This is a genomic window from Achromobacter ruhlandii (assembly GCF_902859695.1).
Taxonomy (GTDB): domain Bacteria; phylum Pseudomonadota; class Gammaproteobacteria; order Burkholderiales; family Burkholderiaceae_B; genus Achromobacter; species Achromobacter ruhlandii.
In genome coordinates, this window is sequence record NZ_CADIJL010000004.1 from 56665 (window position 1) to 167417 (window position 110753).

A 110753-nucleotide genomic window follows, 5' to 3' on the forward strand; every position below is an offset into this window, starting at 1 on the left:
GGTTCCGTCCTCGAACAAGACATAGACGAACGAGTCGCCAAAGAACGAGAAGCCGCGCACGGTCTTGGCCCCTGGCACCGACAGCATGGTGGTGGCCAACGGGTAGGTGACCTGGTTCTCGACGATCTGCGGCGCCTGTCCTGGGTAGTTGGTGCGAATGATGACCTGCACGTCTGACAAGTCCGGCAGCGCATCCACGGGCGTGCTGCGAACGCCCCACACGCCCCATGCCGTGAGCATGGCGGTGGCCAGCAGCACCAGGAAGCGATTGGCCACCGACCATCGAATCAGCTTGGCGATCATGGCTGCACCTTTTCGATGGCGGTGATCACGTAGCCCTCACCTTGCTTGGAGAAGGTGAATCGCACCTGCTGCCGAACCGAAAGACCCGCGGCGAGCTGCGGGCTGCTCAGCTTGAAGCCCATGGTCATGGCCGGCCATTGGAGGGCTGGCACGGCCTCGTGCGCCAGCGTCAGCTCGGTGGGCGACATCTCCTCGATCACGCCGCGCACCACGAAAGCGTTGGTGGCCGCGGCCGGTGGCGACGAGGTGCCGTGCCCGTTGTGCGGCGATGCAGGCGCGGACGCCGCGGCACCTGCAGGCAGCACGCCCCGCAGGCTGGCTTCCGAATCGATCAGGAACTGCGCCGAGGCCACCACCTGCTGTCCCGCCGCGAGCCCGCCGTTGACCACCAGTTGATCGCCTACCTCCGCGCCCACCTGGACCTCCACGGGATGGAACTTGCCGGGTCCATCGACCACATAGGCCAGTGCGCGCTTGCCGGTGCGGATGACCGCTTCGCTGGGAACAAGCAGCGCGGGCTGTTCGTTGCCTTTGAGCGCGATCTGGCCGGACATGCCGGCCTTCAGGCGCTGGCCGGGATTGGCCATTTCAAGCCGCACTCGCACCGTACGGGTGTCGCGGTTGGCTTCGGGCAGGATGCTCACGATGCGCGCCTGGAGCACTTCACCGGGAAACGCCGCCAGCCGGACCTGCGCCGTTTGGCCGACCTGCAATGGTCCGCTTTGTGCTTCGGGGACGGCCGCTTCGATCCACACCGAGGCCAAGCCATTCACCCTGGCCAGGCTTTCCCCGGCGGAAACCGTCATGCCCTGGCGCACCATCAGTTCGGCCACCAAGCCGCCTTGAGGTGTTGTGACCGTGTACAGCCCCTTGGGCTCGCCTGTGCGCTCCACCTGGGCGATCAGGGCTTGCGGCATGCCGAGCAGCAGCAGCCGTTGGCGGGCAGCTGCGGTCAACGGTGCGTCGCCCATCGCGCGAACCGAGAGAAACTCGCGCTGTGCGGCGATCCACTCCGGCAGCAATAGGTCAGCCAGCGGTGCCCCTGCTGCGATCACGTCGCCCGCAGCCCGTGCGTAGACACGCTCGACGAAGCCAGCGGTCCGCGCCTGCACGATGCTGACGTCGCGGTCGTTGAGCAGCACGGTGCCCACGACGTTCACATCTGCGCCGATCTTGCCTTGCAGGACTTCGGCTGTACGCAGCCCTAGGGCTTGCACCGCTTGCGCCGACACGCTGAGGCCCGTGCTGTCTTGCGTGTCTTCATCCGCGTACTTCGGCATCAACGGCATGTCCATGTAGGGCGACTTGCCGGGCTTGTCGAACTTCTGGGTCGGCACCATCGGGTCGTACCAATACAGCACCTTGCGCTCGGTCGGAGCGCTTGCAACGGTGACGTTGGCAGCGGGGGAGCCGCTGAGGTGGCCGGCGCGCCATTGGGCGACGCCCCATCCAACGGCAATACCGGCAGCAACCAGCGTCAAGCCGGCAAGGATGTTTCTCGAAGAGGTATTCATGGCGAGGGTCTCCACTCAGTCCGCGATCAGGCTGTTCAGTCGGGCGACGAGGCTGTCGCGCTGCGCTCCAAGGTCGATCAGACGCATGCGCGTCTCCAGCACCTGGGCGCGTGCACTGAGCACAGCGCTCAGGTCCCCCTTGGCGGATCGGTAGTTGCTCAATGCAAGTGCCGCTCGGTTCCGTACCAGTTGCAAGCCGGCGGTCTGCAGGCGGTCGATCTGGCTGTTCAACGCTTGGAGTTCGGCGGCGCTGTCGTCCAGCTCCTGCAAATGCCGCCGCGCCACGTCTTCGCGTTCGGCGTCCAGACGTTCCAACTCGTGCCGTTTTGCCTCGATCATGGGCACTTGGCGTCGATCCTTCTGCCAAGGCAGATCGAATGTCACCTGAAATGACACCATGTCGCCCCATCGGCGATCACGCCGGCTATAGGCTATCTCCCAGGCCCAATCGCCGCGGGTCTCTGATTGGGCTTCGCGGGACTCGGCCCGGGCCATGCTTTGCATCGCCGGATAGAGTTCAAGCTCCGCGTGATTCGCCAGTTCTGTGCGCAGTTGCGCGACGGGGCGAGTGAGCGGGCCTGGATCGCCTTGCAGTGCTTCGTCGGCCCTGGAGCCCACCCAGCGCCGCAACGCGGCCCTGGCCTTGGCCCGGTCCCGCTGTAGATCGTCACGGCGGTCCGTGAGTGTCAGCGCCTCCTGTTGCGCGACCAACAGATCGCCAGCCTGGGCGGTGCCGCCGGCGACGCGAGCGGGGAGACTGTCTTGCAGGCGCTGGTTCTCCGCGAGCAGTTCCGTCAGCAGTATCTCCCGTTGCTCCACCGCCTGCGCGGCGATCCACGCCAGGCTGAGCTCCTGGCGGATCTGCAATCGCTGCAAAACCAGCGCCGCGCGTTCTCGATCCACACGCGCCTGCGCGCTGGCGACCTGGGCGTCGCGCTTGGCCCTGTTGGGCACTTCCTGCATGAGCGCCAAGCGCTGCATCGTCATGGATTCGCGCGTCATGCTCCAGCGATCCATGCCGCTGATGGGGTAGTTTTCGATGCCGAGCGAGAGCTTGGGGTCGGGCAGCGAGCCTGCTGCCTTCTGCACGGATTCGGCGACGTTAACCTGCAACTGCTGCGCGCTTATGCGTGGGCTCTGCTGCTCCGCGATAAGGCGTGCCTCAGCAAAATCGAGGGCGTAGGCTACAGGCGAGACAAGCGCACTGCCCGCCAACGCGATGCTGATAGCTTTCAGACGATGCACTCGCATCGAGGCCGGCGTTGTGCCTCGGCCGTACGCCGACGGGCGCCCCTCGGGGGCGCCAAAAAAGGGAGTAAACATGGTTGTCCTCGGAATTGGTATTCACGAAATCACGTGGTCTGCCGCATCGGTGCGCGGCGAGCACGGACACATAAATCAATTCCGCAGGACTTGGAACGTGAGGTAGATCGGCGGAAAGCCCGCGCGGGGATTGGGAGGAATGTAGGTAACGTGCCGCCTGAGGGCTACCCGGTCGAGAACCAACCCGGGCAGCGAGTTGGCGAGCCACATCACGTGCGCCGCGAGAAACTGAATGTCCAGCCCCTGCCATGAAAGCGCCGACTCCCGATCGCCACTGCAATGAGCGTGGCACAACTGTGGCGCTTCGCTGTCCATGGAATCAGGCATGCCGGTGCAATCCGACATTGGCAACTTGTCAGCCTGCTGCATCGAGATCGTGGCACGCATTTGCGTGGTTTCCACAGATGCCCTCGGGTCTGGCTTGGGACAGACGTACATCGCCATCGCAACCTGCGAGAAAAGCAAGGTTACGACTAGGCCGCTGGTAATCCAGCGGCTCCATCTTGCGAGAAGGCGCCTTAAGCCGATCATGCGGACATACTATTGGAAGTTGTAGGGAGTTGAATTGATCAAGGTCAGTTTCCAGGATGAATTGATGCGTCTGGACGGCGCCTTGGCCCGAACCGGCACCCGCTGCAAATCCACCGGCAAGGGCGGGCACCGCACGTGGTTGTCATGCTTTACGCGCCTCGGCAACTCGCAAGGCTCTAAGCTCAAATCGATCAGCTACAAGATTCGTCTGTCCCGAGAGTCGCTGCAGGTGCGTAATGACCTCGTAGGGGCCATCGGCTATTGGGCGCGTGCAGATTCCGCACTGGCTAGCGGTTTCGATGCGTGATCGCGAGGAAATCCCTACGCCATATCCAGCTGCGACCCAGAGCAATAACATCTCAAAAGAACTGACATGCTGGACATTCGGCCTTTCCGTTGATGACATGGAGGACAGGTACTGGTCCAGCGAAGGAGAATATTCGGCCTTCCATCGAAACACGGAGTGCTCCTTAAGTTCGTCTATTCTGATTGACTGCTGCCGGAGCAGTGGGTATCGCAGCGGCGTGGCAAGAGCTGTCGCCTCGAACCAAATAGAAAGACTCTTCAGCGAAGAATCGCTCACCTGCTTCAGAGAAAGGCCGACGTCGAAGCGCCGTTTGTAGAGGCCCGTAATGAGATCGCTCGCCGTAACCTCATTAAATTCCATAGAAACTTCGGGCTCCTCCGCGCGCTGCAGGGCAAGCAATGCAGCTAGGTACGAAGAGGCCACACCAGGCGCTATGGCGAGCCTGAGCTGTGGGCGTGGGCTGGTGGCGTCGTGCATGAGAGGCCCCAAGAAGCGATAAGACAAGGATGGAAAGTCTTCATGATAGCTAGTTTGAGTTAAACTTAACGTGGTTAAATTGTTTGGACTGTTCGACGCTTCCAAGGATGGAGAAGCGAACTGTCCGACGAGGCCGTCCCCCAGGAACTACCACTTTCGACGCCGAGCCAGCGTTGGCATTCGGAGCGGCCGTTCGTGTCGCCCGCCTGACGCAAGGTGTTGCTCAGGAAGAACTGGCTGCGAAAGCAGGGATCGAGCGATCGCACATGGGCAAAATAGAGCGTGGGGAGCACATGCCCACTCTCGCTCTGATCTTAAGAATCGCCGCCGGACTCAAGCTCAGTGCTGCGGAACTCGTCAGCGCAGCCGAACGCAATCTTCGTGCCGCGGCGCACGATTCAGATAGGCATTGACGCTTTAGTCATCCGGAGGTCCTCGCAGACGTTCGATGAAGCGATCCAGCGAAACCGATGAGTTGCTGCTTTCTGGCCGAAGCAGATAGGTTGTGATTACCGCCGTGTCCTGCGCCAGAGGGCGAATCACCACGTCCGGCCTCTGGCTGATGGGAATCTTGGTCGCCGTCATGAAACCAATCCCATAGCCTGCGCCGACGAGCGTTAGCATCATGTCCAGCGACGACACTTCTTCGACAACGTTGAGTCTGTGTTCCAGAACCTGTAGCAGCCGATTTAGTTCTCGGCAGTAGCCTTCGCAGGCCAGTTTGTCGCACAGAACCAGTGGGTGACCCTGAAGTTCGTTCAGCGGAACTTGCTTGTGCGCAAGAAGCGAGTGCCGCGCTGGCACGGCGATCACAATCGGATCTCGCCAGATCGGTTCAGCCACGATGCCTTCGCCAACATCCGCCGCGTGTGCAAATCCGATCGTGAAGTCGCCAGACCGTAGGCCCCGTATCTGCTCGGTCAGCGGTACCTCGGAGAGACGTATCTCGACCTCGGGCTCTTCCGCGCGGCAACGAGCTAGGAACGCCGATAGTCGTGGGTCCATCGCACCATCGGAAATTGCAATGCGCAGGCTGCCCCTCAGGCCCGCGGCAATGGCTCTGGCATTCTCACGCGCTTGCTCCAGGACAGTGAAGAGTCGGCGGGTGTCCTGCAAGAATGCCGCCCCCGCCACGGTCAGCCGTGTGCCCCTGCGGTCGCGGTCAAACAGCGTGACCCCAAGCTCATCTTCCAATTCCTTGATCGCGCGAGACAAGGGGGGTTGCTCTATATGCAGCCTCTCGGCCGCCCGCGTGAAATGCAACTCCTCTGCCAAGACGACAAAGCATCGTAGATGACGCAACTCCATAAATCGGGCTCCTCGCAAGTTCTCATTCGCGCCAGATGTCCCGTGGACGAATCACGGTGGACGGGGAGGCTGGATCCATTTCAGGGAAGTTGATGCGCTTGACATCGCAAAAACTGGCACCTTGAGCGCTCGTGGTTGCTCGTGACGCGTCCCAAGCGCGCGCGCGCCCAATCGGGGCGCGCGTCTCTGTCACACTGTGCAGAAGCTTTGAAAAGCACCGCACACCCGCGGCGTCATCCGCCGTGCTCTTTTTGTAGCAGCGACCCGAGGCGAGCGACTTCATTGCTGGTGATCGCGATGTTGCGCCCATCCTTCGTCGACACCGAAGCTCCGACATTGAGATAGACGGCGCGCCCGAAGCGGCTTTCCTGTGCCATCTTTCCGTCCTTGAAGATGTACAGCGTTCCCCCGTCAGCCAAGGGAACCATTTCCTTGGCTGCTTGGGCTGCTGCATGACCGGCGAAGGCTGGCACGGAGAGAGCGCTCAACAGGGCGGCAATGACAATTTGCGATTTCATGATCGACTCCTTTGTAAAAACGACGACAACTTGCGCCGCGTCGTTAAATGTAGAAGCAGGCGGTCTACAGAGCGCTTACCCGTGCATTACATTCAATTCATGTGCTGTCATCTGCCGCCCATGAAGGACTAGGTTCCAGTGGGAGACAAGATGCCAAGCCATGCAACGCTCGCCAGAACCAAAACGGCCAAGGTCGCCTCCGTGAACAGACTCTGTCTAAGCTTGATGACTGCCTGTGCGCGATTGCCTGCCTTCAAAGCAGCCTCCAGGCTCGGGCTCAACCGATACCGATTGGCAGCAGCCAACGCCAGCATGCCTGCGAAAAGCAAGAGCTTTACCATCAGCAGCCGGCCATACAGCGTCGAGATGAGCGGATCAAACGATGGTCCGGCGATCGACAGGTAATTGAGAATTCCACTCACGACGAGTGCAGCCACGATCGCTGTACCTATGCGAGCAAAGCCATTCGACGTCCGACTGAGGACCGCTACCGGGTCTTGCGCGACATCCTGCTTGTGGGATGCCAGCATCAAGAACGCCACCAATGCGCCCACCCAAGCGCCCGCTGCCCAGAGGTGCGTGATATCCGACGCAAGATGGATGTAGCCGCGAACGCCGTCGTCCATCGCGCCGTGGCCTGCCCACGCAAGGGTCGCCAGCGCCACGCCGGTGGAGAGCGCCATCACTGCAAATCGCAAGGTAGCGTTCAATTTCAACATTGCGACGAGCACACACACCAACAGCGCGAGGATGCGAATGCACCAGGCGATGCCCATGTGCGTGCCCGTAATGAGCATGTCGAAGACGTGCGTTGACAGCTCCGCGTAGCTCTGGGCACCGGACATGGCCTTGGCCATGACCGTCATGCCCCACATCGACAGGGCAATGCCGATGGCAGCGGATGCGCCAATGAGGACGCGATAGCGGCGCGAGATCGTCGAGGATCGCTCGTCGTTGCCCAAAGCATAGAGACCGAACATGGCGACGCCAAACGCCGCCGCCAGGTCCAGATACAGCGCCAGGCGCAGGACGATGGTCAACCAATCCCCGGCCATGGGCTTACTTCACCATGAAGGTGACGTTACCCGTGATCGGATGCGTGTCCGAGGAGACGGCACGCCATTCGACGCGATAGTCACCGGGCTGGAGCGCCTGTGCCGGCGTGATGACCATGGTCTTGCCGTCGCCGGCAGCCGCGACGCTGGCGTTGATCTTCATCGGGCCATGGCTCGCCATTCCCGGCATGCCAGTCATGACAAGGCTCGCGGCGGAGAACTGCGGCACCAGCGTCTCGGAGAACTTCAGTTCGATGGTGGCTGGCGCAGAAACCTGCGACTTGTCGGCCGGCGTTGAAGACACCAGCGAAGGATGCGCGAATGCGGCGGTGGCGAACAGACCAGCAGCGATCGGCGCGACGAGCTTGGCGATGAAATGTGAACGGGTCATAGAAGTTTCTACCTGGATGTGTGAGGTGTGGTTTAAGAACGAAATGCCGAGATAAGGCTCGCACCTTTGCAACGGCGTGGAACGAAAGAAACGGTTTGCTGGGCGATAGCAGGCTCCTGTAGGTTCAGAAAGAAAATCCGGTCACAGTCGGCTCGCTCTCAGGCGCAAGGCGTTGCCAACGACCGACGCCGAACTCAGGCTCATCGCCAATGCTGCGATCAGCGGCGACAGCAGCCAGCCCGTGAGGGGATAGAGAACCCCGGCGGCGATGGGGATGCCCAGCGCGTTGTAGAGGAAGGCGAACATGAGGTTCTGCTTCATGTTGCGCACGGTACTCACCGAGAGCGTGCGAGCGACAGCGATGCCACGCAGGTCACCCTTGACCAGCGTGACCTGGGCGCTGTTCATCGCCACGTCGGTTCCCGTTCCCATGGCGATGCCCACGTCTGCCTTCGCCAAGGCCGGCGCGTCGTTGATGCCGTCTCCGGCCATGGCGACGATGCGTCCTTCTTTCTGCAGTCGCTCGATCAACATGAGCTTGTCCGCCGGCTTGACCTCACCATGCACCTCGTCGATGCCTAGGCGTGCACCGACGGCTTTGGCGGTGGTCTGCCCGTCCCCGGTGGCCATGATGACCCGCAGGCCCGCAGCCTTCAACGCGGCCAGGGCCTCGGGGGTGCTGCCCTTGACCGGATCGGACACGGCGAGCAAGCCCGCGAGCTGCCCGTCCACCGCCAGGTACATGACGCTGGCCCCTTCGCCGCGCAGAGCTTCGGCCTGGGGTACGAGCGGTTCCACCGATACGCCAGACTGTTCCATCAGCACTGTGTTGCCCAACGCCAGTTGCCGGTGCTCAACCTTTCCGCGCACGCCGATGCCGGTTCCCGATTCAAAGCTCTGAGGCTTCACGAGTTGGAGGCCCTGGGCACGCGCGGCCTGCACGATGGCGTCGGCCAGGGGGTGTTCACTGCCCTGGTCCAGGCTGGCCGCAAGACGCAGCACCTCATCGTTCGTAAAGCCGGGGGCTGCGACGACCTGATCGAAAGCAGGTCGGCCTTCGGTCAGGGTTCCTGTCTTGTCGATGACGAGGGTATCGACCTTGCGAAGATTCTCGATCGCCGCGGCATCGCGGAACAGCACGCCCTGCGTGGCGCCACGGCCCGTTGCGACCATGATCGACATCGGCGTGGCCAGACCCAGCGCGCACGGGCAGGCGATGATCAGGACGGCCACCGCATTGATCAGTCCATAGACCCAGGTGGGCTGTGGCCCGAAGAATCCCCATACAAGGAGCGTCGTTACCGCAATGGCGACGACGGCCATCACGAAGTAGCCGGCAACGACATCGGCCATGCGTTGCATCGGTGCCTTGGAACGCTGCGCCTGGGCGACCATCTGGACGATCTGCGATAGAACGGTGTCCGAGCCGATCCGCTCCGAACGCATGATCAGCGCGCCGCTGGTGTTGAGTGTGGCCCCGATGACCTTGTCGCCCACGCGCTTGCTGACGGGCAGCGGTTCGCCGGTCAGCATGGATTCGTCAATCGAGCTGCTGCCCTCGTGCACGATGCCATCCACCGGCACCTTCTCGCCGGGTCGGATGCGCAGCAGGTCGCCGACGTGCACATGGCTGAGTGGCACGTCTTCCTCGCTGCCGTCCGCATTGATGCGCCGCGCCGTCTTGGGTGCCAGCCCCAGCAGCGACTTGATGGCTGCCGAAGTCTGGGAGCGGGCCTTGAGTTCCAGCACCTGGCCGAGCAGTGTCAGCGAGATGATGACGGCGGCGGCCTCGAAATACACGCCGACCCGTCCCATGGACATGAAGGAAGCTGGAAACACTTCCGGCGCAACGGTTGCCACAACGCTGTAGATGAATGCCGCACCCGTTCCCAGGCCGATCAGTGTCCACATGTTCGGGCTGCGGTTGACCACGGACAGCCAGCCGCGGGAGAAGAAGGGCCAGCCGGCCCACAGCACGATCGGCAACGACAGCACCAACTCGACCCAGCTCTGTGTAGCCATGTCCATCAGGTGCAGCCGCTCGCCCAGCATCGCCAGCGCCAAGACCACGAGCGTCAGCGGCAAGGTCCACCAGAAGCGACGCGAGAAGTCACGCAACTCCGGGTTGTCGTCATCGAGGTCGGGCAGCAGAGGCTCCAGCGTCATCCCGCACTTGGGGCAGGTTCCCGGATGATCCTGGCGGATCTCCGGGTGCATCGGGCAGGTGTAGATGGTTCCGGGTGCGGTTGGCGATGCCGCCGGGGCCGGTGAAACTGCGGTGCTGGCATGGTGATGCGGTGCATGGCCGCTGCCTGTGCCTATGCCCGCGTCACCGCTGGCATATCGCGCCGGATCGGCGTCGAATTTGGCCTTGCATCCGGTGCTGCAAAACAAGTACGTGTTCCCCAAGTGCGTGGAACGGTGCTCCGACGCCGCCGTGACCGCCATGCCACACACCGGATCTCGCGTCGCGGCATCGGGCTGCGTGTGGCTTGAGGACCCGCCCGCGTCGTCACTTCCAGCATGGCTGGCGTGATGGTGGTGCGTATGCGGGCCGGACGTTGTGGCACCCGCCGCCATGCCTGCGTGCTCATGTCCTGAAGACTTGCTGGGTGAATTCATAGTGACAAGTGCCCTCCGCCGTTAACCTTTGGTGTCTGGTGATCGCAGCAGGCCGCAGGCGCGCAAGGAGACAAGCGCGGCGTCGCGTGCTCGCACGGTGCGAGTGCCTCGACTCATTGCTTCTGCTCCTTGGAGGCTGCGGCACCTTCCTTACCCTGACGCGCGGCATGATCGTGTCCGCCGTGGCCGTGACCACGGTGCATGAACAGGTGCATCAGCGGACAAGCCGCCAGCAGCAGGAAGGGGAGATAGCCGGCAACATGTGCCGTGTGCTCCTTGAGCAGGAAATACGCGGCGACAGCGGCGATGATGAGGAACGCCACGCCGTAGCGCGATCGCCAGAACCGGGGGCGATCGCTGGGGGTCTGTGTGTGCTGATGCTGCATGGCATATCTCCACGGAGAAGGGTTGATGGATGGTCAGCGATGCGACTGATAGACCGTGCTGCTACCGTTTTTCCCAATCAGCAGCACGTCGTAGGCGTCCTTGCGTCCACCATAGGCCGGACCATCCATGCCGGGCGAACCGACCGGCATGCCGGGCGCCGCGAGGCCGATGGCCTGCGGGGCTTCGCGCAGCAAGCGTTGAATGTCCGAGGCAGGCACATGACCCTCGATGGCATAGCCGCCGATCTGCGCCGTGTGGCAAGAACCGTACTTCTGCGGGATGCCCAGCCGCGTGCGCGCTGCGGTGTTCCCGGTGTCGAGAACCTGCACATCGAAGCCTGCGCCTTGCAGGTGTGAGACCCAGTCCTTGCAGCATCCGCAGCTCGGGTCCTTCCAGACCTTGGCAATCGGTCGGCTCTGCGCCAGGCTCGGTCCTGCGAGTGCCATCACCAACAAGCCAGCGATCAATGCCTGGCGTCTCGGCACTTTGCCCTGGCTTCTGTCGTGGTGCATGTTCATGGATCGCCTCTCATCAGATGATCAAACCCGCTAGGTTCTAGAACCAGAATCGCACGCCAGCCACCCAGCGCGTCTGCTGCGCACGGCCGCCTTCGGCACGCACATAGTCCGCGGTGCGTCCGAAGCTGCCCGCCCGTTCCACGCCGATATAGGGGGCGAACTGGCGACTGAATTCATAGCGCAGGCGCAAGCCAGCAGACGCTTCGGCCAGGCCCTTGCCGATACCGCGTTCCGGGTCGTCCTTGCCATAAAACTGCAACTCGGCGCGAGGCTCCAGAATCAGTCGCTGGGTCAGCAGCAGCTCGTAGCTGCCTTCGACACGCAGCGCCGTACGTCCACCACTTCCCACGTAGCCCGTCGCCTCCAGCTCGAACCAGTAGGGGGCGAGGCCCTGGATGCCGAAAGCCAACCATTGACGGCTCGGGCCTTCCCCGTTATCCACCCGAACGCCGAGCTGGGTGTCCCAGTACGGTGCGACGGCGTGCCCCCAGAGAAGCTCGGTACGCGATTCTTCGAGCTTTCCTTTGGCGATATCGCCTTCGGCCTTCACGACGGCCTTGTTGTAGGTCGTCCCATACCACGCCTGGAGGTCGTAGGCCGTGGAGTCGTCTCCTTTGCGCGTGAAGCGGCGTTCCAGAGTTTCGCCGCGCAACGAAAAGAACCTGTGTTCGTCGGCCAGCATCAGCCGCGGCACACCGGGTACGGCGTAGTCGCCCGATCCCAATGTCAGGCCATTGGAGTAGCCATGCGGATCGCGGGCGTCAGGAGGCGCCGACCCGCCCTGCATCTGCATGTTGCCGTGATCCATGGCCGGGGCCGCGGTCGAGCCGCTCGCCGACGTCGCGTGACCCGCGTGCGGGTCGGCGGCAGGAGCCACGGTCTGAGTGGATGGCGCGGCCGTTTGAGCGTCGGCCTGGCCGTGCGCTGCATGGTCGTTCTGTGCTTGTGCCTGGGCGGCGACGCTTACCAGGGCCAGAAGCGTCGTGGCCAGTGCGCGAGTGGGGAGTGCTTTGGACATTCTTGGTCTTCCTTGTGCGCTGGGTTCAAGACACCACGACTTCGCGGAACATGCCGGCATCCATGTGGAACATCAGGTGGCAGTGCCACGCCCAGCGGCCGAGCGCGTCGGCTGTCACCAGGAAGCTGATGCGTTGTGCCGGCTGCACCGGCAGGGTGTGGCGGCGCGCAAGGAAGCGACCGTCGGGGCTTTCCAGCTCGCTCCACATGCCGTGCAGGTGCATGGGATGGGTCATCATGGTGTCGTTGTGCAGAATGACCCGCAGCCGCTCGCCGTGTTTGAAGTGCACCGGCGTGGACTTTCCGAACTCCAGCCCGTCCAGGGACCATGCGTAGCGTTCCATGTTGCCCGTGAGGTGCAGTTCGACCTCCCGGCCGGGGCCTCTCTTGTCCAGCGGCCCCGACGGGGTATGCAGATCCGCGAGGGTCAACACGCGCCGACCGTTGTTGCGCAGTCCGATGCCGGGGTCATCGAGGTTGGTGCGCGCCATGTCAACGCGCATGTCCGTGCTGGCACCATACTCGGTGCGAGCGTGGCGAGCAGTAGTGCTGGGCACGGCCAGTCCCCCCGCCGCCGCGGCGTGTTGGCTGTGATCCATCGCCATGCCACCGTGGTTCATGGCGCCGTGATTCATGCCTGCCATCGCCCCATGATCCATCCCGGACATCGAACCCGAGCCCATCCCGGTCATCCCGGTCATGCCCGTCATGCCCGTCATCCCGGTCATCTCCATGGCCTGGCCGGACCCGCCATGGTCCATGCCCCCCATCATGCCGCCCATCATGTCGTTCATGGTCAGCCATTCGACCGGATCGAGGGCAGGCACGGGAGCTTGAAGACCTTCACGCACGGCCAGCGTGGCACGCGCGTAGCCTGTCCGGTCCATCGCCTGGGCGAAGATCGTGTAAGCGTCATCCCGTGGCTGGACGATCACGTCGACGGTTTCGCCAGGACCGAATCGGAACTCATCGACGGTCACCGGCTCCACGTCAACACCATCGACGTGCACCACCGTGAGTTTCAGTCCTGGAATGCGTACGTCGTAGAAGGTGTTGCCCGCACCGTTGACCATGCGCAGCCGCACGCGCTCACCCGGTCGGAACAGCGCCGTCCAATTGCCGGCGGGGGTGACGCCGTTGGCCAGATAGGTCAGCGTGGCGGCAGACAGATCTGCGAGATCCGTCGGATTCATCCGCATCTCGTTCCACATCTTGCGCTTGTCGATCGCAGCGGCCGTGCCTTCGCGCGAGGCGTCCCGGAAGAAGTCGAAGACGGTAGGTTGGTTGTAGTTGTAATAGTCGCTTTGGGACTTGAGCTTGGTGAACACCCGCATCGGGTCTTCGTCGGTCCAATCCGAGAACAGCAGCACGTGGTCACGGTCGGCGTGGATGGTCTCGGCGCCAGCGGGGTCGATGATGATCGCCCCGTACATGCCCGTGAGTTCCTGGAAGCCGGAGTGCGAGTGGTACCAGTAGGAGCCGCTCTGCTGAACCTTGAAGCGGTACGTGAAGGTCTCGCCGGGAGCGATGCCATTGAAGCTGATGCCCGGCACGCCATCCATCTGATACGGCAGGATGATCCCGTGCCAGTGAATGGATGTGGCTTCACGCAGCTTGTTGGTTACACGGATTGTGACGGTGTCACCCTCGCGCCAACGCAATGTCGGTGCCGGCAGCGAGCCGTTGATGGTCGTAGCCACGCCTGGCTTGCCCGTGAAGTTCACGGGCGATTCGGCGATCACCAAGTCGAACTCGGTGCCCTTCAGCACAGGGGCGGCACCGCGCGTCGCGGAGCCTTGCTGGGCAAATGCCTTGAACGCCGGCGTGGACAGCCCAGCGAGAACGCCGCCGGCGGCTAACCCTTGGACGAAACGCCGACGAGAAAGGCCCTGTGTGGGCACGATAAAAAAGGGTGAACGAGGCGGCATGGCCTGAAATCCTCCATAGATGACTCGGAAGTCGTTCTAAACGCCACCCCATCCTGAGCGGCACAGTTCGACGCAATGCAGGTCATGCTATGGGTTGGGCACTTTCCATCGAATGACCCCTGAATTACATTCATGTAATGTTCGTGTCATGTTCGTGGAAGCTGGCAACCAGTAAATTGCTGATTGAAAGTGGATGAATGCGTACATCGTGAGCGGCTATTTTTCCGCGCCGTAGCGATTTCATGGGACATGCGATGAAACTGCTGGTCGTTGAAGACGAGAACAAGACGGCGGATTACGTCCGCCAAGGTCTCATGGAGGCGGGATTCGTCGTGGATCTGGCGCGCAACGGATTGGACGGACACCACCTGGCCATGGGCGAGACATACGATCTGGTGGTCTTGGATGTCATGCTGCCGGATGTCGATGGTTGGCGCATCGTGCGTGCCCTTCGAGATGCCGGTAAACAGGTCCCTGTGCTCTTTCTGACGGCGCGTGGCGGTGTAGACGACCGTGTCAAGGGATTGGAACTGGGAGCGGACGACTACCTCGTCAAGCCATTCGCGTTCTCTGAGTTGCTGGCGCGGGTGCGGACGCTGCTGCGACGCGGAAGCGCTCCGAGCCAGCCTGATCGCATCCAGGTTGCCGATTTGGTGCTGGACTTGGCGCGCCGGCGCGCAACGCGCGCTGGCCAACGCATCAATCTCACCAGCAAGGAGTTCGCGTTGCTTGAGCTCCTGGCCCGTCGCCAGGGGGAGGTCCTTCCACGTTCTCTGATCGCGTCGCAGGTATGGGACATGAATTTCGACAGCGACAGCAACGTCATCGATGTAGCCATCCGCCGTCTACGCGCGAAGATAGACGATGCGTTCAATCCGAAGCTCATCCACACCGTGCGTGGAATGGGATACACGCTCGATGCGCCCGATGATGCCCCTGCGCCATAAGCCGCGGCAAAGCCGTCCAGCGTCGCTTGCATTGAGGGTCACGGCCCTCGTTGGTATCGCCACGACCTTGGTGTTTCTTGTGTTCAATTGGGTCATTCTCCGGTCGTTGGAGCACCACTTTGCTCAACAGGATGCCCACGAACTGGAGGCAGTGACAACCGCTTTGGCTCAGCCCTTGCACCAGCTTGCAAGTGACATCGCAAGCGACGAACTGAAGCAACACTTGGCCAACGCAGTCGCAGGACATCATGGGATGACGTACGGCGTCTACGATGGGGCTGGCAATAGCATCTATGCCACGCCCGGTCCTGACCTGTCTAAACTTGCCAGTAGCAAAAAGTTGGTCAACCGCATCACCGCTGACGATTTGATCGTGTGGCAGGAGGATCAGAGGTCATATCGAGGTGTGGTGCTGCAACTGCCTGCTGACGATTCAGCGGCGCCCGGCTACCGCATCGTCGCTGCCATGGACATCGGCTTTCATCTCGACTTCCTGGCGGAGTTCAAGCGCATGCTCTGGTGGGCAACCGGCTTGGTCATGTGTCTGGCGCTCGGTGTGGCTTGGCTGGCGGTGCAGTGGGGCCACCTGCCGATTCGCAAGGTCAATGAAGAGATTCGGGCGATTCGCTCTTCAAAGCTGGATGTGAGGCTGGATCCTCGGGATGTGCCGATCGAACTGGCGGAACTGGTATTCGCCTTCAACGATATGTTGGCGAGAATCGAGGAAGGCTTCACCCGGCTATCACACTTTTCCGCAGACATCGCGCACGAGTTGCGCACGCCCGTCACCAACCTGGTCACGCAGACTCACGTGGCGCTTGGCCAGCCGCGCAGCAACGAGGAATACAGAGAAATCCTCTATTCAAATTTGGAAGAGTTTGATCGGATGGGACGCATGATTGGTGACATGCTGTTTCTTGCCCAAACGGAAAATGATCCCCGCAACTTGCGTCTGTCTACCATTGATCTGTCCGAATTGGTGCGGAGTCTGTTCGACTATTTCGAGGCGCTGGCAGAAGATAGCGGCATTACGCTTGGTGTTAAAGGGGCGATCGGCAGCATAGCGGCGGATCGGGAAATGCTCACCCGGGCGCTGAACAATCTTCTCTCGAATGCAATTCGACACACGCCTCGCGGCAAGAGCATCACGGTCTTGCTTTCGCAGGATGAGCAGTGGACAACGATCAGTGTGGTCAATCCCGGTGAGAGAATTCCTGAGCGCGATCTACCAAAGCTCTTCAACCGCTTCTACCGAGTTGATCCGGCACGGCAACGAAATACGGCGGGCGCCGGTCTTGGCCTTGCCATCGTGAAATCGATTGCGGAGGCACATGGTGGCTCCGTTGCCGTGACCTCCAGTGAGCTTGTCACCAGGTTTGACTTGGTATTGCCCCATCTGCGGCAGTAGTCCGAGGGCGCTGCGGTCCGTCCAGCCAACTGGCGTATCTCTTTGCCTGATTCTGGGATCTACCCGGCCGGCCACGTTGCTACGCGAGCGGGACATTTTTTCTCCGTGACTGCCACGTGCCCAGTCCTAGCGGCAGGCGCCGACATCATGCGCTTGTGTATCCCATCGCTACGTCCACACCGCACGCGAGGGCCTTTGCTCGGCCGCGATCCGGTCACAGTTCCGGACACCGTTCGTAGATAGCCTCCGATCGGTGCCGAACGTCTGCCTGCTCGGCACATCTGTCGCGCGCTCACTTGGCGGTGTGCGCTGAGCCCCTGAGGTGAGCTGGTCTGCTGGTTCGCTGCGCGGGGTATGTACCCCGTAGCTGGGTACAGAGAGTCTTTTTGATCAAGATCAAGGTACTGCCTTCACCTCAGCTCTATGCTGAGCTTAACAAGCCACATTTGGCACGGGTCGATCATGCTCAGAAACTATCGAGGACTTTTTAGCGGGGCCATGGAAATCTCCGGTGTTCAGCCCCATTCTTCTGGCATACCTGTTTTATGGATGGGCCTGATCAGCGCCCTGCACGGCACTCGAATGCGGGAATCTCGCCAATCGACAAGGGTCAACTTCACGAAGGAGCATCGCCATGAATATTCCGCCCGATCGAAGTAAGAGCACAGGAAACGGCCCGAACTGGTCTCGCATCAACCAGTGGCTGCTGTGGCTCGGCCTCGCCGCCGCCGTTGCCTGGATGTTCTACCGCCACAACGCCCATCTTCTGCAACTGCTTCCCTTCCTCTTCATCCTCGCCTGTCCGTTGATGCACATCTTCGGCCATGGCAGTCACGGCGCACATGGCGGTCATGACCATCAAGATCAGCCGCCTCGGGGCGATGAAGGGGGTTCGCCTGCGCGCCAATCAGACGACCGGAGCCGCCCGAAATCCGTCGACCAGTCCGGGCACCACCACTGAAACCACCGGAGCATCATCATGGAAACCATCGAACTCAAGGTTGCCGGCATGACCTGCGCCTCCTGCGCGAACTCGGTCAGCAAGGCGCTCAAGCGCGTAGCTGGTGTGCAAGACGTGCATGTCGATCTCGCTCGCGGCGCAGCGAGTGTCACCGGCGACCAGACGGCCCAGAAGACGCCTGAGCTGATCGCGGCCTTAGCTGCCGCGGGCTACGAGGCATCCGCTGATTCCTCGCCGGGCATTGCGGCGGGTGCCGGTGCCTCCCATGCGCCGGCCGCTGCCCGTTCAAAGGGGCATGGCGGCTGCTGCTGCCGCTGATCGACGCCATGGACGCACGCACGAACTCCCAGGGTATCGCCGCCGCACCGCTTGGGCTCTTTGCTGCCTACTGGGGCGACATGCTGTGGCGGACCGTCGCGTCCGGCGAAGCGCTGAGACAGCGCGCCAACAACATGACCGAACACGAAGCGGCGGGTATGCCGCCGCTGCTCCACTTCGAGTCAGAGCAGGTGGCTGACGGCCACGACTTGCAACCGGCGAGCAACTACCGGCTCCTGCGTGTCACTCGCTGTGGCACCGACGCCTTGGAGAAGCATGTGCGCAAAGGCGCCGCGCCGGTGCTGGTGGTCGATCCACGCGCCGGCCACGGCCCTGGCATTGGCGGCTTCAAACGCGATTCTGAAGTTGGCATGGCACTGCTCGAAGGCCATCCCGTGTACTTCGTAGTGTTCGATCCGGAGCCCGTCGAGGGCCAGACCATGGGCGCAGTCGTCCAGACCCTGGCCACATTCATCGACATGGTGGCCAAGCGCCACCGAGGCAAGGCCCCGATCGTCTACGGCAACTGCCAAGGCGGTTGGGCGATCACGCTGGCGCTGTCGCACTGCGAGCACCGTGCCGCCTTGGCAGTGCTCAATGGCTCGCCGCTGTCGTACTGGGCAGGCGAGAGAGGCATCAACCCCATGCGGCTGCTCGGTGGGCTCACGGGCGGCATCTGGCCGGCGCACTGGGCGTCGGACCTCGGCGCCGGGCGATTCGACGGTGCCTGGCTGGTCCAGAACTTCGAGGCGTTGCGGCCCGAGGGCGTGTTCAAGAAATACGACACGCTCTTCGCGCAGCCGGAGACTGAGCGCGATCGCTTCCTGGAGTTCGAGCGTTGGTGGAATGGCTTCTACCAGCTTGCCCGCGAGGAAATGTTGTCGATCGCAGGCGATCTTTTCGTAGGTAATCACCTGGAGAGCGGCGAGGTCGTGGTCGATGGCCACTGCCGCGCGGATCTCAGCCGCATTGGCGCACCGCTGGTGGTCTTTTGCTCCAACGGCGACAACATCACACCGCCCCACCAGGCGCTCGGCTGGCTCAAAGCGGTATATCCGACGACCGCAGACCTGGTGGCGGCGGGCCAGCGCGTGGTGTACCTGCTGCACCAACATGTTGGCCACCTTGGCATCTTCGTCTCCGCGGGGGTGGCGCGACGCGAGCACCGCGCCATCTTGCATCATGCCGAATCGATCCAGGCACTCAAGCCTGGACTCTACGAGATGGTTCTGGAGGACAGCGCCTCTTCGGAGTCGGCCGCCGCTGCGCAGTTCCAGCCGCGGCGGCTGGAAGACCTGCCTTACGACGCCAACCCGGCGGGGTTCGACAAGGTCGAAGCACTCTCGGAGATCACCGAGCGCTTCTATTCGCAGTGGGTGTCGCCGTGGGTCCGCTTCGCCGTCACCCCCGACTCGGCTCGTGAACTTCGCGCGCTGCACCCCATGCGCGTCAGTCGCAAGGTCTGGTCCGAGCAGGTGACCCCGGCCCTGGCGCTGCTGCCATGGGTGCAACGATGGCTTGAGCAGTGGAGTGCGCAGGATCCCCATCGGGTCGAAAATCCTTGGTATCAGCTTGAGCGAACTGGTGCAGACGCGATTGGGCAGGCCATGGAATCATGGCGCAAGAGCCGGGACCTGTGGGCTGAGCTTGTGTTCGAGCAGGCCTATGCCAACTGAACGACCCTCCACTGTGGCTGCAAAAAGAGACGCTCACGGGTCGCAAGCAGCACGCTCCTTGTCGGAGGCGATGCGCCTGCCACGGCCGATTTCGCTTTTCAGCGTCGTCCAGGCACGGATCAAAGTTGGATTCTCCCGTATCACCACGCCAGCAACGGCGCTACAGCATCGGAAGCATGGGCCTGATCGGCGGCCTCGCGTGCTGCTAGCGCCGAGCGAGACTTGGCAATTCGATCTGATGAACGTTGCCAATGGCGGCGACGTCGGCACTGACCGGCGCTGACGGAGCTCCGACATGCGCGTCCTCGCCATCAATGCCGGCAGTGCGACCCTGAAGTTCGGAGTTTTCGAGTCGGCTCGTACCTTGCCATTGATCGACTCGGCGATTGATCATCCTGCGGTGGATGCTGCGACCTTCGAGGAGATCGAGCGGCACTTGCACAGGGCGGGTGTCACAACGCTCGATGGCATTGGTCACCGCGTCGCACACGGTGGCCCACTGTTGAGCAACGCGGTGCTCGTGGATGAAGAAGTCGAACGCGAGATCGGCAAGGCTTCGGCTCTGGCGCCGCATCACAATCCTGCCGCATTGGCCGGCATACGCCTGACCCGTGAGCGTTGGCCCGGCGTGCGCCACGTCGCGGTCTTCGACACCGCTTTCCATGACGACATGCCCGAATACGCCCATTCCTATGCTGTTCCGCCATCGTGGCGCGCGGCAGGGGTACGGAGATACGGCTTCCATGGCCTGTCCCACCAGGGTGTACTGGCCGCCGTCAGCACCGAGCTGAAACGGCCGCCGTCAGAACTTCGTATCGTGAGCTGCCACATTGGAAGCGGCGCCAGCGTCTGCGCGATCGATCGCGGAAGGTCGGTCGATACATCTATGGGAATGACCGCGCTTGAAGGTCTTGTGATGGGCACGCGCTGTGGAGACCTCGACCCTGGCGTACCCGGCTTCGTCGCACGCGCACTGGGTTTGACGTTGGCGCAGATCGAGGCGGCGCTTTACAGCGACAGTGGACTCAAAGGATTGTCGGGTGAGAGTTCGGACCTGCGGATTGTGGAGAAGCGCGCGGGAGAAGGAGTCGCAGCCGCCCAACTGGCAATGCAGGTTCACGCGTACCGCGTGCGCAAATACATCGGCGCCTACGCCGCCGCGATGGGCGGTTGCGATGCTGTGGCCTTCACTGGCGGAGCTGGAGAAAATTCGGCCGCGTTGCGTCGGCGCATCGTTGATGGCCTGGAGTTCATCGGCCTGGAACTAGACGAAGAGCGCAATCGCGCCTACTCGCCCAACACTGAAGTCGCCCAGTTGCAGTCATCCCGATCCGCCGTCGCCGTGCTGGTGGTTCAAGCACGCGAGCAGTTAGCGATCGCGCGTGAGACGTTCCGAGCGCTGAATGACCAGGCAAGTGGTTTGGTATAGGCAATGAACTGGGACAAGACCACGATAATTCTTCCTCCGGGCCGGGAGCCACGCCCGTTGATGCTCGCGCCGATGATGGTCCAGTTGCCCATCCAACCGCACGTTGAAGGAAGAAACGGAGCGGTTCAGACACCGGGCCCTTGACCCATGTGCAGCACCTGGGTTCAAACTCGCTCGAAAGTGAAGGGATTCAAGACAACCTTGCTGGAGGATGGTGATGCAACTCATTGAATGCGCCAAGGCGGCAGGCGTCACACCGGACACGTTGCGTCACTACCTTCGGGTGGGGCTTGTGGTGCCCGATGGCCGGGGCACGAACGGCTACCGCGCATTCTCGGATCGAAGCGTCGCCCGGGTTCGTTTCATACGCAATGCATTGGCCCTCGGCTTCACGCTCAAGGACGCTGCAGAGTTTGTCGAGATGAGCCAGCGCGGTGCATCGCCTTGTCCGCGCGCGCGGGCGCTGCTGAGCGAACGGCTTGACGAGCAGGCCCGGCGGCTGAAGGAGGCGACAGATTTGCATCGCCGCATGCAGCAGGCAGAGCGCGACTGGAAGCGGCTGCCGGACGGCGTCCCGGATGGCCATTCCGTCTGCGGTTTGATCGAAGGAGCGGATGCGGACGTTCAGCGCAATTCGGTGCGCGCGAAGTCCCGTCGTGTACGCGCATGAATCGCTCTGATCATCGTCGACATTCCCCGGCATCACGACGCTCTACGTACATGCGGTGCAGCGGTTGTGGTCGTGCCGATCACGCCAGCGCCAAGTATGAGTCGTCTATCCACTTCGCAGCATCCGCTGCACACGAGCGAGCGAGGCGCCCCCAATGAGCCACCTCACGACACGGGATCGAACCGTATCGCCCGACGGATATGCCGCCGCGCTACGGATCTTGCGCCGGCTGCTGGCCGGCATCGAGCGCCCGCCGGCGTTGCGTCTGGGCGATATGCTCTTGCACGAGCTCGAATCGCACCCGGAATACACCCTGATCATCCGTGACCCGGGTCTGCTGCGTCGCTTGGTCCTGCGCCCGGATCCGCTGCTGCTGGCGGAAGCCTATTTCCGCGGCACCATCGACATTGAGGGAGACCTGTACACCGCGCTCGGGCTCAAGGCGCATTTCGAGAGGTTTTCGCTCTCTTGGCGCGACAAACTGGCCCTGTTGCGCGACGCACTGCTGCTGCGCGTGTCCGACCAGGACGGGTTGAAGCCCTCGCGGAGTCTGGCCTCGCGCGTCGCACGTCGCTTCTCCCATCGCCATTCGCGTCAAACCGATCAGGCCGCGATCTCCTTTCACTACGATGTGTCCAACGCGTTCTATGGACTCTGGCTCGATGCCGAGAGGGTCTACTCATGTGGCTATTTCAAGGCGACGGATGACACGCTGGACCAGGCTCAGTGCAACAAGCTGGAGCACATCTGCCGCAAGCTGCGTCTGCAGCGAGGCGAACGCCTGCTCGACATCGGCTGCGGCTGGGGCGCGCTCGTATGCTGGGCGGCAAGAGAACATGGCGTCCGTGCGCACGGCATCACGCTCAGCCAACAGCAACTTGAATACGCGCGCGAGCGCATCCGCTCGGAGGGCCTGCAGGATCTCGTCACTGTTGAACTGCGCGACTACCGTGACCTCGAAGGCACGGCCGTTTTCGACAAGGTGTCAAGCATTGGCATGTTCGAGCACGTGGGACTCGCGAACCTAGCGGCCTACTACGCCGTGGTCCAGCGGGTTTTGCGGCCAGGAGGACTCTTCCTCAACCATGGGATCACCCATGACGAGGAGGGCTGGAACCGAACCGTCGCGACCGAGTTCATCAACCGCTACGTCTTCCCCGACGGCGAATTGGACTGCGTCAGCAATATCCAGCTAGGGATGGAGCGCTCCGGCTTCGAGATCCATGACGTCGAAGGTCTTCGACCCCACTACGCGCTGACCTTGCGTCATTGGGTCCAGCGGCTCGAAGCGCGCCGGGAGGAGGCCTTGCGGGAGGTCGATGAGGTGACCTTCCGCATCTGGCGCTTGTACATGGCGGCGTGTGCACTGGAATTCGAGGCCGGGGGAACTGGGATCTACCAGATCGTCGCGTCCAAACGCGACGGCGGAAGCTGGCCCGTGCCCTTGACCCGCTCTGATCTTTATGGAGAACACCAGCCATGAACGCTAGATGGCCGTGCCGCTGGCGCGCGAAAGACGATCGCAGACGCCAGCCTTCCCAATCTCGCCGTCGCGCTTACCTGCGTACCGGCTCTCAAGGACTTTCCACATGAACCACGAGCTTCCCTGGGTCGCCGAGCGCGTCCGCGTGTTCCGCGAGTCTGATCCCGAGTTCGCCCGCTGGGCGCGCGGCCACGGCCCCATCACCCACAACGATCTCACGCAACTGCGAGTCCACGATCTCGCACAGGTGCTGGTTGCCGAAGGCAAGGCGAGCGACACAACCGCGGTGTATCGCACGCTTTGGGCGGCGGACCGCCTGGCCGTGGCAGGCATGTGGTTGACGGTTCACATGACCTATGCCGACCGGGTCTATCCCGATGGCCGGGGGATGAGAGCCGAGGATTTCAAGGAGACGCCGGAGGGGCATACCGGTGGGTCGCTGAACATCGTGCCGGCCTATGTCGGCTACCTGGCCGCGAACGCGCTCAGTGGGTTGACGCGTGGCTGGTTGATGGGCCAGGGCCATTGCGTCGCGGGCATCGATGCCTGCAACCTTCTGGTGGGCAACATGACGCCGCGCCACGCCGAGAGATACGACCGCAGCGAAAGCGGCCTCACGCGCTTTGCCCGGGATTTCTATAGCTACGCGATCGACGCACAGGGGCGTCCCGCCTCGCCGCTGGGCAGCCACGTCGGCCCGAATACGGCAGGCGGTCTGTCCGAGGGCGGCTATCTCGGCTTTGCCGAACTGCAGTACGTGCACATGCCCTTGCCCGGCGAGCGGCTGGTGGTGTTCCTCAGCGACGGCGCTTTCGAGGAGCAGCGTGGCAGTGACTGGGCGCCGCGCTGGTGGCGGGCAGAAGACAGCGGCTTCGTGGCTCCGTTCATGATCCTCAACGGTCGCCGCATCGAACAGCGCAGCACCATGCAGCAGCAGGGGGGCCGAGAATGGTTCCACCAGCATCTGCGGCTGAACGGCTTCGACCCGATGGAGATCGACGGCACCGACCCCGCCGCGTTCGCCTGGGCCGTTCACGCGATGGAGGAGCGGTTGTCGGCCTGCGCGGCTGGAGTTTCGCAGGGCACCGTTCAGTACCCGGTACCCCTCCACTACACCATCGCCGAAGCGCCCAAAGGATTCGGCTTCCCCGGTGCTGGAACCAATGCCGCGCACAACCTGCCGCTGGAGGGGAACCCCCGGGTCGACCAGATAGCGCTTCAGCAATTCAACGAGGGTGCTCGCGCTCTCTTCGTGCCGTCGCACGAACTCGACGAAGCGGTGGCACTACTGTGCCGGCACGAAGTGCAGCATCGTCCCCTGGAGCGGGACCATGCCCTGGCGCACCGCCAGGTGGCGGCCCCCAGACTTCCGGTTCCGCAGTGGCATGTTGCGGGCCAGGGCGAGGTCTCGCCAATGGCGGCACTCGACGGAGCCTTCGCGGCCCTCGTCCAAGCCAACCCACAGCTGCGTCCGCGGGTGGGCAATCCGGACGAGCTGCGCAGCAACCGCATGGGCCAGACATTGGACCTGCTCAAACACCGCGTCTTCACGCCCGAACCGGGCCTGGCGGAGGCCGTCGATGGCGCCGTGATCACGGCGCTCAACGAAGAAGCGGTGGTCAGCGCGGCGCTGGGCAACAAGGGCGGCATCAACTTGGTCGTCTCTTACGAGGCATTTGCCGTCAAGATGCTGGGCGCGCTGCGCCAGGAAATCCTGTTCGCGCGACATCAGGCGCAGGCAGGCACACCACCCGGATGGCTGTCGGTGGTCACGGTTGCGACGTCCCACACCTGGGAGAACGGCAAGAACGAGCAGTCGCACCAGGATCCGACGCTGGCCGAAGCGCTGTTGGGCGAAATGTCCGACACCTCGCGCGTGTTGTTCCCGGTCGATGCCAACAGTGCCGTTGCGGCGCTGCGCGCGGCCTACGCCTCGCATGGCCAGTTCTGGACGCTGGTCGTTCCCAAGCGGGCCGTCGCCAGCCAGTTGAGTGCCGAGCAGGCCGAACGCTTGGTCGATCAGGGTGGTTGGGTGGTGAAGCCCTGCGACGCCCCCGACGTGTTGCTGGTTGCCATCGGCGCATACCAGCTACAGCAGGCCCTGCTTGCGGCGCGGCGCCTCGAAGCCGCTGGACATCGGACCGCAGTGACCTGCGTCATCGAGCCGGGCCGCTTCAGAGCACCCCGCGACGAACGCGAGCAGGACTTTGTGGCCGGCGACCAGGCCTTGCGCGCCCTGTTCCCGGAGACTGCCGCCGTGCGCGTCATCGTCTCGCACATGCGACCCGAGCCGACGCTGGGCCTGATGCGTCGGATCGATACAGGGGCGCGGCAGACCCGTGCCTTGGGCTACCAGGCGCGCGGCGGGACACTCGATGTGGCCGGCATGCTGTTCGCGAACCGTTGCACGTGGGCGCACGTCGCGGCGGAGGCCGCTCAAGGGCTCGGTGTCGATCCGCAGAGCTTGCTGAGCGCCGAGGAGTGGGCGGCCGTGCAGGGGCGTGGCGACCCGCGCGTCATCACGGTCTCGGCTTAACCCCCTTCCAGCACGACCCACGACCGGACGCTGATTGCGCCAACGCACTCTGCTTCTTCATGTGCGTTGCCAGGTCGCACTGGGTTCGGATGTCTGACGAATGGCTGTGGGACCGATGGCCACGTCGCGCCTGAATGTCGTCCTCCCGTGCCAAGTAGCACTTCCTTGTCCGGGCGTTCAGCGCGAGGCGTCAACCATTTTCCTGCGCTGGAGAGGGGATTCGCCAGGCGAAAGCATCCGCGCAATCGCCAACTGAATCGCCCGTCTGCGCGCCTCGTGCTCCTGCGAATCCCTCGCCGCCGGTGCCATGCACCACGTTTGCACGACCGTCGCTACCAGTCGCACGATCTCATCAGGCGTGAAATCCGCGGTGATGCGTCCTTCCGCCTGGGCAGCGGTGATGGCCGCATGTTTGGCTTCCAGTACGCTGTGACCGGCGGGAAGCAGGAGCACTTCTTGGCCTCGCTCCAGGTGGAACCAGGTCATGAGCCGCCATAGGTGCGGCCGCTCGGTGAGCAAATCGTAGGTGCGCCCTGCATAGCCGGGAAGATCGTCCGCATCGAAGCGCTCGTCCTGCGCCGCGGCGAGGATTTCCCGGCTGAGCACGGCGTCGAAGAGAGCCTCCTTGTCCCCGAAATGGACATAAAGCATCGGCTTGCTGATGCCTGCAGCCGCCGCGATCCGGTCAATTCGTGCCCCCGCCAGCCCGTTCTCGGCAAATTCCCCCAGCGCAGCGTCCAGCAGCATTTGCTGGGTCTCGGCGGGACGTCTCTTGGCCATGGGCCGTTACTCCTCAACAACATTTCATCCGAGCGCCCATCATCGCTTGACACGGGCGCCATTAACTTACAAACTAGTTGGTAAGTAAACCACAGGAGTGCATTTATGTCCAGACATTGGTTCCTCACCGGCGCATCCAGCGGCATCGGTCGCCATCTTGCCGAAATCATCCTGGCTTCGGGGGATGACCTCACGGCCACCGTCAGGCGTCCCGAGACGCTCGACGACCTGGCAGCACGCTACGGTGACCAGCTCGTTGTCGAACGGCTCGACGTGACCGTGAAGGGGGACATCGCACCCGTGGTCCAGCGCGCCGAGGCCCGCCGCCCGGTCGATGTCCTGGTCAACAACGCCGGCGGCGGCATCATCGGCGCCACCGAAGAGTTTTCCGACGCGGACATCGAAGGGCAGATCAGCCTCAACCTGCTGGCGCCGGTGCACGTCACGCGGGCTTTCATTCTCGCCATGCGCACACGGCGAGCCGGTCGGATCATCCAAATCTCCAGCGCCAGTGGCCAAGGCTCCCTGCCGACCAGCAGTCTTTACCACGCCGCGAAATGGGGTCTGGAAGGCTTCAGCGAATGCCTTCGCCAGGAACTGGAGGGGTTTGGGGTCTTCGTCACACTCATTGAACCGGGCGGCGCACGCACGAGCTTCAGCCGCAATTTGCAGTACGCGCTGGCGAACCCCGCCTATCAGGACACGCCTGCTGGACAGATTCGCGCGATGTTCGAGAACGCGGGTGACGAGTTGTACACGCTCGATCCGCAGAAGATCGCGCACCGGATCTTCGACACGGCCACGAGCGAGAAGCCACCGCTTCGGGTGGCGCTGGGCGGTGACGCCTTCGGCGTCATCCAGGCGGCGCTCAAGGGCAGGCTGTCTGCTCTTGAAGCGCAGGAGAGTCTGGCGCGATCGGTGGCCTTCGATAGCTGATCGCTGTTTCAGGTCAAGCCCAGGGCGACGGCAAAGCCAGCAGCAGCCATGGCCGCGTACGACGGCAGCACTCTCCATGCGAGCGCCCTACCGGCCAGCGACATCAACAGGACAAGTTTGGTGACCTGATTGACGGATGCGGCGATGAACAAGGCCAGGGTGGCCGAAGCGGCGGTGACGGCGCCCTCGGTCACCAGGCGGCCAATCGAGAGCGTGATCGCATCGACGTCCACCAGACCCGAGGCAGCGGCGGTCAGCATGACGCCGGCATCCCCGAAGCGATCGGCAAGAAAGCGGCCTGCCAGCATCACCGCGGCCAGGAAGGCTGCGAACTGGAGCGCGGAGCGCAGCTGCAATGGGTTGCCAAGCTGAAGTTCGGGCAAGTCGTCGGCGGGCGACCGCGCTGCCAGGAACGTCCCCAGAACACCGCCAGCCACGGCCATGGCCACGAAGATGACCACCGGGTCCCAGCCGATGCCGGGGGCTGCGATGGCGACGAGAGCCGCCATGCGCGCAAACATGGCTGCGCAGGCGAGCGCCGCCCCCGCCGCTGCCAGTGGACGCCAGCCTGGCGTCTGCCCGGCCCAGCGCGCCAACGTGGCCGTGGTGGCGGTGCTCGACACGATCCCGCCGAGCAGCGCTGTGAATACCAGCCCTCGTTTCCTGCCGAGCGAGCGCATCAGGACGAACCCAGCGAACGACAGCACTGCCAGCAGGACAACGGCCCACCAAAGGCGATAGGGATTCAACGCCTCATAGGGGCCAAAGCCACGATCAGGGAGTACGGGCAGTACGACCACGCTGATCAACAGCAACTGCGTGCCGCTGCTGATCTCCGCCTCGGACAGCTTGCCGACGCCGGCGTGCAAGAGCTGCTTGAAACGCAGCAGCGCCAGCACGACCACGGCGGCGACCGCCGAAACGCGCCAAGCGCCACTGGTCGCCAGCGCCCCGATGGCGAAAGTCGCAAGGGCGGCGACGGACGTGGTCAGTCCCATCACGGCATGCATATGCGCCGTCACCAGGTAGCCCACCACCAGATACACCCCGACGAGTACGAGCAGCGCGATGAGCATGCCGGCTCCCCAGCGCTGGGCCAGCAGCCCGCCAAGGCCGCCGAGCAGGCCGATCAGCGCAAAGGTGCGAACGCCCGCGACGCGATGTCCCTCGGGCCGCTCGCGTTGCTGCCATCCCCGTTCCAGGCCGATCAGAAGTCCCGAAGCGAGTGCCAGCCCGAGCCCGACCAGCGCGGGATCATCGAATTCACTCATCGTCGAACCTGGACGCGGTCGCGGATGAAATCACGCTGCAGTCCCAGCGAAGCATCGGTGCGCGCCATCGACACCTGGGGATCGGTCTCGATGCCGCTCAAGGCGCGAATGGCATCGATGGTTTCGGGAATCACGATCGCCTGGTTGAAGACCTGGTAGGTGTAGTACGCCTGATCGCCTTCGACCGAAAGCACGTCCTCCCACAACGCGACCTCCCACAGGTCGCCGCGCGGGCGGCCGAGATCGGCCATCAGTTCCACCGTGCTGTTGAGGGCCACGAGACCATCCGAGGATCGCACGAACGCGATCCGTGGCGCAGCGCGAAAGGCCGCCAGCACCTCGTCGCGCGTGGCCGGCCTCGTCAGTTCGACCCACCAGGTGTGCAGGTGGCTGCTGTTGTGCGGCGCCTTGACCGCGATCGTGACGACGTCCAGGTCCGGGATCACAGTGCGCGCGTCCGGTCCCTGATGGCTGGGGATCGTCTTCTCCGGCACGAGCGTGTTGATGATGCCCTCCGCATGCGCCTCCCACGGGTCGGAAGCCCGGCGGATCAGCGTCCCGCGGGCTCGCTTGAGCAGGCCCGCTGTCCGAAGCGCCCCGAGGGTGCGCACGATCGACGTCGTGTTGCAGGACACCACCCGGGTGGAGGTGCGGCCGATCGCGGTTGCGTAGTTCTCCTGCGCGACGAACGAATGACCGGTCAACGCGTGGGACTCGCCGCCATGGAAGATGGACTTCACACCGGCAGCGTCGTACGCCCTCTTGTTGACCGCGGCGACTTTCTTGGGTGTGCAATCGACCACGACGTCCGCGTTGGCGAGCAGGTCGGCCAGATCGCCCGCGACAGGAAGCCCCGCAGCACGCATCGATTGTGCGGCTTCAGCGGTCGCCGCGTAAATCGGGAAAGCGCGCTGCGCGGCCACCTGCAGGCGATAGTCGTGCACCACATCCGCGACGCCGGCTAGCGCCATGTCCTCCTGGAGTGCGACCGCATCCGCCACCCGCTTGCCGATCACACCGTATCCGTTCACCGCCACTCTGACCTTGTTCATGCCTGACTCCTTGCTTGATGAGGCGCCTCAGCCGCGGCTGCGCGCGATGGAAAACGTGAACCGGATCGCCAGCGCATAGCCCAGCAGCGCGAGTACCGGCATGTCGCCCCAGCGCGGGCCCACGCCGTGCTGCATCAACAAGCTCGATGCGATGTACAGGCCGAGCGTCACGAGCGCCAGCGCGACGCGACGGCCGAGGCGGTCGATCCCGCTCAGCATCCTGGCATCCGGCTTGATCGACAGTTGCAGCAGGTCACCCTGCCGCAAGACGCTGTGCAGACGCCGCGCCAGCAGGGAGGGCAGGGCGTGGGCCGCGTTCCCCAGTTCATAGGGCAGACGCTGCGATGCCGCAGACTTGGGCTCGTCGAAGACGCCCGTGGTCGTGTGGCGAGAGATGGCTTCGATGATGGAAAACTCGGGTGCCAGCAGGCGCACCGTCCCTTCGAGCAACAACAGGGTACGCGTGAGCACGAGGAGGTCCCTGGGCAGCCGGACTTCCTGGGTCCGGCCCGCCGCCACGAGCTGCGCGAGAGCACCTGAGAGCGACCAGTCCTTCAGCGGCCTCTGTGCGCAGTCTGCGACCAGGGCACGCACGACAGGCACGAACACGGCCCGATCGGTGCCGTCGCCGAGCAGGCCCAGGTCGAGCCAGGCATCGACCACCCATTCGGCATCCTGCTCGACGAAGGCCAGGGCGAACGCCACCAGCGCCCGCCGCATGTTGCCGTCGACCCGGCCCACGATGCCGAAGTCGTGCAGGCATATGCGGCCATCGTCCATCACGAAGACGTTGCCGGGATGGGGGTCGCCGTGGAAGAAGCCATCGCGGAAGATCTGGGCGACGTAGCTGTCCACGAGTTTGCCCGCGGCCGCCACCGCGGTGGACGAAGGCAGACCGTGCAGGTGAGCTCCGTGGCTGAACTGCTGGACCATGACGGTCGGCGTGCACAGGCCGTCCACCACGTCGGGGATCACGATGTCGGCAGAGCCGCGCCAGGCGTCGGCGAAACGTCGCACGGAAGCTGCCTCGCGCGACAAATCCATCTCGTAGCGGAAGTTGGCCGCAACCTCGTCCACGATGGCTGCCAGCCCCCAGCGACGCAGCGAGGGCACGAGCCCCTGCATGACCAGGACGATGCGGCGCAGGATGCGCATGTCGGTCTCGGCCTGCTCGGCCGCGCCAGGGCGGCGGATCTTCACCACCACTTCCGTCCCGTCCGGCAGGGCTGCACGATGAATCTGGGCGATCGAGGCCGCGGCGAGCGCGTGCATGTCGAAGCGTGCGAAGAGCTGCTGCCATGGGCGGCCGAGCGCCGCCTCGACCTCCTGGACCGCCTGCTCGGGAGGAAACGGCGCCACATTGGCCTGCAGGCTGGCCAGAGCCTCTTGCGCATCGGGCGCCAGAATGTCGGCCCGCAGGCTGAGATGCTGGCCCAGCTTCACGAAGGTCGTGCCCAATCGCTGCAGCACTTCGGCGAAGCGGTCGGCCGCCCGGTGGGTATCACAGCGCATCAGGCCCCGGTGCCAGGCCACCCAGAGCAGGAACCCGCTCAGGGCCATAGCGATCTGCGTGGCCCGGCGCAGCGCCGAGCGTTGCGTTGGGCGGCCCGCAAGACGCACGGTGGAAACGGGGCGGTTCGGTCGCGTCATGGCTCATCCAACCTGTTGCGCAGGCGGCCCGCATGCCAGGCTGCGATGTTCGAGATGGTCTCGTCGAGGATGCGCGCGATCGCCTCCGACGTATTGAACCCGACATGCGGTGTCACGAGCACACGCGGATGCGTCAGCAGTGGGCTGGATGCCGACCAGCCGGTATCGCAACCCAGTCCGCCGCAGCCCGTGGGCACTTCGGGAGACAGATCCCCTTCCTGTTCCAGCACGTCCAGTCCTGCTGCGGCGACGGTACCTGCCTCCAGTGCGTGCAGCAGGGCGGCCTCGTCGATGAGCGCACCCCGTGCCGTGTTGATCAGTACCATGCCCGGTTTCATGCGCGCGAAGGCCTGCCCATCGAGAAGGTGGTGCGTGGCCTGCGTGGCCGGAACATGAAGGCTCAGAACATCGCTGCTTTGCAGGATCTGCTCCCACGTCACCACGCGGACGCCGGCGATGGGCGCTGCCGTGATGTCGAGCGATGGGGCGAGGGCCGGGTCGTACGCGAGAACTTCCATGCCGAAGCCCAGGGCGATACGGGCCACGTGGCGCCCGATCCGGCCCAGCCCGACGATGCCCAGCGTCTTGCCTTCCAGCTCGAAGCCGGTGAGGCCGCGGTAAGCGAACGAACCTTGGCGCGCCCGCTCGTGGGCTTGTGTCAGATGGCGAGCCACGCCCAGCAGCAGCGCGAAGGCATGTTCGGCGACGCTGGCGGACCCATAGTCCGGCACGTGGCACACGGCAATGCCGCGTCGGCGGCAAGCCTGCAGGTCGATGTGATCGAAGCCCGCGGAGCGCGTTGCCACGAGCCGCACGCGCGGCCGCAACCGGAGCACCGATTCGTCAACGCGCGTGCGCACGAAGACGCACAGCACCTCGGTGTCTTCATCGCCGACATCGGATACCACCAGGCGTTCGTTCTGGACGAAATGCGCGTGCCAGTGGGTCGGAAGCCGTTGCTGCAGCGCGGCCTGGTCCGCCGGTGCGATGTCGGAGAACAGAACGGACAGACGGTTTTGTGCGGTCATGAGCCCTCCTCGATTACCCGGTGCAGGGACAGGATGCAGAACGCGGCGATGAAGTGCCCGATCTTGGTGCCTTGCGCGAGTCCCGCTTGCGCGAATACCGTCGGCAGCCGGCCGGCGACCGCATCGCGCATGGTCTCGAATCCGTCGAGCAACTGAACCGTGAAGAACGCCGCGCGGCGCATCGGGCCCTGCGTGGGGCCGCAGTCCGCGTAGGCCAGTGCGGGCTTGAATCTGGCCGGAGGATTCGTCATGGTACGGCCAGCCTCGCTCGGGGCTCACGGAACTGCCACAGCACGATGAAGCTGAGCACAGCGGCAAAGAAGCACCACACCGAGATGAACCAGGTTGCATAGAACATGTAGGCGGCGATTGCGGAGACAAAGGCGGCCACCCCAAAAGCCGCCACGCGCCGGTGGCTAGAAACCATCAGGCTTGCGCAGGTGCCGATCAGATACAGGGCCATCGTGGTCATCACGTAGAAGTGCGGCGAGTCGTAGAGGATGTGCTGGCCGACCACGCGGGCCGTGATGGGCAGCTTCACCAGCATCGCCAGCAGGTACAGACCGACGAGCGCGCCCGCGACTGCAATGGCCACCAGAACCCGACGGCGCCAACGGACGCTCTCCAGCGCCAGCGCAGCCAGCGGGACGTAGATCGGCCACAGGACGTGCGAGAAGAACGAGTAGAGATGCGTCAGCGCCACGTTCAGCAAGGGCGCGCGGTCGGGGAACGTCAGCCACAGCATGCCTTCGAGCAGTTGCTGGACCCCGAACAGCAGCGGGATGGCGGCATACGGCAGTTCGCGCCGTGAGCGGGCCCGGCGCATGGTGACGGTCCCCAGGCCCAGCAGAACCGCTGCGGCCGTGAAACTGGCGGGTGCGGAAAAGCACATGGGCAGTCATCTCCCCTCGATCGTGAGCGTCATGGCGAGCGCGGCGCAGCGGCTCATGGCGCGCCGGCTTCCATCAGTTCCTGCACCGCTGTCGCCAGCGGTGCCACCACGCTGATGCCGTTGGAGACATGCGGCACGGTGTCGCAGGTCACCACCCGCTGGGGCCCTGCCGCAAGAAGTGCGTGGTACGCGTCGGCGGCGAACAGGGCGTGCACCCCGATGCACACCGGTGGCGGCAATCCCACGCTGCGCACACTGGCGATTGCCTGGATCATCGTGCGCGCGCTGGACACGATGTCATCGATGAGCACGGGCTGGCGGTCTGCCAGGGCCGCGGTGTCGGGAAGGCTGACCTCCACGTCCTTGTCGCCCCGGCGGATCTTCTGCAACACCGTGAACGGCGCGCCAGCCAAGCGCGCGACTTCCTGGACCCATTGCTCGCTTTCCGCATCGGGTCCGATCAACACGGGACGGTCCACATGGGCTGCGACCCAGGCCGCGATGGCGGGCGCGGACTGGACCACACGGGTCGGCACCCGGTAGACCTCGCCGAGCGAGCGGTAGCGGTGCAGATGGGGATCGACGGTGACGACACCGTCGAACACCGTCGACACCAGCGCAGCGAACGTGCGGGACGTGATGGCTTCGCCCGTGTTGAAGCGCCGGTCCTGACGCAGGTACGCCAGGTACGGGGCAGCCAGCAACACGCGGGTGGCGCCGAGGTCGCGCGCTGCGTCCGCGGCGAACAACAAGGGCAGCGCCTTGGCGTCCGGCTGTGCCAGGCTGGCCACGATCACGACGGTGCGGCCGGTGACGTCGGCGTCCAGCCGCACCAGCGACTCGCCGTCCGGGAACCGGTGCAGTTGCAGGGCAGCCCGCTGCGCGCACAACGCCCGGATCAGTCCATCGGCGAAGTCTTCGTCGCCCGGCAGGTGAAAAACGAGAGGTTTCATAGGTTCTCCGAAATCTGGAAGATCGGTGGGCGCGAGCGGACGAACTGCAGCGCATAGGCCAGCTCGCCCGGCGCCTGGGCGTGCAGCGTGAAGAGCGGCTGTCCCGCTTCGACCTGGTCGCCCAGGCGCGCATGCACGTCGATGCCGGCGGCAGCGGCGGTCGGTGCTCCGGCGAGCTTGGCCGCCCGCGCGAGCAGCCGGTTGTCGATTCGGGAGACCCGTCCCGTGGACGGCGATGCGACGGTGTGCCGATGCGTTGCCACCGGGATGCTGCGCAGGCCGCCCTGCTCAGCGCAGATCGCCTGGAACGTGGCCCAGGCGCGGCCGTCGGCCAGCACCTGCGTGGCGAGCGTCAGGCCGCCGCCGGCGGGCGCTGCACCGCCCATTTCGAGGATGTCCGCCGCCAGCCGCAACGCTCGCTCCCGCAGGTCGGCCGGGGCCTCGGGCGTCCCTTGTAGGACGGCCAGCACGTCGCGGGCCTCCAGTGCCGGGCCGATCCCGCGGCCGACCGGCTGCTCACCATCGGTGACGCGCAAGGCCACGTGCAGGCCGATGGCGCTGCCCACCTCCTGCAGGCGCCGACCGAGCGCCGCCGCGGCCTGCGCGCTGCGCACTTTGGCGGTGGCACCCACGGGCAGGTCGATCAGCACATGGGTCGAGCCCGCAGCGGCCTTCTTGGACAGGACCGAGGCGACGAGCTGGCCCTCGCTGTCCAGGTCCAGCGGCCGCTCGACGCGGATGAGGATGTCGTCGGCGGGGCTGAGCCGTACCGAGCCGCCCCAGACGATGCAGCCGCCCGTGCGTTCGACCACGCGCCGCATGCTCCGCACATCCAGGTTCACCGGCGCCAGCACCTCCATTGTGTCGGCCGTCCCGGCCGGCGAGGTGATGGCGCGCGAGGAGGTCTTGGGCGTCGTGAGGCCGCAGGCGGCCACGATGGGCACCACGAGCAGGGTCGTGCGGTTGCCGGGCAGGCCGCCGACGCAATGCTTGTCCACCACCAGCGGGCGCCCCCAATCGATGCGGTCACCGACGCCAATCATGGCTTTCGTGAGCGAGACGGTCTCCGCGAGGTCCAGGCGATCGCCGGCGCAGGCGGTGATGAAGGTGGCCAGATGCAGGTCAGAGTAATGGCCCGCCGCGACGTCGGAGATGATGGCGCTGAACTCGGCATCGCCCAGGGCATTGCCGTAGACCTTGGCCCGGACATGGCTGAGCGAATCCAGCGGCGGTGCATGGGTCACCGTGACCAGCTGGCCCGGCTGCGCCCCCAGCGACGCCCATGCCGATTCGGACAGGCCAGCGACGTTCTCGGCCAGCCAATCCCCATCGACGACGCTGAGCGTCGCCACGATGCTGCGGCGGCCGGCCGTCAGCTGCACGCGCGCCTGGGTCGTGAAACCCTCCGACCGGCAGACAGGGCAGTCGCGCCGCATGTAGACCACCGGCTCCTGATGGGTGTCGATGCCGGTGCGCCACGCCTGCAGCGTGTTCACGCCATCCTCTCCGGTGCCGGTGCCGGTGCCGGTCTCGTGCAGGTGCGCCGTCATACCAGATCCACCGTCTGCAGGTACTCGGGCACGGCAACCGACCAGCCCAGTTCATGGTCGATCCGCGCGCGCAGCGCATCGGCCGCCTCCGGCTCGCCGTGGGTCACGAAGGTTCGGCGCGGTGTTTGCGTGAAGCCGCGCATCCACGCGAGGATCTCGTCGGCATCGGCGTGGGCGGAAAGGTTGTCGAGCGAGGCCACCTCGGCGCGGATCGGCACGTCCTGGCCATGGATGCGGACGGTGGACGCGCCGTGCACGATCGCGGCGCCACGGGTGCCGCCCGCCTGGTAGCCGGCGAACAGGATGGTGTTGCGATGGTCGGGCGCGAATGACTTGAGGTGGTGCACCACGCGTCCTCCCGTGGCCATGCCACTGGCGGAGATGATGACCATCGGTCCACGACCGGCGCTGAGCGCCTTGGACTCCTCGACCTTGTTGACGATCTTCGCGGCATGGCACATGCCCTCGCATTCCTCGGGCGAGAGCCGGTGCTCGTCGCGATGGGCGTGGTACAGCCGTGTGGCATCGATGGCCATCGGGCTGTCCAGGTACACGGGCAGGTGCTGGTGGATGCGCCCTTGCTTCTTGAGCTGGTAGATGCCGTACATCAGGCTCTGCGCTCGGCCGACAGCGAACGCTGGGATGACCACGACCCCTCCACGGGCGGCCGTCTTGTTGATGACAGTCTCCAGCTGCGCCAGTGCGTCGGACGCTTCATGCTTGCGGTTGCCGTAGGTGGATTCCACCAGCAGGTAGTCGGCGCCGGGGACCTGCACCGGCGGGCGCAGCACCGGGTCGTTGGGCCGGCCGATGTCGCCGGAGAAGAGCACGGATCGCCGGCCGTCGTTGAGGTGCACGAAGGCCGAGCCGAGCATGTGCCCGGAAGGCGTCAACCGCGCGGTGAGTCCGGGCAGCGCCTCGAAGTCCTGAGAGAACGGACGTGGCGCGAACAGCTTCAGGCAGCGCTCGGCGTCCTCACGGGTGTACAGCGGCAGCGCGGGCTGGTGTTTGGAGAAACCGTGCCGGTTGGCGAACTTCGCCTCTTCCTCCTGCAGATGGCCGCTGTCGGTGAGCAGGATCTTGCACAGCTCGTGCGTCGCGGACGTGCAGTAAACCCGGCCGCGAAAGCCTTGTCGCGCCAGCAGTGGCAGGTAGCCGCTGTGGTCGATGTGGGCGTGGGTGAGCACGACCGCGTCGACGGTCTTGGGCGCGACCGGCAGCGGCTCCCAGTTGCGCAGGCGCAGCTGCTTGAATCCCTGGAACAGGCCGCAGTCCACCAGAATGGTCGCGTCGCCATGGCGCAGCAGGTATTTGGAACCGGTCACGGTGCCGGTGGCACCCAGAAATTGAAGTTGCATGGTAGGTCTCCAAGGATGTTGTCGTTCAAAGAAGGACCGGCCGATCCGGCAACTCGTTGCCGTGGTCCGCGCCCCGCGGAAAGTGCTGCACCAGCAGGTGGCTGACGGCCACGATGCCTTCCAGGGCTCCGGCCTCGAAGCGTCCCTGCGCAAACTGGGCTTCCATGCGCTGGCACACAGCCGACCACCTTTCGGCACCGCAACAGGCATGGATGCCGCGATCGGCCACGATCTCCACGGCCCGGTCGGCCAGCAGCACGTAGATCAGGACGCCGCTGTTGTGCGCCGTATCCCACACACCCAGGCGTGCGAACAGGTCCAGCGCCCGCTCGCCCGGCGATTGGTTGCGCCACAGTGGCGATCCGTCCAGCGCACCCTCGACCACGAAGCGCAGTTGGCCCCCATGCTGGAACTCTCCCGTGCGGATGGCCTGCTCGATCGCATCCAGGGCACGCGGGGGGAAGGCGCGGCGGACTGCGCGATCCGTGGTCGCAAGGTGGCGAAGAAGTCGTTGCATGTTCATCTCACCACCGTCCTGACGCGCCGCCGCCACCGAAGCCGCCGCCGCCGCCGCGGAATCCACCGCCACCACCGCCCAATCCTCCGCCCGGCCAGCCGCCTCCCCGGTGGCGCCCGTGCAGGCCGCCGTGGCCACCCATGCCGATGCCCAGCAGCGTGACGAGGAATCCCGCCAGTCCAGCCACCGCGGCCACCGCGAAGGTGCCCACCAACAGCCACGCAGCGGCACCCAGCACGCCAGCCGTGACCAGGGAGCCTGGAAGGCGGCCGAGGGCGTTGCGCAGCACTCCGCCCAGCATCAGGGCCGCGACGAACAGGAAGGGCCAGGCCTGCCCGATGTCGTTGGTCTGCCCCTGCCGCCGTGGGTCCGCCGCAGGCAGGGCCTCGCCATCGATCACCCGCATGATCTGTTCGGCGCCTGCGACGATGCCGCCGTCGAAATCGCCCTGGCGCAGGCGCGGCGTGATCACCTCGTCGATGATGCGCCGCGATACCACGTCGCTCAGCGCACCCTCGATGCCGTATCCGACTTCGATGCGCACGGTGCGGTCGTCCTTGGCCACCAGGAGCAACGCGCCGTCGTCCACCTTGCGACGGCCGAGCTTCCATTGCTCTACCACCCGCAGGGTGTACTGCTCGACGGGTTCGGGCCGCGTCGAGCGGACCATCAGCACTGCGATCTGCACGCCCTTGCGTTGCTCGAAGGCCCGAAGCTGCGCATCCAGCGCGGCGACACGATCGGCGGCGAGCGTTCCCGTGAGATCGGTGACGCGCGCCTGCAGCGGGGGAACGGCGACCAACTCCTGCGCGGACGCGACCGAAAGGAACAGGCTCAGCAGCAGCCAGGCCAGAGCGTGGGCCAGCCGAAGAGGGGCCGCCGGAGAGAGCACCGCTGTTCTGGGCGTTCTCATGTCAGGGGCGCGCCGCCGGCGCCGAGGCGCCGAAATCGACCTGTGGCGGCGCCGCCATGGCCTTCTCGTCGGCGACCGAGAAATTGGGCTTGACGACGTAGCTGAACAGCTTGGCCGTGATGTTGGTCGGGAAGCTGCGCGTGAGCACGTTGTAATCCTGCACCGCCTTCACGTAGCGCCCACGCGCCACGGTGATGCGGTTCTCCGTGCCCTCAAGTTGGGCACGCAGGTCTTGAAAAGCCTGGTTCGCCTTGAGTTGCGGGTAGTTCTCGCTCACCACCAGCAGCCGGCTCAGCGCGCCGGACAGTTCGCCCTGTGCCGCCTGGAACTTCTGGAACGCCTCGGGGTTGTTGACGAGTTCCGGCGTGGCCTGGATCGAGGTCGCCTTCGCGCGGGCCTCGACCACCCGGGTCAGCGTCTCCTGCTCGAAGTTGGTCTCGCCTTTGACGGTCGCGACGATGTTGGGGATCAGGTCGGCGCGCCGCTGGTACTGGTTCAGCACCTCGGACCAGGCGGACTTGGTCTGCTCGTCCAGCCGCTGGAAGTCGTTGTAGCCGCATCCGCTCAGCGACAGGGCAAGCGCTGCGAGCAGGGACATCAGGATCAGTCTCATGGTTCGGTTTCCGTGGAAGTGAGAAAAGTGCGGGACGGTGAAGCGCTCACCAGGACGGGGTTGGCTGGCCACCAATGCCGCGGAATGAGCAGCAGCGCGAGGGTGGCGGCCAGTGGAATCGACAGCCACGCAAAGGTGCTCTGCATCACAGCGCCGAATAGCCATCCGGTGGCGGCCGATCCCAGTGTTTGTCCGAGGCCGGCTGCCGCGGCGAGCCCTCCCATCGCGATACCGAGCCGCCGCGCCGAGGTGCCGGCAGCGAGGTAGGCCAGGGTGGGGAGCACGAGACCCGTGCCCGCAGCCGTGAAACTCACGCCGACGTACAGCCACATCTCGCTGCCATGGCGGGCCAGCATCAGGAGCCCGGCGATGCCCAGGACCATGCCGCAGGCCAGTACGCGGCGTGGGTCGGCGCGCTCCAGCAGGCCGGTGAAGAACAGCACCGCGTTGACGCCCAGCATCACCAGACTGCACTCGGCGAACATCAACGACACCTCTCGGGAGGAGAGATCGGGGTGGCGCTGGCCCTGCAGCACGATGCCGAGTTCAAAGCCGGCAAGCACGAACATGACCACACCGTTGAGAATCCAGAGCGCCAGGGAGCGGCTCCGGGGTGCTCCGTCGTGATCGGCTGCGTCCGCCTCTCCAAGGGAGGAAGGTGCGGGAAGCGTTGCGGCCAGGCCCAGCATCATCAGCGCGCCGAGCGCGGCCGAGAGTGCGATCACGAGCGTGGTCGATGAGCCCTGTACCAGCACGCTCAAGAAGCCCAGGCCGACAAGCCGTTCTGCAGCGGCGTTCAGGCCGGGGCCGAACAGGAACCCGAGCAGCGACATCGCACCCAGCCATGCAAAGCGCCTGGCGCGAATCGATTCTGGGGTGTACTGCGCGACGAGCGCCGGCACCACCGGCACGACCGCGGCCACAAAAAAGCCCGTCGCGCCGCGCAGCGCATAGATGCCGACCACGCCCAGGGACTCGGGGCGCAGCAGCGGGAGCAGGCTGGCCACGTAGCCGATCAGGCCCACCAGCAACACGCGGGCACGCCCCAGCCTGTCCGCCAGCATGCCCCACAGGGGCGCACCCAGCAGGATGCCCGCCGTGTAGATGCCGCTGAGGTAGCCGACATGGCGCGCAAGCGCCGCAGGATCCGCGTCGCCCATCAAGGGCCGCAGCCAGTCGGGGATCAAGGGCATCAGTGCCCCATATCCGGCCGAGACGACGAATACGGCCGCAGCGAGCCAACCCAGCTGCGCGACGCCGAGGTCTTGCTGGCGGGTGGGCCCGGATTCGCGCGGTGATCGCATGGCGCGGCTCTCTACCATGGTGGCCCGCCGCTCAGGCTGACGCGGCCGCTGGGACACTGGCACGCGACGTCACGCGCTTGATCCCCGGCAGGCGCGTGCGCTTGAGCATCAGCGCATTGATCGCGACGATCGCGGAACTGCCCGACATGGACAATGCAGCGACCTCGGGCGACAAGGTGAACGGATACAGCACCCCGGCCGCCAGCGGGAAGGCGATCACGTTGTAGGCCACGGCCCACCAGAGGTTCTGGTGCATCTTGCGCAGCGTCGCCCGGGACAGTTCGATGGCCCCGACCACGTCGTAGGGGTCACTCTTCATCAACACCACCTGGGCGCTTTCCATCGCAACGTCCGTCCCCGCGCCAATCGCAAAGCCCACGTCGGCCTGCGTCAGCGCCGGAGCGTCGTTGATGCCGTCGCCGACCATGCCGACCTTGTGACCCTGCTGCTGCAGTTCCTTGATCTTGGAGGCCTTCTGCCCGGGCAACACATCCGCAAGCACGATGTCGATACCCAGTTCCTTGCCGATGCGCTCGGCGGTCGCCTGGTTGTCCCCGGTCAGCATCGCGACCTTCACGCCGCGTGCCTGCAGCTTGGCGATCGTCTCGCGCGAGGTCGGCCGCACGGCATCGGCGATCGCGATGAGGCCGATCAGCCGGCCACCGCGCGCGACGTGGACCACAGTGCGCCCCCCGCCTTGCAGCCGCGCCGCCTCGCTGGCAAGGGGGGCCAGATCCACCTGTTCCGACTGCATCAGCAGCCGGTTGCCCAGGAGCACCGTCTCGCCCCCGATAGTGGCCCGTGCGCCTTGCCCATCGATGTTGGTGAAGTTCTCGGTGACCTCCGTCGGCATGTCTCCCGCACGCTTGAGCACTGCGAGCGCGAGGGGGTGCTCGGAGAACTTCTCCACCGCGGCGGCCGTCGCCAGAAGCCGCGTCTCCTCGACACCGGGCGCGGCCACCATCTCGACGACATCGGGCTGCCCCAGTGTCAAGGTGCCGGTCTTGTCGAACACCACGACCGTCAACTTGGTGGCGTTCTCCAATGCGGCCGCATTCTTGAAGAGAATGCCGTTCATTGCGCCCAGCCCGGTCCCGACCATGATGGCCATCGGGGTGGCCAGCCCCAGCGCATCAGGGCATGCGATCACGAACACGGTGATGGTCAAGGTGAGTGCGAACAGCAATGTCTGTCCCATCACCCAGTACCAGACGCTGAAGGTCAGCAGGCCAATCACGATCGCCGCCACCACCAGCCACTGGGATGCGTGGTCGGCCAGCAGCTGGCCGGGGGCCTTCGAGTTCTGGGCCTCCTGGACCAGCTTGACAATCTGCGCCAAGGCCGTGTCCGCGCCGACCTTCGTGGCCTTGTAGCGAAAGCTCCCGCTCTTGTTGATGCTGGCGCCTACGACGGTGCTGCCCACGCCCTTCTTGACCGGCATGGACTCGCCCGTCAGCATCGACTCGTCCACTTGCGACGCGCCCTCGACGATCTCGCCATCCACCGGGATCTTGTCGCCGGGCTTGATCACGACCAGTTCCCCGGCTGCAACCTCGGCGGTCGGTACCTTGGTCTCCACCCCGTTGCGCACGACCGTGGCCATGGGTGGGGCGAGATCCATCAACGCGCGAATCGCGTCGGATGCGCCCGCGCGGGCGCGCATCTCCAGCCAGTGCCCCAGCAGGATGAAGACCAGCAGCACCGATGCCGCTTCATAGAACACCTCACCCTCGTAGAAGAAGGTCGCGCCGATGCTGAACAGGTAGCCGGTGCCCACCGACAGCACGACCAACGTGGCCATGTTGGCGACGCCGTTGCGCAGCGCGCGCCACGCCGCCACGTAGAAAGGCCAACCTGGATAGATGATCGCGGCACTTGCGAGGAAGAAAAGAAAGAGCTTGTCGTCCAGCCCGAACGGCGTCTGGAAGTCGCCGAACATCTTCCCCATCGGGGAATAGAAGAACACGGGAATGGCGAAGACCAGGGCCACGAAGAAGCGATTGCGCATGTCCCGAGCCATGTCCCGCATCGAGCCCGACCCGTGGCCCATGTCGTGCATCATGTCGGCCATCGCAGGGTCGCCTGCGTGGGCCTGGTGCGCAGCATGGGCGGCGGGCGTCGTGGCCGCAGCCTTCGCGCGTGCGGCCGTGGCGGGGGCATGCGCGTGGTGCCCCTCATGCCCCATCTCTTGCGCCTGACGTGCGGGTGCGCCGTGATGGCCGTGCACCGCATGGCTGGGGTCGGCAGAGACGCCAGCGGCGGGCGCGCACACGTGCTTGGGCGTCTGCTCGCCACGGCAGTGATAGCCGCATTCGGCGATGCGCTGGCGCAGATCCTCGACACTGAGTTGTCCCTCATCGAGATGGACCGTTGCGCTTCCCGCAACATAGTTGACATCTGCATGATGGACGCCGGGAAGCTGCAGCAGCTTGCGGCGTACTCCCTCCGCGCTCAGGCTCGATACGAGCCCTCCGACTTCAACGTTGATCGACTTCATGGCTGTTCTTCCTGTTCGCTGTGTTCGTGGTCTCAACGAGCGAGTCGGCCCGAGTCCAGGCAGTCCTGCGAGAACTCGAAGACGATCTCCCGGTCGGGAGCGATGACCTTGTGCTTCTTGCCGGCGTAGTGCAGCCGGGAGAGGATGTCTCTGATCAGGTTGAGCCTCGCCAACCGTTTGTTGTCGGCGTGCACGACAGACCAGGGCGCCGCGGCCGTATGGGTGCGCATGAACATCTCGTCGCGCGCCCGTGTATAGCCGTCCCAGTGCTTCAGCGCGACGGCATCCACCGGGCTCGACTTCCACTGTTTGAGGGGATCACGGCGGCGTTCCCCGAGCCGGCGGCTCTGCTCCTTCTTGCCGATGTCGAGGTAATACTTCAGCAGCTTGATGCCGGAGTTGACCAGCATCTCCTCGAACTTGGGCACTGAGTTCATGAATTCTTCGTGCTCCTCGGCGGTACAGAAGCCCATCACCGGTTCCACGCCCGCACGGTTGTACCAACTGCGGTTGAACACCACGAGCTCTTCGCCAACTGGCAGGTGCGGGACGTAGCGCTGGAAGTACCAGCCCGTGCGATCCCGGTCGGAGGGCTTTCCTAGCGCGACGACCCGTGTTTCCCGAGGACTCAGGTGTTCGACCAGCCGCTTGATGCTGCCGTCCTTGCCTGCGCCGTCCCTTCCCTCCAAGAGGATCAGGATACGGTCGTTGCATTTGATGAAATGCCGCTGCAGTTTCACCAGTTCGATCTGCAGCATGTGCAACTGTGCTTCGTAGTCCTCGCGGCCGATCGAGCGTGTCGCTGTCTCGTCGCGCGCTGAGCCGTGGGCAGTGCCGGTGCCGTCCACATCGGCCTTGTGCTTGGCGCCTTTGGCGCCCTTCTTGTTCTTTGCCATGGGTTCTCCGTTAGGTCTGGTCGCAGGCGATCAGCATTGCGTGTGTCGACGCCCGGCGGGGCGCGGCGCTCATGTCCGCATCCGAGCGGGAGCCGCAGCCATCGCCTTGTCCGTAGGCTGCAGCCAGGTACGGTCGATTGATGCGCTGACGCCAGCGGGTCTTCTTCATGTCAGCCTCGCTGGCGCGTGTCCGAGAGGGAGGGAAGGAAGCGCGGCGTGCGCGCGGCATAGGCGTCGAACTCGGCGCCGAACTGCTTGCGCATGTCCTTCTCCTCGTTGACTGCCAGCCTCGAATACATCACGACGAGGAAGGGGAACATCAGCAGCGTCAACAGCGTCGGCCACTGCAGCAGAAAGCCGAAAAGGATCGCCACGAAGGCCACATACTGCGGGTGCCGAATCCTGGCGTATGGGCCGCTCACGGCAAGTTGGGCGTGCCGTTGCGCGTGGTAGAGCACCGTCCAGGCGCTCGACAGAAGCCAGAAGCCGCCCCCGATGAAGATGTAGCTTGCGATATGAAGCGGGCTGAAGTGAGGGTCGCCGCTCTCGCCCAGCAGGGTCGACCAGAGATGGCCGCTGTTGTGCGACAGCAAGTCCAGACTGGGATACTTGGTCTGAAGCCAGCCGGACAGCACGTACAGCGTCAGCGGAAAGCCGTACATCTCGACGAACAAGGCAACAATGAACGCTGCGAATGTCCCGAAGGTTCTCCAGTCGCGCGAGGTCTGCGGTTTGAAGAAGCTGAAGGCGAACATGATGAAGACCGCCGAGTTCACGAGGACGAGCAACCAAAGCCCATAAGCGGGCGCATCGTGGTTCATTTGCGCTCTCCCGGGTACGGTGGATTCGCCTTGCTACCGTCGCCTGGTACGGCATGGCGATGCATCAGCACATGAGCGATGACGCAAGTCGCCAGGAGGACCAGTGGCAGCGCGGCCAGGTAGTGCCCGCGGTGTTCCGTCAGCAGCATGTAGATGCTCACGGCCAGGAAGACCAGAAAGCCCAGGAACCATCGCGAGCGCGAAAACCTTGGACCGGTGCGGTGAGAAGTTGTCATGGTCGTCCTCCTCACTTCGCCGGCTCAGGCATCCGGTCCATCATCATCTGCATCATGGACTGGCACATGTCCATGCGCATTTCGAGCATTTGCTGCCGCTCAGCTGTCGGCGCCGACTCGGCTCCATCCTTCATTGCGCCCATCATCGCCATGCCAGCCCGCATGGCCTGCATGTGTTCGGCCATGAGCGCCTTGCGCTGCGCAGGCGTCTTCGCAGCCACCATCCGTTCGTGCATGGCCTGCATCGACTTCAGTTGCGCATCCATGCCCTCGGTGGTCGGCGCCCTTGGCGTCTCGGCCGCGGTCGGACTCGCACCTGCGGGGTGATGGGCCTGATGGTTGTCCTGCGCGAACGCAGACAAGGTGACCAGTGCGGCGCCAACGATGGCCGCGATCGAATGCGTGAATTTCATTTCTCTCTCCTTTAGCCGCGGGTGCCTGCCATTGGGGCGAAACCGATGTCGCCGCAAGCGGACAAAGCCCTATGAAAACTCCGTAGTCGGGTACAGAGTCAAGGCTTATGAGTTGTGCGCCGGGTGTGACCGACACGGCAACTCAAAGGAGGCGCTACAGCGCGAGACGCTCGAACAGCAGCCACGACGGCCGCTTGGGAGGTGGTCGCTGGTGACCCCTCGATGGGATGGCTCGCAGAGCCAACGTCGGAGCCAGCAGCTGGTCTCCATAGGCGGGAGGCGCCAAACCGACGAGGTCGAACGCGAAGGTTGGTGCTTTCTGAATGGCGGACTGGTTGACGTCGCCGCAGAGCTTCAGGCACGGGGCCTTCGACGGGTCGTGGGAACCTTCTTCGTGCTCACCATGGAGGCCTTCATGATTTCCATGCCCGGACGATGGGACATGCTCATACCCGACAGCATGCCGATGTTGCTGCGGAGACTCCAGAAGGCAGGCATTGGCCACCCCGGCCCCGAGCGCAAACAGCCATACCCCGAGCACCATCCACGCGATGGCGCGAATCCTGCGGTGGTTGAGAAGTGTGCGCATGTGCGGCCTATTGACCCATTGACACCTGTGATCCTATTCCCAACTGAGCTGCGGGAAATTGATTTGGATCAAATGGAGGCAAGGGTCAACTACGCGGTACTGCGTTATTCTGTGTTGCTCGTGAATAGACAGTGGATCGCTCGATGAACGAAGGTTTGGGTGATTGGATGACGGTTGGCAGGCTGGCGAAGGTCGCTGGCGTCGGCGTGGAGACAATCCGCTACTACCAGGGACGCGGCCTGTTGCCGATCCCGAAGAACGCCGGCAGCTTCCGGCGCTACCCCGCTTCGATGATCCAGCGGATCGGCTTCATCAAGCGCGCTCAGAGCCTTGGGTTCTCGCTGGACGAGGTGAAGTCGCTCTTGGATCTGGAGGATGGGCGGAATCGCCGGGCTATTCAGACGGTGACACGGCGGCGCCTTGACCAGATCGATGAGAAGGTTGGCGACCTTCAGCGCATGCGAGGCGCTCTGAGAGACATGCTGGAGAGGTGCGAAGACACGGGAGAGGCGCTTCCTTGCCCTATCATTGCTGCGCTCATGGGGCCTTTGAATACGTCCGAATGATTGCGCGCTGTGAGGAACAGACGAGACCCAAGGAAAGCGAACGAGGCCTGTCGCACTTCGTTGGTAATGGTCGTGCGGACTGTTCGCTGCACAAAAATGCCGAATGAATTTTCAGCAATCTCACGGCCGACTTAGACGACGTGAACTGCGGCGGTCGGCGTAGCGGATACATCGCCCTACGTCGACCCTGCCGGCGCGATCCACTCAGTCGACTGTCAATCTCACAAGTCCCGCCTATTCTCGCTCAAGGATACGCGCACCGGGCCCCTGGCCCGCGAGTATGTCGCCCGGATTACGCAACGGGCACTCTTTGAGAGAGAGACAACCGCACCCGATACATCCCCCGAGTTCGTCCCGCAGCCGCATCAACTGCGTAATGCGGTCGTCAAGGTCTTCACGCCACCTAGACGCCACACGGCGCCAATGCGCAGCAGTCAGATGAACGCCCGGCTGATACTGCCCGAGAGCGTCGAGCACTTCGTCCAGCGATAGTCCGGCCCGCTGCGCGACTTTGACGATGGCCAGATACCTCAAGATAGCGGGCGAGTATCTCCGCTGATTACCGGACGTGCGTTCGCTCTGGATCAGGCCCTTGGACTCGTAGAAGTGGATCGTGGATACGGGCAGGCCGCTGCGCTGTGACACCTCTCCAACCGTCAAGCGACGCGACGTGTCGATCCGGTTCATGGCTGACTCCATTGCTCAAGTTATGTTGAGATTCTAGTTGTGCCCAAGTCGCATCGCAATCGAAAGTCTGGCCACGCAGTCAGACGGCTGTGCGTAGCAATGGCGGCGGTCACGCCAACCACTCGCTGTGTTGGACGGTACTGAGTGCCGAGGATGGCAAGCCGCAAGGAAGGTTGGCCAGGACGGCAACCTGTTAGTCAAGAGCAGCGCTAACCAGGGCAGTTCTCTGATGGGCGCATACGCAGGCCTCTCAGGTGAGACGCCGATCCTTGCTCTGGATGTCTGGGAGCACGCGTACTATCTGGACTACCAGAACCGCCGTCCCGACTACATCGCGGCCATCTTCAACATCGTTAACTGGCACGAGTCGCCCGGCGCTACAAAGAGGCCGTCGGTTCAATGATGCCGCTGCCGGTTGCCACGGCTGGCGTCCGGCAGCGCACAGCGGCATGTCCGTGCATGCTGGCGCACAGTGCTGATGGTTTCTCATCTCTTTCTGCTTCAAAGGGATGGGCTCCTCCTCTGGGATCGCACGCCCGTTGTCAAGATCACGGCCGCCCCTGCCAGCAACGCTGCGCAAGCGTAGGTGAAGACGCCGGAGAGGCCGAAAGTATCGATGGCAACGCCGCCGACGCCGGCGCCGAGCGCAATGGAGAATTGGAATGCGGTCGCCTGCAGGGCACCGACGCTCTCAGCAAGGTCAGGGGCCACTCTCGCGTGCCACGTCGCGATCGAGACGTAGAAAGCGCTGAAGGCCAGCCCCCAGATAACGAGGAGCAATAGCGAGATCAGGGAAGTGGTTCCAGCGAATGCCAGCAAGGCGGCCATCAGTGCCATCACAAGCGCCGCTCCCGCTGCACATAGTGACGCGTTGCGCGCCGCCAGCAGCCCGCCGACCGCACCTCCGATGAGGCCCCCAATCCCATAAAGCAAAAGCGCCAGCGAGATCTGGCTGACATTCAGGTTAACCACCTGTTCCAGCAGCGGCCGGATGAAGGTGTAGCCGGCAAACTGTCCTGAAAGCACCAGGACAATCGTGACCAACCCGCCCAGCACCGGAGCCCGGCTGAGCGCATCGCCGAAAGCGTTCAGTGCCGGACGATGCATCGTGGGAAGGCGCGGAAGGGTCGACAATTGCGCGAGCAACGCCAGCACGCCCAAGCCTGCCGTGACAAGAAATACGCCACGCCAACCCCAAGTTTCGCCCAGAAAGGCACCAGCGGCGGGCGCGGCGACACTCGCCGCTGTTACGCCCGTGAAGATGATGCTCATGGCCCGGGCGACCTGGGCCGGAGATACCAGCCGCAGTGCTAGCGTGGTCACCATCGCCCAGGTTCCGCCCAGTGCCACCCCCAGCAGCCCGCGCGCGAAAAGCAGCGTCCACTGATCGGTCGCGACCGACGCCAGCAGACTCGATAGCAAGAGGACGACGGTCAGCCCACGAATCAGCAAACGTCGGTCAATCCGCCCGGCGAGAAAGATGACCGCGGGGCTGGCAACGGCGGCGACCACGGCCGTTGCGGTCACGGCCTGGCCTGCCTCGCCGACCGACAGTTCCAAGTCCTTGGCCATGGGCGTCAGAATGCTGATCGGCAGCAGTTCGCTACAGACCAGCGCAAACATGGTGATTGCCATGGATAGTACCGCCGGCCAGTTGGCGTCGTGCTGGTCGTCCGTCGTGGAAGAATGACGCATTTGCTGTGTCGTCCGTTTGGTATTCGGCCAGATGGCCTGAGCGCAAGCGCGCATAGAAGACCGCGCCGCGCGCTTGATGCTCGGGGCGGCCGCGGGCCTGCGCAAGACTGGTGTCGGCCTACTTGCTCGCCACGTTATGGGCAGCAGGGTGATGGCGAGGCCAACCGCCTGCGAGCGCCTGGTACAGCGAGACGACGGCCAGTGTGCTGCGCACGCGGCCCTGCGCGAAGGCGTCGTGGCTCTGCAAGCGCGCGTTCTCGGCGTCGAGCAACTCCAACACGTCGATCGAGCCTTGGTCGAAGCGCAACCTCGCCATGCTCGCGGCGCGCGTCCCGGCTGCCGCCGCCTGCTCCAGGTGCGCGGTCTGGCGTGCGCTGCGGGAAACCTGCACCAGCGCGTTTTCGGTCTCCTCCAGCGCAGTCAGCACGGTGCGCTCGTAAGTTGCCAGGTTGCCAGCCTCGGCCGCGTTGGACGCAGCGATGCGCGCGCGCACGCGGCCGACATTGAGAAACGATCCATCCACGCCCAGCGTGAGCAGCCGCATCTCGCTGTCGCGCTCGAATAGGGCACCCGCGTCGAAGGCCTGGGTTCCGATCAACCCGCCGAGCGTAAAGCGAGGAAAAAGATCGGCGGTCGCCACGCCGATGCGTGCGGTAGCGGCGGCGAGCCGACGTTCGGCCGCTGCCACATCGGGACGACGTCGCAGCAGATCACTCGGGGCGTCAACGGCGATGTTCTGCGGCAATGCCGGCAGTTCGCCGGGGGCCTCCAGCACAGTGACCAGTGATTGCGGCGGTCTGCCGGTCAGCACCGCGATTCGGTGGGTGGCGACGGCGATGTCGGCCTCCAAGGAAGGGATGCGCGCACGGGTGCTTTCGAGTTGCGTGCGACCGCGATCCACGTCGAACGGTGTCGCCATGCCTGCCTTGAGACGCACTTCGAGCAATTGCAGAGTGCGGGCCTGGTTGTCGGCGTTCTCTTGGGTGATGCGCAGTTGCTCCTGCCAGCCGCGGAGCTGGAAGTAGGTGCGGGACAACTGGCTGACTACCACGACCTGCATGGCGGCCAGGTCCTCGGCGCTCGCCGCGGTCTCGGCGCGCTGCGCCTCCACGCTGCGGCGTACCCGGCCAAACAGGTCCAGCTCCCAGGTGAAGCCGATGGTGGCCTGGTATTGATTGTGGTCACGGGCATCGCGATCGGCCAAAGGGAACTGATTGGCGGTGTCGCGCACATCGCTTGCCTCGGCGTCGGCAGTGATGGTCGGCAGCCGGTCATACCGGGAGCCGCGCAGCAGTGCGTTGGCTTGCTCGTAGTTGGCCAGCGCAACGCGAAGGTCCTGGTTGTTCGCCAGCGCGGTGTCAACCAGGCGTTCGAGCAACGGGTCACCAAAGGCGCGCCAGAACTCGGGGTCGGTCTGTGCCGTTGCGTTGACGGTGACCGCGGCATCCTGGCGGACGAAGGCGTCCACCTGCGGGGGCTGCGGCCGCACGTAGTCGGGGCCCACGGCGCACGCCGACAGCAGCGCGGCGGCGGTGCTCGCTGCGAGGATCTTCAGGACGCTCGGGCTCTTCATGGTGCCACCTGTTTTGAGCGCTCGCGCGTATCGGAATTGCTGGTGAGCCACTTTGCCGCGGCAGTGCACGCCGGGGCTGCTTCGGAATGTTGGTTCATGGATCGGTCTCCGATCGAATAGGACGACGGCTTCATGCATGGGCGGGCTGCGTATGCGTGGTCACGTTCGATTCGCCGTGCTGGACCAGCTTGCGGCCGGAGAGCTTGCGCAGTGCCACGTAGAACACCGGCGTCAGGAACAGGCCGAACAGGGTCACGCCGAGCATGCCGGCGAACACCGTGATGCCCGTGGCGGCGCGCACCTCCGCCCCGGCGCCCGCGGAGAGCACCAGGGGCAGCACACCGGCGATGAACGCGATCGAGGTCATGATGATCGGGCGCAGGCGCAGGCGGCACGCTTCCAGCGCGGCCTCCAGGATGTCCTTGCCCTGCATTTCCAGCTCGCGGGCGAACTCGATGATCAGGATCGCGTTCTTGCAGGCCAGGCCCATCAGCACCACCAGGCCCACCTGCACGAACACGTTATTGTCGCCGCCGGTCAACCACACGCCGAACAGCGCCGACAGCAGGCACATCGGCACGATCAGGATCACGGCCAGCGGCAACGTCCAGCTCTCGTACAGCGCGGCCAGCACAAGGAAAGCCAGCAGCACGGCGAGCGGGAACACGATCATGGCGGCGTTGCCCTGTGTGGCCTGCTGGTAGCTCAGGTCCGTCCACTCGATCTCCATGCCGGGTGGCAGCACCTGCCTCGCCAGCTCGGTGACCTTGGCCATCGCCTCGCTGGAGGACAGCACGCGCGGATCGGCCTCGCCGCTGAGGTCGGCTGCGGGGAAGCCGTTGAAGCGCAGCACCGGGTCGGGGCCGTAGGTGCGGTTGACCGTCACCACCGAGCCGATCGGCACCATCTCGCCACGGTCGTTGCGCGTGCGCAGGCGGGCGATGTCCTCGATGCTGTCGCGGAACGGCGCGTCGGCCTGGGCGATCACCTGCCAGGTGCGGCCGAACTGGTTGAAGTCGTTGACGTAGGCCGAGCCCAGGTAGGTCTGCAGCGTGTCGAAGACGTTGGTGAGCGGGATGCCCTGCGCCTTGGCCTTGATGCGGTCCACCTGCGCGTCGAACTGAGGCACGTTGGCCTGGTAGGTGGTGATCGGGAAGTGCATGCCCGGCACCTGCGAAGACGCCCCCTGGAAGGCGCCCACCGCGCCCTGCAGCGCGCCGTAGCCCAGGCCGGCTCGGTCTTCGATGAACAGCGAATAGCCAGCGCCGTTGCCGAGCCCCAGGATCGGCGGCGGCATGATGGCGAAGGTGATCCCTTCCTGCAGTGCGGCGATCTTCTGGTTGATCTCGGCGTTGATCTGCGCGGCCGTGCGCCCCGTGCGTTCGTTGAACGGCTTCAGGGTGAGGAACGCCATGCCGGTGTTCGGTGTATTGGGGGTCGCCTCAGAAAACGGAAAATAAAGCACGCTAAGCCGGTTGCAGCGGTCGTAGCGGCCTGAACTTGCCCGCGCCGATCTTGGCGCTGCTGCGCCAGAGGTAATCGCCGGTGAGGTTGATGTGCTCCCAACCGAGCGGCGACAGGTACTGCAACAGCGCGTCATCAACGGCATGGCCGTTGCCACGCAGCGCGTGCGCAGCCCGTTCCAGATAGACCGTGTTCCACAACACGACGGCAGCCGTTACCAGATTGAGGCCGCTAGCCCGGTAGCGCTGCTGCTCGAAACTGCGGTCGCGGATTTCACCCAGGCGGTTGAAAAACACTGCCCTGGCCAGCGCATTGCGCGCCTCGCCCTTGTTCAGGCCGGCATGCACGCGGCGGCGCAGTTCCACGCTTTGCAGCCAGTCCAGGATGAACAGCGTGCGCTCGATGCGGCCCAGCTCGCGGAGCGCCACGGCCAGGCCGTTCTGGCGTGGGTAGCTGCCGAGCTTTCGGAGCATCAGGGAGGCCGTCACCGTGCCCTGCTTGATCGAGGTGGCCAGCCGCAGGATTTCGTCCCAATGGGCGCGGACGTGCTTGATGTTGAGCGTGCCGCCGATCATGGGTTTCAGCGCGTCATAGGCGGCGTCGCCCTTCGGGATGTAGAGCTTGGTGTCGCCCAGGTCGCGGATGCGCGGCGCGAAGCGGAAGCCCAGGAGGTGCATCAGGGCGAAGACGTGATCGGTGAAGCCCGCCGTGTCGGTGTAATGCTCCTCGATCCGCAAGTCGGACTCGTGGTACAGCAGGCCGTCGAGCACGTAGGTCGAATCGCGCACGCCGACGTTCACGACCTTGGTGTGAAATGGCGCGTACTGGTCAGAAATGTGGGTGTAGAACGTCCGCCCTGCGCTGCTCCCGTATTTCGGGTTGATGTGGCCGGTGCTCTCGGCCTTGCTGCCGGTGCGGAAGTTCTGGCCGTCCGACGATGAGGTGGTGCCGTCGCCCCAGTGCTCGGCGAAGGGATGGCGGAACTGTGCGTTGACCAGATCGGCCAGCGCCGCCCCGTAGGTTTCGTCGCGGATGTGCCAGGCTTGCAGCCAAGCCAGCTTGGCGTAGGTCGTGCCGGGGCAAGACTCCGCCATCTTGGTCAGGCCCAGGTTGATCGCGTCGGCGAGGATCGTGGTCAGCAACAGGTTCTTGTCTTTGGCCGGGTCGCCCGATTTCAGATGCGCGAAATGCCGAGTGAAGCCCGTCCATTCGTCCACCTCCAGCAGCAGTTCGGTGATCTTGACGTGCGGCAGGATCATTGCCGTCTGGTCGATCAGCGCTTGGGCGGTGTCGGGTACCGCCGCGTCGAGCGGCGTGATCTTCAAGCCTGACTCTGTGATGATGGCGTCCGGCAGCTCGTTGGCCGTCGCCATACGGTTGACGGTGGCAAGCTGTGTTTCCAGCAGCGTCAGCCGGTCGTTCAGGTACCGGTTGCAGTCGGTGGCCACGGCCAGCGGCAATTCGCTGGCCTGCTTGAGGCTGGCGAATTTCGCGGGCGGCACCAGGTAGTCCTCGAAGTCCTTGAACTGGCGCGACCCCTGCACCCAGATGTCGCCGGAACGCAACGCGTTCTTCATCTCCGACAGCGCGCACAGTTCGTAGTAGCGCCGGTCGATGCCGGTGTCGGTCATGACCAGCTTCTGCCAGCGCGGCTTGATGAACTCGGTCGGCGCGTCGGCGGGCACCTTGCGGGCGTTGTCGCTGTTCATGCCGCGCAGCACCTCGATGGCGTCGAGCACGTCCTTCGCGGCGGGAGCGGCCCGCAGCTTGAGCACGGCAAGGAATTCCGGCGCGTAGCGGCGCAGCGTGGCGTAGCTTTCGCCGATGCGGTGCAGGAAATCGAAGTCCTCGGGCTGCGCAAGCTTCTGCGCTTCGGTGACGCTCTCGGCGAAGGCATCCCAGGACATGACGGCCTCGATGGCGGCGAACGGATCGCGGCCCGCCTGCTTGGCCTCGATCAGCGCCTGGCCGATGCGGCCGAACAGCCGCACCTTGGCGTTGATCGCCTTGCCGGACGCCTGGAATTGCTGCTGATGCTTGTTCTTGGCGGCGTTGAACAGCTTGCCCAGGATGCGGTCGTGCAGGTCGATGATTTCGTCGGTGACGGTGGCCATGCCCTCGATGGCAAGCGCCACCAGGGTGGCATAGCGTCGCTGCGCCTCGAACTTGGCCAGGTCGGCGGGCGTCATCTGGCCACCCTCACGGGCGATCTTGAGCAGGCGGTTCTGGTGCACCGACCGCTCGATGCCAGAAGGCAGGTCGAGCGCCTGCCACGCTTTGAGGCGTTCGATGTGTTCCAGCATGTGCCGCGAATTCGGTTTGACGGGCGATTGGCGCAGCCAGGCCAGCCAGGTCGTTTTGCCGTTGTCCCGACGCTTGAGCAGATCGTCGAGGCGGCGGCGATGCGCGTCCGACAGCGGTTCGGCCAAGGCATCGTAGATGCGCCGGTTGGCGCGGGTGATTGCTTCGGCGCTCGCCCGCTCGACGGCGTTGAGGGCAGGCAGAATGACCGACTGCTGCCGCAGGTGCTCGATCAAGGTGCTGGCCAGCACGATGCCCTTGTCGGTCTGCAAGGCCATCTCGGTCAGCAACTGGACGGCCTGCCGGTAGTGGCCCATGGTAAAGGGCTGGAAGCCGAACACCGTTTGCAGTTCGACCAGGTGCTCGCGCCGGGTCTGCTCCCGCTGCCCGTATTCGTCCCAGCTTTCGACGCTGACCTTGAGCTGGTCGGCGACCAGTTTCAACAAGGGCGGAAACGGCGGCTCATCGACGCCCAGGATGACACCAGGAAAGCGCAGGTAACAGAGCTGCACGGCGAAGCCCAGCCGGTTGGCCGGGCCGCGCCGCTGCCGGACGATGGAGAGGTCGGTTTCGCTGAACGTGTAGTGACGGATCAACTCATCCTTGGTGTCCGGCAACGCCAGCAGGCTTTCGCGCTCGGCGGCGGACAGGATTGAACGACGTGGCATATTTACTGATCCGTTCTCAAGTATTGATACAGGGTTTCGCGACTGATTCCGAATTCACGAGCCAGCTTGGTCTTTTGCTCGCCAGCCTCGACACGTTGGCGCAGTTCGGCAATACGCTCAGACGACAGGGATTTCTTCCTGCCACGGTAGGCCCCGCGCTGCTTGGCGAGCGCGATGCCCTCGCGCTGCCGCTCGCGGATCAAGGCGCGTTCGAACTCGGCGAACGCGCCCATTACCGACAGCATCAGGTTCGCCATCGGCGAGTCCTCGCCGGTGAAGGTCAAATGCTCCTTAAGGAACTCGATGCGTACGCCGCGCTGGGTGAGGCCCTGCACCAGGCGGCGCAGGTCGTCGAGGTTGCGCGCCAGACGATCCATGCTGTGCACCACGACCGTGTCGCCTTCGCGCACGAAGGCGAGCAGCCGTTCCAGTTCGGGCCGCCGTGTGTCCTTGCCCGACGCCTTGTCGGTGAACACTTTATCCACCTGGATCTGTTCGAGCTGCCGTTCTGGGTTCTGGTCGAAGCTGCTGACGCGGACGTAACCGATGCGCTGACCGTGCAAGGTATCCTCCTGAGGGAAATGTGTCAGGAAGAAATCTATGACCCTTGACGGCGTATGTCAATCAATTCGGAAGGCAACTCTATTCTGACGATTTAGCGCCGGATGGTCTGACGCCAAGTTAGGGTATGCCTCAATCTGACGGTAGCGAGTCGCAGGCGTTCGGATCGGCATCGGTTTCGTTCCCTGTCTTGGCACGCGCTTCGAAGCGTTGATAACACTCCAACCCGCAGAAGTGCTCGACGTATTCCGCGCCTTCCGGGGTGAAGGCGGCATCGAGCGGGATTTCCTTGCAGCACACGCAGCAACTGGTGGTGGTCGAGTCACTTGCATTCATGGTGGCACCCCTCCATTGACTGACGAAGACGGCGAATGCCGCCGCCGGCATTGGCTTCGCGAACAGGAAGCCTTGTCCTGTGTCGCAGTCCGCTTGTCGCAATAGATCAAGACTCGCCGATGTTTCCACGCCTTCAGCCACCACATCCATGCCCAGCCCGTGCGCAAGCTGAATCACGGTGTGCACGATGGTTTGGTCGCGGCGGTCGTTGGCGAGCCCGGCGACAAACGATTGGTCGATCTTGAGCGTGCTGATTGGGCAGCACTTCAGATGTTGCAGACAGGAATACCCCGTCCCGAAGTCATCGGCGGCGAAGCGCACACCGATCTGCCGCAAGGCGTCCAGGGCGGGGAAGATCGCCGGATCACCAAACGCGACCGATTCGGTCAGCTCGATTTCGAGATACTCGGCGGGCAACTCGGCATCAGCCAGCACGCCCTTTACCCACCCGTCGAAGTCCGGTCCCACTTGGCTCGCCGAAACATTGACGGCCAGCCGGAACGGTCGCCATGCCAGCATTCGCCAGTCACGCATCTGGCGGCAGGCTTCGCCCAGCACCCAAGCGCCGATTTCAGGCATCAGGCCGGACGATTCGACCACGGGCAGGAACTGGCCCGGTGGCAATAGTCCAAGCGTCGGATGACGCCAGCGCAACAGGGCTTCCGCGCCGACAATCCCACCACTGCGCAGATCGACGACGGGCTGGTAGTGCAGTTCAAGCTGCCCGCGCTCGACCGCTTGGGCCAGTTCCGGCGTCGTCCATCCATCCGGCCGGAAAGCGCTCATTCTCTTTCCCTGAATGCCCGCAACGCCCGCGACAGGGACAGAAGGAACAGGCCGGTCAAACCGAGCGCCGCGATGACCCAATGCTCGCCGAGGAAAGCACCGGCGGTTGTGCCGGCCAGCACGACAGCGAGGATGGGCAGGTGGCAGGGGCAAGTCAGCACAGCCAGTCCGCCCCACAGGTAGCCGGTGATCGGTTTGTGCGTCTCGGACGGCAAGCGCTCGGGGTTGTTCATGGCAGACTCTCCGCGTGCTGTGCCGGCTCGGTCGGCAGGGTGGCCAACTGCACTTCCAGATCGGCCAACGCTTCGCGCCGACGCTCGACGAACTGACGCAGCAGGGCAAGCTGCGCGGCCGCTTCGTCGCCGTCCGCCGCATCCAGCGCCCGGCACAGCCGCGCCAGCGCGTCGAGGCCGATGCCCGCCTCGAAGGCCGCCCGCACGAAGCACAGCCGTTGCAAGGCGGCGTCATCGAACAAGCCGTAGCCGCCTGGTGTGCACGCCACCGGGCGCAGCAATCCGCGCAGCAGGTAGTCGCGCACGATATGCACGCTCACCCCGGCATCAAGAGCCAGCCGGGACACCGTGTAGGCGTTCATTGAACACCTCCTTTTTCTCACCCGGCGCAGCAGGAAAGCTGCTTCACATCCTTGTTGAAGGTCTGCGCCGCGAGCTTCAACCCCTCGACCATCGTCAGGTAGGGGAACAACTGTTCGGCCAGTTCCTGCACCGTCATGCGGTTGCGAATGGCCAGAGCCGCCGTCTGGATCAGTTCACCCGCTTCCGGCGCGACCGCCTGTACGCCGATCAGCCGATGGCTGCCTTCCTCGATAACCAACTTGATGAAGCCGCGTGTGTCGAAGTTGGCGAGCGCACGCGGCACGTTGTCCAAGGTCAAGGTGCGGCTGTCGGTCTCGATCCCGTCGTGGTGGGCTTCCGCCTCGCTGTAGCCCACGGTCGCCACTTGCGGATCGGTGAACACCACGGCCGGCATTGCGGTCAGGTCGAGCGCCGCATCGCCGCCGGTCATGTTGATCGCGGCACGGGTGCCGGCCGCTGCCGCCACATAGACGAACTGCGGCTGGTCGGTGCAGTCGCCGGCCGCGTAGATGTTCGGGTTGCTCGTGCGCATGCCTTGGTCGATGACGATGGCACCTTGCGCATTGACAGTGACCCCCGCTGCGTCCAGCGCGAGGCTGCGCGTGTTCGGTGTCCGACCGGTGGCAACCAGCAGTTTGTCGGCGCGCAATTCACCGTGCGTGGTGGTCAGCACGAATTCACCGTCCATATGGGCGACCTGGCTGGCTTGCGTGTGCTCCAGCACCTCGATGCCCTCGGCACGGAAAGCGGCTGTCACCGCCTCGCCGATGGCCGGGTCTTCACGGAAGAACAAGGTATTGCGCGCCAGGACCGTGACCTTGCTGCCCAGCCGGGCAAAGGCTTGCGCCAGCTCCAGCGCCACCACCGACGAGCCGATTACGGCAAGGCGTTCGGGAATGGTGTCGCTCGCCAGGGCCTCGGTGGAAGTCCAGTAGGGTGACTCTTTCAAGCCCGGAATCGGCGGGACCGCCGGGCTGGCACCCGTGGCGACCAGGCAGCGGTCGAACATCACGACGCGCTCGCCACCCTCGTTCAAACGGACGGTAAGGCTCTGGTCGTCCTTGAAGCGCGCCTCACCGTGCACAACGGTGATGGCCGGATTACCGCCCAGGATGCCTTCGTACTTGGCGTGCCGCAGTTCGTCGACGCGGGCCTGCTGCTGGGCCAGCAGCTTACTGCGGTCAATCGTAGGCACAGTTGCCGCAATACCGCCATCGAACGGGCTTTCCCGGCGCAGATGGGCGATGTGGGCGGCGCGGATCATGATCTTGGACGGCACACAGCCGACATTGACGCAGGTGCCGCCGATGGTGCCGCGCTCGATCAGCGTGACCTGCGCGCCTTGCTCGACGGCCTTCAGCGCCGCCGCCATCGCGGCTCCACCGCTGCCAATGACCGCTACCTGCACCGGGGGCTCGTTGCCACTGTGCTTTTCGGCGGCGGCCATCCATCCCCGCACCTTGTCGAGCAGTCCGACGCGGTTGTCCGCCAGTGGCGCATCGGCTAGCGTTGCCTTGTAGCCCAGTCCGGCCACGGCGGCAGTCAGCGCGTCCGGCGATGTGCCCGGCACGATGGCGAGTTGCGCTGTGCCCTTCGGATAGGACACCAGCGCCGACTGCACGCCTGGCACTTTTTCCAGCGCTTCCTTGACGTGCGCCGCGCACGAGTCGCAAGTCATGCCGGTGATTTTTAGATGGGTCATGCAACAGATCCTTTATCGTTTGTGGCGCCAGACAATGACGTCCGTTGTGCTGCGGTGCCGTTTTCAGTGACTCACTGCTTGACGCTGGACGGATAGCCCGCGTCTGCGGTTGCCTTGGTCAGCTTCTGCACGCTGGTCTTGGCATCGTCGAAGGTGACGACCGCTTGGCGTGTCTCGAAAGTCACGTCAACTTTGCTGACGCCTTCGACCTTGGAAATCGCCTTCTTGACAGTGATCGGGCAGGCGGAGCAGGTCATGCCCGGTACGGACAGCGTGACGGTCTGGGTGGCGGCCCAGACGGGGGCAACAACGGCGGCGAGGGCGAGGGAGGCAAACAGTTTCTTCATGGTGAACTCCGATCAGTAGAAAAATGGCATGACGTAGGGAAATCCGAGCGCGACCAGAACCAGCGCGGCCACGATCCAGAAAATGAGCTTGTAAGTAGCTCGCACTTGGGGAATCGCGCAGACCTCACCCGGTTTGCAGGCCGCTGCCTGCCGGTAGATGCGCCGCCAGGCGAAGAACAACGCCACCAGCGCCACGCCGATAAAGATGGGGCGATAGGGTTCCAACACCGCCAAGTTGCCGATCCAAGCGCCGCTGAACCCCAAGGCGATCAGAACCAACGGCCCGAGGCAGCAAGCCGAGGCGAGGATGGCGGCAAGCCCTCCAGTGAAGAGCGCGCCGCGCCCGGTTTTTGGTTCAGACATGCGCTTGTCCTTTCGAATTGAAATTGGATAGCGTAACCTTACTTCCGTACTCATGTACGGAGTCAAGCGATATGGAAAACAATTTGGAGAACCTGACCATTGGCGTTTTCGCCAAGGCGGCCGGGGTCAATGTGGAGACCATCCGTTTCTATCAGCGCAAGGGCTTGTTGCTGGAGCCTGACAAGCCCTATGGCAGCATCCGCCGCTATGGCGAGGCGGATGTAACGCGGGTGCGCTTCGTGAAATCAGCCCAGCGGCTGGGCTTCAGCCTGGATGAGATCGCCGAGCTGCTGCGGCTGGAGGATGGCACCCATTGCGAGGAAGCCAGCAGTCTGGCCGAGCACAAGCTCAAGGACGTGCGCGAGAAAATGGCTGACCTGGCGCGCATGGAGGCCGTGCTGTCTGAGTTGGTGTGCGCCTGCCATGCGCGAAGGGGGAACGTTTCCTGCCCGCTGATCGCGTCACTACAGGGTGGAGCAAGCTTGGCAGGTTCGGCTATGCCTTAGCGTGCTTTATTTTCCGTTTTCTGAGACGACCCCTATTGGTCATCTGCAGGGCATTCAGGCCGGGGAATGCCACCGCGCTGGCAACGCCGTCGGTTTCCAGTGCGACGTCGATGACCTTGCTCAGCAGCGCATCGGTGCGCCCGATGGAGGAGCCTTCGGGCAGCTTCACGCCCGCGATCAGGTACATCTTGTCCTGGGTCGGAATGAAGCCGCCGGGCACGGCCTTGAACATCAGACCCGTGCCCAGCAGCAGTAGCGCATAGACCACGAACACCGCCCCGCGCCGACCGAGCACGCGCGAGACCCCGCGCTCGTACTTGTTGGAGCTGCGGTTGAAGAAGCGGTTGAACGGGCGGAACAGCCATCCAAATGCCCGGTCAATGCCGCGAGACAGTGCATCCTTGGGGGCGCCATGGGCCTGCAGCAGCCGGCCGGCCAGCGCCGGGGACAGCGTCAGGGAGTTCAGGCCAGAGATCGCCACCGAGATGGCGATGGTGACCGCGAACTGCTTGTAGAACTCGCCGGTGACGCCGTCGAGGAATGCCATGGGCACGAACACCGCGCACAGCACCAAGGTGATGGCGATGATCGGGCCCGACACCTCCCGCATGGCCAGGTGCGCCGCTTCCAATGGCTGCGCGCCGGCCTCGATGTGGCGCTCCACGTTCTCCACCACCACGATGGCGTCGTCGACCACGATGCCGATAGCCAGCACCAGTCCGAACAAGGTGAGCGTGTTGATCGAGAACCCGAGCAGGTGCAGGACCGCGAACGTACCCACGATGGACACCGGCACTGCGATCAGCGGGATGATGGAGGCGCGCCAGGTCTGCAGGAACAGGATCACCACCAGCACCACCAGGGCCACGGCCTCCAGCAGCGTGGCGACCACAGAGTTGATGGATTCGCGCACGAACACCGTGGTGTCATACACCGCTTCGTACTTGATTCCCGGCGGGAAGGTCTTCTGCATCGCGTCCATGGTGGCGATCACCTGGTCACGGATGTCCAGCGCGTTGGCCCCCGGTGCCTGGAAGACGCCCATGCCCACGACGGCGCTGTTCTGGTCCAGCTTGGCGCGCAGCGTGTAGTCGCCCGCGCCGAGTTCGAGGCGGGCGACATCGGACAGCTTCACGATCTGGCCGTTGTCGCCGGTCTTGAGCACGATGTTGCCGAACTCCTCGACCGTGGTCAGCCTGCCCTGCGCATTGATCAGGCTCAGGAAGTCGCTGTTCGGCATGGGTTCGGCGCCGACCTGGCCCGCCGAGACCTGTACGTTCTGCTCGCGCATCGCTGCGATCACGTCCCCGGCCGTCAGGCCTCGCGAGGCGATGGCCTCGGGGTTGAGCCACGCCCGCATGGCGTAGTCGCCGCCGCCGAAAACATTGACCTCACCGACGCCGGGAATGCGCGCCAGGGTGTCGCCGGCCTGCTGCACGATGGCGCCCGGACCGTTGGATCCGTTCAGGAGGAAGCTCGACCATGAACGAGCGCAGGCCGCGCATCGCGGCAATCGCATTTCTGCGCAGCCGGCACACTCCGCCAGGGGGAGCCATCCGGTGACCCGGTTGCTTTCTCCGTGCCTGCTGGTTGCCAGTGCCCATGATCCGCTCGGCCGGCGCGTCGTCGAACTGCTGCTGCGCCGCGATGAAGCGGAGGTCATCGCCACCAGCCGCCAACCAGTGCACCTTGTGGATCTGGCTGCCCGTGGGGCGCGTATTCGCGGCGCGGATCCCGACGATGCAGCGTCCCTGGATGCCGCCTTCACCGGTGCACACCGCCTGCTGCTCCTGCCGGGCGCTGCCGACGGCTCGTGGTCGCGGCGTCGCCAACTGCAGGCCATGATCGATGCCGCAGCGCGCGTCGGCGTCCGCACCGTGGTGTACGCGGCCCAGATCGAAGTGTTCGACCCCTCGCTGATGACTGTAGCGCGGGAATGCGAGACGGTGGCACAGGCATGCGAGGCTCGCAACCTAGCCTTGTCAGTCTTGCGGGTGAGTTGGCCTATGGAGCGATTGTTTCCGCGGATCATCCTGGCGCTTCGGTGCGGGAAGTGGTTTAGCTCAGCGCCGCAAGGCAGACTGCCTTACGTGGCGGGCGAGGACGTGGCGCGCACCGCTGCGGCGGTACTGCGGGCGGACCCTGTTCCGCCCGGAGAGCTGGCGATCACCGGCCCGCAGGCTCTCACTGCCGAGGCGCTGGTGAACAGCATCAATATCATCTTCGGAGCCAGCATCGACCTGGTGCCCGTCAGTGAGGAAGCCCTGGCGCTGCATCTGCAGGTCTCGGGCTTTCCGAAATCCACGCTGCGAGAGGCGCTGATCATCGAAGAGGTGTCCAAACGCGGGCTGGCGCCGTTCTCCGACGGTGTCATCGAGCAGATGACCGGTCAGCCGCCGCGCAGCATCGAGGCGGTGCTGGTCGAACACCGCCTCGATTTGCTGTTGTCCACCAGCACCCCCCGGCTTTGAGACGAGTCGACTTCTTCGACTCTAGAGGCTGCAGGCGTGCTTGCTGCAGTACATGATCCACGCCGAGACGATGATGAAACAACGATCTGTACGAACAGCCACCCCGACGACGGTGGTCGCCAAGCCTTTTGCCACGGAACGTGTGCCAATGGTTGGCGACGTCGCCAGCCTCGGCGGCGTAACCGTGTCCAACGTTCGTTTCTATGAAGCAGAGAGGTTGATCCATGCTACGCGCACGGCAGGCAACCAGTGCCTCTATGGGCCCGTATCTAGCACCTATGCCAGTTTCAAGTAGGGATTGTTCGGTGGCCGCTCATCGAACAGTTGGCCAGGGTCATCGAGTAAGTAGCCATGCAGCTTGCGCGACTTGCGCGGGCCGGTGACCTCGCAGGTCCAGATGTTCAAGCTGCTGGGCTGCTTGCGATGGACCTGCAGCTTCTCGAAGCGCTTCTGGACCCATTGCCAGTCGACAACGGCATCCTGCTTGGCGAGTGCTGGAACTTGAGGATGCTCCTGGACATAGCGCTGAAACACCCCAGGGCTTACCAGGAACACCGTGTCGTCCACGGTATGCACCAGTGCCTTGGCATCGTTGAGAATCAGCTTTCGGCTCTGCAAGCCATGCCTAAGCCAGCCCATGAAGTGCTCGCCCGAAGGCTGCTGTGTCGATGCCGAAGATTTAGACGCTGGCACAGGCAGTACCAGCGAACTCGTTGCGAAGGCCGGGACGGGCTCTGCATCCTGTCGCGTCGCAAGGAGGTGTCCGGAGCCCACCATCGCCAGCATGTCTTCCATGACGTCAGGCAGGGGCTGAACTGCGGGCGGTGAAGCCAAGTCAGCGGGGCTGCTGCCTTCCCAAGGTGGCGTCGTCTGTTCTTCGAAGACAGGCTTCGCGGCAGTCATAGGCGGGGCAGCCTCCAAGCCAGCATCCTTCTCGATTGCCGCAGCGTCGACTGCCACCGTGCCGGTAAACGATGCTGGCCGTTCGCCAGCTTCCCAGATCAGCGCGGGAGCTAGACGCAGCAGGGTAAATGAGTGGGACCAGCCGGTCGCACTGGTCACGGTCGCGCGCCAGACCGCCTTCCCGTCCGACGTCGGCTGCAATATGCCGTGGTCCTGAAGCACGTTGAACACCGCAGTGTTGTTCGTAGGGATGCCATCGATGCCCTCTGACAGCAGGTGCGCACGTAGCTTGTCCGAAACCGTCTTGCTCACCAGCCACAAGGCGTCCTCGGTGAGCCAGCCATCGGAGGCTTCGGGCTGGTTCAGCTTCAACTCTTCCTTGAGCAGGTAGCGCAACCCGTCCAGCAGCTTGCGTTGCAGCGCGTGCTTGGGGGCGGCCATAGCGCGCGCGGGATCGCCTCCCAACTCTTGGGCCACGGAAGCGCGGTCGGCCTGTACGACAAGTTCGCCCAGCACGCCGGCGTGCTCGTACTGGCCGGCCAGGACGTAGAGCAGCGGTCCCCACAGGTCGGGATAGCCACTGAGCCAGTCCAGGGCATCACTGTCGAGGAGTTGGCGGTAGAGCAAACCTGTCGCAGCGCTGTGGAGCCGATATTCTCGATCGTCGCGGTAGCGGAAGCGGTATGGCTGGTGCAGCGGGCCATGCCAGGGGTGCCACAGCGAGCCGTCGGCCAGTTCGACGTGCAGATCGACGGCGATCTTGCCGATGTCATGCAGCAGCGCGGCATAGGCGACTGCGGCAGTCCAGGCTTCAGACTGCGCCGCCTGGTCTTCGGGGCTGGCCCCGATGGGCAGCAGATGCGACTGCCGCAGCTTCAGGCTGTAGGCGACGATTTCCAGGCCGTGGTCGAGCATGCCGCCGGGGTAAGCGTGATGATGCGCCTCGGAAGCCGGGAAAGCCTGGACCAGCTCGGCGTAGCGTTCCAGTGGCGCCCGGTACAAGGTGGCGAACTGCTTACGTGAGAGCGACGTGCGCTGCCAGATGTGCTCCAGCAGTTTCTGCCGGCGCGGGGTGGCCAGCAGCGATGCGGCCGACTCGGGCCGCATCAACCCTTTCGGGAGGTCGGATGCGGGAGGTGGCGTCGGAGCGGTAGCGACCGCGGGCCGTTTTCGCTGGAACAGAGAGAGCATGCGGATGTCCTGTCGCGGGCCGAGCGGGGTGCCTTTTTGCCTTTTCGAGGTAGGGCCATTCCCCTTGCAACCCATTCCCTCGCCATTTCGACCCTTTACAGCCTTTGGGTATAGGGCGACGGGTGCTGACCGTCCACCGCCAATGCGGGTTGCGGAAGGGCCGTATTGATACAGGAAGGCTGGCTGTTCACGCCCTACGATGGGCCGATTCTTGGACTCGGGAGAACGCTGTGAGGCCTCAGATTGACAAAGTAAGGAAATTTCCTTACCATGCAGGTATCGCAATCAGGAGAGTCGCCATGCCTGCCATCCACGAAGTCGCCACGCTGACCTCTAAAGGCCAGATCACGCTGCCCAAGCCCATCCGGCAGGCGCTCGGCGTCGATGCCGGCGGCAAGCTCGCGTTCGATCTGCGGGGCAGCGAAGTCGTCGTCACCCGTGTTGATGCCGAGCACGAGGACCCCGCCATTGGCGCGTTTCTGAGCCTGCTGGCCCGCGACATCGAAGCTGGCCGGAACGTCCGGGGCCTGCCCGAGGATCTGGCGCGCGCCATGCTGGAGCATGCTGGCCACGGTGTGAACCTGGACGAGGAGATCGACGGGAAAGTGGAACTCTGATGCAACGGCATGGCTGGACGCTGCTCTTCCACGACTGCGTGATCGAGCAGTTGCAGAAACTGCATGCGGCCGCGAGGCGCGCGCAGGAGAATGACCCGGCGGGCTTCGAGTCCAATGCCAACGTCAAGCTCTTCCGGGCCCTGAGCCAGTTGATGTTGGATGTGGTGCCAGGCGATCCGGCACGCGACGAGTACCGCCAGGGCAACACCTTGGGACCTGCCCACCGCCACTGGCGAAGGGCCAAGATCGGACGGCGGTTCCGGCTGTTCTTCCGGTACGACTCGAAGGCGAAGGTCATTGTGTACGCCTGGGTCAACGATGAACAGACCCTGCGGTCTTCGGGTAGCAAATCGGACCCGTATGTCGTGTTCGAGAAGATGCTCGGACGCGGGAACCCACCAGACGACTGGCACGCGCTGATACAGGCAAGCAAGCAGGATTGGAGCAAACTGGAATAGGCATCCCTCAGTAGCAGGAGACGACCATGAACACCACGACACGCATCAGCACCGCAGAACGCCTCGGCCGCACCTTGGGTCGCGGATGGCGTGCCTACGTGCGCGGCGAACGCCGGGCATCGAGTTGGTTGGTGTCCAAGGGGATGCCGGCGGCCGGTGCCACCGCGTTCGTGTGGGTGGTCAAGCTGGTTGCGCTCGGGGTGCTGCTGTACACCACCTTCTGGCTGGCGGTGTTGCTACTGCTGGGCGTTGCGGCGGCATGGTTGGCTGGCAATTCGGCTAGGGATGATGACCGCTGGGCGCAACAGGATGAACTGCGCAATGGCGAGGCGGGCTTTGGCCTGTATTCTTCCAATGGCCAGCGGCTCGACCCTCACGACCCGAACGATCCGTTCGATGACTGAGGTTTGGACTGTCCGTCACAGAACCTTGCCGGCTACCTTGTTTACACCTGACCCGGCGCTATCACGCGCTTCCTTGGAGCCGACAGCAAGGTTCTGAGCAATCACCCCAGCCTTAACTCCGACCCACCCCAAGGCAGCGACCCAAAACGTCGGCAGGACCAGAAACATCGTGCCCGTGACGAACATTAGGAGCATGTCACCGAAGGCGTTGTTCAGTCCTACCAACGGGTCGAAATTGGTGTGCGGCCGGTTCCAGCCGAACCCCCAGCCATAGAGCGCGTCGAGGATGGTGCTGTCAATCCAGCGTGCAAGCTGAAACCAGAAGTCCGTGAAGAACAGCGCGAACTGCACGACGCTGACCGTGACCACCGTCTTCAGGTCATAGGTGCCCACGACCAGCACGAGCGGGATGCAGATAACCAGTGCCATCTTGAGCAATGCAAGCACCATGGGCAGGGCCTGCCTCGCGACGTCCATGGCTGGAAACGCGGCAATCGCGCCGACTGCCATCCCAACATCGCCCGTGGCCCGCGTCACAATGTTCGGCAGGGTCTTGTCGATCTGGCCGCCGTAGTCGGTATAGACGCTGCCCTGGTTCAATTTCTGCTGCCGCGGTGACGCGATCGTGCGGATTACCGAGTCGTCCACCTCGGCTCGGCTCAGGAACCCGGCCCAGCCCGCCAGGCGATTGAGCAGGCTCGGGTCCACCTGTCCCAGCAAGCGTGCCCGCAGGCCATTACCGCCATCGGCCCACCATTGCCTGCAGGTCGGGTAGCCACCGCCACTGGATACCTGAGCCAGCCCGGCGTCGCGGTTGCTGTCATAGGGCCAGTCATCGCGCGGCGTGCTGGAACGGTACGTGTCGTAGTAGCCGTTCGTGTCGGTGAAGAACCGCGATCCGATCCAGGTCACGTCGTGCATCTGCTGCTCATCGAGCTGAGGGCGCTGCATGAACAATTTGGCCCGTGCAGGCCCATAGCAATCCCGCGAGAAATCCGCTACTTCCTGAGCCAGCACCGGGTCATCGATGCGCGTGGCGTCGATCTCCATGCGCATCTGCCGCAGGTCCGTGCCACACGGGATCGCCGCCACCGAGGCGCTCGTGACGGCGCGCGAGAGTGCATGCATGAACGCCCACCAGACGGGCACCTTCGCCGACTGGTTGTTGATGGTGCTGAAGGACTGCGACCAGCCGGTATCCGTGGGCTGCGGCACGCTGACCTGGCACTGGGCCGAGCGCGAGCTGTCGTACTGGATGGTGTTCAGGTCCACGTCGATGAACGGAATGCCGGCGAACATCACCACCACGATGGCGACGAAGACCCGGTTCTCGATGCGGGCGGCGCTCAGCACGCCTTTATTGCCCTCGTCGGCACCTTCCGCACGGGCCTTCAACCACTCCTGCACGATGATGGCGACGAAAGGCAGCGCGAATACCCCGCTGGATACCAGCACCGCCCAGATGCCGTTGTTGACGATCCAGGACACCAGCGTCAGGTAGTACTCCAGGTAGTCGGTCGTGAAAAGCGTCATCGCGCCATCTCCCCTCAACCGGCCTGCATCAGCAGGCTGGCTTCCAGCGCCACGATGGCGACGACGCCCGCGACCTCGGTGCGCACCAGGCGGCGCCGCGCCTGGGCGTCGTCCTCACGTACCAGCAGCCGGCGCCGCATCCAGACCCAGCCATAGGCCGTCGCCCCGTACAGGCACAACCGCCACACGAAGAAGTAGCCCGATGCGGCCGCGAGCCACCGCTCCCAGCCGGCCACGCTCCCGACCAGGTAGATGCCGGCGACGTTGGCCCCCACCGCAGCGGCGACGATCACCACCGCCCACAGCAGTGCTTTCGCCGCGCGCCGGCTGAACAGCCAGCGCAAGGGGCGCCAGGTCATGCGCATTGCGCTCATGGCCGGACTCCCGGATTGCCCTTCTGCAACTGGTCGAGGCGGTCGGGCACCGGATCGCCCTCGTAGATGCCGCGCGAGCCGGCCGCGCGCGTACCATGGCGCTGGATGATCGCCATCGGCGAGTTGTTCGCCAGCTCGCGGCGCAGCTCCAGCTCCGTTTTCAGGTTGCGGATCTCCCGGTCGAGCGTGTCGCTCTCGTGGTTCACAGCCTCGACCGCCAACTCGTTGGCCGCCACGTTGGGCTCCTTCTTTCCCGTGAGCAGCGTGCGCTGGAGCAACAAGGCCTTCTCCAGCACCGACGACAGCGCCACCTCGGACGCAAGGCGCCGCGCCAGCAGGTCCTGGTCCGGCTCGTCGCGCAGCGCCTCGATGACGCCGCGCGTGATCGGCAGCGACGTGCTGCCGGCCTCGCGCAAGTTCTCGAAGGTGGTGTTGCGCACGCCGGAAACCAGTTCCTGCAAGACTTCCAGTTTGGCTTCGTACTCCTCCTGGATCAGCGGCGTCAGCCCGACGCCGGGCACCGTCTCGGTCTTGGTGCAGGAATCGCACGTGCGCTGCACCTGTTCCCCGAGGACCCGGGTGGCCCATTCGGTCGCCTGCTGCGGCGACGTCCAGGTCTGGCAGGACAGGCTCGCGCAACTGGCGGGCGCGATGGAGGATGTGTCCGTCACGCCGCGCCCGTTGACCAGGTTGTAGCCCGCGCGGGTGACGTCGCCGACCACCCGAATGGCGGACTGGCCTGCGCCACCGGCATTGCTGCCGCCCACCCAGGGAACGCCGTCGTTGCCGCGGCGCGTCTCAGCCTGCTCGACGGCCGAAACGGCATCGTTGCTGCCAACCGCGTCACGCAGGGCCATGCCTTCGGCCATCTGGCTCCAGCCAAGCTGGCCGCCCGCCGTCTCGGCCATCTTCTCGGCCATCGCGCGGCACGTCAGCTTGGAGCGGTCGAAGTCCAGCCGCGCCTGCAGCACGCCGTTGGTCAGCAGGTTGTACAGGCCGGGATCGGCGCGCTGAATGATCAGCGCCGGCAGGGACGCCACCGCGCTGGTGGCGCTCTGGATCACGTTGCTCATGATCTGCTGGAAGCCGTTCGTGATGCCGTTGAGCTGGTTGCGCAGCGTGGTCTGGATGCTCATGTCGCCGCAGATCAGGTTGCTGTTCCACCCCAAGCCGACCCCGATGGAGCGCATGCCAGCCGCGCGGCCCATGGACACCGCGCTGCCGCCTCCGATCGAGTACATGACGTCATCGCCAATGACGGGGCCGCTGTTCTGGTATCCGACCTGCGCCCACGCCAGGCCGCAGACCAGAGCGAGCGTGCCGGCCAGCGCCGTCGGGCGCAGCAAGTAGCACGCCTTGGCGGAAAGGTTCATCGGTTCAGGACGCTTCATCGTGGCACCTCAGAGGAAATCGACGCTGCCCAGGAACACCTGCCCGCGGCGTTCGCAGCAGGCATACGGCCGCCACAGCGCCCAGGCGTAGTCGCCTTGCTGGGCCTGGGTCAGCGTGCCGCTGTGGGGGAAGACCACGCAGGTGTTCGACAGACGAGGGGTCAGCTCCTGCCACTTCCCGGTGGAGGTATCGCCTTCGACCAGCGCCCCGGCCGGCCAGTAGCCGTCACGGGCGTTGGCGAGCAGTGGCTGGTACACGTGCAACTGCCCGCGGCGCGTGACGACATCGCCCGCGCGCTGGGCCACCACCGCCCCGGATTTGTGGTCGTCGGTCTGGTGCAGGAAGCCACCGCGTGGATAGACATTGCCCCAGAGGTTCATCGTGGTGCGCGCACCGACCTCACGCATGCCCGGAATCAACGCCTCCGGGTAGGCCATCTCGGGCACGTTGTAGCGCCAGGCCAGCGTGTCCAGGGTGCTGAGCAGATACGGCATGAAGGCCGTGCCCGCGCCTTGGCAGAAGTAGCCGGAGGACGAGGCGAACTGGTTGAACACCTCGCCGCCGGGATGGCCGATAACATCGCTGTTCTTGAATTTGGCGAGGTTGTTTTCATGATCCTCGTTCGTGGTGCCGTCCCCGCCGGCCTGGGCCGAAGGATTGGGCGTGCTCATGGCGCGCACTTCAACCCAGGGGTTCTCGCCGGTGTTCGAGTACGACGACACCACTGCATCGGGGATGTAGTGCCTGACCTTGACGGAGGTACGCACCGTGCAGCCGGTCCAGGTGCAATAGAGCCAGTAGCAGATACCCACCACCCGGTATTCCAGGCAATCGGGCGAAGCCACTGAACCCACGATGGTTGCCGTGTTCAGGGCGTAGCTGCCCGTGGCGCTAAGCAGCAGCACGGACGCGACAGCAGCTCGCATGCGGCGCAGAAGGTCGAATGGGTGGATCACGGTTCGGTCCTCCGGTGCTGTTCGATCCGCGCGATGGCGCGGGCCACGTCCGGCTCGCCATAGACCACATAGCGCTGGTCCACCACGACGGCCGGGACGGCGGTGATGCCCAGGCTCCATGCGTCCGTCACGCCCTGGTAGGCCGTCGCGATGCGCCGCTGAAGGTCAGTGCCTCCCTGGGTCAGCCGACGCTTGACCAGGGCTGTCGCCTGGTCGGGGTCGGTGGGCAGATTCGCCGAAAGCTCGGCCTCGATGCGCGGCGCTTCATCCAGCTCGATCAGCCGTTCGCCGCCCATGGTCTTGACCGGGTGGTGGCCGTCGGTGACGACCACCACGTCGGCGGCGAAGGTGACCGGGCTGAACACCGCCAGGGACGCCGGCAGCGCCACGGCCAGGCCAAGGGTTCGCCAGCCTGGTGCGAACCGGGTAAAAGCTGCTGGCATGTCATGCGCCCCGGAAGTTGATCAGGGCCATAGTCAAACGCCGAACCCCATGCGGTCCCAACAAACAATGCGCATCGCGGCCACCCCGCATACCTGCTTGTGTCGCCGCGAAGAAAAAGCGGAGGCCGAAGCCTCCGCGCTGATCAACGAAGCAGTGCAACACTTACAGCAGGCCGGACTCCGCAAAGGAGAACGGGGCACCCTGGCCGACGATGATGTGGTCCAGTACCCGCACATCGATGAGCGCCAGCGCGGCCTGCAGTTGCTGGGTCAGCACGCGATCCGCGATCGACGGCTCGGACATGCCCGAGGGGTGCTGATGTGCGAAGACCACCGCAGCGGCATTCAATTCCAGCACACGCTGTACGACGACACGCGGATAGACCGAAGTCGAGTTGATCGTGCCCCTGAACAACGGCTCGTAGGCCAGCACCTGATGCATGCTGTCAAGGAATACAGCGACGAATATTTCGTTGGGCTCGGCCACCAGCTTCACGTGCAGGTAGTCGCGCACGGCCGTGGGGTCGAGGAGTTTCGGACCCGCTTTGAAAACCCGCTTCTCCAGCAGTGCAATGGCTTGCTGGATGATCCAGTCCTCGTGCTGGGCAGCGATGGCGGAAAGCGACTCCAGGCAGGAGTCATTGACGACGAAAGACATGGCGAACCTCCAAATGGTGAGATCGGAGGGCGCGCGCCCGGGGAGGGCAAGCCCTCCTGGGGAACGAACAAGGTGCATCCATCACCGCGGGAGCGGTGATCGTTCGCGGCCAGGATGCGAGGCGAACGGGTTGCGGTCAGCGCAGCGGACTGCGCCGTAGCCTTGAAGACCGGGGCTACCTGGGCATGTCGCCGACGACGTCGGCAGGCATTTCCGATGTAGGTGTGGCGGCGGGATCGCGGGCCGCGAGCATGTCCATGGCCGACAGCAAGGCATCGCCCTCGATCGGACCCTGCAGCAGGATAGCCTTGCCGGTTTCGCGATCGTGTAGCCGCAGCGACGGCGTGGCGGTCACGCCGCTGTTCGTGGCTTCCGCAGTTTGGGCGCGAATCGCCGCGTCGGGCCGCTCGCTCGCGATGCACTGCTCGATGGGTGGCGTAAGGTCGGGGTAGCGCAGGTCCTCGGGCAAGCCCTGACCGTCGCTGCGCGTGTGGGCATATACCCACTCGACGGCCTGCCAGAAGGCGGCATGACCGCTGGCTTGGCCCGCGCATTCCGCCAAGCGCGCTTCCGCGGACGCGGCCGGCTCATGCGCTGCCAACGGGAGGTGATGCCATTGCAAGGCCACGTCCGCATTGCCGGCCACCCAACGCTTGAGCACTGGGAAATAGGACCGGCAGAACGGGCATTCGAGGTCCGCGTAGAGCGTCAGCGTGAAGCGTCCTTCCGGATTGCCCATCTGCCACGGAGGCCCAGCCACCTGCGTCTCGCTGACTGGCGCTGAAGTCTGAGGCGTGGACTGCCCGGGCCAACGGGACACGAGCCAGATCAGCAGCAGTGCAACCAGCGCTGCGGCCACTGTCCAAGGCCAGCTGGGCCGCCAGTGCCGACGGCGGAACGCCTGCACCTGCATCGGAATGGAAGGACGTTTCTGTTCCATGGCGTTCTCCGGTGTACGGCAGATTCAGGGCAGGTCCAGGGTCGGCGACTCGATGCCACGTGCCCGGTCGATCTTCTCAGCCACCTTGAAGGCGGCATCCAGCTCGCTGACGCCGTGCTGCCGCATGAGTTGGTAGCGTTCTGCCTTCTCCTCGGGCTCGGTTTGCGCGAGCGCGAGGTAGAGACTTGGCGGCACGGCGCGGAACAGCACTTCCATGCTCTTGGAGAGGATGACGCCCTCGGTGAACTTGCCCGCTTCCTTGCGTGCGGAGAGCATCAGCGCCTTCTGCGCCGGCGAGAGTTCGCGGAAGCGCGCGATCTTCTCCACCTCGTCCGGCGGCATCGACAGGCACACCCACCACTCGATCATGTTGAGCATCGGCTCCGCTGCACGTGGCAGGTCGTCGATGTTCTGCGTCGCCAGCCAGAACCAGGCGCCCAACTTGCGCCACATTTTTGTAATTTTCACGACATAGGGCGCGAGCAGCGGGTTCTTGGTGATGATGTGACCTTCGTCGGTCACGTTGACGATCGGCCGTCCCAGGTACTGGTCGCGCTCGGCGATGTTGTTCACCGTGCTGATCAGGCTGATGTAGGCGATGGAGAGCTGCGCGTTGTAGCCCTCGCGGGCATAGGTCGCCAGATCGACCAGCGTGATGTCGGCCTCGGGCCACGGCGTGCCGTCGCGGTCGAACATCTCGCCGTCCGTGCCTTGGCAGAACATGTCCATCGCGTCCGCCATCTCCAGCAGCCGCGCACGGCGCATCTCGGGCAACGTCGGGTCCTGGCCACGGGTGCGCAGTGCATTGCGCACATCGCGCGTGAGCACGGTGCGCTTCTCCGCCACGCAATGTTCGGCGGCGTCGAGGATGCACTGGCGGATCAGCGAGCGGTCGGCCCGCGTCATCCGCGCTTCTTCCTTGTCTTCGCCGCCCGTGATCATCAGCCGTGCCGTGATCTCCAGTTCGCCGAGCACGTCGCGCTGCTCATCCGCCTCCATGGCCGAGGCATCCGGTGGCAGGTCTTCGTCCAGGGCATCGGCATCGAGCGTCTGCACGTCGCTGGGCGTTTCGATCAGCCGGCGTGCGTCGGCGAACGGCGCCAGGCTGATGCCCGATCCGGGGGCCAGCTTGACCCGGTTCACGGTCAGGCCCAGGCGCCGCGCGAAGTCGCTGAACAGGCCGAAGCTGTTGCCGGCTTCCACGATGAAAAGCCGCGGCCGGTAGATGGCCGTCACCTGGTTCAGCAGGTTGTTGAGTGTGGCGGACTTCCCCGAGCCGGTGGGGCCAAATAGAAACAGATGGGCATTCATCTGCCGATCCAACCTGTTCAAGGGGTCGAACGTAATCGGGCCGCCGCCGCGATTGAACATCGTGATGCCGGGATGCCCCGTGCCCTGGGCGCGGCCCCATACTGGCGACAGGTTCGCCGCGTGCTGGGCGAACATCAGTTGCGTGTACCACCGGCGCCGGTCCTTGCCGGGGTTGTAGCAGCACGGCAGCCAGCGCAGGTAGCTGTTGAGCGGCGCCACCTCGTCGTCCTCGCGCACCGGCTGCAGGCCGGCGTTGAGCATCACGTTCGCGAGGTCCAGGCCGCGCCGATCCAGTTCCGCCTCGTCGCGCCCGCGTAGGTAGAACGCCAGAGTGCCCCGGTAGAGCTTGTGCGCGCTGCCGATCAGGGAGCGGGCTTCATGCACGTCCTTGAGCGTCTGCTCCGACGCCAGCGTCTCGCCCACAGCTTTCTTCGCCAGATGGTTGAGGTCCGATTCGAGGACGTCCTGCGGCGTGGCCACCATGGTGAGACACATCAAGGTGTCCTCGGGCATCTGGTCGAACAGCGTGTTGATCGCGTCCCCCTTGCGGGTCTCGCCGGTCAGGTGCCCGGTGCCGGGCGGCATGCGCAGCCGGTCGGTGATCAGCACGCGGTGCGGCATGCCGTCGAAGTACCAGGCCCCTTGCGCCACGTCCGAGCGCGGCTGCCCAAAGAACAGCCGCTGGCTGAAATCCCGCCCGCTCGCCAGCTCGATCTCGCCGGCCTCGCTTTCCTCGGTACTGTCCGGATAGCGCGCCAACGCGTAGAAGCGCTCCCGGTCCTCCACCCCAGGCCCGAGCAGCGTGGGGCGCGGGTTGAACCACCGCAGCAGCCAGTCGTGGACGTCGGCCGCGACCATGCGCCGGGCCTGGATGCCGGCGTTCGCCAGGCCGCCGCACAGGCGGTCGCAGACGATGCCCAGCATCTGCTCGGGTGTCTGGCCGCGGCGGTTTGCCTGTCCCTGTCCGCTCGCGCGGCGGTACACCACCATGCGCACGCGCCGCGTCTGGCCGCGCCAGCGCAGCCGCGTGACCACCGTGTCCTCGAACAGGCCGCCGGGCTTGGCCACAGCGCGCAGGTGGTGGCCGAAGAAGCGCAGGTAGAACTCGGTGAACGCCGAGCCGCGCGCACGTGGCTGCACGTAATCGCGCAAGGTCTGCATGTACTGGTCGAAGCTCGGTTCGTCCTGGGCATAGAGCTGGAGCACCCACGGGTTCTCGTCCAGTTCATCGAAACTGTCCTGAAGCGCGTTTTCCAGGGCGTCGCGGGCATGCGCGAGCCAGCCGGGTTCCCGGCCTTCGGTGCCCAGCGGCACCAGCTCGTAGAACGCCGCCACCGATTGGCCGTCCTCCAGGAGCATCGATTTCGACTCGGGCATGAACTCCACCCAGGGCAGCAGTTCCACGAAGGACGGCGCAACGTCGTACAGCGCCTGCTCGTCGGCCACGGTCGCTGGCTTGCGGCCGTGGACTGCCGAACCGGGTTCGGGGATGCCGGCCTGGCGCAAGGCCTCGACGTGGCGCTGCCAGCTGTCCGGCTGCTCATCGCTGGCCGGGCTACTGGAGCCGGCGCCGGCCAGCTTCGGCCATGGGAGTTTCCACCGCATCAGTAGTCCTCCACGCGCTCGCCCGGCATCGCGTACTGGATGCGCTGGTAGAGCGGGAAGACGGTCGTGTAGCCGGGCACCGGCACAGGATCGGTGCCGGCCAGGTGCGGGTACACGTACATCACGAGATCGGGATTGGGCAGGCGCTGGAACTGGCGGTGGACCTCATTGCGCGCGGTGCGCGTGTAGCGCATCTGCTCGACAGGTGCGGCCTGCACGTCGGCGTCGGTCAGGGGCCGACGCAGGCTCTGGCGCGCATCGAGCAGCTGGCGGCCGGCGTTCCGTCCGGCTGCGCCACCGCCGTCGCCGGCCTCCTGCTGCCAGATATCCATCATCGTGCGGTCACCGTGGGTCAGCAGCTTTTCCTTGCTGGTGGCGCAGCCGCCAAGCACCGCGACGGCGAGGGCCAGCGCCAGGCCACGGGCCAGGTTAGTCAAGTTCAAGGGCATGGCTTTCTCCTGCGCGGTGATCGACCTTGCGGCCTTCGGGATCGAAGTCGATGGCGAGCGGCTTTTCGAGGTGGACGGCAACCTTGGCGCCGGGCTGGACATAGACGGCGGCGAACGCCTGGCCGTACAACTTGTTGACCCAGGCCGACATGTCCCGCACGCCGCCCGCCAGAATCTGGCCGACCGCTTCCTGGCCGGTGATGCCCACGGTGCCGATGGAGCCGTCCGAGCCGACATAGGACATGCGGCCGCTGTCGCTCTCGATGAGCGAGGCCACGCCGGCACCGGCCGCGGTGATCAGGGCCTGCGAGCCGAGGTACTGCTGGGCATTGCTGCGCCGCTCGCCGCTGACGCAAGGAATGCCGTGGGGATCGCTGATCCAGCCCAAGCCGTCGCGCTGTTGGTTGTTCTGCTGGTTGCCCTCGCGGTCTTCGGGGATCGTGCGAATCGTCCCGTCGTGGAAGACGAACGTGATGCTGCGCACCTGACCGCGCACGCACGACAGCGTCCAGTCGCCCGAGGCGGTGCCGCTGAACACGGCGCCGGCCACGTCGGGAATGTCGATGCCATTGGCGGTCAGGTTGTCCGGCCCGACCAGGACTTTGAACGGATAGGGATCATTGACCGTGCCGTCGATCGGCACGCGGCCGATCAGCGCGGTCATGGCGACCGAACCCATGAGCGTGGAGTTGGTCGGCACGGTATAGACCGGCTTGGCACTCTTGACCCCGGCGGCGCGGGCGCCCGCGTTGGCCACGGTTTCCGCGGTGGTTTCGAGCGTGCTCTGCGCCGGGCCGAAGCTCGTGGGGAAGCTCATGCCGCCGCTCGCGCCACGCCCCCCGTTGCGCCCCTCGGCGGGCTTTGCGTCGTCCGGCTCGACCCACCGCACGCCGCCCTCCATGCCGGCCTCGTCGCCGCCCTGCAGCCCCAAGCCCACGGGCAGGTCCGCATGGCCGCCGCCGCGCCCGCCGATGCTGTCCAGGCGCCGCTGCAGGTCGGCGAGCAGCCCTTCGGTCTGCTGGCGCGCGCTGGCCGCCTGCTCCTGGTCGCGGCGCAGGTTGGACCGCTCGGATTCGAGCGCCGAGTTGATGCGCTGGTCGATGGAATTCTCGCGCTGGCGCAGCCGCTGGTTCTCTTCGCGCTGGGACTTGTTGTCCGAGAGCGCGGTCTGAAGTTCGGTGCGCAACTGCTTGACCTGCGCAACCAGCGTCGCCACGGTGTCGCGCGGGGTGTCGCCTTCGATGCCCAGCGCCTTCATTTCCTCGGGCGTGAGCTGGGCGCCGTTGTCCGCCGCGGGTGGCGCCGTGCTGCCTCCACCCGAGAACAGCCGGATACCGACGAACAGCACCAGGATGGCGACAGGGATCATCAGCCACTTGAGCAGGCCGTTACTGCGCATGGCGGGCCTCCTTGGCGTTCTCGTCGCCGTCCGGCTGCGGCAGATGCACGGCAGGGTCGAAGCGGTGAATCGCCGGCAGCAGCGACTGCGCGAGGCCGCGGCCGCCCGTGACCAGGTAGAGGACGGTCGTGTCCTCGGGCGTGCCGCGCGGGCCCAGCGCCTCGTGCTGGAAGGTGGCGGTGAGGAAATCGCCTTGCAGCATGCGCGGGTCGAGCGTGATCCAGCCGCCGCTGCCGTTGGTCAGGCGCACGGCAGTGACCCACTGGTCCTCCAGCCGCCACGACGCGAGCGCGACCGCGCGCACGGGCAGCGTTGGCATCAGTGTGTCCAGGTCGAGGTCGCGGCGCAGGTTGACCCGCATGACGCCCGGAAGCGGCTCGACGGTGCGCAGCGGTGCGTAGAGGTTCTGCGCGGCGAAGCGCGTCAGCACGACAGGGACCGGAGTTTCGCGCCGCGCGGTCCGCGCACCTGCCTGGCCCTGGGCGCGTGCCGGGGCCTCGGCACTGTCGGCCTGCTCGCCATAGCGTCCCGGTGCGCTGTCACCCTCGACGATGCGCACCGGCTCCAGCTCGGCTTCCCCGTCCTTGGGCGGTTCGGCTGCGATGTCCAGCAGGATCAGCGCGCCCGTGTCGGCGTCCTGCAGTTGCAACCGCGTGGGCTCGATCGGCTCGCTGGCGCGCAGGTACACCGCGCCACCCGCACTCTGCACGCGCAGGCGTTCGCCCACGCCCGCGGGCACGCCCACGCGCACGTTCCGGTCGATGAACACGATGCGTTCCTGACCGACCTTCAGCGGCACTGCCAGTGGCGTGCGTTCCCAACGCAGGATCTCCACCGCCTGGGCGACGGGTGCCGCGGCCACGGCCAGTAGCCCCAGCAGCGCGAGTACAGGATGCTTCATGGGGTGTTTCCTCCTTGAGGCGCTTGCGGAGACAGGCCACTCGGCGCCGGGCGCGCCGGCTCCGGTGCACTGATGCGCTGGGGCGCGCCTTCGTAGCAGTCCAGCGCCAGGCCGAACGGGTTGCGGGCGGGATCGACGTCCACCCGCGTGACCTTGATCGGATAACGCACCAGGGCGCGCTTGACCTGCTCGGCGCCGTAGTACTCGTCCGCCGTGATGTCCAGCGTCACCACCCAGTCGCGATCGGACACGGTGCGCACGCGCGCCGTGGGGTCGTCGCCATAGCCGCGGCCGGGAATCTCGTAGATGCCGCGCACGCGCTGGCGTAGCTCGCCGGTGGAGCGGCGGTAGTCGTAGTCCGCGCGAAGGAAGGCCTGGCAGGACGGGGTGAGGTACGGCGAGAGCGTGTGGAGGTTGCGCGAGTAGTCTTCTTCGCCATTGGTCGGCCAGCGGTTCAGCGTCTGGAACACGTAGAACGTGAACGCATAGACCGATTCGGGCGGCACTTCCCACCACTTGCGGGTACTGCCAGAGCGCAGGTCGGGCGGGACGTGGATGGTCAGGTCGCGCGGCGCGCTCCACCAGCCGCCGCCCATGACCAGGGCGACAATGACCAGCGCGCCCGCGCCCAGGCGCAAGGTCTTGATGTGAGCCTGCAGGTGGGCGATCTCGTTCTTGAAGCGACTCATCGCATGCTCCTGCGGGTGGACCAGAAGCCCGAGCGCGAGATCAGCACGTGGCCGCCCACCCAGCCGGCCATCAGCGGATGGCGCGTTGCGATGCGCCACTGCAACTGCCGATAAAGCCAGGTGTCGGGGCGCCCACGCTTGAGGCGGCGCAGGATGCCGCCGCCGATGAACACGCCCAAGGCCACGCCCAGGACAACGAACGTCGGTGCGATGGCGATCGTGCGGAACACCCACGAAAGCGGCGCGCCGACCAGCAGGCCGGCGGCGCCGGACAGGCCGCAGCAGATCCACAGCTCGTCGGCGGTGAGGCCGCGCACGACAACGGGATGGCGGTTGAGCCGGTGCGGAAGGAACGTGACCGTCCCGTCCGCACGGACGTGCTGCTGCTCGGACATACCGGCCTCGCTTACAGGATGCCGGTGGCTTCGGTGAGCAGCCAGATGCCGATCACGAGCAGCACGGCGCCGATGGCGACCGTGAGGCCGAACTGGCCCCACGTCTTGCGGCCGGTGTGGATCTCCGCGTAGGTCCCGTAGGCGTGGTAGCAGACGCCGATGAACATCGACGCCACCACCAGCAGGGCCACGAGCATGATGATGTCGTAGCCGTAGTTGCGGATGGTCTCCATGATGCCGTTGCCGGTGCCGCGCGTGGGGTTCTCCAATTGCGGCAGACCTTGCGCGAACGACAGCGCGGGCAGCGCGGCGGCGCCCAGGGCCACGGCGGCGCGCTGGGCAAAACGGGAAGTGAGGTTGCGGTTGTGCATGGTCGGGCCTTTCAGGTCAGGACAGAAGGAAGAAACTCAGAACGAGGTACATCGCGACGAAGCGAATGCAGACGCCGAGGAACTGGCGCTGGTTGAGGCGGCTCTCGGACCACCCCACGTAGGCCGTTCGGATGGCCCAGACGCCCCACACGAGCAGGACCGCGAGCACGACGCCGACCAGGACGGTCGCCATCGCGGAAGGCGCGATACCGCTGTTGGCTTGAAATGCCGAGACCTGGGCGCCGTTCATTGCTTGCCCCCCGCAGTCGTCGCCGGCAGCGGCTCGGCCGCCCGCTCGGTGCGGTAGTCGCCGGCCAGTTCGGAGGGGTCGCGCGGCTGAGCGCGCGATGGCGTCAGGTGAAACTGGATGCCGGCGCGAACGCGCGCCAGGTCAGCCAGCAGCCGCGGGTAGTCGAAGTGGTAGCGCTCGCCCGGCTGGATGGGGGCATGCGCGGCGCTGTCCGCGACGGTGCGCTCCAGCGCGTCGAGCTGGCGCAGTGCGGCGACCAGCTCCTGGCGCTGTGCCGGGGACTCGGCCAAGGCCATCTGGGACTGACCCAGCAGGAGGGCCGTCACGAGAAAAGTGGGCACGCCGCGATGCGCGGCGCGCAGCCAGATCGAAGCCACCATCGCGCCATTCCTGTGTGATCAGCAATGGGGTGATCGTGGAGATCAGGGCTGTTTTAGGCCGCAAACAATAGGAACTGGCGGACGACCGGATTGGGCATACCGCGAGCGAACCTACAAAAGCCCGGGTTGAGTTTCGATTATTGCGTTTTTCGAGTGTTTCGAATATGATCGGCTCTGCAACCGTTTTCGCTTAGGAGCTACCCATGACCACCGCCACTGCCCAATCCAAGATGACCCTTCCCGCCGCGGGAGAGGTTAAGGCAGCCGTCCAGGGTCAACGTGCCTTGGCGGCTTACCTCGCAACCCAGTTCGAGACGCAGCACATCCAGATCTTTGATGACCACAAACAGGCTCATCAGGTGGAACTGCCTACCTCGGCTTTACGCCTGCTGGTCGACATCCTGGCCGAGTTGGCCGATGGCAATGCAGTAAAGGTGGTGCCCGTCCATGCAGAGCTGACGACCCAAGAGGCGGCGGACTTGCTCAACGTGTCCCGTCCCCATTTCGTCAAGCTGCTAGAAGATGGGGTGTTGGCATTTCATCGCACCGGCAAGCACCGCAGGGTGAGGTTCGCCGATCTGATGCAGTACAAGGAAGCGCGCGAGCGCGCCAGTGAGCAGGCGATGGCCGAACTCGCTCAGCAGTCGCAAGAGTTGGGAATGGGATACGAATGAGGCATTCCCCATTCACCGCCGTCTACGACGCGTGCGTTCTATATCCCGCGCCACTGCGGGATTTCCTGATGTGGCTCGGCCTGTCTGGCCGCTTCCGGGCGCGGTGGAGCCAAGCCATTCATGAGGAGTGGAAACGCAACCTGTTGATCAACCGCCCCGATCTCACCCGGGTTCAGGTCGACAGGACGTCGGATCTCATGGACAGGGCCATTCCGGACGGCTTGGTGGAGGGCTACGAAGCGCTCGTGGCAGGCCTGACATTACCCGATCCGAATGATCGGCACGTCCTGGCTGCGGCGATTCGCTGCGGTGCGAGCGTGATTGTGACGTTCAACGAACGTGATTTCCCGAACGATCTGCTGGCTCCGTACGGCATCGAATCGCAGCACCCCGATGAGTTTGTGGACAACCTGCTGGATCTGGATGCGGCCGCCGTAGTGTCGGCTGCGCAGCGCCAGCGTGCCCAACTCAAGCATCCGCCGATCGATGTGGACCGCTATCTCGAAATCCTGCTGCGCCAAGGCCTTGTGCAAACGACCAAGGTGCTGGCGACCTATCGCACCATTCTCTGACCCGCCGAGAGCCACGGATGACCAAGAATCCTTCATCAGACGCCACTTTGCCGAAAGGCATCCATCGAAGCTGGAAGCTGCCGGATAAGTCGCTGGGTGACTTGTGGGATTCGATCGTGATGGACGAAGCCATCAAAAAACAGTTGCTGTCACAAGCGATCGTCAACTTCACGGTGCGCCCCAAGGTGGAGCGCACGGTACTCCCCCTGCACGGCGTGATCTTGTTGGTCGGCCCGCCGGGGACTGGGAAGACCTCCTTGGCACGGGGCTTGGCGCATCGTGTGGCCGAATCTTTTTCTTCTGCGAAGTTTCGATTGCTGGAAGTGGAGCCTCACACGCTGACGAGCTCTGCAATGGGAAAGACTCAACGCGCCGTGGCAGACCTGTTCTCGCAATCGATCGCAGAATCCGCAGCGGCGGGCCCGACGATCGTCCTTCTGGACGAGGTCGAAACGCTTGCGGCTGATCGAGCGAAGCTCAGCCTGGAAGCCAACCCGGTTGATGTGCACCGGGCCACCGACGCGGTGTTGGTGCAGTTGGACATGTTGGCCGAACGCAACCCGCATCTGCTGTTCGTGGCCACCAGCAACTTCCCACAGGCCGTCGACAGTGCCTTCCTATCTCGTTGCGACATGGTGATGGAGGTGCCACTGCCCGGCAAGGATGCCTGCAAGCAGATCCTAGTGGACTGCCTGAATGGCCTGGCAAAGACATTTCCGGGGATTGGCAAGCTTTCCTCGGCTCACCAGTTCGACGTGTGCGCTGGCGAGTGCGTCGGATTGGATGGTCGGGCCATTCGCAAGGTCGTAGCCAACGCCCTCGCGGCCGACCCGCAAGTGGCTATCGATCCGAACAAGCTTTCCGTAGAGCACCTGCGCAGTGCGATACGACAGGCAAAGCAAATGCGCCTTCAAGGAGGGAAGCAAAAATGACCACCGTTGTCAGCCGGACGTTTCGCAGCTCGCCGCACCGCGATGCGTTGCAGACATGGGATGCCATTGTCGAACTGCTCACTCAGGGCAAGGACGGCACGGCTCGCTCTGAACTCAGGGCCGTGACGGGCGTGGCCGCCAGCTTGATCGCCGACCAGGCACCCAAGAGCGCGCCCATCGTTGCGACATGCGATGGACCACGGACCAGGATCTACTGCCTCTTCGACGAAGACGCGATCGATGGTGATGATGCCAACGAAGAAGTCTTGGGGTTCGAGCCGTTGAAGGGAGACTGGGGAGTCTCGCTGCCGTGTCCGAAGGAGCAGCTCGGCTGGGTGCAAAGCGCGCTCAAAAAGCACAGTTCTCGCATCATTGCACGGGACTTGAGCCAAGGAATTGCCACGCAGGCGCAGGCCGATGCTGGGCAAGCGCTGTCGCTCGACCTCGGAGGTTTCCTCAAGTCATGAGCACCGTCGCCACCTACTCGTACACGCACTCGGTTACCTATGTGACCGACAACATCCTCAAGAGCTTGAAAGACATCATCCTGCTCAGTGGGCTGGACCCTGAGCACTTTGCGGATCGCTGGGAGAGCAATACCCGAGCCATCAAGACGTGGCTCGGGACCGGTGATCTGCGCAAGGTGATTCTGGAGATCTACAACCCGGCAACCGACAAGCTCGTGACCCGATGGGATATCGACATCGTGTATGGGTGGTCCGATGGCGACGGCAGCTTCTGGACAGATACCGAGCAGTTGAAGTACGCGATCAAGAAAGCTGGGCTGCTGCCATCGCAGGCCAAGTACAAGTTAATGCTCGATACAAAGCCAGGGCGACCTGATGTGGAGGGATGGAGCAAAGGAAGTTATCGCTCGACGGATGGAATGGTCAAGCAGAGCCTAGGCTCGACTGTCGAACACAGCGGCCTGGCGGGTCAGGCCGGATATTGGAGGCAACGCTGATGCTGTCGATCGATGAAGCTTTTCGCAAGTTCAAGTCGCGTCTGGAACTCAACGAACGCGAACAGAAGAATGCCTCGCAACGCCAGAACGAAGTGCGGGACTACCTGCAGACCAAGTTCGGCATTGCGCGCAGCTTCCTGACCGGTTCCTATGCTCGATACACGAAGACGAAGCCGCTCAAGGATATCGACATCTTCTTCGTGCTGAAGGACTCGGAGAAGCATTACCACGGCAAGGCCGCATCGGTAGTGCTGGATGATTTCCACTCTGCATTGGTGGAGAAATACGGTTCGGCGGCCGTGCGCAAACAGGCGCGCTCGATCAACGTGGATTTCGGTGTTCACATCGACGCGGAGGACAACACGGACTACCGGGTGGTCAGCGTGGATGCGGTGCCCGCATTCGACACCGGCGACCAGTATGAGATCCCCGATACGGCGTCCGGAAAGTGGATCAAGACGGACCCGGAGATCCATAAGGACAAGGCGACCGCAGCGCACCAAGCCTATGCCAATGAGTGGAAAGGTCTCGTGCGCATGGTGAAGTACTGGAACAACAATCCCAAGCACGGCGATCTGAAGCCGGTGAAGCCCTCGTTCCTGATCGAGGTAATGGCCCTTGAGTGTCTTTACGGCGGCTGGGGAGGATCGTTCGATCGCGAGATCCAGTCGTTCTTTGCCACGCTTGCCGATCGAGTTCATGACGAGTGGCCGGATCCCGCCGGACTTGGCCCGGCGATCAGCAACGATATGGATGCCGCGCGCAAGCAGCGCGCGCAGCAGCTGCTGTTCCAGGCGAGCCAGGACGCAAGCATCGCCATCGACCACGCGCGTCGTGGTCGCAATATCGAAGCGCTTCGCGCCTGGCGCGCACTGTTTGGCCCCAAGTTCCCACTGTCCTGATTCCATCGGCTTCCATACACGTCCCATCGAGGTACAGCATGTCCCAGTGGTCGCTTTCCCAGCTCCTGTCGTCCCTGCATGAGGACATCCAGCAGCGCTTGTCCGTAGTACGCAAGACCTTCGGTCACCCGGGTACGAAGGGGGATGCGAGCGAGAACGTCTGGATCGACATGCTGGATACCTATCTGCCCAAACGGTACCAGGCGGCCAAGGCGCATGTGGTGGACAGCCTGGGGAACTTCAGCCAGCAGATCGATGTGGTGGTGTTTGATCGGCAATATTCGCCTTTTATCTTCACCTACGAGAACGAGACGATCATTCCAGCCGAAAGCGTGTACGCCGTTTTCGAGGCCAAGCAGACGGCTGACGCGGGGCTTGTGGCCTATGCCCAGGAGAAGGTCGCCAGTGTGCGCAGGCTGCACCGCACGAGCCTGCCGATCCCGCACGCTGGCGGGACCTACCCAGCGAAGCCGTTGATTCCGATTCTGGGTGGCTTGCTCACCTTCGAGAGCGAATGGAGTCCTGCATTGGGTCCATCCATGGACAAGGCGCTGAACGCAAACCTCACCGAGGGGCGTCTGGACATCGGATGCGTTGCCGCCCACGGGCACTTTTTCTATGACCAAGCCAGCGGCGCGTACAGCTACACCAACGAAAACAAGCCGGCGACCGCGTTTCTTTTCAAGCTGATCGCGCAGCTTCAGTTCAGTGGAACGGTCCCCATGATCGATGTGGAGGCTTACGGTCAGTGGTTGACCAAGTGAGGGGGCGCTGTGGCAAGCATACGTTCGGAGTACCACCGGTTCCTGGCGCACTTGGCGCAGCGGCACGTGCACGACGACGTGCGCCGGCTGGCGCACCTGGTGCTCGATCACCTGCAGCCACTGGCCGAGGTCGGTGCTGCACGCCGGGGGCGCTCCACGCGCTTGGCGCCGCTGGCCATCGCGCATCTGGCGCAAATGCCTGTCGCCTACGACGGGGACGCGCGCGGCCCCGAAAACGGGCCGGCGTTCGGGCGACTGCACCAGCTCGAAGTCGGGCCGTTTCGAGGATTCATGCGGCAGGAGACGTTCGACCTCAGCCATGACATCACCTTGGTCTACGGTGCCAACGGCACCGGCAAGAGCAGCTTCTGCGAAGCCTTGGAAGTGGCGATGCTCGGTTCGATCAGCGAAGCGCAGGCCAAGCGGGTCGACCAGCGGACGTACTGCAACAACGCTCGCCTGCGCCGCCACGTCGCGCCAGTCCTGTCGTCTACGGCGGCGGGCGAAGCGCAGGCCGTCCAGCCCGACGAAGCTGAGTATCGCTTCTGCTTCATCGAGAAGAACCGCCTCGACGATTTCGCCCGAATCGCCGCGCGGACCCCGAGCGATCAGCGCCAGCTCATCGCCACCCTGTTCGGCGTGGACCAGTTCAGCGAGTTCGTGCGCGGCTTCAACCCCTCGCTCGATCAGGACCTGATGCTTGCCGGCGTGCAGGCGGCGCAGCTGGCGCAGCGTCGCCTGCGGTTGGCGAGCTCCGAACAGACCATCGCCGCCTACCCGCAGAAGATCGCAGCGGTCGAGGGCCTGGAACAAGCTTTGGCGCAGCGCATGTCACCTGGCGCGACCTATCAAGCCTGCGTGGACTGGCTGCTGGGTACGCCGCAGCAGCAAGGACGGCTACCGTATGTCCAGGCTCAGCTGGACGCCAACCCGCCTGCCATTCACGAGGTGACCCAGGCCCGCCTGCAAGCGTTGCTGGCAGAGGCCTACCGCGTCCAGGGACTGTGGCAAGCGTCTTCCGCGCAACTCGCGGCCCGCGCGGGCGAGGTGTCGTACGCGAAGCTCTACGAGGCCGTGCAAGCGTTGGCGGACGGGGCGACCGCGTGTCCGGCATGTGGAACCGGACTGGCCGCTGTGGCACAGGACCCGTTCGCCAGGGCGCGAATGGGCCTGGAGCAGCTCGCGCAACTGGCCGTCCTGCAGCAGCAAGAGGCCGGGCATCGGACGCAGTTGAGCGAGGCGGTCCGAGCGCTGTGGGACGAAATGCGCCGCGTGGTGGCGGCGGCTGGGGTCGCTTGTCCTGCCGAATCGCAGGCCGCGGGCCTGCCACTGCTGCCTCCCACGTCGGCGGGCAATTGGCTCGGCGGCTGGGTGAATGGGGACCAGCGCGCCTGGCAAGCCCTCTTACGGATCGCACAGATCATCGAAGGCTTCGACGCGCAGGCGCGCGACGTGCATGCCCAGCGCGGCGCGATGGCCCAGGAGCGCGACCGCCTGCAACAGCATCAGCTGGAGATCGAACGGCTGCGGACCATGCGCACGACTGCGGATCAGGAGCTGGCGGCCGCCCGCCAAACCGTGGCCCAATTCGACGACGCGAACCGCGGCCTGATCCAGGCGGCCACGGACGAAATGCCGGTGGTGGTGCACCATCAGCGGGTCAAGGCCGCCTACGACGGCTTCCTACCCGAGATTCAGGCATACCTGACCGCTCTGCCGGGGGTTCTGCTACAGGGGCTGGGAGACCAAGCCCGCCATCTCTACAACGCATTCAACCGGGCCGATCCGCCCGGCGATCTGCTGCACGCGCTGTGGTTGCCCGTGGCCGAGAACGGCAAGATCGAGGTGGAGTTCGCCGGCGAGCCGGGCGTGCGCTACGACGCGTTGATCGTCTTCAGCGAAGGGCACATCAAATGCTTGGGTCTGGCGATTCTGCTTGCCAAGAACCTCGCGCAGGGCTGCCCCGTGGTCATCTTCGATGACGTCGTCAATGCGATAGACGACGACCATCGCGATGGCATCTGGCGTACCTTCTTCGAGGACGGTTTGCTCCACGGCAAGCAGGTTATCCTCACCTCGCACGCAGAGGAGTTCCTGCACCGCATCCAGCAGGAGTTGGGCGTGCGCCGCGCCGCGGCCATCAAGCGCTACAAGTTTCTCCCGCATCAGGGAGAGCACGAACTGCGGGTCGACAGCGACCCGCCAGCGAAGAACTATGTTCTTCTGGCCCAGCAGGCGTTGGCGGCTGACGAGAAACGCGAGGCACTGCGCCAGGCCCGGCCGGCGCTGGAGAGTCTGACGGACCGCCTGTGGACGTGGCTGGGTCGGCGGGCGGACGGCCGGATCGACATCAAGCTGAGCGGGCCCCGCGCGCCTTGGGAGCTGAACAATAAATGCACCAAGTTGCGGTCGGCCGTCGAGCGTATCGCGGCGCAACATGCGGGTGCGCCGGATGCCGTAGGGGCGTTGGTCAGGCTGCTCAATGTCAGCGGTACGAGTATTGAATGGGGTTACCTCAATAGCGGTGTGCACGACGCTCAGCGCGATCATGAGTTCGATCGGGCGACGGTAAGAACGGTCGTCGAGGCGGTTACGGCGTTGGATGCTGCTCTTGATACCCTGCAGAACCGATGAACGGCACACGGCTTTGCAGAGCAGTGCCGCCCGTGTCACCTCATAAGTACTTCTTGAAGCTGCCTGCGGTCAGGCTGACTGCCATCCCCAGCATCGCCGCGCTGGGCAGCAGGATGACCAGAGGATGCACCGATATGGGCAGAGCGAGATAGGTGACCCAAGGCAGCACGGCCAACGGCATCAGGCTGGCCTTCGCGCGGTGGTAGATGAAGCCGGATTCGCGGCCCGCGCCGAACCGGCGCACATCCCGTCGCACCAGGCCGTCAATCAGGCCGACGAATGCCGCCGTGAGGATCAGCGGCAGCGTGAGCACCAGGACCAGCAGGCGCACCAGGAAGGTGAGCGTCGTGAAGGCCGCAGCGATCAGGTAGCTTTCGGCCCAGACATAGACCTGGCTGATGTAGTAGCGGAAGTTGCGGCTCTGCCCGTGGCTGGGCGCGCGGACGCGCTCGGCGGTCTGGCTCATGCGCTCCAGCAACCCCGAGCGCACGAACACCCACTCGTACCCGGTATCCACCAGCTCGTGCGCCGTGCGCCCGGGCTCCTGCACCACCACGCTGCGCGTGAAGTGGTTGGACAGGTGCCCGAGTTCGTACTGCAGCATCTGCTGGGAGTGGCGCCAGCCCTGGTCCTTCCAGAACAGGTGCATGCCGACGCACTCCACCACGATCGAGAACAGCAGCGAGCCAATGAGCACCCCGAGCAGCCGGAACGGTAAGGTGATGGTGCCGACGATCAAGCCTTGGCGTTGGTTCTGCTCCCGCTGCGCGGTCGAGGTGGCATCCTTCATGGCACGGCCTCGTTGCCCGAGCCATCGTCGGCGCCAGTGGCCACCGCGCCGGGCTCGGCCGCAGCGGCATCGTCCAGCAGGTCGTCGGGCAAGGCCGCATCCTGCAAGGCCGGCGAGCTGGTGAACTCCCACCACTGCGTGGCCTCGCTGTAGCTCTGGCGCATGTACCCGGCCAGTTGCTGCAGGTCCGCCGGCATCACTTCATCCGGGTCCGGCGCCGGCAGCGGCATGCGTACCTTCCAAAGCTGGCCGCCCTGCAGCAGCGCGAAGCACTGGCCCTTGGGCAGACCGACGACGTGTGACGGCTCGATCATCGGCACGCTGGACATGCTGATGCGGTCCTGGGTGTTCGACGTGAAGTCCGTCGCGCCGCGGATGTCTGAGCTGTCCGTCGCGCCCGAGACGATGGTGGTCGTATAGACCTCGACCTTCGGCAACTGCCTCGTCAGCAGTTCCGCGGTGGCCGTCTCGCGCACGCGCAACATGAATAAATTGTTGAAATTCCCGATCACTTGGCCGGCCTTCGCGCGATTTCCGATGCGGGCCTCGATGTCCGAAAGCGTTTGCGTGTAGGCGGTGACTTGTAGGCCCGCGCCACCGCCCTTGTTGATGAGCGGAATGAACTCGTCACCCATCAATTCATTGAACTCGTCCGCATGCACGTTGATCGGCACGCGCGCACCAGCCGATGCGCCCGGCAGGCCATCGTCGATTCCGTGCTTGTAGATGTGTCCGGCCACCGAAACCAGGTCAGAGAACATCGAATTGCCGACCGCTGCGGCGACCTCGGCGTCAGACAACGCATCCAGACCCACATAGACGATGGCCCGCTTTCGGATGACCTGCATCCAGTCGAAGATCGGGCGCGGGTCGGCCAGGTCGGAGTAGTTCGGCGCCAGGAGATGGGCGATCTTGCCGCTCGTGAGCTTTTCCAGCAGCGGCAGCAGCGATGCAACGATCTTGTCGAAGTAGGTCTTGTCGTAGCGCACCGCCGAGCGCAGGCCATCGAGCACAGGGTCGTAGTTGCGCGCCTGGGAGAGGTATTGCTCCAGCGCCACCACACGCTTCTCGCGCCCGATCATGTTCCTTGGGATGTTCTTCTCGTTGAGCTTGGCCTCGATCTGGACGATCACCTCCCAGGCCTTGGGCTCCGTCTTGGCAAAGTAGTGCTGGGCGTACTCAATGAACAGCGCGTCGATGTTGATGACGTGGCGCTGGATCAGCATGTAGTCCGGGCGCTGCCCCAGTTCCACCAGGGCGCGGGCGATGATGTTCACGAAGCGCCATGCGAACTCGCGGAACGCCGCGCTGTTGCCTTCGCCGGAGAGCTGCCCCGCGATGCGTGTCGCCACTTCCGAGATCCGACCGAAGCGGCCCACGGCGTTGTAGCGGGCGCTGATTTCCGGCCAGCCCAAGTGGAAGATGTAGAACTCGCCTTCGCGGCCAGCGCGCTGGGCTTCGACGTACATCCGTTTCAAGAGATCGGCATCCCCCTTGGGGTCGATGACGATGACGACCTCATGCTCGCCGGCAGCATTCCTGCGGCGGATGTCCTGCGTGACGAACAATTCGGCCAGGCGCGTCTTGCCCACCCGCGTGGTGCCCAGCACCAGCGAGTGCCCGACGCGCTCGCCCAGCGGCAGGCTGACGTCCACTTCGTCGGGCTCGATGCCGTGCAGCCTTGGCAGGCCGCCGACAGGCGGCAACGGGCGCACGGGGTTGAAAGGCACGTCCCAGCCGGTGAGCTTCGGCAGGCGAGAGAGCGGCAATGGCGCGAACTCCAGCCGTTCCTCCAGGCGCCTGGCCAGCCGGTAGGCCGGCGTCGGCTCGACGTAGCGGCGGAACTCGGGCCGGTACGTCTGCATCAGCCGATGCGTGTGCTTCTGCTCCCAGAGAAAGCCGCGCCCCACGAATAGGCGCTGCTGGCTGACCGGCACGTCCTTGCTGGTCATCACGTAACGCGGCAGACGGCGGATGTTGCGCCGGTAGCGCAGGATGATGCGGGCATCGCGGTAGCGGATCGCGCCGTAGGCGCCGAACGCCAAGGCGCTGCCGATGCCCATGGCCGGGCTCAGCGCGAGCGACCATGGGGCCACCAGGCACAGAAACGCGGCGCCTGCACACGCCGCGACGGTGTATAGCTCCACCGCTGGGCGTAGCAGAACCTCGACCGGCTGTTTGCCTGACATGGCTTCATTGCTCGATGCCGGTGGCCGTGATCAGCGCCGGGTAGTGCCGCAGGCCCAGGCGATCGGCCAGGTCGTCGCCGGCCACGGGCGCGAGCGGTACGCCAGGCACCAGAGCGCGCAGCCGTGCCAGGCTCTGCGCGGTCTCGACGTTGACCACCAGGCCGACCGCGCCGCGTTCACGCAAAGCGGCGGCGCGGCGCTGCAACCAGACCCGGGAAGCCTCGTCGTCGCCGATGACCGCGAACGGCCGCAGGCCGGGCGCTTCGATCACGCGCCGCGCGACGGTACCGGGCGTGAGCTTGCTGCTGCGCACCGGCAGCATCGCGGCTTCGTCCGCTGGCGTGGCGGGAACCCGGGGCGTCGGGATGGGGGGGCGGGCCGGCGCGTTGGCGCGCGGCTGGAGGTTCAGGGCTTCGTAGTACGGCAATGCCGACGTGCCGCCACGGTCCTCGACCACGATCAGCGGCTCGCCAGCACGCGAGGCCAGCGGCAGGCCTGACAGCAGCATGAGCAGGCCCGTGAGCGCGAGTTGGACCGGATGGGGTTTCGTCATGGGGAGGTCTCCTGGCGCGCGGCGAAGACCGCGGCGGTTGGGCGCGTGCCCTGCACGCGGGCAAGGTGGCGGGACACGCTGCGCCGATAGCGGACGGCGGGCTCGCCGCCAGCGGGGCGGTGGTAGCGGCCGATCGCCAGCAGCCAGTCCTCGCCGGGGGTGTGCTGCTCCTTCAGGATCTCGGCGGCAACGGCGAGGTTGCGGTACGGGTCCAGCAGATCGCACGCGCCGGTGAAGCGGTGCTTGTGGTAGCCAAGGTTGATCTGGCCCAGGCCCGCGTCGATGCGCGTGTGCGGCGTGGCGCGCATCGCCTGCTGCAGGCCAGCGCAGGCGTCGGCGCGCGTGGCGAAGCGGCGCGATTGGCCGGCGACGTTGAGGGACCACGGCCATGGGACGATGCGCCCGTTGCGCCGGATGCCGCTCTCCTGCAAGGCCACGGCGTAGAGCACCGTCGAAGGGATGCCCGCGCGCTGGGCGGCAAGCTGGTAGGCCGGTGGCGGCACCTCCTGGGCATGGGGGGTGCTGGCATACACGCCTGCAGAGAGCACCAGTGCGCGCAAGAACTGCGATACGGGGGCAGCTACGGCTGGCGCTGCCATTGGCCGTTCACCTCGCGCACGGCTGCGGGCAAATCACCGGGCAGGCCCAGCGACAGCCAGCGGCCGCCATCGTGGTTGAGCGTGATGCTGCCGGCGCGCACGCGCGCCGGGTCGATCTGCGCGCGCTTGGCCCAGTCGCGGATGCGCGCGTCGTCCTGGCGGCTTCCGACCATGTACAGGTCGAAATCGGCGCCTGAGGATTGCAGACGCTGTACGAGCTGCCCGCAGGCAGCGCAGCCATCCTTGACGAACACCGCGGTGCGGCCTCTACCACGCACGGGACCGGCGCCGGGCTTGTCGTCGGGCAGGTTCACGCGCTGCATGCCGGGGTTCAGGCGCTGCCAGGCTTCGTCGTAGGCGCGCTGGTAGGCGAGCAGCTTCTCGACGCGGCGCGCTTCGACCTGCACCTGCAGCTCTGCGTAGCGCCGCCGCTCTTCGTCAGTGCGTGCCTCGATGCCCAGGGCGGACAGCGGGTCCAGGTTGGGCGAGTAGATGCCCAGCGGCCCGTCCATCAGCTCGCGATAGCGAGTCCACTCCTGCGGTTGCAGGCCCCATTCACTGGCCGCCCGATCGTCCAGCACGCGGGCGGCCAGCGGGCGCTCCTGGCTTTGCGCATTGCGCGCCGGGGCCGTTGCGGGCTGCTGCGCCCAGATGGGCCACTGCACCGACGCCAACACGAGCGCGGAAAGGAGGATCGACGGCTTCATGGGGTGCTCCGGTCAGGGAATCGCCACACGGCGGGTCTGGTTGCCGGCCTGGAACACTGCGGTGTTGCCCTCGATCGCCTGCAGGCGCCACGGGCCGACCGCATCCCCGGGCAGCAGCACCTGAAGTTGGGCGGGCATGAAGTCCCCGGTGCTCGGCGCGACGGACACGCTGCGCTGGCCAGCGCGCAGTTCGGCGCCGACGACGCGGAACGGCAGCGGCGGCGGTTCGGCCTTGGAGGCGGCGGCCGGGCGTGATGCGCGCGGCTGGGCGGGGGCTGCGGCACGCGCGGCGGTCTGGCGCGTCTTGATCTGCTCGATTTCGGCGCGTAGCGCCTGAAGGTCATCAGCGGCGGCATAGCCGCTCAGCGACTTCTCGACCTGGGCAGCGCGTGCTTCCAGGACTTGGCGGGTGTCCTTGAGGTCAGCGGCCGTTGCGACGGCTGGGCGCTGCTGGATGGCCTCGATGGTCTCGGCCAGGCCAGTCGCCTGCGCTTCCAGGCGCTGCAGGCGGGAATCCAGCCGATCCTGGTCGGTTTGATCGCGCATCGCCAGGTAGCCCAGCGCCACGATGACACTGAGGCCGATCAGCCAAAGCCAGAACAGGCTCTGTATGACAACCGCCGCGGTTGAGCGTTGGGCGGGATGCGAGGCATTCATGGCTGGCCTCCCGAAACCGCAGGCGCCAGCGGGAACGTCTGCACCGTCTCGGTGGCGAGTGGCCCGGATGGGGACTCGGCGACTGCACGGTCGCCGGGCCGATCGAAGCAGATTTGCCGTGCGCGGTCATCCGCGTGCAGTTCCCAGGACGGCCCAGCCAGCGTGAGCAGCGCATGGCGCAAGGTCATGGGGCCGAGATGCAGATGTGCCGCCGGCAGCGGCAGCGCGTACAGTTCGATCACGGCATGCGCGGTCTCGCAAAGGCCGTAGCCGCTGCGCTTGAGCACATGCCGCATCCCGTCGCCGACCGTGGCGCGGGCATCCTCGGGCATGGACACGTCGATGGTCTGCAACAGCAGGTCGCGCTGCGCTGCCGTGGGTGCCAACTCGACCAGCGTGTAGCGGCCGTAGCGCACGACCGGGATGTACTCGGGCGCCTCGGGTTCGGGCGCGGCCGAGACTTCCTCGATGGCATCGGGTGCGAGCGGCGCCGTGGTGGTCGCGCAGCCACTGGGCAGGGCTGCGGCCAGGAGGCCGGCGCCGACCAAGTGCCGGGATACATGGATTGCGGGCATGGCATCGGCTCTTCTGTTGCGATGCCGATACCTTGGCCGCGCGCGGCGGCGCGGTCAGTCAGGAATGCGAACTGGGAGCTACCCGCTTTTGCAGTCCAACACATAGCGCAACCCGCAAACCCAACTGTGGTTTGCACATTGATTCAATAATTGTTGTATTATCGAACCATGCAAGAAGATCAAGCCATTTCCGCCTTAAACGCCCTGGCTCACACCCAGCGCCTGCGCGTGTTCCGCGCCTTGGTCGTTGCTGGCCCGGGCGGACTGACGCCAAGCACGCTAGCCGACCAGCTCGACGTGGCCCGCAACACCTTGTCCTTCCACTTGAAGGAGCTGGCCCATGCCGGCCTCGTCACCATCGAGCAGCAGGGTCGCAACCTGATCTATCGGGCCGAGTACGGCCACATGAACGGCCTCATCGGCTACCTGACCGAGCATTGCTGCCAAGGTGGCGTATGCGAGGTTTCTCCATCCAAGACCTGCTGCTGACCATGACCGATACCACTTACAACGCCTTGTTCATCTGTACGGGCAATTCGGCCCGCTCCATCCTCGCCGAAGGCATCCTCAACGACATGGGCCAGGGGCGGTTTCACGCCTGGTCGGCAGGTAGCCATCCGAAAGGCGAAGTTCACCCGCTGGCGCTCGCCACGCTGGAGCGGCTGCACCTTCCGACAACGGGCTACCGCAGCAAGAGCTGGGACGAGTTCGTGAAGCCCGATGCGCCGGTGTTCGATTTCATCTTCACCGTCTGCGACAACGCAGCCGGCGAGGCTTGTCCTCTATGGCCGGGCAAGCCGGTGTCGGCGCATTGGGGCGTGCCTGACCCGGCTGCCGTGGAAGGCTCCTTGGAACGACAAAGCAAGGCGTTCTTCGATACCGCCATGACGCTGCGCCGACGCATCGAGTTGTTCCTGTCGCTGCCGATCAAGAGTCTAGATGCCATGTCGTTGCAGCGCGAACTGCGCGACATCGGCCGCCAGTGAGGCCTGAACCGATGAGCGCAACCGATACCGCCGGCCCCGCGCCAGCAAACTCCGCCATGAGCGGCTTTGAGCGTTACCTGACGCTATGGGTGGCGGTGTGCATCATCGCGGGTATCGCTCTGGGCCAGTTCGCGCCCGCCGCATTCCAGGCCATCGGCCGCATGGAGATCGCTCAAGTCAACCTGCCGGTGGGCTTGCTGATCTGGGTGATGATCATCCCTATGCTGCTGAAGGTGGACTTCGCCGCGCTCGGCCAGGTGCGCCAGCATTGGCGAGGCATGGGGATCACGCTGTTCATCAATTGGGCCGTCAAGCCGTTCTCAATGGCACTTCTGGCGTGGATCTTCATCCGCCACGCTTTTGCTGATTGGCTGCCCGCCGACCAACTCGACAGCTACATCGCCGGCCTGATCCTGCTGGCTGCCGCACCGTGCACCGCAATGGTTTTCGTTTGGAGCCGACTGACTGGCGGCGATCCGGCATTTACGCTGTCGCAAGTGGCCTTGAACGACACCATCATGGTGCTCGCCTTCGCACCCATCGTCGGCCTGCTGCTGGGCCTGTCCTCGATCACGGTGCCTTGGGACACCTTGCTGGTGTCGGTGGGTTTGTACATCGTCATTCCGGTCATCCTGGCCCAGCTTTGGCGCCGGGCGCTGCTGCGCAAGGGACAGGCCGCGTTCGACAGGGCACTGGAACGCATCGGCCCGTTGTCCATCGCCGCGCTGTTGCTGACGCTGGTGCTGCTGTTCGCCTTCCAAGGCGAGGCCATCATCCGGCAGCCGCTGGTGATCGCCATGCTCGCGGTGCCGATCCTGATCCAGGTGTTCTTCAATTCCGGGCTGGCGTACTGGCTCAACCGCCAGGCGGGCGAAAAGCACTGCGTCGCTGGGCCATCCGCGTTGATTGGTGCCAGCAACTTCTTCGAGCTGGCCGTGGCCGCCGCCATCAGCCTATTCGGCTTCCATTCCGGTGCGGCACTCGCAACAGTGGTCGGCGTGCTCATCGAGGTGCCGGTCATGCTGCTGGTGGTGCGGGTGGTCAACCGCTCACGCGGCTGGTACGAACGCCGCGCGACCACTTCGTAATCTCCAAGAGGCATCCATGAGCACCATCACGATCTACCACAACCCAGCCTGCGGCACATCGCGCAACGTGCTGGGCCTGATCCGCAACAGCGGCGAGGAACCGACCATCATCGAGTACCTGAAGACGCCGCCCGGCCGCGACACGCTCCAGGCGCTGATCGCGGCGATGGGCGTGCCGGTGCGGGACATACTGCGCGAGAAAGGTACGCCCTATGCCGAACTCGACCTGGGCAACCCGAAGTGGAGCGACGACGACCTGATCGGTTTCATGCTCCAGCATCCCATTCTCATCAACCGGCCGATCGTGGTCACGCCGCTGGGTGTGCGCCTGTGCCGGCCATCGGAAGCCGTGCTCGACCTTCTGCCGCAACCGCAGCGCGGCGCGTTCAACAAGGAAGACGGCGAGCCGCTGGTTGATGAGAAAGGCCGTCGTGTCTGAAGCCCGCCTCGACCTGCCAAACATCGACGCGGCGCTGTTCCAGCAACCAGACGCCGAACACCTGTTCGCGCCGGCACGGACCACCCACGCGCCGCGCTTCCTGCTGCTCTACGGCTCGCTGCGCGAACGCTCGTTCAGCCGCCTCGCAGCCGAAGAAGCCGCCCGCATCCTGCGGGCGCTGGGCGGTGAAACCCGATTGTTCAATCCGTCCGGCCTGCCGCTGGTGGACGATGCACCCGCTGATCACCCCAAGGTCAAGGAACTGCACGAACTGGTGCAATGGGCCGAAGGCATGGTGTGGAGTTCGCCGGAGCGCCACGGCGCGATGACCGGCCTGATGAAGACGCAGATCGACTGGATTCCGCTGTCGGTCGGCGCGGTGCGCCCGACCCAGGGCAAGACGCTGGCGGTGATGCAGGTGTCGGGCGGCTCGCAGTCCTTCAACGCGGTCAACCAGATGCGCGTGCTCGGCCGCTGGATGCGGATGCTGACCATCCCGAACCAGTCCTCGGTCGCCAAGGCATACCAGGAGTTCGACGAGGTCGGGCGCATGAAGCCCTCGGCCTATTACGACCGCATCGTGGACGTGATGGAAGAACTGATGAAGTTCACGCTGCTCACGCGCGACGCGGTCCCGTATCTGGTGGATCGGTACAGCGAGCGCAAAGAGGGCGCTGAATCACTGTCCAAGCGTGTACGGCAAGGTGCAATTTGACGATGCAAGGCACTGAAAAAAAGCCGACGACCTCTCGGTCGTCGGCATTGTGTGAAGTTCAGGCGGCGACCAATTGCCGGGCCAGTGCGACCTCGACGGAATCACCATCCTGGTTCAGAACATCGAGCCCGGATTCAGGCACGTCGCCCGAGGTGGACTGCGAGACCATGATCTTCTTGGCCATCAGCTCCAGGCAGGTCATCTGCGAAGAACCGGCATAGCCAAGGTAGATCACGCGCACGGGCTGCTTTTGCCCGATGCGCCAGGAGCGGCGTGCCGCCTGCTGGAGCGAGTACACGTTGTAGCCCGACTGCATGAACACGATCGTCGGGAACTCCAACAGGTCCAGCCCCGTCTTGACCAGCTCGGGGTTAGTGATGAGCACGTCGATGCCACGGTCCAGTTGCTCGGCGATCCAGTCTTCGCGGCGGCTGGCGTCCACGCTCGCGCGCAGCACCGCCACTTTGAAGCCCTCCTGCTCCAGCAGCACCTTCAGGCGCGACGTGGTGTCGCGCGTGCCGGTATAGACCGTGTAGGCCAGGACCTTGCGACCCTGTGCCTTCTCCTCTTTGCAGATGTCGATCAGCTCGCGCTCTTTCGGTGTCACCTCGAACTCGTTGAACTGAGCCGGGACGAACGCCAAGGTGTTGCGCGTGCGCGGATGCACCACGGTCTCCGACCGGAAGCAGCAATCCGGCCAGGCCAGCAGCACGTTGAGAACCACGCCCAGCAAGGTCGTATCGCGTCGCGCCAGAGCCTGTTTCAGCTCGGCGGTCAGCCGACCCGCCAGATCGCGGTAGGCCGCGGCTTGTGCCGTGTCCATCGCGACTTCACGGAACTCCTCGTCATAAGGCGGCAGGACGTTGCCGCCGATGTCCTTGAGCTTGAGGAAGATCGTGAACGGCAGGATGCAGCGCAAGACGCCCTTGGGGCCGAAGCCCGGGGCCTTGACCGTGCGCACCGATACCTTGGTGCCCTTGGCCGTCTTGTGCGCCGTGCCGGTGCTCTCGGAGTAGATGTCTTTCAAGACCCCGTGATCGCGCATGAACGCCATCGCAGCCGAGGTCATGCTGCCGCTCGTGGTCGGGCGGTAGCCGTCTTCGATCATCCGCCCAGGCAGGGCTCGGAACAGCAGATAGAACAGGTCGTCCCCATAGCCGCCCATCAGCGTGCCAGTCAGCAGCAAGGTCTTGCGAGCCTTCGCCGCCAGCACGCCCATGGCCTGGCCTTGGGCACTGCCGCCGTTCTTGTACTCATGGGCCTCGTCGGCGATCAGCAGGTCGAACGTGCCTTGCGGCAGGTACCTCTTGATGAACTCGGACGGTTGGTAGCCGCCCTCGCCGAAGCCGAACTCCATGTTGGCCATCGCACGTTCCATGCGCGTGGCCTGACGGTCAGAAAACACCAGCTCGCCGTTGCCGTCCATCAAGTTGATGAACTCGTGGATGTTGTCGCCGAGCATCGATGCCAGGAACCCGTCCCCGAACTTCTGCATCAGCTTCTGCGCGGTGACTTCCCCGATCGTCGGAATGCGCTTCAAGGCTTTGAGCACGGCCGAGGATTGATCGCTGCCGGACAGGCTGCGCGGGCGGATCAGCGTCCACAGGGGCGCGGCGCAATGGCTGCACTTCCTGCGGTACTCATCGGCTTGGAGAGCGACCGGGTTGACCGGCTCGCCGTCGAGGTCGGTGATAACCGTGCCGCAGTCCGGGCAAGCCGCCACGTCGCCGTGGCGGGTGCGTCGCGTGGTGAAGACAGGCTTCCAGTGGAAACCCATCCGCATCCTGACGCGCCCCAGGACGAAGAACTCCTGGCCCGTGGGCTGCACACCCAACTGCTCACGCAGCTTGATGAGTTTGACGAGCGTATCCGGCCCATTGAGCACCCATACCTTGGCGCCGGCCACCGTCTCCTGGATCTCCCGCCGCCACTTGTAAACCAGGTGCGGTGGCGACAGGACCAGAGTGCGGCGGTAGCCTTCGGCGTTGAGCACGGCGGCCGCGGCGATGCCGACGGTCGTCTTACCGCAGCCCATCTCGCCATTGACGATCGCGGCGCGTTCGCCACGGTCGATCAGCAGCTCGGCGGCGGCGTGGACGACTTCGGCCTGTGCTGGGAACAGCTTGCGCTTGAGGCTGGCGACGACGAGTTGCCGGTGCGCCTGCGGTTGGCCGGTATAGACCGGCGGGTTGGCGCTGTTGAGGGCGTCGAGCAGTTCGTCGCCGAACTCGCCGACGAAATCCTGAAGGCTCAGGGTCAGAGGGTTGGATTCCGCGTCCAGCAGTTCGCCCTGCACGGGCGTGGCTTCAGCGGCAGTGGTTTCGAGATCGAGGGACATGGTGATGCTCCAAAGAAAAATGGGGCATGCACCACCCCCAGCGGGGCAATGGCATGCCCCGTGGTGGGAGGAGAATCGGCGCGTGGCCGAAGGTGGTTGAAGATGCTGGCCTGGGTGGCCCGCGGGTGAACCGTGCTCAGTCCTCGGACGGCAGCACGATGGCGGTGATGCTGCGCCCCGTATCGGTGATGATGCGAATGGCGAGTCCCGGGTGGATCACGTAGTGCGATTCCAGCGGCGCGCCTGATTGAAGCGCAGAGCTGTTGGCCTCCCCCATTGCTGGGCGGTGACGTCGCCCCAGTCGCCGCGGGCGTGCCGTCTGAAGTACGGAATCGGGTCCAGGCGACCCGCGTTGAACAGGCGGTTGATACCTCTGCTGAAGATGAGCGCCCCAATGGGGAACGTCAGCCTGTGGCAGTAGGTTTCGATACGATGCGATGCCATGGGCTCCTCCTTGATGGTTCATTGGGCCACGACACCCCTGCCGGAGTGAAGTGGCTCCGTCAGGTGGATGAAGATGACGATGTGGGGCCTCAGATCAGGTCCCGCTCTTCGGGAAGCTGGACCACCGTGGTCTGGTGGTCTTCGCTGGTCTTGACGATCAGCGCCAGGTCCGGCGTGATCCTGAACTGCGAAATCATCAGGTTGTCCTGTTGGATCGCCACGTCGTTCGCTTGGCGGGTGGCCTCATCGATCTCGCCCCAGTCCCCGCGCACATGGCGCTGGACATAGGCCAAGGGGTCAATCAGGCCTCGCCGGGCCAGCCAATGCACCTTCTCGCTCAACTTCAACGTACTCGGTGTGAACAACGGTTGCTTGTGCGGCGCAGGCCGCTTGAACGGATTGGGGATCATGGTGTTTCTCCTTCGAGTTGGTACAGCAGGACGGCAGCGCGTCCGGTGGATCAGCGAATGGTCAACACCTCGCCCCGTGTCGGGGAGCCAGGCGTCATGTCCCACGCGCGGATGACAGGCACGAACTTGTCGGTGAGGATGCGTGTCTCGGCGATGGAGCCGTCTTCGCGTTCGGTGAATTCCCGCTGGAGCGTCTTGTCCTTGTGGGTGTCACCTTTGACGACGAGCACGCGCCCCGTCTGGGAGCGCACGACGCCGGAGATCGCGCCCGCGGCCAGAGCCAGGGCGAGATGCCAGTGGGACAAGGCCCGCGCCGGTGGACGCAGCGACTGCTGCGCGGTCCCCAAGTGCGTGTCCAGCGACGGCCAAAGGCCTTGCAGCCGGCCAACCTCGTCGGCGAACTGTTCGGGCTCCATCGTCACGCGGAAGAAATGCTCCGGCTCGGCCGGACTGGCGGGGACGATGTACGGCAGGAACGGCCATTCGCTCGGCAGTTCCTCGGCTTCGACTTCGCCAAGCCCAACCTGCAGCAGCAGATTGCGCACGGCCTTGACGCCATCGGGTGCCAGCTCCCGCTGACGGACCCGGCGGCCGAAGATCACCACCTGCTTGAACTGCGTTTCCACCGCTCGGTAGATACGCAGATCGGTGTAGTGGCGCGTCAACCAGCCGACCAGCTCCGCGTCGAGCACGTAGCCGGGGACGATGAAGACCAGCACGCCGCCGTATTGCAACAGCGACAGCGAACGCTGATAGAACAGCTTTTCGAGGCGGGCACGGCCCTGGCCCTGATAGCCGATGTTGCCGTTGACGTCCTTGGACAGGTCGCCATACGGTGGATTCAGCCACAGTAGTCCGAAGGACTGCTTGGAGATCATCGTGTCCATCAGGTCCGCGTGCAGGCAGTGATCGACCAGGCCGCGGGCATGGCGCGCCCGCTCGGCGTCGAATTCGACGGCGAACGCCTTGGCCTGTTCGCGCCCGAGGGCATGAGAGGCTTCGGCGATTGCCACGCCTTCACCGGCGCAGGGATCGAGGATGCACATCGGCCCGTCGCTGGGCATCAGTGCGTTGAGGGCTCTTTCGAGCGTGGGTTCGTCGGTCGGGTAGTACCCATTTTTGGCGAAATTGCGGGCGAGCCGCGGGAACATGAGAGCCATGGAAGTCTCCTGGTTGGCGGGGATGAATGACGGAAGCACGCCAAGGCGTGCCTCCGAGGGTGGGTCAAGCCGCTACCGCTTCCGGCGTCCAAATCTTGGCCGGATAGGGATAGGCGGTGAGCGCGTCACTGCGGATCAGGGAGCCCAGCGCCAAGCTCAGCGCCGGCACGTCGATGGCGAGCCGATGGCCTTCCAGCGGCCCGAGGGCGAACGGAAGGCGGGCCAGCATCTCGCGGCTTTGCAGCAGTTCCAGCACGGTCTCGCGCCAGTGGTCGAGTAGCGGTAACGGGCAGGTATCCCGCACCAACGTCCACAAGCGGTCGAGCCGGTGGGCGCTGTCGCGTGGCAGCAGTGCCAATGCGCTGGCGTTGGCCCTATCGGGCTTGACGCAGCGCCGGTCGAACAGCCACACGTTGGACAGCGAACCGAACAGCGTGCGTCGGTAAGCGCGCGTGATGCGCTTCTCCAGACGATCGACGTTGCCGATGAACACCGGGACGCTGCCGCCCTCGTCGGTGATGATGTGGAACTGGTCCAGTCCCTGCTCGTCGCGCCCGAGGGTCAGGCGGGCAAGGAACTGCTGGACGGCGGTGTCGCGCGCCCAGATGGACAGGAAGATCAGGTTGCCCTGGTCATCGCCGACGCAAGCGTCGGCCATAACGTCCGGGCATTCGTCGATGTGGAACAGCGTGGTGGATGAAGTGTGTGCGTGCATGGTGGTGTCCTCGATGAAATGAGGGGCAGCACCGCCCGCAGGGGCAGCGAATGCCCCGTTAGGGATGAAGGAATGCGGATAAGGTGTTCGATCCGCTTGGGCGTTCAGAACGTCTGTTCGGTGAACGAGCCGTCGGCCTGATGCTTGACTACACGGTTGCCAATGTTGCCCTCGCAGTCCTGTTGGACTTCGGTGAACATGCTTTCGGGCACGTCGATGTGGAAATGGCGCAGGACCACTCGGTAGTAGTCCAGGTAGTGGTTGAACGGGTCGCTCTCGTGCAGGTTGCTGTACAAGAAGTCGTCGCTCTCGACCTTCGCGGTATCGTCGATCAGCTCGGCCGGCTTTTCGATGAATAGGAAGAAGTAATTTGCCGGCCGGTCCCAGCCCAGTACGACGGTGATGGGAAAGCCCTTGTGAACGGTGTCGAAGTAGTGCCGACTCATGGTGATGTCCTCGGTGAATCGGAAACAGCACCGCCCCTGAGGCAGGTGCTGCCCCAAGGGGTGGAGAAAAGCCGCGCAAGCGGCGATGACGTGTGCCGGACCTCAATAGTCCGAATCGCAACCGGACGGGCAATAACCCAGTTCGATTCCGTGCGAGCAGTAGCCGTTTTCGGCGTTCCAGTCCTGGGTTTCCTGCCTTTCGGCCGGTGTGGCGTAGCCCCATTCCTGTGCGATCTGCAGCGCCTGTGCGCGTTGCTCTTCCGGCAATCGACTGGCTTGCGCGTCGATCTCCGAACTGAAAAGCGTGACCCAGTGGTCCCAGGACAGGCCACAACCACGCTGGGCGTGCTCGGCGGCTGTCTTGCAAACAGCTCGCCACGCGGGTTCACCCAGCGAAGAACGGGGTGTATCGCAATCGATGGTGGACATGATGGAGACCTCCAGAAGAAAGCCGGGGGCCTCCCCGCATAGGGAAAGAGCCCCGGCGGGTGGATGAAGAACACCGCGCATGCGGTGTCTGCGATCACGCAGGTTGCAGTTCGGCCTGGCGGCTCCACTCCTGCGTTTTGAAGTCCAGCGCGTAGCCCAGATCGCCCAGGCGGGCGATCTGCGCGCGCAGGGCGCGGCGGTCGATGGTCGAATCCAATTTCACGGAATCGCCCAGCGGCCAGAGCAAGCCGAACAAAGCAACGTCGCCCTCTTCGGTGCTGCCAGGGGCAGCCGCCGCAGCGGGCGTCGGTGCATCCACACCGAAGGGCGTGGTATCGACCAGCGGGTCCGCCGAGGCCTGCACGGGTGCGGGCTTGGCGGGTCTGGAGGCCTTGGCGGGCTTGGCCGGCGTTTCCGCAGGCTGCGTCCCCAGCTCTTCATCGAGTGGATCGACTTCCTGGGTGGCGAAGCTGCGGGCCTCATCACGACTCAGTTTGTCGATGCCGTTGAGCGTCATGCCGTCGAGGTTTGCGCGCACTTCAAACCGCGCGCCGCCCGCGACCGGATAGGACTTCGCGAAGATGTAGCGAATGACGAAATCCCCGTCGTACTTTCCTTCGGGGTACTGCTCCAACTCCGCGTCTTTAACCGCGAACTCGCCGATGGGGGTAGAAAGGCGCCCAACCGTGAACGGGCCGTTCTTGCCCCGGATGGTCCGCAACGTGAGCTGGCCCGGGACGACGATGGGTAGGGCTGATCTCGTAGGTGCCGATGTGGCTGCCATGATGGTTCTCCTTGGACGAATAGGAAAAAGGCAAGGCCCCGTGAGGGGCCGTGCCGGATCAGAACGAAGCAGCCAATGCCGGCTCCTGCTCCTCGACTGCACATTCGGGCTCGCGCTCGGCGGGCTCGGCAGATTGGTAGGAAACGGCGTCGGCGGCAGTGTCGATGGCGTTGGCGGCTTCGGACGCGGGTGCGTCCTCCGCTGGCGCTGCCTCGGCATGCGCCTGGCTCGTCGGATAGACCTGGGTGCCGTCGATCTTGATCAGACCGATGTGGACCAGCGTCGATTCCAGGCTTGCGGCCGGTTCCCCAGCGTGCTCGCCCTTGGTGCGGATGTACGGATCGATCTTCATGTCGTTCAGACGAAAGGCGATCAGCACCTTGCGATCCCCCTCGATGGCCTGCACGCATCGGCGAACCAGATGCTCGGCTTCAGGGGTGGCGACGATCGTGTCGAAGTACCGATATTCCGGTTCATCGACAGGTCCGGCCAGCGCGGCGATGGAGCACGACAGGAACGGGTCACCATCCTTGGGGGTGACGTCCTTCGGACGGTTGAGGTAGCCGATGCCACGGGTGATCAACTCGTGCTGCTCGATCGAAGCCAGTTCGGCCCGCTCGATCAGCTCGGCCTTGAGCAGTCGCGCCTTGAGGGATGCGGCGGCCTGGCCTTTCTGTTCGCCCTTGTCGCGGATGTAGGCATCGCCCCAGAGGTCGCCGAGGCGAAAGCGCACCAGCGGTCGCTGCTTGGAATCGTCAACGCCGATGTAGCGCTGAACGAGCTTCTTGGCCTCGGCACCCGAGACCTTGACGTCGAAGTAGCGGTAGCTCGGGTCCCTGGCGGGGCCGACCAGCGCGGCGATGGTGCAGGCCAGGAAGGGCTGCGCACGGCGGCCGCCCCTGACGGGCACCTCACGGACACGCTGGAGGTAGCCGATGCCCGAGGTGTGGAGGTCGAAATACGATTTCTCGTTGGAAGTGGTGTTCATGGTGAATCTCCATAGGGAAAAGCGGAGACACACCGAGCCCACGCATGCGGGGAAAGGTGCGTAACCCCGCGGTGGGTTGATAAGGCGAAAGCATCCGCCACCAGGGACTGGTGGCCGCTCGCGGATGGATGCGGTGCGAGCTGGCTCGGTCACGCAGTGGAAACTGCGCCGCAACCTCGAAGACCGATGGTTGCCTGGCATGTCGCTGACAGCGTCAGCAGGCATGGGGTCAGCATGGCCGGGCCTCGCGCGCGCGACAGCAATCAATTGGCATCCGCGCGTTTCCCTTTGTCCACGCAGCCCGGCTCAGCGCAAAAGAAAGCCCCCGGTGTGGGGGGCTGCGAGAGTCGAGTGGCGGTTGCCGCGCTATGCGGGAGGCACCACCTCCAGCGACAGATGTGTGGCGGTGGCCGACAGCATCAGGTCGTCTTCGGTGTGCAGGATGCGCGTGAATACGCCGTCCTTCGGGTCGAAGTACTCCCCGAAGTCGTCGCCGCCCAGTTCGGCGCGCGCCAGTTCCCACCAGTCGTCGAACGGGTCGGTATCCGGGTTGCAGCCGACGGCATAGGCCAGCAGCTTCACACGCCCATCCGGGCGGCGCTCTCCCTGCTCGGCGAGGAAGTACACGCCCTGGTCCTTGACCAGGATGACGCGGCATTGGCTGGCGATGGCCTCGGTCAGCACGGGGCGCAGGTCGGAGCCTTTGAATCGCAGTGACATGGTTGAAATCTCCTATGTGGAATAGAGAAAAGGCCCTCCATCCGCATGGATGGAGGGCCTGTGGGCACATGGCCCATGGGCGAAACTTCGTGGCGGGACCCACGGGTCAGCCGTAGAACCGGCAGGATTCAGTTTCCGGCGTCATGCCGGCACCGCCTGGCGCTGCCGGGTAGCCTTGGCGTCGATCACGCTCACATCGATCAGGCGCCAACGTCCGTCGTCGATGAGTCGCTCCAGCACTTCGCCGAGCATGTCGAAATACACCTCGTCATGCCGATCGACCAATTCGCCGTCGCGATGCAGCTCCACCACGTAGGTGTCGCCGCCTCGGTCGTACAGCACCGTCACCCGGCCCTCGAACTTCGCGGTCGAGACCGTGAAGCTGATCGCCGGAGGCGTCTCGATGATCTTGGACGGCGTCGGATCGACCCAGGTGAAATCCCGGGCACCCGCATCGACCAGCATGTGGGTGATGCGCCGGAAGCCATCGGGCGCCGGCATTTCCTCCAACTGCTGGATGAGCTGACCCAGCTCCATGCACTGCGGCTCGGGAATGGGCAGCTTGGCCGGCGCGGAGCCGAGGATGTGCGTCTTGACGGTGTAGGGAATGCCGTCGGACGTCATCTCGGTGCGCTCTTCCGGCGTGTCCGCCCGCAGCCCATCGAAACGGCGCCGTGCGTAGGGTTGGACATGCACCTTGGCGCCTTCGTCGGGGACGGTGGTCACCAGCTTGGAATCGAGCACAGCGAACTCGCTCGGCTTGAGCTTGACGACGATGGCATCGTCGGTGATGGCGACTACCTTCCCGTCGAAGGGCTGGGGGTCGACGGCGAAGCCCAATGTCGAAGATTGCGGCTGATCGTCGAACACGCGGTACTTGAACGACCGCACGTTGCGGGGCACGTGGCCTGCGACTAGCGAAGGCATCATGGATTTGATGAGGGAACGGTCCATGGGAATCTCCTTGAGGAAGAAACAAGGGATTCCCCGCCCGCAAGGGAGAGGTCCCTTGTGGGTGGTGTGGATGGACGCGGTACGTCCGTGGAAAACATCGACCAGCACGGCTTCCCGTGCTTGCAGCCTTGAAGGTCTTGGCTGCCTGGGCATGTGTCGGCAACGCCGACGAACATGGGGCAAGAATGGCCCGGGAGTAAGCGGCCCGCTTGCAGGAAACGGCACCCCATCGCACCCGCTTTCCAGCGCTGCGGGCGAGAAAAAGCCCCTCGAAAGGGGCTTGGGGGTCAGGCTTCGTACACGAAGTAGTGTTCTCGCTGACGCGGGAAGAACACGTGCTTCCACGTGTCGCCGCTTGTGTTGCCACCGTCGAATACGACCATTTCGTAGTCGTCAATGTCGGTGTCCACCAGATCGGCGCTGTCGATATGGCGCATGTGCAGCGTACCGCTCATGCGCTCGAACACCAGGATCTGGCCGATGGCGTCGTCCTGGCTCATGGCGTTGACGCAGGCTCCAAGCTGATTCTCGAAGTCGGGCGTGGGCAAGATGAGATCGGGGAACATGAGATTGCTCCTATGGAATTGAACCAGCCCGGCTCCTGGTGGGAGGCGGGCTGGCATATGGGGGATAAAGGGGAAGGCTTGCGCGTCGCGTGTCTGCTAGGTCTCGGCCAGTGGCAAGCCCAGTAGCGCGGGTGCGTCGGCATCGAGGATGAGGATGCGCACATCTGCCTGGCCGGCCAGTTCAAGGATGTTCGCCAGGTCGTCAGGCATGCCCTTGTCGCGGTGCTCCTGTCGAAGCTGCTCAGCACTGATGCCCTCGGCATATTCCAGGTTCTTGTCTGTCCAGGGCGTGGAGATCAGCTTGACGCCAATCGCCGGGCTGTACGGAACCCGAAAGGCGATGAACAGAAAAGCCTCCGGCGTGGCGAGGTCTGCCAGGTTGGCGAGGTACTGGCCGGTTTCCTGGCAGATGTGCGCGCTGCTGACTTCCCAGCACCGGCTGTAATAGCCGGTCTCGAAACTCAACCGCTGCACCACGTCTCGCGCGGCTTCGGCCGAATAGGTATCACCGACATGGACCGGGCGGCCGTCGAGGTCGTCGCCATGGATGGCATAGACCACGGCGCCCACCACGCCTTCGCCGTTGATGCCTTCAACAGCATCACATTCAGCAATCAGCTCGTCGCTGATGGCGTCAGTGCCGCTTTTGATCAACGCGAAGTCGCTGGTGACGATGCAAGGCGATGAGATCAGGTCGTTGTCGGAAAGATGCGCTTGGCTCGTGTGGATGGATCGCCAGACATGCGGGCTTCCGTCCCCGTAGCAGATGCACAGCGTTCGGACGACTCTCAGATTCCAGTAGCCGCGTACAAAGGGATTGGGATTCTGGGTCATGGAATTTCTCCAGATTGAATAATGGAGCCAATTCCCGCCACCGGGAATTGAACCCCGGTGGGTTGAAAGTGGAAAAAGCGTCAGGCGGCACTGATCGAGGGCTTTGGGCCAATCGGCGCAGGCTGACGGAAGAAAAATCGAGGGACATGGCCGCGTGGACGCATGTCCCTCATGGGCAGTGAACAAAAAGACGGTGGTATGCCGCAGACCGGCTCACCAACCGCTGTAGTTCACCAACAGATCGGCGATGACCTTGCGGCGTTGCAGATCGAGACCATCGAAGTCCGACAGTCCTTGGAAGTGGCAGCGCTTGAGCATGGCACCGCCCTCGCGCGCGTTGTAGAAGCTGAACATGGCGGACAGGAACATGCGTTCCCCGCTGCTCAGGACGCCGAGTGCGTCGTTGGCACGCAGCATGTCGGGACGCAGATCCCACTTGCTCTTTGCCTGGTTCAGGCCTTCGCGCGTGCCGTCGCCAAACCATTGCGGGCCTGCGATCTCGACGCCGCGCTTCCAGACCTCGAAGAAGGCTTGGGGCGCGGCGGCGAAATGCTGCTCTTCCCGCATGATCTGATCGACGACTTCCTGGGGCAAAAGCTGGTTCATGACGTGGTTCCTCCAGTTGGATCAGGGTGTGGCGAGCTGGGACCAGCCGCCTCTTTCGAGGGCACGTTGAGCCGCGGCATAGCTGCGGAAGTACTGGCAGGATTCCCGCGAAACGGGACCTTCTGTATCGCGCGTGCCGATGTAGTGGCCGGCGGCGCTATGCAGGATTTCGAGCGGCAGGAACTTGCCGCAATGGATCAAGGCCAACTGGCCGAAAGAGGCTTGCTGGGACATGGACGGGCTCCTTGGAAAAAGCGGGGCCTCGTCCCTCACGGGATGGCAGCTCCCGCACGCGGTTGAGAAAAAAGCATCGGCGTCACGGGTGACGCGCGTCCGCAGACTCGATGCGATGGCGGACTGGCGGGTAGCGCGGAAAGAATCCGCGGCAGCCTGGAAACTCTGGCTGCTGGCATGGTGCTGACGAATCAGCGACACATGCGGGCAGCTTCATGCGCGAGGCGAGCCGCGTCAGCCGGAAATCGGCATTTGCAACAGCCCCGATTGGCGAACGCGGAAAAAAGAAAGCCCCGCAATAAGTGCGGGGCTGTCAGGAGGATGAGGCGAAACTGGGTCAGCGAGGCCTGTCGCCCAGTACATGCTGCTTCCACAGGGCGAATGCCTCGTCCGGTCCCAGCTCTGCGAGGATGACGATGGGCTGGCCCCGACGGGCACGCAGCGATGCGAAATACGCTGGCCGGTCGGCGATGGCGTTGAGCTTGATGCCCTTTAGGAACAGCAACTGGCGGGGGCGAACTTTGGTGGTAACGCAGGCATGATTGCGCTTGTTTGGGGCAAAAGGGCCAGCGAAGCGGGCGGACACGGCCAGAAAACCGCGACGAACTACTTGTACTTGCCAGGCGAGGCGAACGGGTGACATCAGCATATCGCTATGCGGTAAAGAAGACCGTCCTAAAGCTTGCAGGATCCCGGCATAGCTTCATCATCACCTCTCCGTGACGGCTCATTGGAACGAAAAAGGCCAGCATCGCCGTGATGGACTTTCATAATTGCCAGGTCAACTGGCTTGCGTGCTGTTTATTCACAGCAAGGCATTGCGACGTCGTTGCAGCAATCGCCGCCATCGCAACAGGGCGTTGCAGCAAAAGCGGCGGTGGGCGCTAGCATGAGGGCCAAGCCGCGGCCGCTCATGCTGGGGGCCGTTCTCTTCAGATTGGTGTCCTGCACCGTGTGCATTGCGAATTTCCGGATCGTCCCAATGTCACTGGGACTCCTTTGTGGCGGCCGGGTTCTCCACGCTCATGAACGACTGGGCCACCAGCGCGATCGCCCCGCCCACGATGGCCATGTCAGCGATGTTGAAGGCGGGCCAGTGCCAGCCGTGCAGGTGAAAGTCGATGTAGTCGATAACGTGCCCGCGCGTGGCGCGGTCGAACGCGTTGCCCAATGCGCCGCCCAGAATGAGGCTGTACGAAAGGCCTTCCGTTTTGCGCAGCGGCCGGGAGAGCAGCCATGCGAGCCATGCCGATATTGCGAACGCGATCGCCAGAAAAAACCACCGCTGCCAGCCGCCCGCGCCAGCAAGGAAGCTGAACGCCGCGCCGGGATTGAGAGCGTGAACTAGGTTGAAGAATGACGCCACCTCGTGCGACCAACCCAAGGGAGTTGTCGCGTCAATGTAGCTCTTAGCTGCCTGATCGCCGGCGAATATAACGATCGCGAGTGAGTACCACTGCGTCTTGCGAAGAGATGGTTCATCCATTGTTCATGCCGCCTTGAACTTCAGGAGGCGCAGCCCATTGACGACAACCAAAAGACTTGCCCCCATGTCAGCGAACACAGCCATCCACATGGTGGCATGCCCTGTGAACGTCAACGCAAGGAACACCGCCTTGATGCCAAGGGCCAGAACGATGTTCTGCGTGAGGATCGCCGCAGTGCTACGCGACAGCCGGATGAAGGCGGGGATCTTGCGCAGGTCGTCGTCCATCAGGGCGACGTCGGCTGTTTCGATCGCGGTGTCGGTGCCGGCCGCGCCCATGGCGAAGCCGATGTCGGCACGGGCGAGCGCGGGCGAATCGTTGATGCCGTCGCCCACCATGCCCACCTGGCCCTCGCCGCCGACCAGGCTTTCGATGGTCTTGAGCTTGTCTTCGGGCAGTTGGTCACCACGGGCTTCAGAGATTCCGACCTGGGCAGCGATGGCCGCGGCCGTGTGCTGGTTGTCCCCCGTCAGCATCAGCGTGCGCACACCCAGCGCCTGCAGGTCGGCCACCGCCTCACGGCTGGTTTCCTTCACGGTGTCGGCCACTGCAAAAATGCCGAGCACGGTCGCATCGTCCATCAGCAGGATCGCTGTCTTGCCTTGGCGCTCCAGGGTCTCCAGCCGAGCCTGGAGCGTCGCTTCGCTCAGGCCCAGCTCCTGGGCGAGCCTGTGGTTGCCCATGTGCAACATGCGCCCGGCGACGCGGCCGCGCACGCCGCGGCCAGGCAGCGCCGCGAAGTCGTCGACCTCGTGCAGCGC

Annotated in this window: 118 protein-coding genes and 4 pseudogenes (2 of these 122 only partly in view); 32 read left to right on the forward strand and 90 right to left on the reverse strand. The window is 64.6% G+C overall.

The genetic code is table 11. The features are described 5' to 3' along the window. From HV742_RS06840 to HV742_RS06860, 5 genes are all read right to left on the reverse strand, one after another. Positions 1–303 carry the beginning of an efflux RND transporter permease subunit gene (locus HV742_RS06840; protein WP_023098513.1) on the reverse strand. 2817 nt of this gene lie to the left of the window's left edge, so the window shows 303 of its 3120 coding nt (coding positions 1–303); its start codon is at positions 301–303; the stop codon falls past the left edge of the window. Further along, positions 300–1817 (reverse strand): efflux RND transporter periplasmic adaptor subunit, encoded by a 1518-nt coding sequence (locus tag HV742_RS06845; RefSeq protein WP_023098514.1) that lies wholly within the window; start codon positions 1815–1817, stop codon positions 300–302. Before HV742_RS06845 ends, HV742_RS06840 begins: the two co-directional genes overlap by 4 nt. A 15-nt stretch (positions 1818–1832) precedes the next feature. Further along, positions 1833–3068, reverse strand: coding sequence for a TolC family protein (locus HV742_RS06850; protein ID WP_003121558.1), 1236 nt, complete (start codon positions 3066–3068; stop codon positions 1833–1835). A 147-nt stretch (positions 3069–3215) separates the two neighbouring features. Further along, complete coding sequence (locus HV742_RS06855; protein ID WP_006226245.1) at positions 3216–3527, reverse strand: hypothetical protein; 312 nt, start codon at positions 3525–3527, stop codon at positions 3216–3218. Positions 3528–3813: 286 nt separating this feature from the next. Continuing rightward, positions 3814–4455, reverse strand: coding sequence for a LysR substrate-binding domain-containing protein (locus HV742_RS06860; protein ID WP_023657317.1), 642 nt, complete (start codon positions 4453–4455; stop codon positions 3814–3816). Positions 4456–4562: 107 nt separating this feature from the next. Between HV742_RS06860 and HV742_RS06865 the strand changes: the two genes are divergently transcribed. Further along, positions 4563–4868, forward strand: a complete 306-nt coding sequence (locus tag HV742_RS06865) for a helix-turn-helix domain-containing protein (RefSeq protein WP_003097526.1) — start codon at positions 4563–4565, stop codon at positions 4866–4868. 4 nt (positions 4869–4872) lie between these two features. Here HV742_RS06865 and HV742_RS06870 read toward each other — a convergent pair whose 3' ends face one another. The 9 genes from HV742_RS06870 to HV742_RS06910 form a co-directional block, all read right to left on the reverse strand. Continuing rightward, positions 4873–5763, reverse strand: a complete 891-nt coding sequence (locus HV742_RS06870) for a LysR family transcriptional regulator (protein WP_003097524.1) — start codon at positions 5761–5763, stop codon at positions 4873–4875. 233 nt (positions 5764–5996) lie between these two features. Further along, positions 5997–6281: a CopK family periplasmic copper-binding protein gene (locus HV742_RS06875; RefSeq protein WP_003090336.1), complete on the reverse strand. Its 285-nt coding sequence runs from the start codon at positions 6279–6281 to the stop codon at positions 5997–5999. Positions 6282–6409: 128 nt separating this feature from the next. Next, positions 6410–7336, reverse strand: coding sequence for a copper homeostasis membrane protein CopD (gene copD, locus HV742_RS06880; RefSeq protein ID WP_023098515.1), 927 nt, complete (start codon positions 7334–7336; stop codon positions 6410–6412). A gap of 4 nt (positions 7337–7340) precedes the next feature. Continuing rightward, positions 7341–7727, reverse strand: coding sequence for a copper homeostasis periplasmic binding protein CopC (gene copC, locus HV742_RS06885; protein ID WP_023098516.1), 387 nt, complete (start codon positions 7725–7727; stop codon positions 7341–7343). A gap of 141 nt (positions 7728–7868) precedes the next feature. Beyond that, positions 7869–10349 carry a heavy metal translocating P-type ATPase gene (locus tag HV742_RS06890; RefSeq protein WP_071535739.1) on the reverse strand — a complete coding sequence of 827 codons (2481 nt, stop codon included), beginning with the start codon at positions 10347–10349 and terminating at the stop codon, positions 7869–7871. Between the two features lie 113 nt (positions 10350–10462). Continuing rightward, complete coding sequence (locus HV742_RS06895) at positions 10463–10735, reverse strand: DUF2933 domain-containing protein (protein ID WP_003097518.1); 273 nt, start codon at positions 10733–10735, stop codon at positions 10463–10465. Between the two features lie 33 nt (positions 10736–10768). Then, entirely contained in the window at positions 10769–11254 is a 486-nt protein-coding gene (locus HV742_RS06900; protein WP_023098517.1) for a DUF411 domain-containing protein, read from the reverse strand. Positions 11255–11291: 37 nt separating this feature from the next. Then, positions 11292–12272, reverse strand: a complete 981-nt coding sequence (locus tag HV742_RS06905) for a copper resistance protein B (protein WP_005408883.1) — start codon at positions 12270–12272, stop codon at positions 11292–11294. Positions 12273–12297: 25 nt separating this feature from the next. After that, on the reverse strand, positions 12298–14199 hold the full coding sequence (locus HV742_RS06910; protein WP_003097515.1) for a copper resistance system multicopper oxidase: 1902 nt from the start codon (positions 14197–14199) through the stop codon (positions 12298–12300). 254 nt (positions 14200–14453) lie between these two features. On the opposite strand from HV742_RS06910, the gene HV742_RS06915 reads away from it, so the two are divergent. The 9 genes from HV742_RS06915 to HV742_RS06955 all read left to right on the forward strand — a co-directional run bounded on the left by HV742_RS06915 (position 14454) and on the right by HV742_RS06955 (position 25627). Further along, positions 14454–15146 carry a heavy metal response regulator transcription factor gene (locus HV742_RS06915; RefSeq protein WP_003097513.1) on the forward strand — a complete coding sequence of 231 codons (693 nt, stop codon included), beginning with the start codon at positions 14454–14456 and terminating at the stop codon, positions 15144–15146. After that, positions 15130–16554, forward strand: coding sequence for a Cu(+)/Ag(+) sensor histidine kinase (locus tag HV742_RS06920; protein ID WP_003121551.1), 1425 nt, complete (start codon positions 15130–15132; stop codon positions 16552–16554). The genes HV742_RS06915 and HV742_RS06920 overlap by 17 nt, the downstream gene beginning before the upstream one ends. 634 nt (positions 16555–17188) lie before the next feature. Beyond that, positions 17189–17515, forward strand: coding sequence for a DUF2933 domain-containing protein (locus HV742_RS06925; RefSeq protein ID WP_003090285.1), 327 nt, complete (start codon positions 17189–17191; stop codon positions 17513–17515). A gap of 18 nt (positions 17516–17533) precedes the next feature. Further along, positions 17534–17833 (forward strand): heavy-metal-associated domain-containing protein, encoded by a 300-nt coding sequence (locus HV742_RS06930; RefSeq protein ID WP_003090284.1) that lies wholly within the window; start codon positions 17534–17536, stop codon positions 17831–17833. Between the two features lie 8 nt (positions 17834–17841). Further along, complete coding sequence (locus HV742_RS06935; RefSeq protein ID WP_023098518.1) at positions 17842–19509, forward strand: DUF3141 domain-containing protein; 1668 nt, start codon at positions 17842–17844, stop codon at positions 19507–19509. A 295-nt stretch (positions 19510–19804) separates the two neighbouring features. Beyond that, entirely contained in the window at positions 19805–20938 is a 1134-nt protein-coding gene (locus HV742_RS06940) for an acetate/propionate family kinase (RefSeq protein ID WP_003090282.1), read from the forward strand. A gap of 217 nt (positions 20939–21155) precedes the next feature. After that, a complete protein-coding gene (locus HV742_RS06945) occupies positions 21156–21608 on the forward strand; it encodes a MerR family transcriptional regulator (protein WP_009516039.1) in 453 nt (150 codons plus the stop codon). Positions 21609–21762: 154 nt separating this feature from the next. Next, complete coding sequence (locus tag HV742_RS06950) at positions 21763–23091, forward strand: class I SAM-dependent methyltransferase (protein ID WP_023098519.1); 1329 nt, start codon at positions 21763–21765, stop codon at positions 23089–23091. A 106-nt stretch (positions 23092–23197) separates the two neighbouring features. After that, positions 23198–25627, forward strand: coding sequence for a phosphoketolase family protein (locus HV742_RS06955; RefSeq protein WP_023098520.1), 2430 nt, complete (start codon positions 23198–23200; stop codon positions 25625–25627). 177 nt (positions 25628–25804) lie between these two features. Here HV742_RS06955 and HV742_RS06960 read toward each other — a convergent pair whose 3' ends face one another. Next, complete coding sequence (locus tag HV742_RS06960) at positions 25805–26407, reverse strand: TetR/AcrR family transcriptional regulator (RefSeq protein ID WP_023098521.1); 603 nt, start codon at positions 26405–26407, stop codon at positions 25805–25807. A gap of 105 nt (positions 26408–26512) precedes the next feature. Here HV742_RS06960 and HV742_RS06965 point away from each other — a divergent pair, with 105 nt between their 5' ends. After that, positions 26513–27343, forward strand: a complete 831-nt coding sequence (locus tag HV742_RS06965; RefSeq protein ID WP_023098522.1) for an SDR family oxidoreductase — start codon at positions 26513–26515, stop codon at positions 27341–27343. A gap of 8 nt (positions 27344–27351) precedes the next feature. On the opposite strand, the gene HV742_RS06970 is transcribed toward HV742_RS06965, so the two are convergent. From HV742_RS06970 to HV742_RS07065, 20 genes are all read right to left on the reverse strand, one after another. Next, the gene (locus HV742_RS06970) at positions 27352–28614 is read right to left on the reverse strand and encodes an MgtC/SapB family protein (RefSeq protein ID WP_023098523.1); all 1263 of its coding nucleotides are present in this window, start codon (positions 28612–28614) and stop codon (positions 27352–27354) included. Next, positions 28611–29666, reverse strand: coding sequence for a type II glyceraldehyde-3-phosphate dehydrogenase (locus tag HV742_RS06975; protein ID WP_023098524.1), 1056 nt, complete (start codon positions 29664–29666; stop codon positions 28611–28613). Before HV742_RS06975 ends, HV742_RS06970 begins: the two co-directional genes overlap by 4 nt. 27 nt (positions 29667–29693) lie before the next feature. Next, positions 29694–31226, reverse strand: a complete 1533-nt coding sequence (locus tag HV742_RS06980) for an ABC1 kinase family protein (RefSeq protein WP_174818326.1) — start codon at positions 31224–31226, stop codon at positions 29694–29696. A gap of 86 nt (positions 31227–31312) precedes the next feature. Next, positions 31313–32344: a hydroxyacid dehydrogenase gene (locus HV742_RS06985; RefSeq protein WP_023098526.1), complete on the reverse strand. Its 1032-nt coding sequence runs from the start codon at positions 32342–32344 to the stop codon at positions 31313–31315. Further along, entirely contained in the window at positions 32341–32595 is a 255-nt protein-coding gene (locus HV742_RS06990) for a hypothetical protein (protein WP_023098527.1), read from the reverse strand. The genes HV742_RS06985 and HV742_RS06990 overlap by 4 nt, the downstream gene beginning before the upstream one ends. After that, complete coding sequence (locus HV742_RS06995) at positions 32592–33236, reverse strand: DUF6629 family protein (RefSeq protein WP_003121541.1); 645 nt, start codon at positions 33234–33236, stop codon at positions 32592–32594. Before HV742_RS06995 ends, HV742_RS06990 begins: the two co-directional genes overlap by 4 nt. 53 nt (positions 33237–33289) lie before the next feature. Continuing rightward, complete coding sequence (locus tag HV742_RS07000) at positions 33290–34189, reverse strand: ribose-phosphate pyrophosphokinase (RefSeq protein WP_023098528.1); 900 nt, start codon at positions 34187–34189, stop codon at positions 33290–33292. Continuing rightward, positions 34186–35739 carry a thymidine phosphorylase family protein gene (locus tag HV742_RS07005; RefSeq protein ID WP_023098529.1) on the reverse strand — a complete coding sequence of 518 codons (1554 nt, stop codon included), beginning with the start codon at positions 35737–35739 and terminating at the stop codon, positions 34186–34188. The genes HV742_RS07000 and HV742_RS07005 overlap by 4 nt, the downstream gene beginning before the upstream one ends. Next, positions 35736–37097, reverse strand: coding sequence for an MBL fold metallo-hydrolase (locus HV742_RS07010; protein WP_003090261.1), 1362 nt, complete (start codon positions 37095–37097; stop codon positions 35736–35738). Before HV742_RS07010 ends, HV742_RS07005 begins: the two co-directional genes overlap by 4 nt. Positions 37098–37122: 25 nt before the next feature. Beyond that, positions 37123–37620 carry a TPM domain-containing protein gene (locus HV742_RS07015; protein WP_003121538.1) on the reverse strand — a complete coding sequence of 166 codons (498 nt, stop codon included), beginning with the start codon at positions 37618–37620 and terminating at the stop codon, positions 37123–37125. Between the two features lies 1 nt (position 37621). Then, positions 37622–38527 (reverse strand): TPM domain-containing protein, encoded by a 906-nt coding sequence (locus HV742_RS07020; RefSeq protein ID WP_023098530.1) that lies wholly within the window; start codon positions 38525–38527, stop codon positions 37622–37624. Between the two features lies 1 nt (position 38528). Then, positions 38529–39140 carry a LemA family protein gene (locus HV742_RS07025; protein WP_009516025.1) on the reverse strand — a complete coding sequence of 204 codons (612 nt, stop codon included), beginning with the start codon at positions 39138–39140 and terminating at the stop codon, positions 38529–38531. Then, complete coding sequence (locus HV742_RS07030) at positions 39137–40462, reverse strand: MFS transporter (RefSeq protein ID WP_023098531.1); 1326 nt, start codon at positions 40460–40462, stop codon at positions 39137–39139. The genes HV742_RS07025 and HV742_RS07030 overlap by 4 nt, the downstream gene beginning before the upstream one ends. 13 nt (positions 40463–40475) lie before the next feature. After that, on the reverse strand, positions 40476–42941 hold the full coding sequence (locus tag HV742_RS07035; protein ID WP_175144733.1) for a heavy metal translocating P-type ATPase: 2466 nt from the start codon (positions 42939–42941) through the stop codon (positions 40476–40478). Between the two features lie 32 nt (positions 42942–42973). Beyond that, positions 42974–43837, reverse strand: coding sequence for a polyphosphate kinase 2 (gene ppk2, locus HV742_RS07040; protein ID WP_003090242.1), 864 nt, complete (start codon positions 43835–43837; stop codon positions 42974–42976). Positions 43838–43847: 10 nt separating this feature from the next. Continuing rightward, a complete protein-coding gene (locus HV742_RS07045; RefSeq protein ID WP_010791738.1) occupies positions 43848–44006 on the reverse strand; it encodes a hypothetical protein in 159 nt (52 codons plus the stop codon). 1 nt (position 44007) lies between these two features. After that, positions 44008–44658, reverse strand: coding sequence for a methyltransferase family protein (locus HV742_RS07050; protein WP_003090238.1), 651 nt, complete (start codon positions 44656–44658; stop codon positions 44008–44010). Then, on the reverse strand, positions 44655–44894 hold the full coding sequence (locus HV742_RS07055) for a DUF2933 domain-containing protein (protein WP_003090237.1): 240 nt from the start codon (positions 44892–44894) through the stop codon (positions 44655–44657). The genes HV742_RS07050 and HV742_RS07055 overlap by 4 nt, the downstream gene beginning before the upstream one ends. 11 nt (positions 44895–44905) lie before the next feature. Beyond that, positions 44906–45307 (reverse strand): hypothetical protein, encoded by a 402-nt coding sequence (locus HV742_RS07060; RefSeq protein ID WP_003090236.1) that lies wholly within the window; start codon positions 45305–45307, stop codon positions 44906–44908. Positions 45308–45461: 154 nt separating this feature from the next. Beyond that, positions 45462–45896, reverse strand: coding sequence for a hypothetical protein (locus HV742_RS07065; protein ID WP_079279895.1), 435 nt, complete (start codon positions 45894–45896; stop codon positions 45462–45464). 143 nt (positions 45897–46039) lie between these two features. Between HV742_RS07065 and HV742_RS07070 the strand changes: the two genes are divergently transcribed. After that, on the forward strand, positions 46040–46462 hold the full coding sequence (locus HV742_RS07070) for a MerR family transcriptional regulator (protein WP_003090234.1): 423 nt from the start codon (positions 46040–46042) through the stop codon (positions 46460–46462). Positions 46463–46696: 234 nt separating this feature from the next. On the opposite strand, the gene soxR is transcribed toward HV742_RS07070, so the two are convergent. Next, positions 46697–47149 (reverse strand): redox-sensitive transcriptional activator SoxR, encoded by a 453-nt coding sequence (gene soxR, locus HV742_RS07075; RefSeq protein WP_023098533.1) that lies wholly within the window; start codon positions 47147–47149, stop codon positions 46697–46699. A gap of 80 nt (positions 47150–47229) precedes the next feature. Here soxR and HV742_RS32210 point away from each other — a divergent pair. Further along, positions 47230–47545, forward strand: a pseudogene (locus tag HV742_RS32210) (superoxide dismutase); the annotation flags it as partial. Between the two features lie 105 nt (positions 47546–47650). On the opposite strand, the gene HV742_RS07085 reads toward HV742_RS32210, so the two are convergent. The 11 genes and pseudogenes from HV742_RS07085 to merT all read right to left on the reverse strand — a co-directional run bounded on the left by HV742_RS07085 (position 47651) and on the right by merT (position 59541). Beyond that, positions 47651–48844, reverse strand: a complete 1194-nt coding sequence (locus HV742_RS07085; protein ID WP_023098534.1) for an MFS transporter — start codon at positions 48842–48844, stop codon at positions 47651–47653. Between the two features lie 118 nt (positions 48845–48962). Then, positions 48963–50417, reverse strand: a complete 1455-nt coding sequence (locus HV742_RS07090; RefSeq protein WP_023098535.1) for an efflux transporter outer membrane subunit — start codon at positions 50415–50417, stop codon at positions 48963–48965. Between the two features lie 130 nt (positions 50418–50547). Beyond that, positions 50548–51849 (reverse strand): annotated as a pseudogene (locus HV742_RS07095) (efflux RND transporter permease subunit); the annotation flags it as partial. Positions 51850–51883: 34 nt separating this feature from the next. Further along, on the reverse strand, positions 51884–54850 hold the full coding sequence (locus tag HV742_RS07100) for a Tn3 family transposase (protein ID WP_023098537.1): 2967 nt from the start codon (positions 54848–54850) through the stop codon (positions 51884–51886). 2 nt (positions 54851–54852) lie between these two features. Then, on the reverse strand, positions 54853–55413 hold the full coding sequence (locus HV742_RS07105) for a recombinase family protein (RefSeq protein WP_003124096.1): 561 nt from the start codon (positions 55411–55413) through the stop codon (positions 54853–54855). Positions 55414–55543: 130 nt separating this feature from the next. Further along, on the reverse strand, positions 55544–56533 hold the full coding sequence (locus HV742_RS32220; RefSeq protein ID WP_003132006.1) for a DUF3330 domain-containing protein: 990 nt from the start codon (positions 56531–56533) through the stop codon (positions 55544–55546). Further along, positions 56530–56766, reverse strand: coding sequence for a broad-spectrum mercury transporter MerE (gene merE, locus HV742_RS07115; protein ID WP_003132004.1), 237 nt, complete (start codon positions 56764–56766; stop codon positions 56530–56532). Before merE ends, HV742_RS32220 begins: the two co-directional genes overlap by 4 nt. Continuing rightward, complete coding sequence (gene merD / locus HV742_RS07120) at positions 56763–57128, reverse strand: mercury resistance co-regulator MerD (RefSeq protein ID WP_000995360.1); 366 nt, start codon at positions 57126–57128, stop codon at positions 56763–56765. The genes merE and merD overlap by 4 nt, the downstream gene beginning before the upstream one ends. A 17-nt stretch (positions 57129–57145) precedes the next feature. Then, the gene (merA, locus tag HV742_RS07125) at positions 57146–58831 is read right to left on the reverse strand and encodes a mercury(II) reductase (RefSeq protein WP_023098538.1); all 1686 of its coding nucleotides are present in this window, start codon (positions 58829–58831) and stop codon (positions 57146–57148) included. Positions 58832–58902: 71 nt separating this feature from the next. Further along, complete coding sequence (gene merP, locus HV742_RS07130) at positions 58903–59178, reverse strand: mercury resistance system periplasmic binding protein MerP (protein ID WP_003131987.1); 276 nt, start codon at positions 59176–59178, stop codon at positions 58903–58905. A 12-nt stretch (positions 59179–59190) separates the two neighbouring features. After that, a complete protein-coding gene (gene merT, locus HV742_RS07135) occupies positions 59191–59541 on the reverse strand; it encodes a mercuric ion transporter MerT (protein WP_003131974.1) in 351 nt (116 codons plus the stop codon). Positions 59542–59612: 71 nt separating this feature from the next. Here merT and merR point away from each other — a divergent pair, with 71 nt between their 5' ends. Continuing rightward, positions 59613–60047, forward strand: a complete 435-nt coding sequence (merR, locus tag HV742_RS07140; RefSeq protein ID WP_003131969.1) for a mercury resistance transcriptional regulator MerR — start codon at positions 59613–59615, stop codon at positions 60045–60047. Positions 60048–60081: 34 nt separating this feature from the next. On the opposite strand, the pseudogene HV742_RS07145 reads toward merR, so the two are convergent. Then, a pseudogene (locus HV742_RS07145) lies at positions 60082–61470 on the reverse strand (efflux RND transporter permease subunit); the annotation flags it as partial. Positions 61471–61606: 136 nt separating this feature from the next. On the opposite strand from HV742_RS07145, the gene HV742_RS07150 reads away from it, so the two are divergent. Both HV742_RS07150 and HV742_RS32580 read left to right on the forward strand, forming a co-directional pair. Beyond that, positions 61607–62518 (forward strand): NAD(P)H-binding protein, encoded by a 912-nt coding sequence (locus tag HV742_RS07150; protein WP_023098540.1) that lies wholly within the window; start codon positions 61607–61609, stop codon positions 62516–62518. Positions 62519–62570: 52 nt separating this feature from the next. Then, entirely contained in the window at positions 62571–62813 is a 243-nt protein-coding gene (locus HV742_RS32580; protein WP_306424785.1) for a MerR family DNA-binding transcriptional regulator, read from the forward strand. Here HV742_RS32580 and mobH read toward each other — a convergent pair. Then, positions 62795–64612: a MobH family relaxase gene (mobH, locus tag HV742_RS07160; protein WP_023098542.1), complete on the reverse strand. Its 1818-nt coding sequence runs from the start codon at positions 64610–64612 to the stop codon at positions 62795–62797. The genes HV742_RS32580 and mobH overlap by 19 nt on opposite strands. 299 nt (positions 64613–64911) lie before the next feature. Between mobH and HV742_RS07165 the strand changes: the two genes are divergently transcribed. From HV742_RS07165 to HV742_RS07175, 3 genes are read left to right on the forward strand one after another with little or no spacing between them, the layout of a single operon-like run. Then, positions 64912–65229: a type II toxin-antitoxin system PrlF family antitoxin gene (locus tag HV742_RS07165; RefSeq protein ID WP_023098543.1), complete on the forward strand. Its 318-nt coding sequence runs from the start codon at positions 64912–64914 to the stop codon at positions 65227–65229. Beyond that, positions 65229–65687, forward strand: coding sequence for a type II toxin-antitoxin system YhaV family toxin (locus tag HV742_RS07170; protein WP_009518525.1), 459 nt, complete (start codon positions 65229–65231; stop codon positions 65685–65687). Before HV742_RS07165 ends, HV742_RS07170 begins: the two co-directional genes overlap by 1 nt. Positions 65688–65713: 26 nt before the next feature. Further along, a complete protein-coding gene (locus tag HV742_RS07175) occupies positions 65714–66091 on the forward strand; it encodes a DUF3742 family protein (protein WP_009518524.1) in 378 nt (125 codons plus the stop codon). A gap of 15 nt (positions 66092–66106) precedes the next feature. Here the strand turns inward: HV742_RS07175 and HV742_RS07180 are convergent, their stop codons facing one another. From HV742_RS07180 to HV742_RS07255, 16 genes are all read right to left on the reverse strand, one after another. Next, positions 66107–67624 carry a conjugal transfer protein TraG N-terminal domain-containing protein gene (locus HV742_RS07180; RefSeq protein ID WP_009518523.1) on the reverse strand — a complete coding sequence of 506 codons (1518 nt, stop codon included), beginning with the start codon at positions 67622–67624 and terminating at the stop codon, positions 66107–66109. A gap of 14 nt (positions 67625–67638) precedes the next feature. Further along, the gene (locus HV742_RS07185) at positions 67639–67998 is read right to left on the reverse strand and encodes a hypothetical protein (protein WP_009518522.1); all 360 of its coding nucleotides are present in this window, start codon (positions 67996–67998) and stop codon (positions 67639–67641) included. Further along, a complete protein-coding gene (locus tag HV742_RS07190; protein ID WP_009518521.1) occupies positions 67995–69389 on the reverse strand; it encodes an integrating conjugative element protein in 1395 nt (464 codons plus the stop codon). Before HV742_RS07190 ends, HV742_RS07185 begins: the two co-directional genes overlap by 4 nt. 9 nt (positions 69390–69398) lie before the next feature. Then, positions 69399–70346: a TIGR03756 family integrating conjugative element protein gene (locus HV742_RS07195; protein WP_009518520.1), complete on the reverse strand. Its 948-nt coding sequence runs from the start codon at positions 70344–70346 to the stop codon at positions 69399–69401. Further along, on the reverse strand, positions 70343–70789 hold the full coding sequence (locus HV742_RS07200; RefSeq protein WP_009518519.1) for a TIGR03757 family integrating conjugative element protein: 447 nt from the start codon (positions 70787–70789) through the stop codon (positions 70343–70345). The genes HV742_RS07195 and HV742_RS07200 overlap by 4 nt, the downstream gene beginning before the upstream one ends. 163 nt (positions 70790–70952) lie before the next feature. Next, entirely contained in the window at positions 70953–71447 is a 495-nt protein-coding gene (gene radC / locus HV742_RS07205) for a RadC family protein (protein ID WP_009518518.1), read from the reverse strand. Between the two features lie 175 nt (positions 71448–71622). Further along, on the reverse strand, positions 71623–72387 hold the full coding sequence (locus HV742_RS07210; RefSeq protein ID WP_023098544.1) for a DsbA family protein: 765 nt from the start codon (positions 72385–72387) through the stop codon (positions 71623–71625). 24 nt (positions 72388–72411) lie between these two features. Beyond that, positions 72412–75303, reverse strand: a complete 2892-nt coding sequence (locus HV742_RS07215) for a conjugative transfer ATPase (RefSeq protein WP_023098545.1) — start codon at positions 75301–75303, stop codon at positions 72412–72414. Then, entirely contained in the window at positions 75303–75752 is a 450-nt protein-coding gene (locus tag HV742_RS07220; protein WP_023098546.1) for a TIGR03751 family conjugal transfer lipoprotein, read from the reverse strand. Before HV742_RS07220 ends, HV742_RS07215 begins: the two co-directional genes overlap by 1 nt. Beyond that, positions 75733–77151 (reverse strand): TIGR03752 family integrating conjugative element protein, encoded by a 1419-nt coding sequence (locus tag HV742_RS07225; RefSeq protein ID WP_023100422.1) that lies wholly within the window; start codon positions 77149–77151, stop codon positions 75733–75735. Before HV742_RS07225 ends, HV742_RS07220 begins: the two co-directional genes overlap by 20 nt. After that, entirely contained in the window at positions 77141–78052 is a 912-nt protein-coding gene (locus tag HV742_RS07230; protein ID WP_023100423.1) for a TIGR03749 family integrating conjugative element protein, read from the reverse strand. Before HV742_RS07230 ends, HV742_RS07225 begins: the two co-directional genes overlap by 11 nt. Then, positions 78049–78741, reverse strand: a complete 693-nt coding sequence (locus HV742_RS07235; protein ID WP_023100424.1) for a PFL_4703 family integrating conjugative element protein — start codon at positions 78739–78741, stop codon at positions 78049–78051. Before HV742_RS07235 ends, HV742_RS07230 begins: the two co-directional genes overlap by 4 nt. Then, a complete protein-coding gene (locus HV742_RS07240; protein ID WP_003105639.1) occupies positions 78738–79136 on the reverse strand; it encodes a TIGR03750 family conjugal transfer protein in 399 nt (132 codons plus the stop codon). The genes HV742_RS07235 and HV742_RS07240 overlap by 4 nt, the downstream gene beginning before the upstream one ends. Before the next feature lie 11 nt (positions 79137–79147). After that, positions 79148–79507 carry a TIGR03745 family integrating conjugative element membrane protein gene (locus tag HV742_RS07245; protein ID WP_003090173.1) on the reverse strand — a complete coding sequence of 120 codons (360 nt, stop codon included), beginning with the start codon at positions 79505–79507 and terminating at the stop codon, positions 79148–79150. Between the two features lie 16 nt (positions 79508–79523). Beyond that, entirely contained in the window at positions 79524–79757 is a 234-nt protein-coding gene (locus HV742_RS07250) for a TIGR03758 family integrating conjugative element protein (protein WP_003090170.1), read from the reverse strand. Beyond that, the gene (locus HV742_RS07255; RefSeq protein WP_003090167.1) at positions 79754–80137 is read right to left on the reverse strand and encodes an integrative conjugative element protein, RAQPRD family; all 384 of its coding nucleotides are present in this window, start codon (positions 80135–80137) and stop codon (positions 79754–79756) included. The genes HV742_RS07250 and HV742_RS07255 overlap by 4 nt, the downstream gene beginning before the upstream one ends. A gap of 203 nt (positions 80138–80340) precedes the next feature. Here HV742_RS07255 and HV742_RS07260 point away from each other — a divergent pair, with 203 nt between their 5' ends. The 8 genes from HV742_RS07260 to HV742_RS07295 are packed head-to-tail and all read left to right on the forward strand — an operon-like array spanning position 80341 to position 87579. Further along, positions 80341–80811, forward strand: coding sequence for a helix-turn-helix domain-containing protein (locus HV742_RS07260; RefSeq protein WP_003050245.1), 471 nt, complete (start codon positions 80341–80343; stop codon positions 80809–80811). Beyond that, positions 80808–81383 (forward strand): PIN domain-containing protein, encoded by a 576-nt coding sequence (locus tag HV742_RS07265; protein ID WP_003153636.1) that lies wholly within the window; start codon positions 80808–80810, stop codon positions 81381–81383. The genes HV742_RS07260 and HV742_RS07265 overlap by 4 nt, the downstream gene beginning before the upstream one ends. A 17-nt stretch (positions 81384–81400) precedes the next feature. Further along, entirely contained in the window at positions 81401–82315 is a 915-nt protein-coding gene (gene cap6, locus HV742_RS07270; RefSeq protein WP_016852809.1) for a CBASS system CD-NTase-associated protein Cap6, read from the forward strand. Continuing rightward, positions 82312–82782 (forward strand): type III CBASS phage resistance system CD-NTase-associated protein Cap8, encoded by a 471-nt coding sequence (cap8, locus tag HV742_RS07275; RefSeq protein ID WP_003090160.1) that lies wholly within the window; start codon positions 82312–82314, stop codon positions 82780–82782. Before cap6 ends, cap8 begins: the two co-directional genes overlap by 4 nt. Then, entirely contained in the window at positions 82779–83279 is a 501-nt protein-coding gene (cap7, locus tag HV742_RS07280) for a type III CBASS phage resistance system CD-NTase-associated protein Cap7 (protein ID WP_003090159.1), read from the forward strand. The genes cap8 and cap7 overlap by 4 nt, the downstream gene beginning before the upstream one ends. Continuing rightward, complete coding sequence (locus HV742_RS07285) at positions 83279–84181, forward strand: CBASS oligonucleotide cyclase (protein ID WP_003090158.1); 903 nt, start codon at positions 83279–83281, stop codon at positions 84179–84181. The genes cap7 and HV742_RS07285 overlap by 1 nt, the downstream gene beginning before the upstream one ends. Positions 84182–84219: 38 nt before the next feature. Continuing rightward, positions 84220–84945 carry a CBASS effector endonuclease NucC gene (gene nucC, locus HV742_RS07290; RefSeq protein ID WP_003050273.1) on the forward strand — a complete coding sequence of 242 codons (726 nt, stop codon included), beginning with the start codon at positions 84220–84222 and terminating at the stop codon, positions 84943–84945. A gap of 9 nt (positions 84946–84954) precedes the next feature. Next, positions 84955–87579, forward strand: coding sequence for an AAA family ATPase (locus HV742_RS07295; protein ID WP_023085359.1), 2625 nt, complete (start codon positions 84955–84957; stop codon positions 87577–87579). Between the two features lie 40 nt (positions 87580–87619). On the opposite strand, the gene HV742_RS07300 is transcribed toward HV742_RS07295, so the two are convergent. Genes HV742_RS07300 through pilL2 form a run of 7 tightly spaced genes read right to left on the reverse strand, consistent with a single transcriptional unit; the run spans position 87620 to position 93649 of the window. Further along, complete coding sequence (locus HV742_RS07300; protein ID WP_006226024.1) at positions 87620–88369, reverse strand: TIGR03747 family integrating conjugative element membrane protein; 750 nt, start codon at positions 88367–88369, stop codon at positions 87620–87622. After that, complete coding sequence (traD, locus tag HV742_RS07305; protein ID WP_006226023.1) at positions 88366–90558, reverse strand: type IV conjugative transfer system coupling protein TraD; 2193 nt, start codon at positions 90556–90558, stop codon at positions 88366–88368. The genes HV742_RS07300 and traD overlap by 4 nt, the downstream gene beginning before the upstream one ends. Before the next feature lie 4 nt (positions 90559–90562). Further along, positions 90563–91111: an integrating conjugative element protein gene (locus HV742_RS07310; RefSeq protein ID WP_006226022.1), complete on the reverse strand. Its 549-nt coding sequence runs from the start codon at positions 91109–91111 to the stop codon at positions 90563–90565. Beyond that, positions 91108–91710, reverse strand: coding sequence for a transglycosylase SLT domain-containing protein (locus tag HV742_RS07315; RefSeq protein ID WP_006226021.1), 603 nt, complete (start codon positions 91708–91710; stop codon positions 91108–91110). The genes HV742_RS07310 and HV742_RS07315 overlap by 4 nt, the downstream gene beginning before the upstream one ends. Then, positions 91692–92417, reverse strand: a complete 726-nt coding sequence (locus HV742_RS07320) for a TIGR03759 family integrating conjugative element protein (RefSeq protein WP_003120008.1) — start codon at positions 92415–92417, stop codon at positions 91692–91694. The genes HV742_RS07315 and HV742_RS07320 overlap by 19 nt, the downstream gene beginning before the upstream one ends. Before the next feature lie 12 nt (positions 92418–92429). After that, positions 92430–93074, reverse strand: coding sequence for a hypothetical protein (locus tag HV742_RS07325; RefSeq protein ID WP_003120009.1), 645 nt, complete (start codon positions 93072–93074; stop codon positions 92430–92432). Further along, the gene (pilL2, locus tag HV742_RS07330) at positions 93071–93649 is read right to left on the reverse strand and encodes a PFGI-1 class ICE element type IV pilus protein PilL2 (RefSeq protein ID WP_016852812.1); all 579 of its coding nucleotides are present in this window, start codon (positions 93647–93649) and stop codon (positions 93071–93073) included. Before pilL2 ends, HV742_RS07325 begins: the two co-directional genes overlap by 4 nt. 168 nt (positions 93650–93817) lie before the next feature. Between pilL2 and HV742_RS07335 the strand changes: the two genes are divergently transcribed. The 5 genes from HV742_RS07335 to arsH are packed head-to-tail and all read left to right on the forward strand — an operon-like array spanning position 93818 to position 96877. Then, complete coding sequence (locus HV742_RS07335) at positions 93818–94138, forward strand: ArsR/SmtB family transcription factor (protein WP_003120011.1); 321 nt, start codon at positions 93818–93820, stop codon at positions 94136–94138. A 2-nt stretch (positions 94139–94140) separates the two neighbouring features. Next, complete coding sequence (locus tag HV742_RS07340) at positions 94141–94635, forward strand: arsenate reductase ArsC (RefSeq protein WP_006226020.1); 495 nt, start codon at positions 94141–94143, stop codon at positions 94633–94635. 11 nt (positions 94636–94646) lie between these two features. Next, complete coding sequence (gene arsB, locus HV742_RS07345; RefSeq protein ID WP_006226019.1) at positions 94647–95723, forward strand: ACR3 family arsenite efflux transporter; 1077 nt, start codon at positions 94647–94649, stop codon at positions 95721–95723. 16 nt (positions 95724–95739) lie between these two features. Then, on the forward strand, positions 95740–96162 hold the full coding sequence (arsC, locus tag HV742_RS07350; protein ID WP_006217715.1) for an arsenate reductase (glutaredoxin): 423 nt from the start codon (positions 95740–95742) through the stop codon (positions 96160–96162). Next, positions 96155–96877: an arsenical resistance protein ArsH gene (arsH, locus tag HV742_RS07355; protein ID WP_003120015.1), complete on the forward strand. Its 723-nt coding sequence runs from the start codon at positions 96155–96157 to the stop codon at positions 96875–96877. Before arsC ends, arsH begins: the two co-directional genes overlap by 8 nt. 58 nt (positions 96878–96935) lie before the next feature. Here arsH and HV742_RS07360 read toward each other — a convergent pair whose 3' ends face one another. From HV742_RS07360 to HV742_RS07445, 18 genes and pseudogenes are all read right to left on the reverse strand, one after another. Further along, positions 96936–99215, reverse strand: a complete 2280-nt coding sequence (locus HV742_RS07360) for a helicase-related protein (protein ID WP_006226018.1) — start codon at positions 99213–99215, stop codon at positions 96936–96938. A gap of 136 nt (positions 99216–99351) precedes the next feature. Continuing rightward, positions 99352–99659: pseudogene (locus tag HV742_RS07365) on the reverse strand (hypothetical protein). Positions 99660–99748: 89 nt separating this feature from the next. Further along, a complete protein-coding gene (locus HV742_RS07370) occupies positions 99749–100069 on the reverse strand; it encodes a hypothetical protein (protein ID WP_003120017.1) in 321 nt (106 codons plus the stop codon). 50 nt (positions 100070–100119) lie between these two features. Next, on the reverse strand, positions 100120–101253 hold the full coding sequence (locus HV742_RS07375) for a DUF6094 domain-containing protein (RefSeq protein WP_254919932.1): 1134 nt from the start codon (positions 101251–101253) through the stop codon (positions 100120–100122). Positions 101254–101293: 40 nt separating this feature from the next. Then, positions 101294–101944, reverse strand: coding sequence for a hypothetical protein (locus tag HV742_RS07380; RefSeq protein ID WP_006226015.1), 651 nt, complete (start codon positions 101942–101944; stop codon positions 101294–101296). A 104-nt stretch (positions 101945–102048) separates the two neighbouring features. Continuing rightward, positions 102049–102390 carry a hypothetical protein gene (locus HV742_RS07385; RefSeq protein ID WP_016852814.1) on the reverse strand — a complete coding sequence of 114 codons (342 nt, stop codon included), beginning with the start codon at positions 102388–102390 and terminating at the stop codon, positions 102049–102051. A 102-nt stretch (positions 102391–102492) separates the two neighbouring features. Next, positions 102493–102819 carry a hypothetical protein gene (locus tag HV742_RS07390; protein ID WP_006226013.1) on the reverse strand — a complete coding sequence of 109 codons (327 nt, stop codon included), beginning with the start codon at positions 102817–102819 and terminating at the stop codon, positions 102493–102495. Between the two features lie 94 nt (positions 102820–102913). Further along, on the reverse strand, positions 102914–103603 hold the full coding sequence (locus HV742_RS07395) for a DUF3275 family protein (RefSeq protein WP_006226012.1): 690 nt from the start codon (positions 103601–103603) through the stop codon (positions 102914–102916). A 58-nt stretch (positions 103604–103661) separates the two neighbouring features. After that, entirely contained in the window at positions 103662–104591 is a 930-nt protein-coding gene (locus tag HV742_RS07400) for a DUF3577 domain-containing protein (RefSeq protein ID WP_006226011.1), read from the reverse strand. Positions 104592–104957: 366 nt separating this feature from the next. Then, positions 104958–105311: a DUF3085 domain-containing protein gene (locus HV742_RS07405; protein ID WP_006226010.1), complete on the reverse strand. Its 354-nt coding sequence runs from the start codon at positions 105309–105311 to the stop codon at positions 104958–104960. Positions 105312–105452: 141 nt separating this feature from the next. Continuing rightward, positions 105453–106265: a hypothetical protein gene (locus HV742_RS07410; protein WP_006226009.1), complete on the reverse strand. Its 813-nt coding sequence runs from the start codon at positions 106263–106265 to the stop codon at positions 105453–105455. A gap of 287 nt (positions 106266–106552) precedes the next feature. Next, on the reverse strand, positions 106553–106831 hold the full coding sequence (locus HV742_RS07415; protein WP_003108989.1) for a hypothetical protein: 279 nt from the start codon (positions 106829–106831) through the stop codon (positions 106553–106555). A 96-nt stretch (positions 106832–106927) separates the two neighbouring features. Then, positions 106928–107665, reverse strand: a complete 738-nt coding sequence (locus HV742_RS07420; RefSeq protein WP_003098947.1) for a DUF5983 family protein — start codon at positions 107663–107665, stop codon at positions 106928–106930. A 213-nt stretch (positions 107666–107878) separates the two neighbouring features. Continuing rightward, the gene (locus tag HV742_RS07425; protein ID WP_003098949.1) at positions 107879–108271 is read right to left on the reverse strand and encodes a hypothetical protein; all 393 of its coding nucleotides are present in this window, start codon (positions 108269–108271) and stop codon (positions 107879–107881) included. Positions 108272–108292: 21 nt separating this feature from the next. After that, complete coding sequence (locus HV742_RS07430; RefSeq protein WP_003116833.1) at positions 108293–108505, reverse strand: hypothetical protein; 213 nt, start codon at positions 108503–108505, stop codon at positions 108293–108295. A gap of 337 nt (positions 108506–108842) precedes the next feature. Continuing rightward, positions 108843–109154 (reverse strand): hypothetical protein, encoded by a 312-nt coding sequence (locus tag HV742_RS32585; RefSeq protein WP_003108988.1) that lies wholly within the window; start codon positions 109152–109154, stop codon positions 108843–108845. 336 nt (positions 109155–109490) lie between these two features. Beyond that, the gene (gene lspA / locus HV742_RS07440) at positions 109491–109991 is read right to left on the reverse strand and encodes a signal peptidase II (RefSeq protein WP_003098955.1); all 501 of its coding nucleotides are present in this window, start codon (positions 109989–109991) and stop codon (positions 109491–109493) included. Positions 109992–109994: 3 nt separating this feature from the next. Next, positions 109995–110753, reverse strand: the 3' end of a protein-coding gene (locus HV742_RS07445) for a heavy metal translocating P-type ATPase (protein ID WP_003098961.1). Its footprint extends 2154 nt past the window's final position; the window shows 759 of its 2913 coding nt (coding positions 2155–2913); its start codon lies off the right edge, out of view; the stop codon is at positions 109995–109997.

Coding starts and splice junctions, on each gene's coding strand:
- HV742_RS06845 (WP_023098514.1), bottom strand. CDS start 1,817: ATGAATACCTCTTCGAGAAACATCCTTGCCGGCTTGACGCTGGTTGCT.
- HV742_RS06850 (WP_003121558.1), bottom strand. CDS start 3,068: ATGCGAGTGCATCGTCTGAAAGCTATCAGCATCGCGTTGGCGGGCAGT.
- HV742_RS06855 (WP_006226245.1), bottom strand. CDS start 3,527: ATGCGTGCCACGATCTCGATGCAGCAGGCTGACAAGTTGCCAATGTCG.
- HV742_RS06860 (WP_023657317.1), bottom strand. CDS start 4,455: ATGCACGACGCCACCAGCCCACGCCCACAGCTCAGGCTCGCCATAGCG.
- HV742_RS06865 (WP_003097526.1), top strand. CDS start 4,563: ATGGAGAAGCGAACTGTCCGACGAGGCCGTCCCCCAGGAACTACCACT.
- HV742_RS06870 (WP_003097524.1), bottom strand. CDS start 5,763: ATGGAGTTGCGTCATCTACGATGCTTTGTCGTCTTGGCAGAGGAGTTG.
- HV742_RS06875 (WP_003090336.1), bottom strand. CDS start 6,281: ATGAAATCGCAAATTGTCATTGCCGCCCTGTTGAGCGCTCTCTCCGTG.
- copD (WP_023098515.1), bottom strand. CDS start 7,336: ATGGCCGGGGATTGGTTGACCATCGTCCTGCGCCTGGCGCTGTATCTG.
- copC (WP_023098516.1), bottom strand. CDS start 7,727: ATGACCCGTTCACATTTCATCGCCAAGCTCGTCGCGCCGATCGCTGCT.
- HV742_RS06890 (WP_071535739.1), bottom strand. CDS start 10,349: ATGAATTCACCCAGCAAGTCTTCAGGACATGAGCACGCAGGCATGGCG.
- HV742_RS06895 (WP_003097518.1), bottom strand. CDS start 10,735: ATGCAGCATCAGCACACACAGACCCCCAGCGATCGCCCCCGGTTCTGG.
- HV742_RS06900 (WP_023098517.1), bottom strand. CDS start 11,254: ATGAACATGCACCACGACAGAAGCCAGGGCAAAGTGCCGAGACGCCAG.
- HV742_RS06905 (WP_005408883.1), bottom strand. CDS start 12,272: ATGTCCAAAGCACTCCCCACTCGCGCACTGGCCACGACGCTTCTGGCC.
- HV742_RS06910 (WP_003097515.1), bottom strand. CDS start 14,199: ATGCCGCCTCGTTCACCCTTTTTTATCGTGCCCACACAGGGCCTTTCT.
- HV742_RS06915 (WP_003097513.1), top strand. CDS start 14,454: ATGAAACTGCTGGTCGTTGAAGACGAGAACAAGACGGCGGATTACGTC.
- HV742_RS06920 (WP_003121551.1), top strand. CDS start 15,130: ATGCCCCTGCGCCATAAGCCGCGGCAAAGCCGTCCAGCGTCGCTTGCA.
- HV742_RS06925 (WP_003090285.1), top strand. CDS start 17,189: ATGAATATTCCGCCCGATCGAAGTAAGAGCACAGGAAACGGCCCGAAC.
- HV742_RS06930 (WP_003090284.1), top strand. CDS start 17,534: ATGGAAACCATCGAACTCAAGGTTGCCGGCATGACCTGCGCCTCCTGC.
- HV742_RS06935 (WP_023098518.1), top strand. CDS start 17,842: ATGGACGCACGCACGAACTCCCAGGGTATCGCCGCCGCACCGCTTGGG.
- HV742_RS06940 (WP_003090282.1), top strand. CDS start 19,805: ATGCGCGTCCTCGCCATCAATGCCGGCAGTGCGACCCTGAAGTTCGGA.
- HV742_RS06945 (WP_009516039.1), top strand. CDS start 21,156: ATGCAACTCATTGAATGCGCCAAGGCGGCAGGCGTCACACCGGACACG.
- HV742_RS06950 (WP_023098519.1), top strand. CDS start 21,763: ATGAGCCACCTCACGACACGGGATCGAACCGTATCGCCCGACGGATAT.
- HV742_RS06955 (WP_023098520.1), top strand. CDS start 23,198: ATGAACCACGAGCTTCCCTGGGTCGCCGAGCGCGTCCGCGTGTTCCGC.
- HV742_RS06960 (WP_023098521.1), bottom strand. CDS start 26,407: ATGGCCAAGAGACGTCCCGCCGAGACCCAGCAAATGCTGCTGGACGCT.
- HV742_RS06965 (WP_023098522.1), top strand. CDS start 26,513: ATGTCCAGACATTGGTTCCTCACCGGCGCATCCAGCGGCATCGGTCGC.
- HV742_RS06970 (WP_023098523.1), bottom strand. CDS start 28,614: ATGAGTGAATTCGATGATCCCGCGCTGGTCGGGCTCGGGCTGGCACTC.
- HV742_RS06975 (WP_023098524.1), bottom strand. CDS start 29,666: ATGAACAAGGTCAGAGTGGCGGTGAACGGATACGGTGTGATCGGCAAG.
- HV742_RS06980 (WP_174818326.1), bottom strand. CDS start 31,226: ATGGCCCTGAGCGGGTTCCTGCTCTGGGTGGCCTGGCACCGGGGCCTG.
- HV742_RS06985 (WP_023098526.1), bottom strand. CDS start 32,344: ATGACCGCACAAAACCGTCTGTCCGTTCTGTTCTCCGACATCGCACCG.
- HV742_RS06990 (WP_023098527.1), bottom strand. CDS start 32,595: ATGACGAATCCTCCGGCCAGATTCAAGCCCGCACTGGCCTACGCGGAC.
- HV742_RS06995 (WP_003121541.1), bottom strand. CDS start 33,236: ATGTGCTTTTCCGCACCCGCCAGTTTCACGGCCGCAGCGGTTCTGCTG.
- HV742_RS07000 (WP_023098528.1), bottom strand. CDS start 34,189: ATGAAACCTCTCGTTTTTCACCTGCCGGGCGACGAAGACTTCGCCGAT.
- HV742_RS07005 (WP_023098529.1), bottom strand. CDS start 35,739: ATGACGGCGCACCTGCACGAGACCGGCACCGGCACCGGCACCGGAGAG.
- HV742_RS07010 (WP_003090261.1), bottom strand. CDS start 37,097: ATGCAACTTCAATTTCTGGGTGCCACCGGCACCGTGACCGGTTCCAAA.
- HV742_RS07015 (WP_003121538.1), bottom strand. CDS start 37,620: ATGAACATGCAACGACTTCTTCGCCACCTTGCGACCACGGATCGCGCA.
- HV742_RS07020 (WP_023098530.1), bottom strand. CDS start 38,527: ATGAGAACGCCCAGAACAGCGGTGCTCTCTCCGGCGGCCCCTCTTCGG.
- HV742_RS07025 (WP_009516025.1), bottom strand. CDS start 39,140: ATGAGACTGATCCTGATGTCCCTGCTCGCAGCGCTTGCCCTGTCGCTG.
- HV742_RS07030 (WP_023098531.1), bottom strand. CDS start 40,462: ATGGTAGAGAGCCGCGCCATGCGATCACCGCGCGAATCCGGGCCCACC.
- HV742_RS07035 (WP_175144733.1), bottom strand. CDS start 42,941: ATGAAGTCGATCAACGTTGAAGTCGGAGGGCTCGTATCGAGCCTGAGC.
- ppk2 (WP_003090242.1), bottom strand. CDS start 43,837: ATGGCAAAGAACAAGAAGGGCGCCAAAGGCGCCAAGCACAAGGCCGAT.
- HV742_RS07045 (WP_010791738.1), bottom strand. CDS start 44,006: ATGAAGAAGACCCGCTGGCGTCAGCGCATCAATCGACCGTACCTGGCT.
- HV742_RS07050 (WP_003090238.1), bottom strand. CDS start 44,658: ATGAACCACGATGCGCCCGCTTATGGGCTTTGGTTGCTCGTCCTCGTG.
- HV742_RS07055 (WP_003090237.1), bottom strand. CDS start 44,894: ATGACAACTTCTCACCGCACCGGTCCAAGGTTTTCGCGCTCGCGATGG.
- HV742_RS07060 (WP_003090236.1), bottom strand. CDS start 45,307: ATGAAATTCACGCATTCGATCGCGGCCATCGTTGGCGCCGCACTGGTC.
- HV742_RS07065 (WP_079279895.1), bottom strand. CDS start 45,896: ATGCGCACACTTCTCAACCACCGCAGGATTCGCGCCATCGCGTGGATG.
- HV742_RS07070 (WP_003090234.1), top strand. CDS start 46,040: ATGAACGAAGGTTTGGGTGATTGGATGACGGTTGGCAGGCTGGCGAAG.
- soxR (WP_023098533.1), bottom strand. CDS start 47,149: ATGAACCGGATCGACACGTCGCGTCGCTTGACGGTTGGAGAGGTGTCA.
- HV742_RS07085 (WP_023098534.1), bottom strand. CDS start 48,844: ATGCGTCATTCTTCCACGACGGACGACCAGCACGACGCCAACTGGCCG.
- HV742_RS07090 (WP_023098535.1), bottom strand. CDS start 50,417: ATGAAGAGCCCGAGCGTCCTGAAGATCCTCGCAGCGAGCACCGCCGCC.
- HV742_RS07100 (WP_023098537.1), bottom strand. CDS start 54,850: ATGCCACGTCGTTCAATCCTGTCCGCCGCCGAGCGCGAAAGCCTGCTG.
- HV742_RS32220 (WP_003132006.1), bottom strand. CDS start 56,533: ATGAGCGCTTTCCGGCCGGATGGATGGACGACGCCGGAACTGGCCCAA.
- merE (WP_003132004.1), bottom strand. CDS start 56,766: ATGAACAACCCCGAGCGCTTGCCGTCCGAGACGCACAAACCGATCACC.
- merD (WP_000995360.1), bottom strand. CDS start 57,128: ATGAACGCCTACACGGTGTCCCGGCTGGCTCTTGATGCCGGGGTGAGC.
- merA (WP_023098538.1), bottom strand. CDS start 58,831: ATGACCCATCTAAAAATCACCGGCATGACTTGCGACTCGTGCGCGGCG.
- merP (WP_003131987.1), bottom strand. CDS start 59,178: ATGAAGAAACTGTTTGCCTCCCTCGCCCTCGCCGCCGTTGTTGCCCCC.
- merT (WP_003131974.1), bottom strand. CDS start 59,541: ATGTCTGAACCAAAAACCGGGCGCGGCGCGCTCTTCACTGGAGGGCTT.
- merR (WP_003131969.1), top strand. CDS start 59,613: ATGGAAAACAATTTGGAGAACCTGACCATTGGCGTTTTCGCCAAGGCG.
- HV742_RS32580 (WP_306424785.1), top strand. CDS start 62,571: ATGATCCACGCCGAGACGATGATGAAACAACGATCTGTACGAACAGCC.
- mobH (WP_023098542.1), bottom strand. CDS start 64,612: ATGCTCTCTCTGTTCCAGCGAAAACGGCCCGCGGTCGCTACCGCTCCG.
- HV742_RS07165 (WP_023098543.1), top strand. CDS start 64,912: ATGCCTGCCATCCACGAAGTCGCCACGCTGACCTCTAAAGGCCAGATC.
- HV742_RS07170 (WP_009518525.1), top strand. CDS start 65,229: ATGCAACGGCATGGCTGGACGCTGCTCTTCCACGACTGCGTGATCGAG.
- HV742_RS07175 (WP_009518524.1), top strand. CDS start 65,714: ATGAACACCACGACACGCATCAGCACCGCAGAACGCCTCGGCCGCACC.
- HV742_RS07180 (WP_009518523.1), bottom strand. CDS start 67,624: ATGACGCTTTTCACGACCGACTACCTGGAGTACTACCTGACGCTGGTG.
- HV742_RS07185 (WP_009518522.1), bottom strand. CDS start 67,998: ATGAGCGCAATGCGCATGACCTGGCGCCCCTTGCGCTGGCTGTTCAGC.
- HV742_RS07190 (WP_009518521.1), bottom strand. CDS start 69,389: ATGAAGCGTCCTGAACCGATGAACCTTTCCGCCAAGGCGTGCTACTTG.
- HV742_RS07200 (WP_009518519.1), bottom strand. CDS start 70,789: ATGCCAGCAGCTTTTACCCGGTTCGCACCAGGCTGGCGAACCCTTGGC.
- radC (WP_009518518.1), bottom strand. CDS start 71,447: ATGTCTTTCGTCGTCAATGACTCCTGCCTGGAGTCGCTTTCCGCCATC.
- HV742_RS07210 (WP_023098544.1), bottom strand. CDS start 72,387: ATGGAACAGAAACGTCCTTCCATTCCGATGCAGGTGCAGGCGTTCCGC.
- HV742_RS07215 (WP_023098545.1), bottom strand. CDS start 75,303: ATGCGGTGGAAACTCCCATGGCCGAAGCTGGCCGGCGCCGGCTCCAGT.
- HV742_RS07220 (WP_023098546.1), bottom strand. CDS start 75,752: ATGCCCTTGAACTTGACTAACCTGGCCCGTGGCCTGGCGCTGGCCCTC.
- HV742_RS07225 (WP_023100422.1), bottom strand. CDS start 77,151: ATGCGCAGTAACGGCCTGCTCAAGTGGCTGATGATCCCTGTCGCCATC.
- HV742_RS07230 (WP_023100423.1), bottom strand. CDS start 78,052: ATGAAGCATCCTGTACTCGCGCTGCTGGGGCTACTGGCCGTGGCCGCG.
- HV742_RS07235 (WP_023100424.1), bottom strand. CDS start 78,741: ATGAGTCGCTTCAAGAACGAGATCGCCCACCTGCAGGCTCACATCAAG.
- HV742_RS07240 (WP_003105639.1), bottom strand. CDS start 79,136: ATGTCCGAGCAGCAGCACGTCCGTGCGGACGGGACGGTCACGTTCCTT.
- HV742_RS07245 (WP_003090173.1), bottom strand. CDS start 79,507: ATGCACAACCGCAACCTCACTTCCCGTTTTGCCCAGCGCGCCGCCGTG.
- HV742_RS07250 (WP_003090170.1), bottom strand. CDS start 79,757: ATGAACGGCGCCCAGGTCTCGGCATTTCAAGCCAACAGCGGTATCGCG.
- HV742_RS07255 (WP_003090167.1), bottom strand. CDS start 80,137: ATGGTGGCTTCGATCTGGCTGCGCGCCGCGCATCGCGGCGTGCCCACT.
- HV742_RS07260 (WP_003050245.1), top strand. CDS start 80,341: ATGACCACCGCCACTGCCCAATCCAAGATGACCCTTCCCGCCGCGGGA.
- HV742_RS07265 (WP_003153636.1), top strand. CDS start 80,808: ATGAGGCATTCCCCATTCACCGCCGTCTACGACGCGTGCGTTCTATAT.
- cap6 (WP_016852809.1), top strand. CDS start 81,401: ATGACCAAGAATCCTTCATCAGACGCCACTTTGCCGAAAGGCATCCAT.
- cap8 (WP_003090160.1), top strand. CDS start 82,312: ATGACCACCGTTGTCAGCCGGACGTTTCGCAGCTCGCCGCACCGCGAT.
- cap7 (WP_003090159.1), top strand. CDS start 82,779: ATGAGCACCGTCGCCACCTACTCGTACACGCACTCGGTTACCTATGTG.
- HV742_RS07285 (WP_003090158.1), top strand. CDS start 83,279: ATGCTGTCGATCGATGAAGCTTTTCGCAAGTTCAAGTCGCGTCTGGAA.
- nucC (WP_003050273.1), top strand. CDS start 84,220: ATGTCCCAGTGGTCGCTTTCCCAGCTCCTGTCGTCCCTGCATGAGGAC.
- HV742_RS07300 (WP_006226024.1), bottom strand. CDS start 88,369: ATGAAGGATGCCACCTCGACCGCGCAGCGGGAGCAGAACCAACGCCAA.
- traD (WP_006226023.1), bottom strand. CDS start 90,558: ATGTCAGGCAAACAGCCGGTCGAGGTTCTGCTACGCCCAGCGGTGGAG.
- HV742_RS07310 (WP_006226022.1), bottom strand. CDS start 91,111: ATGACGAAACCCCATCCGGTCCAACTCGCGCTCACGGGCCTGCTCATG.
- HV742_RS07315 (WP_006226021.1), bottom strand. CDS start 91,710: ATGGCAGCGCCAGCCGTAGCTGCCCCCGTATCGCAGTTCTTGCGCGCA.
- HV742_RS07320 (WP_003120008.1), bottom strand. CDS start 92,417: ATGAAGCCGTCGATCCTCCTTTCCGCGCTCGTGTTGGCGTCGGTGCAG.
- HV742_RS07325 (WP_003120009.1), bottom strand. CDS start 93,074: ATGAATGCCTCGCATCCCGCCCAACGCTCAACCGCGGCGGTTGTCATA.
- pilL2 (WP_016852812.1), bottom strand. CDS start 93,649: ATGCCCGCAATCCATGTATCCCGGCACTTGGTCGGCGCCGGCCTCCTG.
- HV742_RS07335 (WP_003120011.1), top strand. CDS start 93,818: ATGCAAGAAGATCAAGCCATTTCCGCCTTAAACGCCCTGGCTCACACC.
- HV742_RS07340 (WP_006226020.1), top strand. CDS start 94,141: ATGACCGATACCACTTACAACGCCTTGTTCATCTGTACGGGCAATTCG.
- arsB (WP_006226019.1), top strand. CDS start 94,647: ATGAGCGCAACCGATACCGCCGGCCCCGCGCCAGCAAACTCCGCCATG.
- arsC (WP_006217715.1), top strand. CDS start 95,740: ATGAGCACCATCACGATCTACCACAACCCAGCCTGCGGCACATCGCGC.
- HV742_RS07360 (WP_006226018.1), bottom strand. CDS start 99,215: ATGTCCCTCGATCTCGAAACCACTGCCGCTGAAGCCACGCCCGTGCAG.
- HV742_RS07370 (WP_003120017.1), bottom strand. CDS start 100,069: ATGATCCCCAATCCGTTCAAGCGGCCTGCGCCGCACAAGCAACCGTTG.
- HV742_RS07380 (WP_006226015.1), bottom strand. CDS start 101,944: ATGCACGCACACACTTCATCCACCACGCTGTTCCACATCGACGAATGC.
- HV742_RS07385 (WP_016852814.1), bottom strand. CDS start 102,390: ATGAGTCGGCACTACTTCGACACCGTTCACAAGGGCTTTCCCATCACC.
- HV742_RS07390 (WP_006226013.1), bottom strand. CDS start 102,819: ATGTCCACCATCGATTGCGATACACCCCGTTCTTCGCTGGGTGAACCC.
- HV742_RS07395 (WP_006226012.1), bottom strand. CDS start 103,603: ATGGCAGCCACATCGGCACCTACGAGATCAGCCCTACCCATCGTCGTC.
- HV742_RS07400 (WP_006226011.1), bottom strand. CDS start 104,591: ATGAACACCACTTCCAACGAGAAATCGTATTTCGACCTCCACACCTCG.
- HV742_RS07405 (WP_006226010.1), bottom strand. CDS start 105,311: ATGTCACTGCGATTCAAAGGCTCCGACCTGCGCCCCGTGCTGACCGAG.
- HV742_RS07410 (WP_006226009.1), bottom strand. CDS start 106,265: ATGGACCGTTCCCTCATCAAATCCATGATGCCTTCGCTAGTCGCAGGC.
- HV742_RS07415 (WP_003108989.1), bottom strand. CDS start 106,831: ATGTTCCCCGATCTCATCTTGCCCACGCCCGACTTCGAGAATCAGCTT.
- HV742_RS07420 (WP_003098947.1), bottom strand. CDS start 107,665: ATGACCCAGAATCCCAATCCCTTTGTACGCGGCTACTGGAATCTGAGA.
- HV742_RS07425 (WP_003098949.1), bottom strand. CDS start 108,271: ATGAACCAGCTTTTGCCCCAGGAAGTCGTCGATCAGATCATGCGGGAA.
- HV742_RS07430 (WP_003116833.1), bottom strand. CDS start 108,505: ATGTCCCAGCAAGCCTCTTTCGGCCAGTTGGCCTTGATCCATTGCGGC.
- HV742_RS32585 (WP_003108988.1), bottom strand. CDS start 109,154: ATGCTGATGTCACCCGTTCGCCTCGCCTGGCAAGTACAAGTAGTTCGT.
- lspA (WP_003098955.1), bottom strand. CDS start 109,991: ATGGATGAACCATCTCTTCGCAAGACGCAGTGGTACTCACTCGCGATC.